Origin of the sequence: Allofranklinella schreckenbergeri (genome assembly GCF_003703475.1) — a bacterium.
GTDB classification, from domain to species: domain Bacteria; phylum Pseudomonadota; class Gammaproteobacteria; order Burkholderiales; family Burkholderiaceae_C; genus Lampropedia; species Lampropedia schreckenbergeri.
In genome coordinates, this window is sequence record NZ_RDQM01000002.1 from 1 (window position 1) to 113,427 (window position 113,427).

The 113,427-nt window shown below is 62.0% G+C and carries 100 protein-coding genes and 2 pseudogenes (1 of these 102 only partly in view); 49 read left to right on the plus strand and 53 right to left on the minus strand.

What is annotated here, in order from left to right; genetic code table 11:
* The 4 genes from EBQ26_RS01575 to EBQ26_RS01585 form a co-directional block, all read right to left on the minus strand.
* On the minus strand, window positions 1–305 hold a 305-nt coding region (locus tag EBQ26_RS01575), incomplete at its 3' end, for a transposase (protein ID WP_147473975.1).
* A 19-nt stretch (window positions 306–324) separates the two neighbouring features.
* Window positions 325–549 carry a hypothetical protein gene (locus EBQ26_RS12530; RefSeq protein WP_147473976.1) on the minus strand — a complete coding sequence of 75 codons (225 nt, stop codon included), beginning with the start codon at window positions 547–549 and terminating at the stop codon, window positions 325–327.
* Window positions 546–2,015, minus strand: a complete 1,470-nt coding sequence (locus EBQ26_RS01580; protein ID WP_147473977.1) for a hypothetical protein — start codon at window positions 2,013–2,015, stop codon at window positions 546–548. The genes EBQ26_RS12530 and EBQ26_RS01580 overlap by 4 nt, the downstream gene beginning before the upstream one ends.
* 21 nt (window positions 2,016–2,036) lie before the next feature.
* A complete protein-coding gene (locus EBQ26_RS01585; RefSeq protein ID WP_122237294.1) occupies window positions 2,037–4,643 on the minus strand; it encodes an ABC transporter permease in 2,607 nt (868 codons plus the stop codon).
* A 191-nt stretch (window positions 4,644–4,834) separates the two neighbouring features.
* On the opposite strand from EBQ26_RS01585, the gene EBQ26_RS01590 reads away from it, so the two are divergent.
* Window positions 4,835–5,326 (plus strand): copper chaperone PCu(A)C, encoded by a 492-nt coding sequence (locus tag EBQ26_RS01590; RefSeq protein ID WP_238944075.1) that lies wholly within the window; start codon window positions 4,835–4,837, stop codon window positions 5,324–5,326.
* Window positions 5,327–5,553: 227 nt separating this feature from the next.
* Here EBQ26_RS01590 and hslO read toward each other — a convergent pair whose 3' ends face one another.
* The 4 genes and pseudogenes from hslO to EBQ26_RS01610 form a co-directional block, all read right to left on the minus strand.
* Complete coding sequence (gene hslO / locus EBQ26_RS01595) at window positions 5,554–6,546, minus strand: Hsp33 family molecular chaperone HslO (protein ID WP_122237296.1); 993 nt, start codon at window positions 6,544–6,546, stop codon at window positions 5,554–5,556.
* Between the two features lie 333 nt (window positions 6,547–6,879).
* Window positions 6,880–7,404, minus strand: a complete 525-nt coding sequence (locus EBQ26_RS01600) for a gamma carbonic anhydrase family protein (protein ID WP_122237297.1) — start codon at window positions 7,402–7,404, stop codon at window positions 6,880–6,882.
* 217 nt (window positions 7,405–7,621) lie between these two features.
* Window positions 7,622–7,999: pseudogene (locus EBQ26_RS12810) on the minus strand (cell division protein ZapA); the annotation flags it as partial.
* A complete protein-coding gene (locus EBQ26_RS01610; protein ID WP_122237299.1) occupies window positions 7,996–8,223 on the minus strand; it encodes a DUF904 domain-containing protein in 228 nt (75 codons plus the stop codon). The pseudogene EBQ26_RS12810 and the gene EBQ26_RS01610, both read right to left, overlap by 4 nt.
* Window positions 8,224–8,414: 191 nt before the next feature.
* Between EBQ26_RS01610 and sbcB the strand changes: the two genes are divergently transcribed.
* From sbcB to EBQ26_RS01630, 4 genes are all read left to right on the plus strand, one after another.
* Window positions 8,415–9,860, plus strand: a complete 1,446-nt coding sequence (sbcB, locus tag EBQ26_RS01615; protein ID WP_122237471.1) for an exodeoxyribonuclease I — start codon at window positions 8,415–8,417, stop codon at window positions 9,858–9,860.
* A 132-nt stretch (window positions 9,861–9,992) separates the two neighbouring features.
* A complete protein-coding gene (locus tag EBQ26_RS01620; protein WP_122237300.1) occupies window positions 9,993–10,331 on the plus strand; it encodes a carboxymuconolactone decarboxylase family protein in 339 nt (112 codons plus the stop codon).
* Complete coding sequence (locus EBQ26_RS01625) at window positions 10,328–10,738, plus strand: rhodanese-like domain-containing protein (protein WP_238944076.1); 411 nt, start codon at window positions 10,328–10,330, stop codon at window positions 10,736–10,738. The genes EBQ26_RS01620 and EBQ26_RS01625 overlap by 4 nt, the downstream gene beginning before the upstream one ends.
* 179 nt (window positions 10,739–10,917) lie before the next feature.
* Window positions 10,918–12,213 carry an O-acetylhomoserine aminocarboxypropyltransferase/cysteine synthase family protein gene (locus EBQ26_RS01630; RefSeq protein WP_122237301.1) on the plus strand — a complete coding sequence of 432 codons (1,296 nt, stop codon included), beginning with the start codon at window positions 10,918–10,920 and terminating at the stop codon, window positions 12,211–12,213.
* A 270-nt stretch (window positions 12,214–12,483) separates the two neighbouring features.
* Here the strand turns inward: EBQ26_RS01630 and EBQ26_RS01635 are convergent, their stop codons facing one another.
* Complete coding sequence (locus tag EBQ26_RS01635; protein ID WP_122237473.1) at window positions 12,484–14,784, minus strand: NADP-dependent malic enzyme; 2,301 nt, start codon at window positions 14,782–14,784, stop codon at window positions 12,484–12,486.
* 3 nt (window positions 14,785–14,787) lie between these two features.
* On the opposite strand from EBQ26_RS01635, the gene EBQ26_RS12535 reads away from it, so the two are divergent.
* Window positions 14,788–14,967 carry a hypothetical protein gene (locus EBQ26_RS12535; RefSeq protein WP_147473978.1) on the plus strand — a complete coding sequence of 60 codons (180 nt, stop codon included), beginning with the start codon at window positions 14,788–14,790 and terminating at the stop codon, window positions 14,965–14,967.
* A 70-nt stretch (window positions 14,968–15,037) separates the two neighbouring features.
* Here the strand turns inward: EBQ26_RS12535 and gatB are convergent, their stop codons facing one another.
* From gatB to gatC, 5 genes are all read right to left on the minus strand, one after another.
* On the minus strand, window positions 15,038–16,486 hold the full coding sequence (gene gatB, locus EBQ26_RS01640; RefSeq protein WP_122237302.1) for an Asp-tRNA(Asn)/Glu-tRNA(Gln) amidotransferase subunit GatB: 1,449 nt from the start codon (window positions 16,484–16,486) through the stop codon (window positions 15,038–15,040).
* Complete coding sequence (locus tag EBQ26_RS01645) at window positions 16,483–17,487, minus strand: ParA family protein (protein WP_122237303.1); 1,005 nt, start codon at window positions 17,485–17,487, stop codon at window positions 16,483–16,485. The genes gatB and EBQ26_RS01645 overlap by 4 nt, the downstream gene beginning before the upstream one ends.
* On the minus strand, window positions 17,487–18,698 hold the full coding sequence (locus EBQ26_RS01650) for an RNA-binding domain-containing protein (RefSeq protein WP_122237474.1): 1,212 nt from the start codon (window positions 18,696–18,698) through the stop codon (window positions 17,487–17,489). The genes EBQ26_RS01645 and EBQ26_RS01650 overlap by 1 nt, the downstream gene beginning before the upstream one ends.
* 20 nt (window positions 18,699–18,718) lie before the next feature.
* The gene (gene gatA / locus EBQ26_RS01655) at window positions 18,719–20,206 is read right to left on the minus strand and encodes an Asp-tRNA(Asn)/Glu-tRNA(Gln) amidotransferase subunit GatA (RefSeq protein ID WP_122237304.1); all 1,488 of its coding nucleotides are present in this window, start codon (window positions 20,204–20,206) and stop codon (window positions 18,719–18,721) included.
* Between the two features lie 130 nt (window positions 20,207–20,336).
* Window positions 20,337–20,636 carry an Asp-tRNA(Asn)/Glu-tRNA(Gln) amidotransferase subunit GatC gene (gene gatC, locus EBQ26_RS01660; protein WP_122237305.1) on the minus strand — a complete coding sequence of 100 codons (300 nt, stop codon included), beginning with the start codon at window positions 20,634–20,636 and terminating at the stop codon, window positions 20,337–20,339.
* A gap of 338 nt (window positions 20,637–20,974) precedes the next feature.
* Between gatC and EBQ26_RS01665 the strand changes: the two genes are divergently transcribed.
* From EBQ26_RS01665 to EBQ26_RS01685, 5 genes are all read left to right on the plus strand, one after another.
* Window positions 20,975–22,015, plus strand: a complete 1,041-nt coding sequence (locus EBQ26_RS01665) for a rod shape-determining protein (protein WP_122237306.1) — start codon at window positions 20,975–20,977, stop codon at window positions 22,013–22,015.
* A 76-nt stretch (window positions 22,016–22,091) separates the two neighbouring features.
* Window positions 22,092–23,042, plus strand: coding sequence for a rod shape-determining protein MreC (gene mreC, locus EBQ26_RS01670; protein ID WP_122237307.1), 951 nt, complete (start codon window positions 22,092–22,094; stop codon window positions 23,040–23,042).
* Between the two features lie 24 nt (window positions 23,043–23,066).
* Window positions 23,067–23,588, plus strand: a complete 522-nt coding sequence (gene mreD / locus EBQ26_RS01675; RefSeq protein WP_122237308.1) for a rod shape-determining protein MreD — start codon at window positions 23,067–23,069, stop codon at window positions 23,586–23,588.
* Window positions 23,585–25,621, plus strand: a complete 2,037-nt coding sequence (gene mrdA / locus EBQ26_RS01680; protein WP_122237309.1) for a penicillin-binding protein 2 — start codon at window positions 23,585–23,587, stop codon at window positions 25,619–25,621. Before mreD ends, mrdA begins: the two co-directional genes overlap by 4 nt.
* A 261-nt stretch (window positions 25,622–25,882) precedes the next feature.
* Window positions 25,883–26,671, plus strand: a complete 789-nt coding sequence (locus tag EBQ26_RS01685) for a MetQ/NlpA family ABC transporter substrate-binding protein (protein ID WP_122237310.1) — start codon at window positions 25,883–25,885, stop codon at window positions 26,669–26,671.
* 230 nt (window positions 26,672–26,901) lie between these two features.
* Here the strand turns inward: EBQ26_RS01685 and adhP are convergent, their stop codons facing one another.
* The 8 genes from adhP to EBQ26_RS01725 form a co-directional block, all read right to left on the minus strand.
* The gene (adhP, locus tag EBQ26_RS01690) at window positions 26,902–27,945 is read right to left on the minus strand and encodes an alcohol dehydrogenase AdhP (RefSeq protein ID WP_122237311.1); all 1,044 of its coding nucleotides are present in this window, start codon (window positions 27,943–27,945) and stop codon (window positions 26,902–26,904) included.
* Between the two features lie 155 nt (window positions 27,946–28,100).
* Window positions 28,101–28,685 (minus strand): cyanophycin metabolism-associated DUF1854 family protein, encoded by a 585-nt coding sequence (locus tag EBQ26_RS01695; RefSeq protein ID WP_122237312.1) that lies wholly within the window; start codon window positions 28,683–28,685, stop codon window positions 28,101–28,103.
* Between the two features lie 95 nt (window positions 28,686–28,780).
* Window positions 28,781–31,078, minus strand: a complete 2,298-nt coding sequence (locus tag EBQ26_RS01700) for a cyanophycin metabolism-associated ABC transporter (protein ID WP_122237313.1) — start codon at window positions 31,076–31,078, stop codon at window positions 28,781–28,783.
* A gap of 59 nt (window positions 31,079–31,137) precedes the next feature.
* On the minus strand, window positions 31,138–31,965 hold the full coding sequence (locus EBQ26_RS01705; protein WP_122237314.1) for an SURF1 family protein: 828 nt from the start codon (window positions 31,963–31,965) through the stop codon (window positions 31,138–31,140).
* 125 nt (window positions 31,966–32,090) lie between these two features.
* The gene (locus tag EBQ26_RS01710; protein WP_122237315.1) at window positions 32,091–32,912 is read right to left on the minus strand and encodes a glycosyltransferase; all 822 of its coding nucleotides are present in this window, start codon (window positions 32,910–32,912) and stop codon (window positions 32,091–32,093) included.
* Between the two features lie 84 nt (window positions 32,913–32,996).
* Window positions 32,997–33,464: a ribosome assembly RNA-binding protein YhbY gene (gene yhbY / locus EBQ26_RS01715; RefSeq protein WP_122237316.1), complete on the minus strand. Its 468-nt coding sequence runs from the start codon at window positions 33,462–33,464 to the stop codon at window positions 32,997–32,999.
* 89 nt (window positions 33,465–33,553) lie between these two features.
* Window positions 33,554–36,142, minus strand: coding sequence for a cyanophycin synthetase (gene cphA / locus EBQ26_RS01720; protein ID WP_122237317.1), 2,589 nt, complete (start codon window positions 36,140–36,142; stop codon window positions 33,554–33,556).
* 336 nt (window positions 36,143–36,478) lie between these two features.
* Entirely contained in the window at window positions 36,479–38,776 is a 2,298-nt protein-coding gene (locus tag EBQ26_RS01725; protein ID WP_238944077.1) for a penicillin-binding protein 1A, read from the minus strand.
* 394 nt (window positions 38,777–39,170) lie between these two features.
* On the opposite strand from EBQ26_RS01725, the gene EBQ26_RS01730 reads away from it, so the two are divergent.
* The 9 genes from EBQ26_RS01730 to EBQ26_RS01765 all read left to right on the plus strand — a co-directional run bounded on the left by EBQ26_RS01730 (window position 39,171) and on the right by EBQ26_RS01765 (window position 48,173).
* Window positions 39,171–40,250: a pilus assembly protein PilM gene (locus EBQ26_RS01730; protein WP_122237475.1), complete on the plus strand. Its 1,080-nt coding sequence runs from the start codon at window positions 39,171–39,173 to the stop codon at window positions 40,248–40,250.
* Entirely contained in the window at window positions 40,247–40,843 is a 597-nt protein-coding gene (locus tag EBQ26_RS01735; RefSeq protein WP_122237319.1) for a PilN domain-containing protein, read from the plus strand. The genes EBQ26_RS01730 and EBQ26_RS01735 overlap by 4 nt, the downstream gene beginning before the upstream one ends.
* A gap of 15 nt (window positions 40,844–40,858) precedes the next feature.
* Window positions 40,859–41,503, plus strand: coding sequence for a type IV pilus inner membrane component PilO (gene pilO, locus EBQ26_RS01740; protein WP_122237320.1), 645 nt, complete (start codon window positions 40,859–40,861; stop codon window positions 41,501–41,503).
* A gap of 77 nt (window positions 41,504–41,580) precedes the next feature.
* Complete coding sequence (locus EBQ26_RS01745) at window positions 41,581–42,027, plus strand: pilus assembly protein PilP (RefSeq protein WP_238944078.1); 447 nt, start codon at window positions 41,581–41,583, stop codon at window positions 42,025–42,027.
* 13 nt (window positions 42,028–42,040) lie between these two features.
* Window positions 42,041–44,149, plus strand: coding sequence for a type IV pilus secretin PilQ (gene pilQ / locus EBQ26_RS01750; protein ID WP_122237322.1), 2,109 nt, complete (start codon window positions 42,041–42,043; stop codon window positions 44,147–44,149).
* A gap of 25 nt (window positions 44,150–44,174) precedes the next feature.
* Window positions 44,175–46,046, plus strand: coding sequence for a hypothetical protein (locus EBQ26_RS01755; protein WP_147473979.1), 1,872 nt, complete (start codon window positions 44,175–44,177; stop codon window positions 46,044–46,046).
* A gap of 92 nt (window positions 46,047–46,138) precedes the next feature.
* Window positions 46,139–47,389, plus strand: coding sequence for an MFS transporter (locus EBQ26_RS01760; protein WP_238944079.1), 1,251 nt, complete (start codon window positions 46,139–46,141; stop codon window positions 47,387–47,389).
* A gap of 15 nt (window positions 47,390–47,404) precedes the next feature.
* Window positions 47,405–47,539 carry a hypothetical protein gene (locus EBQ26_RS13120; protein WP_275261461.1) on the plus strand — a complete coding sequence of 45 codons (135 nt, stop codon included), beginning with the start codon at window positions 47,405–47,407 and terminating at the stop codon, window positions 47,537–47,539.
* Between the two features lie 19 nt (window positions 47,540–47,558).
* Window positions 47,559–48,173, plus strand: coding sequence for a glutaredoxin domain-containing protein (locus EBQ26_RS01765; RefSeq protein WP_122237325.1), 615 nt, complete (start codon window positions 47,559–47,561; stop codon window positions 48,171–48,173).
* Window positions 48,174–48,338: 165 nt separating this feature from the next.
* Here the strand turns inward: EBQ26_RS01765 and EBQ26_RS01770 are convergent, their stop codons facing one another.
* Entirely contained in the window at window positions 48,339–50,381 is a 2,043-nt protein-coding gene (locus EBQ26_RS01770; RefSeq protein WP_122237326.1) for a M3 family metallopeptidase, read from the minus strand.
* Window positions 50,382–50,383: 2 nt separating this feature from the next.
* Here EBQ26_RS01770 and EBQ26_RS12540 point away from each other — a divergent pair, with 2 nt between their 5' ends.
* Complete coding sequence (locus EBQ26_RS12540; RefSeq protein ID WP_147473980.1) at window positions 50,384–50,620, plus strand: hypothetical protein; 237 nt, start codon at window positions 50,384–50,386, stop codon at window positions 50,618–50,620.
* Window positions 50,621–50,622: 2 nt separating this feature from the next.
* On the opposite strand, the gene EBQ26_RS01775 is transcribed toward EBQ26_RS12540, so the two are convergent.
* From EBQ26_RS01775 to ettA, 3 genes are all read right to left on the minus strand, one after another.
* Window positions 50,623–52,896, minus strand: a complete 2,274-nt coding sequence (locus EBQ26_RS01775) for a RelA/SpoT family protein (RefSeq protein WP_122237327.1) — start codon at window positions 52,894–52,896, stop codon at window positions 50,623–50,625.
* A 188-nt stretch (window positions 52,897–53,084) separates the two neighbouring features.
* Entirely contained in the window at window positions 53,085–55,148 is a 2,064-nt protein-coding gene (locus tag EBQ26_RS01780; protein ID WP_122237328.1) for a DUF1631 family protein, read from the minus strand.
* 39 nt (window positions 55,149–55,187) lie between these two features.
* Window positions 55,188–56,849 carry an energy-dependent translational throttle protein EttA gene (gene ettA, locus EBQ26_RS01785; RefSeq protein WP_122237329.1) on the minus strand — a complete coding sequence of 554 codons (1,662 nt, stop codon included), beginning with the start codon at window positions 56,847–56,849 and terminating at the stop codon, window positions 55,188–55,190.
* A gap of 343 nt (window positions 56,850–57,192) precedes the next feature.
* Between ettA and EBQ26_RS01790 the strand changes: the two genes are divergently transcribed.
* The 5 genes from EBQ26_RS01790 (at window position 57,193) to EBQ26_RS01805 (ending at window position 63,724) form a co-directional block, all read left to right on the plus strand.
* Complete coding sequence (locus EBQ26_RS01790) at window positions 57,193–59,094, plus strand: DEAD/DEAH box helicase (protein ID WP_122237330.1); 1,902 nt, start codon at window positions 57,193–57,195, stop codon at window positions 59,092–59,094.
* 295 nt (window positions 59,095–59,389) lie between these two features.
* A complete protein-coding gene (locus tag EBQ26_RS01795; RefSeq protein WP_122237476.1) occupies window positions 59,390–60,682 on the plus strand; it encodes a hemolysin family protein in 1,293 nt (430 codons plus the stop codon).
* A gap of 89 nt (window positions 60,683–60,771) precedes the next feature.
* Complete coding sequence (locus tag EBQ26_RS12545; RefSeq protein WP_147473981.1) at window positions 60,772–61,092, plus strand: hypothetical protein; 321 nt, start codon at window positions 60,772–60,774, stop codon at window positions 61,090–61,092.
* 8 nt (window positions 61,093–61,100) lie between these two features.
* A complete protein-coding gene (locus EBQ26_RS01800; RefSeq protein ID WP_238944080.1) occupies window positions 61,101–63,053 on the plus strand; it encodes a TonB-dependent receptor domain-containing protein in 1,953 nt (650 codons plus the stop codon).
* Window positions 63,054–63,298: 245 nt separating this feature from the next.
* Window positions 63,299–63,724 (plus strand): COG3415 family protein, encoded by a 426-nt coding sequence (locus EBQ26_RS01805; RefSeq protein WP_122237331.1) that lies wholly within the window; start codon window positions 63,299–63,301, stop codon window positions 63,722–63,724.
* A gap of 182 nt (window positions 63,725–63,906) precedes the next feature.
* Here EBQ26_RS01805 and tsaB read toward each other — a convergent pair whose 3' ends face one another.
* Entirely contained in the window at window positions 63,907–64,656 is a 750-nt protein-coding gene (gene tsaB / locus EBQ26_RS01810; protein ID WP_122237332.1) for a tRNA (adenosine(37)-N6)-threonylcarbamoyltransferase complex dimerization subunit type 1 TsaB, read from the minus strand.
* A gap of 199 nt (window positions 64,657–64,855) precedes the next feature.
* Here tsaB and dacB point away from each other — a divergent pair, with 199 nt between their 5' ends.
* The 5 genes from dacB to EBQ26_RS12550 all read left to right on the plus strand — a co-directional run bounded on the left by dacB (window position 64,856) and on the right by EBQ26_RS12550 (window position 69,957).
* Window positions 64,856–66,427, plus strand: a complete 1,572-nt coding sequence (gene dacB / locus EBQ26_RS01815) for a D-alanyl-D-alanine carboxypeptidase/D-alanyl-D-alanine endopeptidase (RefSeq protein ID WP_122237333.1) — start codon at window positions 64,856–64,858, stop codon at window positions 66,425–66,427.
* A 356-nt stretch (window positions 66,428–66,783) separates the two neighbouring features.
* Window positions 66,784–67,128, plus strand: coding sequence for an iron transporter (locus tag EBQ26_RS01820; protein WP_122237334.1), 345 nt, complete (start codon window positions 66,784–66,786; stop codon window positions 67,126–67,128).
* Entirely contained in the window at window positions 67,125–68,894 is a 1,770-nt protein-coding gene (locus EBQ26_RS01825; protein ID WP_122237335.1) for a PepSY-associated TM helix domain-containing protein, read from the plus strand. Before EBQ26_RS01820 ends, EBQ26_RS01825 begins: the two co-directional genes overlap by 4 nt.
* 37 nt (window positions 68,895–68,931) lie before the next feature.
* On the plus strand, window positions 68,932–69,294 hold the full coding sequence (locus EBQ26_RS01830) for a DUF3325 family protein (RefSeq protein ID WP_122237336.1): 363 nt from the start codon (window positions 68,932–68,934) through the stop codon (window positions 69,292–69,294).
* Between the two features lie 57 nt (window positions 69,295–69,351).
* On the plus strand, window positions 69,352–69,957 hold the full coding sequence (locus EBQ26_RS12550) for a hypothetical protein (RefSeq protein WP_147473982.1): 606 nt from the start codon (window positions 69,352–69,354) through the stop codon (window positions 69,955–69,957).
* A 67-nt stretch (window positions 69,958–70,024) separates the two neighbouring features.
* Here the strand turns inward: EBQ26_RS12550 and EBQ26_RS01835 are convergent, their stop codons facing one another.
* The 5 genes from EBQ26_RS01835 to EBQ26_RS01855 all read right to left on the minus strand — a co-directional run bounded on the left by EBQ26_RS01835 (window position 70,025) and on the right by EBQ26_RS01855 (window position 73,086).
* On the minus strand, window positions 70,025–71,017 hold the full coding sequence (locus EBQ26_RS01835) for an NUDIX hydrolase (protein ID WP_122237337.1): 993 nt from the start codon (window positions 71,015–71,017) through the stop codon (window positions 70,025–70,027).
* A 9-nt stretch (window positions 71,018–71,026) separates the two neighbouring features.
* A complete protein-coding gene (locus EBQ26_RS01840) occupies window positions 71,027–71,281 on the minus strand; it encodes a helix-turn-helix domain-containing protein (RefSeq protein WP_390614157.1) in 255 nt (84 codons plus the stop codon).
* 57 nt (window positions 71,282–71,338) lie between these two features.
* Window positions 71,339–72,019 (minus strand): pyridoxamine 5'-phosphate oxidase, encoded by a 681-nt coding sequence (pdxH, locus tag EBQ26_RS01845; RefSeq protein WP_238944081.1) that lies wholly within the window; start codon window positions 72,017–72,019, stop codon window positions 71,339–71,341.
* Window positions 72,016–72,432 carry a lactoylglutathione lyase gene (gene gloA / locus EBQ26_RS01850; RefSeq protein ID WP_122237338.1) on the minus strand — a complete coding sequence of 139 codons (417 nt, stop codon included), beginning with the start codon at window positions 72,430–72,432 and terminating at the stop codon, window positions 72,016–72,018. The genes pdxH and gloA overlap by 4 nt, the downstream gene beginning before the upstream one ends.
* A gap of 78 nt (window positions 72,433–72,510) precedes the next feature.
* Window positions 72,511–73,086, minus strand: coding sequence for a YggT family protein (locus EBQ26_RS01855; RefSeq protein WP_238944082.1), 576 nt, complete (start codon window positions 73,084–73,086; stop codon window positions 72,511–72,513).
* A 100-nt stretch (window positions 73,087–73,186) separates the two neighbouring features.
* Between EBQ26_RS01855 and EBQ26_RS01860 the strand changes: the two genes are divergently transcribed.
* From EBQ26_RS01860 to EBQ26_RS01870, 3 genes are all read left to right on the plus strand, one after another.
* Window positions 73,187–74,797 carry an NAD(P)H-hydrate dehydratase gene (locus EBQ26_RS01860; protein ID WP_238944083.1) on the plus strand — a complete coding sequence of 537 codons (1,611 nt, stop codon included), beginning with the start codon at window positions 73,187–73,189 and terminating at the stop codon, window positions 74,795–74,797.
* Between the two features lie 77 nt (window positions 74,798–74,874).
* The gene (locus EBQ26_RS12555) at window positions 74,875–75,333 is read left to right on the plus strand and encodes a hypothetical protein (protein WP_147473983.1); all 459 of its coding nucleotides are present in this window, start codon (window positions 74,875–74,877) and stop codon (window positions 75,331–75,333) included.
* 26 nt (window positions 75,334–75,359) lie between these two features.
* Entirely contained in the window at window positions 75,360–75,575 is a 216-nt protein-coding gene (locus EBQ26_RS01870) for a hypothetical protein (protein WP_122237341.1), read from the plus strand.
* Here EBQ26_RS01870 and EBQ26_RS01875 read toward each other — a convergent pair.
* The 5 genes and pseudogenes from EBQ26_RS01875 to EBQ26_RS01895 form a co-directional block, all read right to left on the minus strand.
* A pseudogene (locus EBQ26_RS01875) lies at window positions 75,570–75,734 on the minus strand (hypothetical protein); the annotation flags it as partial. The gene EBQ26_RS01870 and the pseudogene EBQ26_RS01875 sit on opposite strands and share 6 nt — an antisense overlap.
* 20 nt (window positions 75,735–75,754) lie before the next feature.
* A complete protein-coding gene (locus tag EBQ26_RS01880) occupies window positions 75,755–75,934 on the minus strand; it encodes a hypothetical protein (protein WP_122237342.1) in 180 nt (59 codons plus the stop codon).
* A gap of 101 nt (window positions 75,935–76,035) precedes the next feature.
* Window positions 76,036–77,295 carry a molybdopterin molybdotransferase MoeA gene (locus EBQ26_RS01885; RefSeq protein ID WP_122237343.1) on the minus strand — a complete coding sequence of 420 codons (1,260 nt, stop codon included), beginning with the start codon at window positions 77,293–77,295 and terminating at the stop codon, window positions 76,036–76,038.
* A gap of 140 nt (window positions 77,296–77,435) precedes the next feature.
* Window positions 77,436–78,563, minus strand: coding sequence for a molybdenum cofactor guanylyltransferase MobA (gene mobA, locus EBQ26_RS01890; RefSeq protein WP_238944084.1), 1,128 nt, complete (start codon window positions 78,561–78,563; stop codon window positions 77,436–77,438).
* Between the two features lie 22 nt (window positions 78,564–78,585).
* Complete coding sequence (locus EBQ26_RS01895; protein ID WP_122237345.1) at window positions 78,586–78,834, minus strand: MoaD/ThiS family protein; 249 nt, start codon at window positions 78,832–78,834, stop codon at window positions 78,586–78,588.
* Window positions 78,835–79,061: 227 nt separating this feature from the next.
* On the opposite strand from EBQ26_RS01895, the gene EBQ26_RS01900 reads away from it, so the two are divergent.
* The 8 genes from EBQ26_RS01900 (at window position 79,062) to EBQ26_RS01930 (ending at window position 86,882) form a co-directional block, all read left to right on the plus strand.
* Window positions 79,062–80,306: an MFS transporter gene (locus tag EBQ26_RS01900; protein WP_122237482.1), complete on the plus strand. Its 1,245-nt coding sequence runs from the start codon at window positions 79,062–79,064 to the stop codon at window positions 80,304–80,306.
* Between the two features lie 64 nt (window positions 80,307–80,370).
* Window positions 80,371–81,753, plus strand: a complete 1,383-nt coding sequence (locus tag EBQ26_RS01905) for a NarK family nitrate/nitrite MFS transporter (protein WP_122237346.1) — start codon at window positions 80,371–80,373, stop codon at window positions 81,751–81,753.
* Window positions 81,754–81,997: 244 nt separating this feature from the next.
* Entirely contained in the window at window positions 81,998–82,948 is a 951-nt protein-coding gene (locus EBQ26_RS01910; RefSeq protein ID WP_122237347.1) for an ABC transporter ATP-binding protein, read from the plus strand.
* 221 nt (window positions 82,949–83,169) lie between these two features.
* Window positions 83,170–83,925, plus strand: coding sequence for an ABC transporter permease (locus EBQ26_RS01915; protein ID WP_122237483.1), 756 nt, complete (start codon window positions 83,170–83,172; stop codon window positions 83,923–83,925).
* Between the two features lie 34 nt (window positions 83,926–83,959).
* The gene (locus EBQ26_RS01920; RefSeq protein WP_122237348.1) at window positions 83,960–84,202 is read left to right on the plus strand and encodes a BolA family protein; all 243 of its coding nucleotides are present in this window, start codon (window positions 83,960–83,962) and stop codon (window positions 84,200–84,202) included.
* Window positions 84,203–84,226: 24 nt separating this feature from the next.
* Window positions 84,227–85,543, plus strand: a complete 1,317-nt coding sequence (gene murA, locus EBQ26_RS01925; RefSeq protein WP_122237349.1) for a UDP-N-acetylglucosamine 1-carboxyvinyltransferase — start codon at window positions 84,227–84,229, stop codon at window positions 85,541–85,543.
* 14 nt (window positions 85,544–85,557) lie between these two features.
* On the plus strand, window positions 85,558–85,680 hold the full coding sequence (locus EBQ26_RS13125) for a hypothetical protein (RefSeq protein WP_275265338.1): 123 nt from the start codon (window positions 85,558–85,560) through the stop codon (window positions 85,678–85,680).
* Window positions 85,677–86,882, plus strand: a complete 1,206-nt coding sequence (locus tag EBQ26_RS01930) for a pyridoxal phosphate-dependent aminotransferase (protein WP_275265339.1) — start codon at window positions 85,677–85,679, stop codon at window positions 86,880–86,882. The genes EBQ26_RS13125 and EBQ26_RS01930 overlap by 4 nt, the downstream gene beginning before the upstream one ends.
* A 116-nt stretch (window positions 86,883–86,998) precedes the next feature.
* Here the strand turns inward: EBQ26_RS01930 and glpK are convergent, their stop codons facing one another.
* The 3 genes from glpK to EBQ26_RS01945 form a co-directional block, all read right to left on the minus strand.
* Window positions 86,999–88,495: a glycerol kinase GlpK gene (gene glpK, locus EBQ26_RS01935; protein WP_122237350.1), complete on the minus strand. Its 1,497-nt coding sequence runs from the start codon at window positions 88,493–88,495 to the stop codon at window positions 86,999–87,001.
* A 24-nt stretch (window positions 88,496–88,519) separates the two neighbouring features.
* Window positions 88,520–89,062: a CreA family protein gene (locus tag EBQ26_RS01940; protein ID WP_122237351.1), complete on the minus strand. Its 543-nt coding sequence runs from the start codon at window positions 89,060–89,062 to the stop codon at window positions 88,520–88,522.
* Window positions 89,063–89,126: 64 nt separating this feature from the next.
* Window positions 89,127–89,795, minus strand: a complete 669-nt coding sequence (locus EBQ26_RS01945; protein WP_147473984.1) for a hypothetical protein — start codon at window positions 89,793–89,795, stop codon at window positions 89,127–89,129.
* Between the two features lie 59 nt (window positions 89,796–89,854).
* On the opposite strand from EBQ26_RS01945, the gene EBQ26_RS01950 reads away from it, so the two are divergent.
* Window positions 89,855–90,907, plus strand: a complete 1,053-nt coding sequence (locus EBQ26_RS01950; protein ID WP_122237485.1) for an ABC transporter permease — start codon at window positions 89,855–89,857, stop codon at window positions 90,905–90,907.
* A 213-nt stretch (window positions 90,908–91,120) separates the two neighbouring features.
* On the plus strand, window positions 91,121–92,773 hold the full coding sequence (locus EBQ26_RS01955) for an ABC transporter ATP-binding protein (RefSeq protein ID WP_122237353.1): 1,653 nt from the start codon (window positions 91,121–91,123) through the stop codon (window positions 92,771–92,773).
* Here EBQ26_RS01955 and hemG read toward each other — a convergent pair.
* The gene (hemG, locus tag EBQ26_RS01960; protein ID WP_122237354.1) at window positions 92,765–93,292 is read right to left on the minus strand and encodes a menaquinone-dependent protoporphyrinogen IX dehydrogenase; all 528 of its coding nucleotides are present in this window, start codon (window positions 93,290–93,292) and stop codon (window positions 92,765–92,767) included. The genes EBQ26_RS01955 and hemG overlap by 9 nt on opposite strands.
* Window positions 93,293–93,439: 147 nt before the next feature.
* A complete protein-coding gene (locus tag EBQ26_RS01965; protein ID WP_122237355.1) occupies window positions 93,440–95,413 on the minus strand; it encodes a beta-galactosidase in 1,974 nt (657 codons plus the stop codon).
* Between the two features lie 380 nt (window positions 95,414–95,793).
* Here EBQ26_RS01965 and EBQ26_RS01970 point away from each other — a divergent pair, with 380 nt between their 5' ends.
* On the plus strand, window positions 95,794–96,591 hold the full coding sequence (locus EBQ26_RS01970) for an outer membrane protein assembly factor BamD (RefSeq protein ID WP_122237356.1): 798 nt from the start codon (window positions 95,794–95,796) through the stop codon (window positions 96,589–96,591).
* Between the two features lie 97 nt (window positions 96,592–96,688).
* Here the strand turns inward: EBQ26_RS01970 and map are convergent, their stop codons facing one another.
* From map to EBQ26_RS01985, 3 genes are all read right to left on the minus strand, one after another.
* Window positions 96,689–97,504 carry a type I methionyl aminopeptidase gene (gene map, locus EBQ26_RS01975; protein ID WP_122237357.1) on the minus strand — a complete coding sequence of 272 codons (816 nt, stop codon included), beginning with the start codon at window positions 97,502–97,504 and terminating at the stop codon, window positions 96,689–96,691.
* 184 nt (window positions 97,505–97,688) lie between these two features.
* On the minus strand, window positions 97,689–98,513 hold the full coding sequence (gene rsmA / locus EBQ26_RS01980; RefSeq protein WP_122237358.1) for a 16S rRNA (adenine(1518)-N(6)/adenine(1519)-N(6))-dimethyltransferase RsmA: 825 nt from the start codon (window positions 98,511–98,513) through the stop codon (window positions 97,689–97,691).
* Window positions 98,514–98,549: 36 nt separating this feature from the next.
* Window positions 98,550–98,981, minus strand: coding sequence for a PACE efflux transporter (locus EBQ26_RS01985; RefSeq protein WP_122237359.1), 432 nt, complete (start codon window positions 98,979–98,981; stop codon window positions 98,550–98,552).
* Between the two features lie 156 nt (window positions 98,982–99,137).
* Here EBQ26_RS01985 and EBQ26_RS01990 point away from each other — a divergent pair, with 156 nt between their 5' ends.
* A complete protein-coding gene (locus EBQ26_RS01990; RefSeq protein WP_122237360.1) occupies window positions 99,138–100,106 on the plus strand; it encodes a class I SAM-dependent methyltransferase in 969 nt (322 codons plus the stop codon).
* Between the two features lie 90 nt (window positions 100,107–100,196).
* Window positions 100,197–101,423 (plus strand): phosphoglycerate dehydrogenase, encoded by a 1,227-nt coding sequence (gene serA, locus EBQ26_RS01995; protein WP_122237361.1) that lies wholly within the window; start codon window positions 100,197–100,199, stop codon window positions 101,421–101,423.
* Between the two features lie 139 nt (window positions 101,424–101,562).
* Here the strand turns inward: serA and EBQ26_RS02000 are convergent, their stop codons facing one another.
* The 8 genes from EBQ26_RS02000 to EBQ26_RS02035 form a co-directional block, all read right to left on the minus strand.
* Window positions 101,563–102,216 carry a carbonic anhydrase gene (locus tag EBQ26_RS02000; protein ID WP_122237486.1) on the minus strand — a complete coding sequence of 218 codons (654 nt, stop codon included), beginning with the start codon at window positions 102,214–102,216 and terminating at the stop codon, window positions 101,563–101,565.
* A gap of 141 nt (window positions 102,217–102,357) precedes the next feature.
* Window positions 102,358–103,356, minus strand: coding sequence for a GTP 3',8-cyclase MoaA (moaA, locus tag EBQ26_RS02005; protein ID WP_122237362.1), 999 nt, complete (start codon window positions 103,354–103,356; stop codon window positions 102,358–102,360).
* Window positions 103,356–104,213 (minus strand): peptidylprolyl isomerase, encoded by an 858-nt coding sequence (locus tag EBQ26_RS02010; RefSeq protein WP_122237363.1) that lies wholly within the window; start codon window positions 104,211–104,213, stop codon window positions 103,356–103,358. The genes moaA and EBQ26_RS02010 overlap by 1 nt, the downstream gene beginning before the upstream one ends.
* Window positions 104,214–104,296: 83 nt before the next feature.
* Entirely contained in the window at window positions 104,297–104,983 is a 687-nt protein-coding gene (gene narI, locus EBQ26_RS02015; protein WP_122237364.1) for a respiratory nitrate reductase subunit gamma, read from the minus strand.
* A gap of 12 nt (window positions 104,984–104,995) precedes the next feature.
* Entirely contained in the window at window positions 104,996–105,658 is a 663-nt protein-coding gene (gene narJ / locus EBQ26_RS02020; protein ID WP_122237365.1) for a nitrate reductase molybdenum cofactor assembly chaperone, read from the minus strand.
* Window positions 105,658–107,217 carry a nitrate reductase subunit beta gene (gene narH, locus EBQ26_RS02025; RefSeq protein ID WP_122237366.1) on the minus strand — a complete coding sequence of 520 codons (1,560 nt, stop codon included), beginning with the start codon at window positions 107,215–107,217 and terminating at the stop codon, window positions 105,658–105,660. The genes narJ and narH overlap by 1 nt, the downstream gene beginning before the upstream one ends.
* Window positions 107,218–107,275: 58 nt before the next feature.
* Complete coding sequence (locus EBQ26_RS02030) at window positions 107,276–107,638, minus strand: cupin domain-containing protein (RefSeq protein WP_122237487.1); 363 nt, start codon at window positions 107,636–107,638, stop codon at window positions 107,276–107,278.
* 53 nt (window positions 107,639–107,691) lie between these two features.
* A complete protein-coding gene (locus tag EBQ26_RS02035) occupies window positions 107,692–111,399 on the minus strand; it encodes a nitrate reductase subunit alpha (RefSeq protein ID WP_122237367.1) in 3,708 nt (1,235 codons plus the stop codon).
* A gap of 570 nt (window positions 111,400–111,969) precedes the next feature.
* On the opposite strand from EBQ26_RS02035, the gene EBQ26_RS02040 reads away from it, so the two are divergent.
* Window positions 111,970–112,947 carry an ABC transporter substrate-binding protein gene (locus EBQ26_RS02040; RefSeq protein ID WP_122237368.1) on the plus strand — a complete coding sequence of 326 codons (978 nt, stop codon included), beginning with the start codon at window positions 111,970–111,972 and terminating at the stop codon, window positions 112,945–112,947.
* A 30-nt stretch (window positions 112,948–112,977) separates the two neighbouring features.
* A protein-coding gene (locus EBQ26_RS02045) for an ABC transporter substrate-binding protein (RefSeq protein WP_122237369.1) crosses the window boundary here: on the plus strand, window positions 112,978–113,427 show its start. 540 nt of this gene lie beyond the right edge of the window; 450 of the gene's 990 nt are visible here — the first part of the coding sequence; it begins with the start codon at window positions 112,978–112,980; its stop codon lies off the right edge, out of view.

The following is a 113,427-nucleotide window of genomic DNA, read 5'->3' on the forward strand; positions in this document are numbered from 1 at the left end:
GCGCTTGGCTGCCCCTGCCGACCTTGAGCGAGCCGGATGATGGAGCGCAGGTCCGAGACGATGGCTTCGAAACAACCTGCATCCAGCCAGCGCCTGCTTTGCTGATACACAGCCTCCCACGGTGGCAGGTCATTGGGCAGCATGCGCCAGGGGGCGCCTGCACGTACCAACCAGCGCAGCGCATTGAACACTTCACGCAGATCGTGCTGACGCTGCGGTGCATCTTGATCCATCAAGATAAGGTAGGGTGCAACAAAGCTCCATTCTTCATCGCTGACATCACTGGGGTAAGGCTTGCGAGACATGCTGGCACTGTATCCAAGCTCAGCACCACCTCTCGGAAAAGTGCATAACACGCTCTAGGGCGATGCGGCCTTGGGCCGCGCGCTGCGAGCGGTTCAGGCAGGTGAAGCGCGCTGCGGCGTCATCCAGAAAGGCCTCGTCACCGGAATAGGCGCAAAGCCAGCCAAAGTGTCCGATGTGATCGATAGGCGAATCGAAATGCTGTGCCAACGAAGGTGGAGGGAACGGGCGCTGGTGGGGGCTCATGACGGGCGGGCAGGGCTGGCGTTGTGCATGTCCTGGTTCAGAAGGTAGAGGTTGTTCATGCGAAACGTCATCCCTTCGGGCCAAAGAAGCAGATCATGGGTTTTTGTTTCGTCTCCATCTGTGTCGTCTTCGTCTGCGATGGTGTTGCCTGCTGCCGCACCGAGAAAAAGCGGTCCAGGCTTGATGTTGTCACCTTCCAACCGTAGCCCCAGTCCGTCGCGCAGCACGAGCTCACGCAATACGTTGGCGTCAGGGCCGCAGATGCATTGGTCGCAAAACCGCTGCGCTTCTTCGTCCCGATACCCCAGTGGCATGGCTTGCAACGCCATAAAAGCCTGTGCGTGCGTGCGCAGCTTTTCGATGGCTACATCGAAAGCATGGGGTAGGTTGCGCAAGGGCAGTACTGGCTTGCCGCTTAAATTATCCAAATGGGCCTCCATCTGATTGAGCAGCGCAATGGCGGCTTCGCGTGTCAGAAAGAGCTGGGCGCCCGCATGCAAATCGTGCCAATGCACTTCGGTAATGTGTGCTGGGCGTTGCTGCCATGACGTATGGGATTTGTCGCTGACGCGCAGAGCTTCGACCCAGGCCAGGGTCGCTGTTCGCCTGGCAGTGTCTTCTGCCGGCTCCTGGCTCCCGCCTCGGTGCAATTGTTCGCGCAGTAGTTGAACGGCTCGTGGCGGTAGCGCTTCCAGCGGCGAGAGCGCTTGCGTCAGTGTCGCCGTTTTGATCTGGCTTTCTTTACCCAGCACCCATTGCACCAGATGGTCGGTGACAGTACGGTTGCGTGGTCGCCAGTCTCGTGTGGCTGCCTTGATGAAGTCTTCACCGACCTGTGTGCAGCGAAAGGCGTTGAAGCGCGTATGGCCAGACTCGACAAAACCCAGCGCAGGCAAAGGCTGCACACTGGCCGTACGCATAGGCTGGCTGACATAGAAATGGTGCTGGCGCACATATTGGAACTGGAAATCGGTCGAGTCTTTCAGTTTGGTGATGCCGCGCAGGCGTGGGTCGCCTTGCCACTCGTTGCTATTGAAAGCCAGCCAGCAAGCCAAGGCCTCAATAGCATTGGTGACCTCGATATTGCTGGCTTTGGCGCCTTGCTCTCGCGCTTGTTTCGCCACAGCCACGCCCAAGGTGGCCAGCAGCAATTGCTTGCCGAACCACACGCTGCCCATGCCGGGAACGGCGCATTGATTGAAAGCGCGTAGTGAGGCACCAAGCCCCAAGCTGCGTATGCGCCGTGTTTTGGCTAAAAACTCCGGGCCAAGCAAGCCCCATGACATCCCCATTGGCCCGATCTCCTTTTTTTCTCCCGGATGTACCTCATGCGTGCATGTCTCGCGGTGGAAATATTCGGCGTTGTTTCTTGTGCGCTTGATGCATACGTCGAAGCTTTGGGCGATGTAATTCAGGAGCAGTCGGCTGTTGGCTGGCGCCGTGCACGACAAAATAGGCTGAGGCACACAGTGAGGGAGAGATCGGCGTCATGACGCCACCCCCCGCAAACTCACCCCCACAGGCCGCTGCAACACGCCGCGCAGGCTCCACCAGCCTGCCAGCCAGGCCAGGGCGGCGCCGGCGGTGGCGCTGGCGATGGGGGCCCACAGGGGGAATTGCCAGGCGAAATCGAACACATGGCGCGCCAGCGCCCAGGCGATGGCGATGGCGGCGGCGCTGGCGAGCAGGCCGGCCAGCAGGCCCACGCCGGCCAGTTCGGCGCGTTGCACTTGGGCCAACAGGCGGCCGCTGGCGCCCAGGGCGCGCATGATGGCGTATTCGCGTGCGCGTTCTTCGCGCGTGGCGGCGGTGGCCGCAAAGAGCACAACCACACCGGCGGCCAGGGCAAAGCCAAACAGCAGTTCCACGGCGCGGCTGACCTGGCCGAGCACGCGCTGGATTTGCAGCAAGGTGCTGCTCAAGTCGATCAGGGTGATGTTGGGGAATTGGCGCACCAGGGCGTTGTCGAAATTGGCGCTGCCTGCTTCGCCAGCGCTGCTCGCCGCATCGGGCCAGTGGTAGGCGCTGAGATAGGTCACGGGCCAGTCGGGCATGTCGGCCACGGGATAGAGCACGAAGAAGTTGGCGTTCATCGAGCCCCAATCGACTTTGCGGATGGAGGTGACTTGGGCCTCGTGCGGCAGGCCGCCGATGTCAAAGCGCAGCACATCGCCCAGTTGGATGCCCAGGCGCTTGGCAATGCCTTGTTCGATGCTGAGCGCGCCCGCTTCGCCCGCGCGCCATTGGCCGGCGGCGATGTGGTTGTCTTTGGGCAGCTCGGTGGTGTAGCTGAGGTTGAATTCGCGCTCGGCCTGGCGGCGCGTGTCTTCATCGGCGTAGCGGCTGGCGTTGACGGGCTGGCCTGCGATGTGGGTCAGGCGGCCGCGCGCCATGGGATACCACTGGTAGCCGTGCAGCCCGGCGCCTTCCAGCGCCTGGCGAAAGGGCTGGGCTTGCTCGGGCAGGATGTTGATGATGAAGCGGTTGTTGGCCTGCGGCGGCGCGGCCTGGCGCCAACTGTCGATCAAGTCGGTGCGTAGCAGCGCCAGCAACACCAGCGCCAGCAGGCCCAGGGCCAGGCTGCTGGTTTGCACGATGGCCAACGCGGGCCGGGCGGCGAGCTGGCGCGTGGCCAGCAGCAGCCAGCGCGGCGCGCGCGCTTCGTGCACCAGGCGGCGCAGCAGGGCGATGGCGGCGGCGGCCAGCAGGGCAAAGGCCAGCACGGCGGCGGCAAAGCCTCCTACAGCGATACCACCCAGGCGCAGGTTGCCGCTGATGAGCAGCAGCAGCGCGGCAAAGCCCGCCAGGCCCGCCAGCACCACGCCGCGTGAGGCGGGTTTGAGCCGCCCCACCTCGCGGCGCATCACGCGCAGCGGCGGCACCTGCGCCAGTTGCAGCACGGGGGCCAGGCCAAAAGCGCCCAGCAGGGCCACGCCCATGCCCAGCCCCAGCGCCAGTGGCCACCACCGGGCGGCGGGCAATTGCACTTGCAGCACATCGGCCAGCAGGTGGGCGAACAGCGCATGCGCGCCGTAGCCCAGGGCCGCGCCCGCCAGGCTGGCGGCCAGGCCCGCGAGGGCGAACTCCACCACGTAAGCGCCGATGATGGCCCGCTGGCTCAAGCCCAGCACGCGCCACAGCGCGGCGCCGTCCAGATGGCGCTGGGCAAAGCTGCGCGCGGCCAGCGCCACGCCCACGGCGCAAAGCAAGGCGGTGAGCAGCGCTACCAGGCGCAAAAAGGATTCGGCGCGCTCGATGGTGCGCTGCATTTGGGGGCTGCTGCCCTCCAGCGTGAGCAGGCGCAGGCCGCGCTCGCCGCTGGTGTGCACATGTTGTTGCACGTGTTGGGTGAAGCGCTGCACGGCGGCATCTTCGCCCGCGGCCAGCAGCCGCCAGTTCAGGCGGCTGGCCGGTTGCACAAGCCTGGTGGCGGGCAGGGCGTCCATCGCCACCATCACGCGCGGGGCGAAGGTGAGAAAGCCCGCGCCCCGGTCGCCCTCCTGCGTGATGACGCGCGTGATGGTGAAAGCGCTCTCGCCCAGCAGCAGCGTGTGGCCGGGCTGCAAGCCCAGGCTGACCAGCAAGGCGGCATCGACCCAGACCTCGCCCCGCCCCGGCCCGCCCCGGCTGGGTTGACCTGCCGCTGCCAGTTGCGCGGCGCTGAGCTGTTCGCCCCAATGGGGCGTGGTTTCAATCTGGCCACGCAAGGGATAGGCAGGCTCGACCGCCTTGAGGCTGACCAGCCGACTGGCGCCGCCCTGGGCCTCGGTGGCGCGCGCCATGGTGGGAAAGACCACCGTCACCGCCGTTTGCAGGCCCGCCTCGTGCGCCTGCTGGCGCAAATCGGTGGCGATGCCGTGGTCGCTGGCCACCACCACATCGCCCGCCAGCAATTGGCGCGCATCGCGTTGCAGGCCGCCTTGCAGGCGATCGGCAAAAAAGGCCACGGCCGTCAGCGCTGCCACGGCCAGCAGCACGGCCAGCAGCAGCACGGTCAATTCGCCCGCGCGCAAATCGCGACGCAGCGTGCGCAGGCCCAGTAACAAGGCTTGGGGAAGGGTGGAGGGGGCAGGGCAGGAAGGGGCAGCGCGCATGGTCTGAAATGAAAGGGCTAGGCGTGGCGTGGGGCGCGAGGTTATCGCAAGCGGCGTTGATGGCGCCTGGAACCTGTTGAAGTTCTCTGCACGGCAGTCAAGAGAGCGGCCGCGATTGTGCAATCTGGAACGACTTACACTGCGCGCCTTTGTGCAACTGCAATCGTGCAATGGTTTTGAAAGGATTTGCCATGAAAAAATTGCTCAACATCCTCGCGCTGTGCGCTGGCGCGGCTTTGCTGCCTGCGCATGCGCAAGATTTCAAGCAAGGGGATGTCGAGGTTTCCAGCCCCTACGCGCGCGCCACGGTGGCGGGGGTGAAAAACGGCGCGGTTTGGTTCAGCGTGAAAAACAGCGGCAAGGCGGCAGACCGCGTTGTGGGCGCGAAAACCGATGTGGCAGGCCACACGGAAATCCACGACATGAAGATGGAAGGCGATGTGATGCACATGTTCCAGATCGAGGGCATCGAAGTGGCTGCGGGCCAAAGCATCACGCTGGGCGAGGGCAACAAGCTGCATGTGATGCTGATGAACTTGAAAGAGCCGCTGAAAGAGGGCGATAAGTTCAAGATGACGGTGCAGTTCCAGCAAGCGGGTGAGGTGCCTATTGAGGTGGTGGTCAAGGACATGAAAGCGGGTATGCATGGCCACCGTATGGAGCACAAAGAGCACAAGCATTGAGTGCTGTGTTGATCGATATTTTATCAATCAATAGGAAATAAAATCACCTTATTTTGGCATGTTGGCAATCAAGTTGATTTTCTTTTGATTGAAATACCAGGTTTGGGCGCGGTGGGCCCGTCCGCCGTACGCGATCACAAGCATGAAGAAAGGGGCTACAAGGCCCCTTTTTTTCTTCATAGGTCGTGGCCGTGGCGCGGCCACGGTTTGATGGGTTGCCGCGTGAATCAGTGCAGCCCTTGCTGCGCCTCGGCGGCCAGGGGCGCGAACAAATGGCCGATGTCCACAGCGTCAAACGCGTATTGCGCGCCGCAGAACTCGCAGCCGATCTCCAGCGGCTTGCCGTTTTCTTCCAGCATGGGCTGCACCTGCTCTTGTCCCAGGCCGCGCAGCATGTTGGCCACGCGCTCGCGGCTGCACTGGCAGGCGAAATGGGGCGTGGCGCCCTCGGTGTCGATGGCTTGCAAAGTCTCCTGCCAGAACAGGCGGCGCAAGATGGTGGCCGCATCCAGCTCCAGAAGCTCCTCGGTTTTCAGGCTGGCCGCCAGCGTGGCGATGCGGTTGAAATCCTCGTTCGCGCCCAGAGCATCCTGCGTTTGCGTGTCGTGCTGCTGGCCAGCCAGGTTGCCCTGGCCCTTGATGGGGATACGCTGCACCAGCAGGCCCGCAGCGACCTGCTCGTTGGCGGCCAGCACGATCACGGTGTCGAGCTGCTCGGACTGCTGCATGTATTGCTGCAACACGGCGCTCAGCGAGGGCAGGCTTTGCCCTTGCGCATCGCGCAGCGCGACGATGCCCTGGTAGGCCTGCTGGCCGGGGCGCTTCTCGCCCGCATCCAGCGTGATGGCGCAGCGGCCCTGGCCGTGGGCATCGAGCATCGCGGGCAGGCTGGCATCGGCCGCAAGGCTTTGCGCAGCATCGGCGGCGAGCTGGGCGGTGGCGCGCAGGCGCAGGCTGGAATCGACCTCGGCCACGGCCAGGCGCACCGGCCCATCGCCCTGGATTTGCAGGATGAGCGAGCCTTCAAAGTGGATGTTGGCCTGCATCAGCAGGCCCGCGGCAACCATTTCGCCCAGCAGGCGGCTGACGGCGGGCGGGTAAGCGCCGGTTTCGGTATTGGCGGCGCGGCGCTCCAGCACTTGTTGCCAGGGCGCTTGCACGCGGACGATGGCGCCGCGCACGGGCAGCCCTTCAAAGAGGAATTTTTGCAGTTCGGTCATGGTTTGGGGCAGGGAGAGCAGCCCTTGGAAAGTTGGAAAGCCTTGCCCATATCGCGCCGCTGGGGGTGGTTTTCAAGCCGGGCGGGCATGGGGGGCAGATGTGCCAAAGGCTTGAAGCGGCCCAAAGTGGTCAGAGGCACTGCAAGTGGTCTGGAGTGAAGCAGAGCGGCCCCAAAACGCCTTCGCCTCGCAATGGCGAGGCGAAGGGAATGGGGATTTATATATCAATAGAAATAATGATCTCCTGCCATCATGCCAAAATAGGGTGGTTTTATTTCTTTTTGATTGGTAATTCAAGCGCTTTCGGAAACGACGCATCAGAAAAACACCGCATCAGCCGATGCGCCGAAACCCCTTGGCGTAGCGGCGGGCGTTGTCGATGTAGTGCTGGGCGCTGTGGCGCAGGCCCTGGATTTCCTGCTCGGTCAGGGGGCGCACGGCTTTGGCGGGGCTGCCCAGGATCAGCCAGCCATCGGGGAACTCCTTGTTCTCCGTCACCAGTGCGCGCGCGCCCACCAGGCAATGTTTGCCGATTTTGGCGCCGTTGAGCACGACGGCGCCGATGCCGATGAGCGATTCGTCGCCAATGGTGCAGCCGTGCAGCATCACCTGGTGCCCGACGGTGACGTGGCGGCCAATGGTCAGCGGCACGCCTTCGTCGGCATGCAGCACGCTGCCATCCTGGATGTTGCTGCCTTCGCCGATGGCGATGTGATCCGTGTCGCCGCGCACCACGGCGCCAAACCAGATGCTGGCATGCGCACCGACGCTGACGGTGCCCAGCACGGTGGCGTTGTCGGCCACCCAGGCGCTGGGGGCGAGGTCGGGGGCGGCGTCATCAAGGGCGTAAATGGGCATGGGAGCTCCTGGGGCTGGGCGGTGGGCGGCAAAGGGGAGGTTAAAAGTCGATGGGGCCGAGGCTGTCCCCATCGCCATGGCGGGCGGTTTCGCCGTTGTCGCTGTCATCGCCATGCGCGGGGGTGTTGCTGCCGTCGAACGCATTGCCGTTGAATGCGTGGCGGTCGGATGTGTGGCCGTCGTCGTGTGCGTAGCCGTCCTGCGCGCTTTCGCCATGGCCCAAGGCATCGTCCAGGCGTTGCACCAGGGCGCGCAAGGCGTGCTCGGTGTGCTCCAGCTGCGCGGCGTTGTGGGCGGCCTGTTGTGCCGCTTGTTGTGCAGCGTCGGCATCGTATGCGTCGGCGCTGGCTGCGGCGGCCTGGGCGGCCAGCTCGGTTTGCTCCTCTAGCGCCTGGCGCAAATCGCCCAGCTCATAGGCCAGGTTCAAGGCGGCGAGCACGGCGATGCGCTCACGGGCGCGCACTTTGCCGGCGTCGTGGATGCGCGTCATGGCGTCATCGACCAGGCGCACGGCTTGCGAGAGGCGTTGCTCCTGCCCGTCCTGGCAGGTCAGCAAATAGCTTTGCTGGAGGATTTTGACTTCCACCTGTTTCATCGCCCGCCCTCCAGCGCGTTTTGGATGGCTGGCAGCCGCTCAATGAGGGCATCGACGCGCTCGCGCGCCGTGTCCAGGCGGGCTTGCAGGGCGTCGCGTTCCTCGGTGAGGGTTTGCAACTGCCGGGCCAATTGGGCCTGGCTGTGCTCGGCGCTGGCCAAGCGTGCGAGCAATTGCTCGACTTGCCAGTGCAGACGGTCGGTCAGGGAGGTGGGTGTTTCCATAGGGGCGAAATTGTAGGGTTTGGCTGCAAAAGATGGGCCCAACTGGCTGATATTTTTCGGTTTTTCATGCTGGCCGAGGCTGGGGATGTTGCGTTTTGCGTGCGCTTTTTGGCTCTGCCGCAGGCTTTTTTCGGCCTTCTACAATCGCGCCTTTCTTGGCTCAATTTGGCTGGCAATCGAAGGCATCAGGCATGCACACTTTTTTGTGGCACGACTACGAAACTTTTGGCGCGGATCCCCGGCGCGATCGCCCGGCGCAGTTTGCGGCTGTGCGCACCGATGCGCAGTTGCAGGAGATCGAGTCGATGGAGTGGTTTTGCCAGCCGCCGCTGGACTATCTGCCCGATCCGCAGTCGTGCCTGATTACCGGCATCACGCCACAGCAGGCGCGCGAGAAAGGGCTGCCCGAGCACGCCTTTGCCTGGCAGATTTACCAGGCGTTTTCGCGCCCGGGCACGATTGGCGTGGGCTACAACACGATCCGCTTTGACGATGAGTTCACCCGCTTTCTGTTCTGGCGCAATTTGCTCGATCCCTACGGGCGCGAATGGCGCAATGGCAATGCCCGCTGGGATTTGCTGGATGTGGCGCGCCTGGTTTGGGCCTTGCGGCCCGAGGGCATCGAGTGGCCCAGGGACGAGCGCGGGCAGGTGAGCTTCAAGCTCGAGCGCCTCAGCGCCGCCAATGCCCTGGCGCACGAGGCCGCGCACGATGCCTTGAGCGATGTGCGCGCCACGCTGGCGCTGGCGCGGCTGATCCGTGCGCGCCAGCCGCGCTTGTTCGAGTTCGCCCTCAGGCTGCGCGACAAGCGCGAGGTGGCCAAGGAGCTGGGCTTTCCCGCCCTCAAGGGGCAGGAGCGGGCCTTCGTCCACATCTCGGGCATGTTCGCGCCCGAGCGCGGCTGCCTGGCGGTGATGTGGCCGCTGGCCAGCCACCCGCACAATCGCAACGAAGTGCTGGCCTGGGATTTGGCGCACGACCCGGGCGAGCTGGCAGCGCTGGATGCCGCCGCCATCCGCCAGCGCCTGTTCACGCGCCAGGCCGATTTGCCCCAAGGCGTGCAGCGCCTGCCGCTCAAAAGCGTGCATCTGAACAAATCCCCCATGGTGGTGGGCGATTTGCGCGTGCTCACCCCCGCCGTGCAAGAGCGCTGGGACCTGGATATGCAGCGCATGGCGCAGCACGCCGCCATTGCGCGCGATTTGCCCGACATGAGCGCCATCTGGGCCGAGGTGTACGCCGCCCGGCCCGCGCCGGACGAGGGTGATGAACGCATCCCCGCCGAGCAGGATTTGTACGGCGGCTTCATCAGCGATGCCGACCGCCAGCGGCTGGACGCGCTGCGCCAGCGCCCCGTGGGCAGTTGGCCGCAGCAATTGGGCTTTGAGGATGCGCGCCTGGACGAGCTGGTGTTCTTCTTTCGCGCGCGCAACTTTCCGCGCCGCTTGAGTGAGCAGGAGCGGGCGCGCTGGCAAGCGCACCGCCGTGCCACGCTGCTGCAAGGCCAGGGCGGTGCGCGCAGCGCCGGGCAGTTGATGGACGAAATCGACGCCCTGTATGAACAGGCCAGCGAGGCGCAGCAGGATATCCTTGGCGCGCTCTACGAATGGGCGGGCGAAATCGCCCCGGAGACTTGAATATTGCTTATTTTTTCTAATCAAAAGGAAAATTTTTATGCCTATTTCGGCATGATGGTATTAAAGTGATTTTTACCAATGATTGGAAATCATAGGCGGCCCGCAAACCAACCTGCACAGAAAGGAAAACACATGTTTTTGGATTGGAAGCAACACGCCAGCCACGTCAAAAAATCCTTTGGCGAGCTGGGGCAAAAGCACCCCAAGATGCTGCAAGGCTATATGGCGCTGGACTCGGCCGCTGCCGCCGAAGCGCTGGACGCCAAAACCCGCGAACTCATCGCCCTGGCCGTGGCCGTCACCACGCGCTGCGAGAGCTGCATCGCCGTGCATGCCCAGGCGGCGGTGAAAGCGGGTGCAACGGATAGCGAAGTCGCTGGCGCGCTGGCCACCGCCATCTCGCTCAACGCTGGCGCGGCCTACACCTACTCGCTGCGCGCCATCGAGGCCATCGAAGCCAACCGCACATGAGTGGGCGCATGAACGGCCACATGAACGGCCGCACGACCGACGACCGCAGCAACGCAGGCCCCAGCGCCCCCCCAAACGGGCGTGCAAAAAGGCCCCACATGCGCTGGGCTGCCGCCGTCACCGCGGCGCTGCTCGGCGTAGCCCTGGCCGCGCCTGCACAGGCCAAGTCGCCCATCTGGATCGATGTGCGCACGCCGCATGAGCATGCCCAAGGCCATGTGCCGCAATCGTTGAACATCCCTTACGACGAAATCGAGCAGCACATCGCAGCGGCTGCGCCCGATAAAAACACCCCGATTGCCCTGTACTGCCGCAGCGGGCGGCGCTCCGAAATCGCCCGCCAAACCCTGCTGCAACTGGGTTACACGCAGGTGCAAAACCTGGGCAGTTACGACAGCTTGCGGTAAGAGCAAAAGCCAGAACGCCTGAAAAAGCCACAGAGCCTGTTCAAACCCCTGGCGCGCAAGCGCAGCGCTTGCGCGCCAGGGCTTTGCATTCCAGCCACCCTCCAGGCCCAGCCCTTCCCTTCACTCGCCCACCGCCTCGCCAGCGGCCCACTTTCCCCCTTTCCAAGGAGTTTCCAGCCATGAGCCAGCCCCAGCAACCGAAATGGAAGTTGCCCACCATCGCCGTGCACGGCGGTTACACCCCTGAGCCGACCACCAAATCCGTGGCCGTGCCCATCTACCAAACCGTCGCCTACGCCTTCGACAGCGCCCAGCACGGCGCCGATTTGTTCGACCTGAAAGTGCCCGGCAACATCTACACGCGCATCATGAACCCCACCAACGATGTGCTGGAAAAGCGCCTGGCCGCGCTGGAAGGCGGCGTGGGCGCGCTGGCCCTGGCCTCGGGGCAGGCGGCGGTCACCTACGCCATCCAAACCATTGCCGAGGCGGGGGACAACATCGTCTCCGCCAGCGCTTTGTATGGTGGCACCTACAACCTCTTTGCCCACACGCTGCCGCAATACGGCATCGCCACGCGCTTTGCCGATACGCGCGACTTGCGCAGCTTCGAGGGCCTGTTTGACGAGCGCACCAAAGCCGTCTATGTCGAATCCATCGGCAACCCGCTGGGCAACGTCACCGACATCGCCGCCGTGGCCGACATCGCCCACCGCCACGGCGTGCCGCTGATCGTGGACAACACCGTCGCCACCCCCTACCTGCTGCGCCCCTTCGAGCACGGCGCCGACATCGTCGTGCACTCGCTGACCAAATACCTTGGCGGCCACGGCAACAGCCTGGGCGGCGCCATCGTCGATTCCGGGCGCTTCCCCTGGGCCGAGCACAAGGCGCGCTTCAAACGCCTGAACGAGCCGGACGTGAGCTATCACGGCGTCGTCTATACCGAGGCGCTGGGCGCTGCGGCCTACATCGCCCGCGCACGCGTCGTGCCCCTGCGCAACATGGGCGCGGCCATCTCGCCCTTCAACGCCTGGCAAATCCTGCAAGGCATCGAAACCCTGGCCCTGCGCATGGATTGCATCAACCGCAACAGCCTGGCCATTGCGCAATTTCTGCAAAACCATCCCAAAGTGCAATGGGTCAGCTACGCCGCCTTGCCCGAGCACCCCGACCACGCCCTGGCCCAGCGCTACCTGGGCGGCCACGGCTCGGGCGTGCTGACTTTCGGCGTGCAAGGCGGCCGCGCGGCGGGCGAGCGCCTGCTCGATGCGCTGCAACTGTTCACCCGCCTGGTCAACATCGGCGACACCCGTTCGCTGGCCACGCACCCGGCCTCCACCACCCACCGCCAGCTCTCGCCCGAGGAGCTGGCCAAGGCCGGCGTGAAGGAAGAAACCGTGCGCCTGTCCATCGGCATCGAGCATGTGGACGACTTGATCGCCGATCTGGATCAGGCGCTGCAAGCGGCTTGAGATGCAGATAGATGGCGGATGGGACGGCAAATGAGCTAGCAGATCAAACGCCATAGGAAAAAAGCGCTTTGGGCAGTTGGCTCCCAAAGCGCTTTTTTGCTGGCCTGAATTTAAAATTTCCATTCAAAGGAAAATTATATTTCCTTTTATCATGCCGAAAAAGGGTTGTTTTGTTTCCTTTGAATAGTAATTTTGGTAGGCCCGAGAAAGGCTGGGGTGTGCTGCCAGCCTCGGTGCGCACCCACCAGGGCCGATCAGCCGATTGGCCGATTAGCTCGCGCTGCCAGCCTGGGCGGCGGCCAGGGCCGACATGTTGACGATACGGCGCACGGTGGCAGACGGGGTGAGGATGTGCGCCGATGCGGCTGCGCCCATGAGGATGGGGCCAATGGTGGTGCCGTGGGCGCTGACTTGCTTGAGCACGTTGAACAGGATGTTGGCCGAATCCAGGTTGGGGCAGATGAGGATGTTGGCGTCGCCGCTGAGGGTGCTGTCCAGCAGGGTGCGGCCGCGCACTTCGGCGGAAAGGGCGGCGTCGCCGTGCATTTCGCCATCGCACTCGATGTCGGGGAAGCGCTGCTTGAACAGGGCTGTGGCCTGGCGCATCTTGAGGGCGCTGGGGCGCGCCGAAGATCCGAAGTTGGAGTGCGAGAGAAACGCCACCTTGGGCGGCACGCCAAAGCGTTGCACTTCGCGCACGGCCATTTGGGCGATGGAGACCAGCCCTTCGGGGTCCGGATCCTCGTGGATGTAGGTGTCGGCCACGAACAGGGTGTGGTCGTCCAGCAGCAGGGCGTTGAGGGTGGCCAGGCCTTCGGAGTCGTCGCGCACGCCAACGATGTCGTGGATGCGGCGCAGGTGGTCGTCAAAGCGGCCCACCATGCCGCAGAGCATGGCGTCGGCGTCGCCCAGGTGGATCATCAGCGCGGCGATGATGGTGTTGGAGCGGCGCACGGCGGATTTGGCAGTCTCGGGCGTGATGCCGCTGCGGCCCATGATCTTGTGGTAGGCCTCCCAATACTGGCGAAAGCGCGGATCGTCCTCGGGGTTGACGTTGTCCACGTCCTGCCCGATGCGGATGCGCAGGCCGGCGCGCTGGATGCGCTCGGCGATGACGGCGGGGCGGCCGATGAGGATGGGGCGGGCCAGGCCGTCGTCCACCACGGCTTGCACGGCGCGCAGCACGCGCTCGTCCTCGCCTTCGGCGTAGGCCACGCGGCGCAGGGCGGCTTTGGCGGCGCGGAAGACGGGCTTCATGAACATGCCGGTTTGATAGACGAAGCGTTGCAGGCTTTCGCGGTAGGCGGCGATGTCCTCAATGGGGCGGGTGGCCACGCCCGAGCGGGCGGCGGCTTCGGCCACGGCCGGGGCGATGCGCAGGATCAGGCGGCCATCGAACGGGGTGGGGATGAGGTATTCGGGGCCGAAGCTCAGCTCCTTGCCGGAGTAGGCGGCGGCGACCTCATCGCTGGCTTCGGCCTTGGCCAGGGCGGCGATTTCATGCACGCAGGCCAGCTTCATCTCGTCCGTGATCTTGGTGGCGCCGCAGTCCAGCGCGCCACGGAAGATGTAGGGGAAGCACAGCACGTTGTTGACCTGGTTGGGGTAGTCCGAGCGGCCGGTGGCGATGATGACGTCCGGGCGCACGGCCTTGGCCAGCTCGGGGCGGATTTCCGGCTCGGGGTTGGCCAGGGCCAGCACGATGGGCTTGTCGGCCATGGTCTTGAGCATCTCGGCGGTGAGCACGCCCGGGGCGGAGCAGCCCAGGAACACGTCCGCGCCCTTGACGATGTCGGCCAGGGTGCGCGCCTCGGTCTGGTGCGCAAAGCGCGCCTTGGAGGCGTCGAGCTTGTCGCGCCCGGCGTGGATCACGCCCTTGGAGTCGGCCACGAAAACGTTTTCATGGCGCACGCCCAGCCCTTCCATGACGTTGATGCAGGCAATGGCGGCCGCGCCCGCGCCGGAGACGGCGACCTTGACCTGGGCGATGTCCTTGCCCACCAGCTCCAGCGCGTTGATCAGTGCGGCCGAGGAGATGATGGCCGTGCCGTGCTGGTCGTCGTGGAACACGGGGATGTTCATGCGCTTGGAGAGCTCTTGCTCGATGTAGAAGCACTCGGGCGCCTTGATGTCCTCCAGGTTGATGCCGCCCAGCGTAGGCTCCAGCGCGGCGATGATCTCGATGAGCTTGTCCGGGTCGCGCTCGGCCAGTTCGATGTCGAACACGTCCACACCAGCGAATTTCTTGAACAGACAGCCCTTGCCCTCCATCACCGGCTTGCCCGCCAGCGGGCCGATGTCGCCCAGGCCAAGCACGGCCGTGCCGTTGGTGATGACGCCCACCAGGTTGCCGCGCGAGGTGTATTCGGCGGCCTTGCTGGGGTCGGCCTGGATGTCCAGGCAGGGGTAGGCCACGCCGGGCGAGTAGGCCAGCGAGAGATCGCGCTGGTTGGACAGGGGCTTGGTGGGCTTGACGGAAATCTTGCCCTTGCTGGGCGCGCTGTGGTATTCGAGCGCGGCCAGGCGCAGGGCTTGTTCGGCTTCGGAGAGGGGTTTGGCGTTGGATGTCATGGAGTGCAGATCGGCGTTTTGAAAGAAACAGTCATGCAGACGGCGCTGGCGCATGCCACACAGGCGCGCAAGGCTCAGCGCCGTGGCGGCCAACAGGCCTGCGCGCAAGCCTACGGGCAAGCTGCAACGGCGGCCATACGTGAAAACGGCAGGTTGAGTGAGTATTGCAAATCAAAAGAATGAAAATCGGCGTGTTTCGGCAGATTGGGTTTAATTCATATTTTCTTTTGATTGGTTTTTGATGTTGGGGCTATCAGCCCGCCAGCTTGGCCTTGAGCAATTCGTTGACCTGTTGCGGGTTGGCCTTGCCCTTGCTGGCTTTCATCACCTGGCCGACCAGGGCGTTGAAGGCTTTGTCTTTGCCGGCCTTGTATTGCTCGACGTTGGCGGGGTTGGCGGCGATCACCTCGTCGATGATTTTTTCCAGCGCGCCGCTGTCATTCATTTGCTTGAGGCCTTTGGCTTCGATGACGGCATCGACCTCGCTGGCCTGGCCGCTCCACAGGGCTTCAAAGACTTGCTTGGCGGCGTTGTTGGAGATGGTGCCGTCGTGGATGCGGCCAATCAGCGCCGCCAGTTGCGCCGGGCGCACGGGGGCGGCTTCGATGCCGATTTCCTCGGTGTTGAGGCGGCGCGAGATTTCGCCCATCACCCAGTTGCTCACCAGCTTGGCCTGGCCGCAGGCTTGGGCCGCCTCTTCAAAGTAGGCGCCCATGGCCTGGCTTTGCGTCAGCGTGGTGGCGTCGTATTCGGGCAGGCCCCAGTCGCGCACGAAGCGCTCGGCCATCTGGCGCGGCAGCTCGGGCATGTCGGCCTTGACCTGCGCGATCCACTCGGGGGCGATGACCAGCGGCGGCAAATCCGGGTCGGGGAAGTAGCGGTAGTCGGCGCTGTCTTCCTTGCTGCGCATGGCCCGGGTCTCGCCCGTGGCCGGGTCGAACAGCACGGTGGCCTGCTCGATGGCGTGGCCGTCCTCGAGCTGCTCGATCTGCCAGCGGATCTCGTAGTCGATGGCCTGCTGCATGTAGCGAAAGCTGTTGAGGTTCTTGATCTCGCGGCGCGTGCCAAAGGGCTGGCCGGGCTTGCGCACGGAGACGTTGGCATCGCAGCGGAAGTTGCCCTCCTGCATGTTGCCGTCGCAGATGCCGATCCAGGTGACGATCTTGTGCAGCTCCTTGGCGTAGGCCACGGCTTCTGCGGTGGAGCGCATGTCCGGCTCGGTGACGATTTCCAGCAGCGGTGTGCCGGCGCGGTTGAGGTCGATGCCCGAGGCGTCGGGGAACTGGTCGTGCACGGATTTGCCCGCGTCTTCCTCCAGGTGGGCGCGCACCAGACGCACGGTTTTTTTCTCGCCATCGACGAAGAAGCTGACCTCGCCGCCTTGCACCACGGGGATTTCGAACTGGCTGATCTGGTAGCCCTTGGGCAGATCGGGGTAGAAGTAGTTTTTGCGCGCAAAGATCGAGCGCGGCGCCACATGGCTGCCCAGCGCCAGGCCCAGGCGGATGGCGCAGGCCACGGCCTGGCGGTTCATCACCGGCAGCGTGCCGGGCAGGGCGCAGTCCACCGGCGCGGTCTGCGTGTTGGGCGCGGCGCCAAAGCCCAGCGGCGCGCGGCTGAAGATTTTGCTGGCGCAGGCCAGTTGGGCGTGGGTTTCAAAGCCGATGACGACTTCGTAGCCTTGGATGAGTTGTGCGGTCATATCGAGAGTTGGGCTTGTTCCAGAATGCGTTTGCTCAGCGCCTGGAAGTCGGCATGGGCTGCGCGCACGGTGCTGATTTGCGAGCCGCTGACGCCGTCGGCGCTCTTGAGGTCGAACATGGGTTTGCGAACTTCCTGACTGATGGGGACGATGCTCTTGTAATGGCGAAGCAAGGCCAGGCAGTAGGGGTCTTCCTTGATGTCGGGAACTTCTGTCGGCTGGGCTTGGTTGAGCACATATTGGCGGTAATCCTGCGGGATGCGGTCCATCCATTGTGAATACGCGCGCACGGGGCGCGACAGGCGCTCCTGGTGCTGCATGGCGACATAACCCAGCACATGCATATGGCCCTGCGGCAAGGCGTAGTCGTCAAAGACTTTGTCGCGGTAGCGCGTTTGCCAGGATTTTTGCCATGTGCGCAGTGTGGGGCCAATGTTTTGCAGACCGCGTAGCGAGAACAAATCGGCTCCGAGTACGGCAATGATGTGGTCCGTGCCCAGCAGCACGGAGCGGTTGATGGCACCCAGGTTGGGGCCGATGTCGAAGATCACGATGTCGGCCTGGCAGGCTTGCGCACTTTGCTGGGCACAGCGCCAGAAGGCGGTGAGAATGTCGAAGGCGCGACCGTAGACATCCTCTGAATCCGAGTTGGCATTGTTCCATTGCTCGGAAAGCTGGTCTTCAAAGGAGGACAGCAGCAAATCGCCTGCCAGCAAATGCAGCCGATCATGAATGGTTTGCAGCTCTGGTGCAGCGAAATCGCCTTTGCGCACCATGGGTTGCACGCTGCGGTAAATCGTGGTGATGCGCTCGGGGGCGTCCCACAGCTTTTCCAGTTGCGCGTCAGAGAGAAAAGCAGCGCTGAGGTTGGCCTGCGGATCGCAATCGACGACCAGCACGCGCCGACCCAACTGCGCCAGCATGTGCGCCACGTGATAGACCAGCGTGGTCTTGCCCACGCCCCCTTTGTTGTTGAAGAAGGTGAAAGTTGGCGTGGACATTACGTGACCTTGCGAACGGTGACCACGACCATGGTCTGGCCGATTTCAAACTCGGGCGCGGGGTTGCCGTTTTCCGCCAGTAGCTTGCGGGCATTCTGGATGCCAAAGCCAAACTTCTGCACATACTTAAGATTGAACAGCACGCCGGCAACGATAGGGTTGCGGTAATCGGTGGCGTAGGGCTGGCCGAAGTTTTGTGCCGTGACCGTGCCATACGGACCGCCAGGGCTGGCGATTTCGATGCGATCGTCGAACCAGTACACCCGCACGGGGGTATTCGTGCCCTCATAGTTGCGGTGCAAGATGGCGTTGCGAAACAGTTGTTGCAAGGCGGGCAAGGGGTAGTCGGGTTGCCTGCGTTCGCGGTCTTGTCCGGTGATATCGATAGTGGTCTGGATATGGGCCTTGAAAATGGCTTCGGTGCCGTTGATGACATCTTCCAGATTGCCGGTGATGCGCTTTTCATCCATGACAGCGCCGCCGTGCTCTGTGCCGGCATAGCGGATGAATTGCACGTAGGCGCCAGCCAACCAGTCTTGCGGAGAGAGCCCGGTGGTCAACAGCCCGGCGACCGTGGGTACGGGCTGCTGGGCGTCAGCGGTGGCCATGTGGGTGGTCATCAGACGCTCTTGCAGGCTTCGGCCATTGGCTTCCAGCACATCGGGTGCGACGGCCTGGGGCAGGTAGGTCGACAGGAAGTAGATCTGGTTCAAATCCTGGAGCGAGGCGGCAGGCACGCCTTCGCTGTCGAATGAACGGCCCGCGCGCGTGCGCCGACGCTCGGCCAACAGGCGTTCATCTTCCTGGCTAGCCTGTTGGGTGCTGGCCGATAGGCGCACCCAGATGCGCCCGTCAAAAGCCACGGGCGGCAGCGAGGAGGGCTGCACCATGATGGCCACCAGGGTTTTGCCCTGCCAGGGTAGCTTGCGCATCATCAGGCTGGGCAGTGGTTGGATCTTGCCTTCGGCGCGGATTTGGTCGATTTTTTGCAGCAGGGCATCGTTGGCATCGACGCCGGTGACGCTGCCGTCATCGGCCACGCCCAGCAGCACGACGCCGGGTTGGCCCAGGCCCGCCAAATCGTTGGCAAATGCGCAAAGTGTCCTGCAAATCTTGTCTTTATTTTTATCGGTGAAGGATTGCTTACGCTCCAGCGTTGGCGACTCGGGCGCCGTCACCAGCTCCAACAGTTGCTCGTCGGTGTAGAACATGGCGCGTGTGCTGGCGTGGCTCAATATCCGGCCGGCGTTTGCAAATGCCAATCCGTGGTCTGTTGCAGGCGGTGGGCGACGTTCAGCAGGCGCGCTTCCTGCAGGTAGTTGCCAATCAGTTGCAGGCCCACGGGCATGCCGCCTGCGCCAAAACCGGCGGGCACGCTCATGCCGGGCAGGCCAGCGAGCGAGGCGGGCAGGGTGAAGATGTCGGCCAGGTAGTCGGCCAGCGGGTCCTTGTGCGCGCCAATTTCCCAGGCGGTGCTGGGGGCTACGGGGCCGGCGATGACGTCGCACTGCTGGAAGGCGCGCTGGAAGTCATCGGCGATCATGCGGCGCAGCTTCAGGGCCTTGAGGTAGTAGGCGTCGTAGTAGCCGTGCGAGAGCACGTAGGTGCCGACCATGATGCGGCGCTTGACTTCTTCACCAAAGCCTTCGCTGCGGGTGCGCACGTACATGTCGTTCAGGTCGTCGTACTGCGCGGCGCGGTGGCCGAACTTGACGCCATCGAAACGGCTGAGGTTGGAGCTGGCCTCGGCCGGGGCGATGATGTAGTAGACGGGAATGGACAGCTCGGTGCGCGGCAGCGAGACGGGCACCAGCTTGGCGCCGAGCTTTTCGTATTCCTTGAGGGCGGCCTCGACGGCGGCGCGCACGTCGTCGGCAATGCCTTCGCCGAAGAACTCCTGCGGCACGCCGATGCGCAGGCCTTCGATGCTGTCGTTCAGTTGGCGAGTGAAGTCTTCGGCAGGGGCGTCCAGGCTGGTGGAGTCGTGCTCGGGGTCGGGGCCGGCCATGGCCGAGAGCAGCAGCGCGCAATCTTCGGCCGAGCGGGCCATGGGGCCGGCCTGATCGAGGCTGGAGGCAAAGGCGATCATGCCGTAGCGGCTGATGCGCCCGTAGGTGGGCTTGATGCCGGTGATGCCGCAGAAGGCGGCGGGTTGGCGGATGGAGCCGCCGGTGTCGGTGCCGGTGGCCGCCGGGGTCAGGCCTGCGGCCACGGCGGCGGCGCTGCCGCCCGAGGAGCCGCCGGGCACGCGGCTGGCATCCCAGGGGTTGCGGCAGGGCGCGGCTTGTGCCTGGCCGATGGGGGCGATGGCGGTGTTTTCATTGCCCGAGCCCATGGCGAATTCATCGCAGGTGGTTTTGCCCAGCGCCACCATGCCAGCCTGGGCCAGGCGGGTGACGACGGTGGCGTCAAACGGCGAGCGGTAGCCTTCGAGCATCTTCGAGGCGGCGGTGCTGGGGAAGTCGCGCGTGACGAAGATGTCCTTGTGCGCCAGGGGCAGGCCGACCAGCGGCCCGGCATCGCCTTGGGCGAGGCGGGCATCGGCGGCGCGCGCCTGGGCCAGGGTGGCTTCGGGGTCGGTGGCGAGAAAAGCGCCCAGCGCGGGTTGGGCCTGGATGCGTTGCAGAAAGTGTTGCGCCAATTCGGTGGCGCTGGTTTGGCGCGTGCGCAGCGCTTGGCTGAGTGCGTACAGGCTTTGGTGGTGAAGGGCTTGGCTCATGGGAGCAGGTCAGGGGCAGGGGGGAAAAGGGCGAGAGGCGTCGCCCTGCATTTTTTACAGATCAAAAATAAAACAAATCGTGCTGTTTCGGCATGACTGTATTGAGGTGTGTTTTATCTTGATTTGAAAATCACTCGATCACCTTGGGGACGAGGAAAAAACCATCCTCTGCCGCAGGCGCGTTTTGCATGTTGCCGCTGCGGCGGTCGCTGGTGTCGGCGACGTCGTCTTGCAGGCGCAAGGTGATGTCCTGGATGGTGGAGACGGGGTGAAACAGCGGCTCGACGCCTTCGGTATCCACCGCCTGCATTTTTTCGACGAGGTGAAAAAAGCGGTTGATGCTCTCGCGCATGGCCTCGGTTTCCTGGGGCTGGAAGGAGAGCTTGGCAAGGCGCGCAATGCGCTGAATGTCTTCAGAAGAAAGGGACATGACAAAAGTGTGACAGTTTGTCCCAGGCCGCAGGTGTGTAGCGCTTGTTGTGAGCAGGCTCCCAGCCTGGGGATGCGTTATTATCTGCCCTTTACCGTCGTTTCAGAACATTTGAGGGCTTGTTCTCGCTATCTGGCCTCAGGGCCAAATCGCAGTGGAACAATCCCTCTTGTTGCGTCTTGTGTGCAGCAAGCGCCGGTCGCTTGAATTTTTCCAATTTTTTGTCAGGCCATGATTGACGTCGCGCGCGCTGCCTGGGGCCGTCCAAGGCTGGCGCGCCAGGCGTTTCTCGTGTCGGCAATTGGATTGACAGGGCGGGCGGCAGAGGATTTTTTTCAATGATTGGACCTTTGCGTCGCTATTTTTCTACCGATTTGGCGATTGACCTTGGCACTGCCAACACCTTGATTTTTGCGCGCGGCAAAGGGGTGGTGCTTGATGAACCTTCGGTTGTCGCCATCCGCCTGAGCAGCGGCGGCAAAAAAGTGATCCAGGCCGTGGGCCACGAGGCCAAGGCCATGCTGGGCAAAGTGCCCGGCAATATCGAGGCCATCCGCCCCATGAAGGACGGCGTGATTGCCGACTTCGTCATCACCGAGCAGATGATCAAGCAGTTCATCCGCCGCGTGCATCCCCGTTCCATCTTCGCGCCCCAGCCGCGCATCATTATTTGCGTGCCCTGCGGCTCCACCCCGGTGGAGCGCCGCGCCATCAAGGATGCGGCGCTCAAGGCGGGGGCCTCCAAGGTCTATCTGATCGAGGAGCCGATGGCCGCCGGCATTGGCGCGGGCCTGCCCGTTTCCGAGGCGCGCGGCTCCATGGTGGTGGATATCGGCGGCGGTACCACCGAGGTGGGCGTGATCTCGCTGGGTGGCATGGTCTACAAAGGCAGCGTGCGCGTGGGCGGCGACAAGTTCGACGAGGCTATCGTCAACTACATCCGCCGCAATTACGGCATGCTCATTGGCGAGCAGACGGCCGAACTCATCAAGAAGGAAATCGGCTCGGCCTTCCCCGGCGGCCAGGTGCTGGAGATGGAAGTCAAGGGCCGCAACCTCAGCGAGGGTGTGCCGCGCAGTTTCACCATCTCCAGCAACGAGGTACTGGAGGCGCTGACCGAGCCGCTCAACCAAATCGTGTCGGCCGTCAAAACGGCGCTGGAGCAAACGCCGCCCGAGCTGGGCGCCGATATTGCCGAGCGCGGCATGATGCTCACTGGTGGCGGCGCGCTGCTGCGTGATCTGGATCGCTTGCTGGCCGAGGAAACCGGCTTGCCCGTGCTGGCGGCGGAGATGCCCCTGGCCTGCGTGGTGCGGGGGTGCGGCATGGCCCTGGATCGCATCGACGACATGGTCAGCATCTTTACCGACGAAGGATGAGCGACGGTGCCGCCCGATGGCCCAAGGCCTTGCGTGGTGCAGCGTGATGGGCCAGAGCGTGATGTGATGGGCGTCGATGTTTGAAAGACGCACGCCGCACATTTTTGCCCACGGCACCTCGCTTGGCACCAAGCTGGTGCTGCTGGGAATGCTGTCGCTGCTGCTCATGGTGGCCGATGGGCGGCTGCAAATTGCCTCGCCTGTGCGGCAGGCGGTGGGCACGGCCGTGTACCCCTTGCAGTGGCTGATGGCACAGCCCGTGCGGGCGTGGGGCGATGCGCGCCAGTACATGCAGGACTTGCACGCCGCCCAGCAGCACATCGATGAGGCGCAGAAAGAAACCTTGCGATTGGCCGAGCGCATCAACCATGTGGAGCACCTGGAGCAGGAAAACGAACGCCTGCGCGGCTTGTTGGGCTTGCGTGCCCGCATCCCGACCCGCAGTGTGACGGCGCAAATCAGCTACGAGGCGCCCGATCCTTTCACGAATCGCTTGGTCATCGACAAAGGCATGAACGCGGGCGTGCGCCCGGGCGCGCCCGTGCTGGATTCGGCGGGAGTGCTGGGGCAGGTGACGCAGGTGTTTCCTCTCACCAGCGAGGTGCGCGTGGTCACCGACCGGGAGCAAACCGTGCCGGTGATGAATTTGCGCACGGGCCTGCGCATGGTGGCGTCGGGCGAAGCGCGGCAGCGTCCGGGCAAAGGGCTGGAATTGCGTTTTGTGCCGGCAGGCTCGGATGTGCAGGAGGGCGATGTGCTGGTCACCAGCGGCATTGATGGGTATTACCCGCCTGGTGTTCCGGTGGGCCAAGTCCATTTCGTGGAAGCGCACAACGATGCGCCGTTTATCCGCATCTTTGCCCAGCCATTGGCGCAAATCCAAAGCGCCCGTTACGTGATGGTGCTGGAGCCTGTTGGCCTGCCTGGCGAAAACGGCCCGGAACTGCACGAGCCGCATGGTCCGCCCGAGCCTGTGGCAGCCAGCAAAGCGCCCAAGCGCGCCCAGGCCTCCCGCAAAGTGCAGTAGGTAGCGGCCCAGAGGATTACCCCCATGCAACTGCCCCATTCCGCCCAAATTTTGCGCCCGGCCAAGCCGCGCTTCATTGTGCTGAGTCTGCTGCTGGCCCTGTGCTTTCAAGCCTTGCCGCTGGGGCAAGTGCCTTGGAAGCCCGACTTGGCTTTGCTGACTTTGACCTTCTGGGCGCTGCACCAGCCCCAGCGGGTCAGCATCGGCGTGGCCTTTGTGCTGGGGGTGGTGATGGATGTGCTCTCGGCCAGCCTGATGGGCCAGCATGCACTGGCCTACGTGGTGCTGATTTTCTGGGTGCAAACAGTGCAAAACCGGCTGCTGTGGTACCCCACGGGCAGCCAGCAGGCGCTGCTGCTGCTGCTGCCATTTGTCACCGCCAGCGCCCTGCAATGGCTGGCGGGTTGGCTCTCCAGCCACATCCTGCCTTCGCCGCTGAGCTTGCTGGCGCCGGTGCTGCAAACGGTGCTCTGGCCGTTGATGCGCGCCTTGTTGCTGGCCCCGCAGCTGAGCTCGCTGACTGAAAAAGAGCGCCGCCCGCTATGACGGGGTTTGAAGACGAGCGCAACGACAGCAGCCGATTTGCGCTGCGTGTGGCCGTGGTGGCGCTGTTGGTGTTGGCGGCGTTGGCGCTGCTGGGCTTGCGGGCGTATTACCTGCAAGTGGTACGCCACGAGGACTTTCTCGAACAGGCCGAGAGCAACCGCACCGCCGTCGTGCCCATCGTGCCCTACCGCGGCAATATCGTCGATCGCAACGGGGTGCTGCTGGCCTCTAACTATTCAGCCTATACGCTGGAGATTTCGCCCGCGCGCGTGCGCGATCTGGAGCACACCATCAACGAGTTGGCCCAGATCGTCGATATCCAGCCCATTCACCGCCGCCGCTTCGATCGCTTGCGCCGCGAGGCGGGCCGCTACGACTCGCTGCCCATTCGCAGCCAATTGACCGATGAGGAAGTGGCCCGCTTTGCCGCGCAAAGCTGGCGCTTCCCCGGGGTGCAGGTGGCGGCGCGCCTGTTTCGCACCTACCCGATGGGGCACACGGCCAGCCATGTGATTGGCTACATCGGTCGCATCGACGCCAACGACATGGAGCGCATTGAAGATCGCGGCGATGAGGCCAATTACCGTGGCTCCACCCACATTGGCAAAACCGGCGTGGAGGACAGCTACGAAGGCGAGCTGCACGGCATTACGGGAGTGGAGGAGCTGGAAAAATCCTCCGCAGGCCGCCCCATCCGCGTCATGGACAGCTCCCCGGCGCGCTCGGGCAACACCGTTGTGCTCTCGCTGGACATCAAGCTCCAGCGCCTGGTCGAGCAGCTCTTTGGCCAGCGGCGCGGCGCTTTGGTGGCCATCGATCCCGGCAACGGGGAAATCCTGGCCATGGTCAGCATGCCCACCTTCGATCCCAACCTTTTCGTCGATGGCATCGACCATGAGAACTGGCAAGCCCTCAACGAATCCATCGACCGCCCGCTGTTCAACCGCGCCTTGCGCGGCACCTATCCGCCTGGCTCCACCTACAAACCCTTCATGGCCCTGGCCGCGCTGGAGACGGGCGCGCGCAGCGCCAGCACCGTGATCCAGGACGGCGGCACCTGGACTTTGGCCGGTCACCGCTACCGCAGCGGCCATGCCCTGGGGCCGGTGGACATGCGCCGCAGCATCGAGCGCTCCAGCAACGTCTATTACTACTCGCTGGCCTATGAAATGGGGGTGGACAAAATCCACGACTTCATGAAGCCGCTGGGTTTTGGCCAGCTCACCGGCATCGACCTCAACGGCGAAGCGCGCGGCGTATTGCCCAGCCGGGAGTGGAAGCGCCAGGCGTTCAAGGACCCGCGCCAGAAAGTCTGGGTGCCCGGCTACACCGTCTCGCTGGGCATCGGCCAGGGCTACAACAGCTTCACCATGCTGCAACTGGCGCATGCCACCGCCACGCTGGCCAATGGCGGCATCAGCCACCGCCCGCATTTGGCCAAGGGGCGGCTGGACTCCATGCGCAACGAACTGCTGGGCATTCCCCAACCGCCGGGCCAGCCGCTGGGCTACCGCCGCGAGCACCTCAAAGTCATCTTCGACGGCATGGAGGGCGTCACCCTGCGCGGCACATCACGCAAAGTCTTTGCGGGCGCGCCTTACCGCTCCGCAGGCAAAACCGGCACCGCCCAGGCCGCTACCGTCGGCCAGCGCGAGCGCTACAACGCCGCCAAACTGGCCGAGCACCAGCGCGACCACTCGCTCTACATCGCCTTTGCCCCCATTGAAAACCCGCGCATCGCCGTGGCTGTGGTGGTGGAAAACGCCGGCTTTGGCGCTGCCCATGCCGCCCCCATTGCCCGCCGCGTGATGGACTACTGGCTGGCGGGCCGCTACCCCAGCGAGGAGGACATCCGCGCCGTGCAGGCGGGCAAGGCCGCCGCCCCCATTGGCGCGCCGCGCCGCATCGATGAAGTGCCCATGCCCTCATCCATCCTGCCGCTGCGCAGCGCGCAGGCATCGGCCCAGCCCAGCCTGGCCCCGTGGCAAGCCGGGCCGCCTGTGCCGCCCGTGCTGGATGCAGCCACGGATTGATGATGCGCGCTGAACCCTCACCGATGGCGATGAGCGAGCTATAGCTTTTTGGGCATACGCTTAAAACCCATTCATCTATAGCCGCGCCTAGAATCGTCGCCATCTGCGGTGCAGCGTCTAATCTTTCGGGATTTCAAATCAAAGAAAAATTCATTTGTTACTGGTTTTGCCATAGCATATGTATTTATTTTCCTTTTGATTTATAATTTTGTCTCTTCAAGCTGCCCGTATCCCTCAACTGCATTGCTAAGGACTTTTTCCATGATTCGCAAACTGCTTCCCCTGGCCGCTGCGGTGGCCCTCTCGTTTGGCGCGGCCCATGCGCAAACCAAGCTCGTCGTCGGCGCCACGCCCGTGCCCCACGCCGAGCTGCTGCAACACGTGGCCCCGGCCCTGAAAGCCCAGGGCGTGGAGCTGCAAGTCAAGGAGTTCAACGACTACGTGCTGCCCAACACGGCGGTGCAAGAAAAGCAGCTCGATGCCAACTTCTTCCAGCACACGCCGTATCTGGAGAGCTTCAACAAAGACCGCAAGACCGAACTTGTGGCCGTGCCCAATGGCGGCATTCACGTTGAGCCTTTCGGCGCTTACTCCAAAAAAATCAAGGCCATCGCCGATTTGAAAGAAGGCGCGCTGGTGGCCATCCCCAATGATCCCTCCAACTCCGGCCGCGCCTTGCTGCTGCTAGACAAGCACGGTGTGATCAAGCTCAAAGATCGCAGCAACATCACCTCCACCGCTGCGGATATTGCGGAAAACCCCAAGAAGCTCAAATTCCGCGAACTGGAAGCGGCCATGCTGCCGCGCGCGCTCGATGATGTGGATTTGGCGCTGATCAACACCAACTACGCGCTGGAAGCCAAGCTGGTGCCCACCCAGGATGCGCTGCTGATCGAAGGCGAGGATTCGCCCTACGTGAACATCGTCGTCGCCCACAAAGACCGCGCCAACGACGAAGCGATCAAAAAACTGACCGATGCACTGCGCACGGAAGATGTACGCGCCTTCATCCAAACCAAGTACAAGGGCGCGATCGTGCCTGCGTTCTGATGGCGTTTTGACTTTGAACTGGCTCTGAAAGCCAGCCTTCAAAATAGCCAGGCGCAGCCCATACATCAACGGGCAGTAGATGGGTGCGCCAGCATTTTGGAAGGTGATTGGGCAAGTGATTAGAGATCGCTGCCCAAAAAATAAACCGGCGCTTTGCAGTTATTGACTGCAAAACGCCGGTTTTGTAATGCGGGCGGCATGCATTCAAGCGCCGCCAAACGTTGGCTGCATTAACTGTGCGAGCAGCAGCAGCCTTTTTTCATATCAATGACCATGCGGCCCTGGATTTTCCCATCGCGCATCTCCTGGAAAATCGCATTGGTTTCGTCCAGCGAGCGGGTTTGCACCACGGGCACGACCAAACCTTCTGCGCCAAATTGGAAGGCTTCTTCCAAATCCTTGCGCGTGCCCACCAGGGAGCCGATGACCTCAATGCCGTCGAGCACCAGGCGGGGGATGGACAAATCCATTTTCTCCGAGGGTAAGCCCACGGCGACAACGCGGCCGCCAGCGCGCACGCAATCGACGGAGGAGTTGAAGGCCGCGCGCGAAACGGCGGTCACCACGGCTGCATGGGCGCCGCCGGTTTTCTCCTGAATGAAGCGGGCGGCATCCTCTTTGCTGGGGTTGACGACCAGATCGGCCCCCACTTCCTGCGCCAGGGCCAGCTTGTCGTCATTGATGTCAACGGCGACGACGTGGGCGCCAAAGACCTTTTTGGCGTATTGCACCGCCAGGTTGCCCAGGCCGCCTGCGCCATAGATGGCGATCCACTGGCCGGGCTGCACGCCTGAAACCTTGATGGCCTTGTAGCAGGTCACGCCCGCGCAGGTGATGCTGCTGGCCTGGGCCGGATCCAGCCCTTCGGGTACTTTCACGGCGTAGTCCGCATACACGATGCAATGCGTGGCCATCGCGCCATCGGCCGTGTAGCCGGAATTGACCACGCGGCGGCACAGTGTTTCGCGGCCGGTGACGCAGTACTCACAGCCGCCACAGCTCTTGTAAAGCCACGCGATGCTGACGCGGTCGCCCGGCTTGAGCGAGGTCACGCCGGGGAAGACTTCTTTCACAATCCCAATGCCTTCGTGGCCGAGCACGCGACCGGGCTTTTGCCCGAAATCCCCGGCGGCGACGTGCAAGTCGGTGTGGCAAACGCCGCAATATTCCACTTCCACCAACGCTTCGCCATTTTCGAGAGGGCGAATATCGCGCTCTACCAAATCCACATTGCCATTGCTGTCCTGGGTGACGACGGCGGCTTTCATTTTCATGATATTTCTCTCTCAAATAATAATCCGGGAGGATTCCCGAGAGAGAGTATGCGTCTGCCGGTTATGGCTGTCAAATGAACAGGCCGGATTTTGTCGGATATGGAAATGGATTTTGAATTGGATATTCTTTTATCAATTATTTCTTGCGGGATTTTTCAAATAAATCGCCCCAACAGTTTGCGTGAGGCTTTGGGCAGGGCATCGACGTCGGGGACGTGGTATTGCAGGCTGTTGCGATCGGTGATGCGCAGGGATTTGCCTTCGGGGCCGAGGCGGCGGATGTCGTCCTCGCTGTTCAGATGCAGCTCGGTGGGGCCGCGATCGGTGAGCACTTGCCAGGTGCTGGGGGTGGAGAAGCTGCTGACGTGGGTGATGGCTTCGATGGTGGGGATGAATTCGCGTAGCGCCAGGGCGGTTTCGATGGCCTGGCGGCAAGGGGCGGGCAGGGCATCCAGACGGGGGATGTAGGCGCGTTCCTTGCCGTGGGCGTCCACCAAAGAGAGGCATTCGCGCGGCGCGCTCAGGCCAAAGGCGGGCACGGGCTGCACGGCGATGGCGGCTGGCTCGGCGGGGTGAGCCGGGTCGCCGCTGGCCTGCGCATGCAGCAGCAGTTGGCCGTGGGCATCGTAAGCGAGGGCATCGGCCGGGGTGTCTTCACTCAGCAGGCGCACGTGGCGGGGCAGATAGCGCAGGTGCAGCGGCAGCGATGGCGATGGGGGCTGGGCGACGAGGGCGTTCATGGGTTCTCCCTTTTTATCAATCAATAGGAATAAAAATCGCCTTGTTTCGGCATGGTGTGTATCAAGTGGTTTTTATATTGATTTGTAAATATGGGCTATGCCACTGCCTCGCCCAGCAGGCCTTCTTGCTGCTCGCGGCGCTGTTGGGCCTGGTAGAGCCGCCAGTACGCGCCCTGGCGCGCCAGCAGCTCGTCGTGACCGCCCACTTCGACGATGTGGCCACGGTCCATGACGACGAGGCGGTTGGCCTTGCGCAGGGTGGAGAGGCGGTGCGCCACGGCAATGGTGGTGCGGCCTTGCACCAGGTTGTCCAGCGCTTTCTGGATTTCCTTTTCGGTCTCGGTGTCCACGGCGGAGGTGGCCTCGTCCATGATGAGGATGGCCGGGTCGATCAGCAGCGCGCGGGCGATGCTGATGCGCTGCCTCTCGCCGCCCGAGAGGCTTTGGCCGCGCTCGCCCACCAGCGAGTCGTAGCCGTGGGGCAGGCGCAGGATGAAGTCGTGCGCGTGCGCGGCGCGCGCGGCGGCGATGATTTCCTCGCGCGTGGCATCGGGCTTGCCGTAGGCAATGTTCTCGGCCACGGTGCCGAAGAACAGAAACGGCTCTTGCAACACCAGGCCGATGTGGCGGCGGTAGTCGGCCACGGCGATGTGGCGCAAGTCGATGCCGTCGCACAGGATGGCGCCTTCGCTGGCGTCGTAGAAGCGGCAGATGAGGTTGACCAGCGTGGATTTGCCCGAGCCGCTGTGGCCTACCAGGCCAATCATCTCGCCCGGCGCGATCTCCAGGTTGAGGTTGCGCAGCACGGTGCGGCTGCCGTAGCGAAAGCCCAGGTTTTTCAGGCGCAGATGGCCTTGCACGGCGGGCAGGGGCGTGGGCTGGGCCGGCTCGGGCACGGTGGAGACGTGGTCGAGGATGTCGAAGATGCGCTTGGCCCCGGCGGCGGCGCGCTGGGTGATGCTGACGATGCGGCTCATGGAATCGAGCCGCGTGTAAAAGCGCCCGATGTAGGCGATGAAGGCCGCCAGCACGCCTACGGTGATGGTGTTGCCCGCCACCAGCCAGATGCCAAAGGCCCAGACGACGAGGGTGCCCACCTCGGTCATCAGCGTGACGGTGGGCGAGAACAGCGACCAGACGCGGTTGACGCGGTCGTTGGCGATGAGGTTGACGCGGTTGGCCTCGGCAAAGCGCTCCTGCTCGCGCTCTTCCTGCGCAAAGGCCTTGACCACGCGCACACCGGGGATGGCATCGGCCAGCACGTTGGTGATTTGCGACCAGACGCGGCTGGAGCGCTCAAAGCCCACTTTGAGCTTGGCGCGCACGCGCTGGATGAGGATGAAGATGAAGGGCAGCGGCACGAGGGCGGCCAGCGCCAGCGTGGGGTCGATGGACAGCAAGATGGCCGCCGTCATGACGATCATGATGACGTCGGTGGCGAAATCCAGCGCGTGCAGCGAGAGAAAGGTGTTGATGCGGTCGGTCTCGGAGCCGATGCGGGTGATGAGATCGCCCGTGCGGCGGCTGCTGAAGTAGTCCAGCGACAGGCGCATGAGGTGGTTGAAGGTGGTGGTGCGCAAATCGGCGCCGATGCGCTCGGACACCAGCGAGAGCACGTAGGTGCGGCTCCAGCCCAGCGCCCAGGCGACGATGGCCGACAGCAGCAGCGCCCCCAGGTACCAGGCCACCAGCGAGGCATCGATGGGCTGGCCCGATTGGTAGGGGATGAGGATGTCGTCCATCAGCGGGATGGTCAGGTACGGCGGCACCAGCGTGGCGGCCGTCGATGCCAGCGTCAGCACAAAGCCCAGCGCGATGAGCTTGCGGTAGGGCTTGGCAAAGCGCAGCAGGCGCAGCAGCACCCAACTGGAGACGGGCGCTTCTTCTTCCTTCTCGGCGCAGGCTTGGCAGGCGCTGCTGTCTTGCGGCAGGGCCGCGCCGCAGGCCGTGCAGGTGGACATGTCCTGCGCGCGCTGGGCGCTTTGCGCGTCGCCCTGCACCTGGGCCTTGAAGTGCTCGACCAGGCGCTGCGCCTGCACGCTGCCTTGCTGGGTGAGCCGCCAAACGGCCAGTCGCGCCTGGGGCGAGTGCAGGCTGAGGGTGACGAGCGCGGCCTGCTCGGCAAAGCGCAGCTCGTGCTGGCCGTCCAGCGGGTAGCGCGCCCAGCCTTTGGGGGCTTGGGCTTGCTCCATGCCGGCGGGGGCGGGCCAGGCCAGCAAGGCTTGGTCGGTCAGCACCAGCCGCCCCAGGCCAAAGTGCAAATCTTCCCGCACATCCAGGGTCAGGGCGCTGAGCACTCGCTCGCCAGCGGCCAGTGGTAGCGCAGGCCAAGGGTGCGTGAGGGCGGGGGGGGAGGATGCGGCAGAAGTTGCGGAAGAAGGCTGGGCGGTCATATCTTCAGAAGGGGGCAAGCGCGCCTCAGCAACGTGCTGCGCCGGGTTTTGTTGACGCATCACGCCTGCTGCTGCCGCGCCTGGGCCGACTGTGCCTGGCGACGGCCCGCGAGCAGCAAGAACACCAGCGCGGCCACGTTCATCAGCGCCAGGGTGAACCAGGTCAGCGCATAGCTCAAATGGTTGTTGCGCAAGGTGGCCAGGGGCAGGCCAGCGCGCGGCCATTCGGCGTTGGCGGCTTCGGTGGTGGCCGTGTGGGCGTGCACGAAGTAGGGCGCAGTGGGCAGGCTGCTGGCCCCGGCGGCGGGCAGGGGGCGGGCGGCGGAAAACTCGGCGGGCACGCGGCGGTACCAGCGCTCCTCCTGCGGCACGTTTTCGCGCAAAAAGAGGTGGGGCTTGTCAGGCAGGCGCAGCAAGCCGGTGATGCGCACCTGGGCGCTGGGGGCCTCGGGGCGCTGGGCGTATTGGCGCAGCGCGCTGGGCACAAAGCCGCGGTTGATCCAGACGATGGCTTGGGCAGGCTGCTGCTGGCCGTCAGACGGCTGGGCAGCGCCCACCAGCAGCGGGGCCATGGCCCAGTAGCCCGCGCCCAGGGCGGTGTTGGTATAGACGGCCACTTCCTGGTCGCGCAGCAGTTGGCCTTCCAGGGTGATGTGGCGGTATTCGGCGTTGTCGGCTGTCAGCGCGGCCCATTCGGTGGGCGTCAGCGGCGCGGGCACGGGGGCGGCCTGCGTGCGCGAGGCGATGCGCGCTACCAGTTCTTTCTTCCAGGCCAGGCGTTGCACTTGCCAGATGCCCAGGCTGGAAAACAACACGATGTTGAACAGGAAGAACGCCAGCATGGCCCAGCGGGCCAGAGGGCTTTTGCGGCGGGGGGTGTCACTCATGGCAAAGGGGTGAGAAAAGGCAGTTTCGTGATTATTTTACAATTCAATAGGAATAAAAATAACCTTGTTTTGGCATGTTTGCCAATTGGTGGCTTTTCCTTTGATTGGATAATTGGGTGAGGCTTTCAAATCTGGTTGGCGACATCGATCCAGTCGCGCTGAATCCAGCTTGCAGGGCGGATGTAGCGAAAGCGCCGGTTGCGCAGGCCTGCCAGGGCGTCGGGCGGGTTGCATTCGCCGTGAAAGACGATGACCTTGGCCCCTTTGGGGATGAAGGGCTCGCGCCAGAAATTGGTGGGCCAGGTGGGGATGCAGTGGTATTTGAAGCTGGGGCACCAGCCTTCGGGCCAATAGGCCAGTTGGCCTTGGCGGTGCAGGTAGTCAGAGAGGTAGGCCTGTTCGTTGCGAAAGCGCTGCTGCACCTGGGCGACGTGTTGCTGGAAGTATTCCAGCACGTCCGGATGCGCGCCGATTTCAAAGCGGTAAACCGAGGAATTGCCGGTGATGCGGCGCTTTTTCCAGGGCCGGGCGTAGTCGTGAATGATGCGAAACGGCCCGGGCTGCTCGAAGAAGGGATCGAGCGCGCCGACGACGACGACATCCAGATCCAGAAATAGGGCGGTGCCGCGCAGGCCGTAGCGCTCGCACAAATCGGGCGAGAAGGTGGCGAGTTTTTTCCAGGCGCGGTCGGGCTGCTTGGGGTAGCGCTGCCAATCCAGCTCGGGGATGGGGAAGCACTCGACCTCGCTGCGGATGCCTTGCTCGTCGTCAGTCAGGCAAATGAAACGCAGCGCGCCGCTCAAGTGGCGGCGCGCCATGGCGTAGAGGCGGTTGACGTATTCCGGCCCGTATTTCGTGCCCCATTTCATGCACAGCACATGCCGGGCAGTGGGGGAGGCGGGCGCAGCAGTGGGGGAGGCGGGTGCAGCGGCGAGGGCGTTGGGCATGGTTTCAGGCGTGTGGCGCGGGCGGCAGGGCAGCGTGTGCGTGGCGCGCGCGTTGAGGGAGCGTCAGGGCGCGCGCCCTGGCGGTTAATCCAGCGATTGTTTTTTGGCCGAGGCTTGGCGCGGCTTGGCTTTTTTGATGTTGCCGCCTGCGGTCAGGCGCTGGTTGCCCAGCACGCGCAGGTGTTTGATTTCGGGCTTTTGGCCGGGGCGCTTGGCGGGTTTGACGACTTTGACTTGCACCGGCGCTTTGCCCTGGCTGGCGGCTTTGGCCTTGGGCGCTGGCGGGCGCCAGAGCACCAGCAGCTTGCCGATGTGTTGCACAGCGGCGGCGCCCAGGTCCTGGCAGATTTCCTGCGCAAAGGCGTCGCGGGTGGTGCGTTCGTCGCTGAATACGCGCACTTTGATCAGGCCGTGCGCATCCAGCGCAGCGGCGACTTCTTTCATGACGGAGGCGGTCAAACCCTCGGCGCCGATGAGGACGACGGGGTTGAGGTGGTGGGCCTGGGCGCGCAGTTCGCGGCGCTGGGCGGCGGTGAGGGTCAATGCAGTCATGGGAGCGATTATCGGCTGGTAGGGGGAGCGAGTCGGTGGGTTAGTTGGTGTCGCGGGCGGCGCGTCAGCGGTGCGGTACAAGCTCACGCTCACGCTGTGGCGGGTTGCTGCGCCAGGCGGCGCAGGTGGGCCAGGGCTTGTTCCACCTGGTCAACGAGCACGAGGCAGAAATCGCCCGGCTGCAAGCGGGCGATGGCGGTGTCGATGGCCAGCATTTCGCCGCGCACTTCCTGGATGTGGCGGGTGCGCAAGTCATGGCTGCCGCTGGCGCGCTCGAAGCCTTCGCGCAGCAGGCGCAGCACTTCGCCGTCGGCGCGGCCGCGCTGGGCGGCGTCCTGGTAGAGGATGGCCTCATCAAAAGCGCTGGAGAGAATGGCCGTTTGCGCGCGGATGTCTTCATCGCGCCGGTCGCCCGCAGCGCTGATGACCAGCACGCGCTTGCCTGCGGGCGTGGCCTGCACGACTTGCACCAGCGCGCGCATGGCATCGGGGTTGTGACCGTAATCGGCCACAACGGTGGCGCCCTGGATGCGCAGGGTGTTGAAGCGCCCGGGGGCGTTGTCGCTGTCGTTCATGAAGCTGGCCAGGCCGCGGCGGATGGTTTCTGCGGGCAGGCCCAGCGCCCAGGCGGCGGCGACGGCGGCCATGACGTTTTGCACCTGAAAGCCGATGCGCCCGTTGTGGGTGATGGGGATGTCGGCCAGCGGGATGCTGTCGCGCCAGGTGCCTTCGGTGGCGACGATGGCATCGCCCTCGACGAACACGCTGCGCCGCCCTTGCGAGCGGTGCGTGGCCAGCACGGGGTGGTGTTTGTCCATGGCGAAGTAGATGACCTGCCCGGGCGTGGTGCTGGCCATGGCGGCTACGAGCGGGTCTTCCGCGTTGAGCACGGCGTAGCCTTTGGGCGAGACGTTGCGCACCGTCACGCCCTTGACCTGGGCCAGCTCCTCTACCGTATCGATGTAGTTCAGGCCCAGGTGGTCGCCCTCGCCAATGTTGGTGACCACGGCCACCTGGCTTTGGTCAAAGCCCAGCCCTTCGCGCAGGATGCCCCCGCGCGCAACTTCGAGCACAGCGGCATCCACCTCAGGGTGAAACAGCACATTGCGCGCACTGCGCGGGCCGCTGCAATCGCCGCTTTCAATCTGGTGCCCGTCGATGTAGATGCCATCGGTGTTGGTCATGCCGGTGGTCAGGCCATGCGCCATGAGCAAATGCGCCAGCAGGCGGGTGGTGGTGGTTTTGCCATTGGTGCCGGTGACGGTGACGACGGGGATGCGGCCGTCGTTGCCTTTTTCAAACAGCATGTCCACCACGTATTTGCCAATGGGGCGCGGCTGGCCGTAGGAAGGAGCCAGGTGCATGCGCAGGCCGGGCGCGGCGTTGACTTCGACCACGCCGCCCGATTGGTCTTCCAGCGGGCGCTCCACGCTCTCGCAAACGACATCGACGCCGCAAATATCCAGCCCGACCATTTGCGCAGCGGCCACGGCGCTGGCGGCCACGGCGGGGTGTACCGAGTCGGTAACGTCGGTGGCCGATCCGCCGGTGCTGAGATTGGCGTTGTGGCGCAGCACGACTTTGCGGCCTGGCTCGGGGATGGAATCGGGCGTGAGTTGTTGCAATTCAAGCTGGCCCAGGGCGATGTCGTCGAGGCGGATGCGTGTGAGCGAGGTCGCATGCCCGTCGCTGCGGCGCGGGTCGAGGTTGACGATCTCCACCAGCTCGCGCACGGTGTGCTCGCCATCGCCGATGACTTGCGGCGGCTCGCGCCGCGCCGCTGCGGCCAGGCGGTTGCCCACCACCAGCAGGCGGTAATCCTGGCCAGGCAGGTATTTCTCCACCATCACCACGCCGTAATGGGCCGCGGCGTGGTAGGCCGCCTCCAGCTCGGCGGCGGTTTGGATGTTCACCGTCACGCCTTTGCCCTGATTGCCATCCTGCGGTTTGGCCACCACGGGCCAGCCCAGCTCTTGTGCGACTTGCAGGGCCTGCTCCAGGCTATGCACGGGGCGGCCAAAGGGCACGGGCACGCCAGCGGCCATCAGCAGCTTTTTGGTCAATTCCTTGTCTTGGGCGATGGATTCGGCCACGGTGCTGGTGGCATCGACTTCAGCAGCCTGAATGCGGCGCTGGCGCGAGCCCCAGCCAAATTGCACCATGGAGCCGCGCGTGAGCCGCCGCATGGGGATGCCGCGCGCCAGTGCGGCCTGGGCGATGGAGCCGGTGCTGGGCCCCAGGCGCTCGTGCTCGTCTTTCTCGCGTAGCGCGGCGATGGCGGCGGCGGCGTCAAACGGGCGCTCATGCAAGGCGGCGTCGATCAACGCCAGCGCATCGCTGACGGCCTGGTGGCCAACGTCTTCTTCCTTGTATTCCACGATCACTTGAAACACCCCGGCCTCGGAGGTGGGCACGGTGCGCGAAAAGCCGATGGCCACGCCCGCTTCCTGTTGCAGCACCGCTGCGGCAAATTGCAGCACATGGGCCAGGGAGACGGGGCTGCCGTCCTCGCTCGTCGGGGTGCCCACGGCGGGAAACAAGGCGCGCAGCCGGGCCGCAAAACCCGGCAGTTGGGCGATATCGCACTCCTGGGGTGAACATTGCACGTTGACCAAGATGGCCGTCTTACGGCTCCACAAATTAGGGCCGCGCAGAGCGCGGATGCGCAGGGTTTGCATGGTGTGAAGAAGGTTCAGAAGAAGGCCCCCTGGGCAATGGCCGAGGGGGCGAGAAGCAAGGCAGATTGCCGCCAGCCTGGGTGGCGTTTTGTACCATCAAACCCGGAGGCTGTGCCTGGCCGCGACGCCGTGTTGTGCATCGCTTGTGCGTAGTGTTGTTTTTATATCAAAATAAAACTCGATTGAATGCAGAATTGCCGAAACAAGGGTATTTTATTTCTTTTTGATTTGTATTCTTTGCAGTGCTGCGGGGCATGCCGTGCGCTCGCAACGCCGCAGGGCGCGCCCCATCCGCTTCATGGCCCGTCACGCAAAGATCGTGAGCTGGGGTTCGGCTCAGTTTTGGAACAAATCCAGAATCTGGGCGCGCTCTGCACTGGTGGGCGGGGTGTAGCCGCCCGCAGAGCTGGCGTTCGATTCTGCGTAATAGCTCTCCATGCCAAGGCTGGCTACGCCACGGCCGCGGGTGAACTCGTTGTACGCCCAATCGCTCCCTTCGCGCGAAACGCCTTTTGGGGCTTTGAGTTCACTGACGGGCGTGTCTTTGAGGGCGTGTTGCATGAACTGCACCCAAATGGGCAATGCCAGGCCGCCGCCTGTTTCTTTGCTGCCCAGGTCGCGCGGGTTGTCATAGCCCACCCACGCGACGGCGGCCATGGAGGGCTGAAAGCCCGCAAACCAGGCATCGTGGGCATCGTTGGTAGTGCCCGTCTTGCCGTAAATATCGGGGCGTTTGAGCGCGGCGCGCGCTTTCGCGCCCGTGCCAGAGCGGGTGACTTCCTGCAACAGGCTGCTGGTGATGAAGGCATTGCGCGGGTCGATGGCCTGGGGCGTCTCGTCAAGAGGGCTGGGCTGGGTGTGCGAGAGCACACGCCCGCGGTGGTCGGTCACCCGTTCAATCAGCCACGGCTCCACCCTGTGTCCGCCATTGGCAAAAATGCTGTAAGCCGCCACCATTTGCAGCGGGGTGACCTCGACCGCGCCCAGGGCCATGGGCAGCACGGGCTGAACGCGCTGGGCGTCGAAGCCAAAACGGGTCACCCACTGCTGGGCGTTTTTGGCGCCAACGGTTTGAATCAGCCGCACCGTCGGAATATTGCGTGAGCGAGCCAAGGCCGTGCGCATGGTGATGGGGCCTTCAAAGCGGCGGTCGTAGTTGCGCGGCTCCCAAGGCTTGCCGCCCGTGACGGAGCTGCCAAAGTACATGGGGGTGTCGGCAATGAGGGTGGCGGGCATATAGCCTTTTTCCAGCGCTGCCGAATAGATAAAGGGCTTGAAAGCCGAGCCAGGCTGGCGCCAGGCTTGGGTGACGTGGTTGAACTTGCGGTTGTTGAAATCGAAGCCGCCCACCAGCGCACGAATGGCGCCAGTGGCAGGCTCCATCGCGACGAAAGCGCCTTCCACTTCGGGCAGTTGGGTGATCTCCCACTCGCCCTTGGCGGTTTGCATGATGCGCACGATGGCGCCAGGGCGAATTTTGATGTTGGCGGGGGCTTTTTCGGCCAGGCCGGATTGGACGGGGCGCAGCCCCAGGCCCGTGATTTCCAAACGGGAGCCATCCGCGCGCGCGACTTCCACTTTTTGGCGGTTGGCTTTCAGCACCACGGCAGAAAAAATTTCCCCGTTGTCGGGGTGGGCGGAGAGGGCGTTGTCAATCACCGCTTCGCGTTTTTCCGGGTCATCAGGCAGGTTGACGAAATTTTCCGGGCCGCGGTAATGCTGCCGTTTCTCGTAATTCATGATGCCCGTGCGCAAGGCTTTATAGGCGGCCTCTTGATCCGAGAGCTGGATGGTGGTGTAAACGTTCAGGCCGCGGGTGTAGGCCTCCTCGCCATAGCGCTCGAACATGGATTTGCGCACCATTTCAGCGACGTACTCCGCACGAACGGGGAAGTTGTCCAGCGTGCGGCGCACGTTCATCGCTTTGGCTTCTTTGCGCGCCTGCACGGCTTCATCTGCGGTGATAAAGCCGTTTTCCACCATGCGGTTGATGATGTGCAGTTGGCGAATGCGGGCGCGCTCAGGGCGGCGGATGGGATTGAACTCGGATGGCGCAACAGGCAGGCCAGCCAGCATGGCCGCTTCTGCGATGCTGACCTCCTTCAGCGGCTTGCCAAAGTACGTTTCTGCCGCTGCAGAAAAGCCATACGCGCGGTTGCCCAAGAAGATCTGGTTCATGTAAATCTCCAGGATCTCGTTCTTGGAGAGCATGTGCTCCAGCTTCATCGTCAGCAGCACCTCGTAGAGCTTGCGCGTAAACGTCCGCTCAGGCGAAAGGTACATATTGCGGGCGACTTGCATGGAGATGGTCGAGGCCCCTTGGCTGCGCAAATCTCGCAAATTGGCCAAAGCGGCCCGGATGATGCCGCGGTAGTCAATGCCGTTATGCTGGAAAAAACGCGCGTCCTCTGCTGCCAGAATGGCATTTTTCATGACATCGGGGATGTCTTCGATGGGAGTGAGTTTGCGGCGTTCTTCGCCAAATTCACCAATCAAAGCACCTTCTGCCGAATAAACTCGCAATGGCAGCTTGGGGCGATAGTCAGCCAGATCAGAAACGTCTGGCAGCTTGGGATAGATCGTGGCGACTACCACAACCGCAACGGCCACGGCCGCCACAGCACCAGCAATCATTAAGCCTAAACACCAGCCAAAAACGCGGACAATCAACGGACTTCGCTTGCGCGGCTGGGAGTGGTCTCCCCTACTGTCAGCAGATGTGTTGTTCGCCATGTTGGGTGGGCGTTTACGCCCACTGCTGTTGCGATGAGAAACCATGGATTTGCAATGCACCGCCGCCCGCAGCCGGGCAACTGTCAAAGTTTGTTATGAAAATACAAAAACTTAAGAGAGCTGAGGATACAGCACATTGTGCATCAGACAGAATAATGACAATCACGTGTGCTTTTGACAACAGGTGCGAAATAAGCGCACATGCTTCCTCTTTTCAGCAAAAAAACATGCTGCTAGGATGCGTGTCAAGTTGTACATTTTGTTGCGCTATTTAACAGCGCAAGAAAGGTTGGATGTGGTCTCAGCGAGATCTTTGTTTGCCCCAAGGCAAACGCCATTGGTGGGTATTGACATCAGCACTTCCAGTATCAAGCTTGTCGAGCTTAGTAGTGCGCGTGATGGCAAATTGACCCTTGAAAGGGCGGCTATTGAGCGCTTGGAAAAAGGGTGGGTCAATGAGGGAAACATCGAAAATTTCGATGAAGTGGCAGATGCTTTGCGAAGAGTCGTGAAAAAAAGCGGCTCGCGTACAAAACAAGTGGCTTTGGCCTTGCCCCCTTCGGCCGTGATTACACGAAAAATCGTACTGCCTGCCGGGCTTTCTGAAGAAGAATTGGAAATTCAGGTTGAATCGGAAGCGAGTCACTATATTCCGTTTTCTTTGGATGAGGTAAGTCTGGATTTTTGTGAAATTGGCCCATCCAAAAATTCAAGCGATGATGTTGAAATACTAATTGCCGCCTCACGAAAGGATAAAGTTGAGGATCGGCAGGGCTTGGCAGAAGCTGCTGGCCTGAAGGCGGTTATTCTCGATGTCGAGTCTTTTGCTTCGAGGTTGGCAGTAATGCGCCTTGCCAAGGCATGGCCCAAAACATCAGAGCAGCCTATTGTGGCTTTGTTTGAAATTGGTGCGTCGAATAGCACTTTGATGATTCTCCAAGGTGAGGAAATTCTTTTTGAACGCGATCAGTCTTTTGGTGGAGCGCAATTAACGCAATCCATTGCAAGGCATTATGGAATTTCCTTTGAAGAGGCAGAAAACAAAAAGCGTGCAGGTGAAATGCCGGAAGACTATGCTACTGCCGTGCTACGGCCTTACGTCAATAGTCTGACGCAGGAGATTAGCCGGGCGTTGCAATTTTTCTTTACCAGTTCTCCCTACAACTCAGTCGATCGCATATTGTTGGCAGGTGGTACGGCTATAGTGAATGGCTTGGCCGCTGCTGTCACGCAAACTACTGAAACGGCATGCCAAATAGCAAGCCCATTTGAAGGTATGGAGATGGGTGGAGGGGTTCGCATGAAATCTGTCATGCGAGAGGCGCCAAGCTACTTGACAGCATGCGGCCTTGCATTGCGGAGGTTTGACGAATGATCAGGATCAATTTGTTGCCGCATCGTGAAGCGGCGAAGAAAGCGCGAAAAGAAAAGTTCATGCTGTCTGCGGCCCTTTCTGCGCTTGCCGGGCTGGGGATTGCAGGTATTATTTATTCCTATTTTCAGGTTTTGATTTCCGATCAGGAAAGTGCCAATCGAATGATTGAGCAGGAGAATGCGCGGCTAAAAGTGCAAATTAAAGAGGTTAATAATATTGAAGCAGAAATTGCCGCTTTGAAAGCGCGCCAGCAGGCAGTTGAGAATTTGCAATCGGAGCGGAACTTGCCCGTCGATTTGATGAATCATGTCATCAGGGAGGTTCCCAATGGATCCTATGTCACGTCTTTGAACAAGACTGATAAACAGGTCGCCTTGCAGGGTATGGCGCAATCCAATCAAACAGTTTCGGATTTGCTGAGAAATATTGATAAGAATATGCCGTGGGATTCCAGGGCGCAACTTATTGAGACAAAAGCGACCGATATTGATTTGGGTGGAGGCAAGAAAAGGCAAGTTTATGGATATGCGATGAACTTCCGTTTGGATAAGCCGGGGGCGGAGGAAGATGATAACAATGTGCCTATCAAATAATTGGCAGGAGGGCGTATGAAAGATTGGGCATCTCAATTTCGACAAGCCAGCGGCCGAGATCCATGGTTGTGGCCTATTTTGCCAAGAATTGCTTTGTTCATTGCGATTGCTATCGCTGTTGCTGTGCTTGCTTGGTTTTTCTACCTCACTTCTTTTAAGGAGGAACTGGAAGCTGCGCAAGCAAAAGAGGCTTCATTAAGGTCGGACTTCTCTCGTGACTATAAAAAAGCGATTAATCTGGAGGCCTTGAAGAAGCAGAAAGAGCAAGCTATCCAATACGTCAGTTTATTAGAAAAGCAGCTTCCCAATAAAGCTGAAATGGATGCGCTGCTGTCCGATATCAACCAAGCTGGTATCGGGCGAGGTTTGCATTTTGAGTTGTTTAAACCTGGAGCATTTCAGATTAAAGATTATTATGGTGAGCAGCCGATTGATATTGTGGTTACAGGGAACTATGATGCAATTGGTGAATTTGCTTCGGATATTGCGCACTTGTCCCGTATTGTTACTATAGGCAATATGCATGTAACCAAAGACTCCAAGGATATTTCTAATGATCGTCTTACAATGAAGGCGGTAGCGAAGACATATCGTTACTTGAGTCCTGATGAGCAAATTGAGCAGGCCAAGGAGAAAAATAATAAAGGAGGGAAAAAATGAGAAATAGAATAAGATTTTTTGTGCTCTTGGGAGTGTGTGCTAATTTGCTCGGCTGTGTGAGTTCCAGGCAGGAGGAGGTGGCAGCTTGGATGGCTCAGGAGAAAAGCAAGGCGGTTCCCAAAATTGCGCCATTGCAAGAGCCTGGTGTTTTTTATCCCCTTTCATATGAGAGAGGGAATGCAGAGGATCCTTTCGCCTTCGAAAAGCTTGCTAGGGTGTTTGCAGATGCCAAAAAAGGAGGCGCTAATTTAATGGATATTCACGATAAGCGGCGCAGGGAACCCCTGGAAGCCTATCCGATTGATTCTATAAAGATGGTAGGATTTTTGGAAAAATCAGGCCGCCCAACAGCCGTACTTGAAGTGGATAAGCACCTTTATCAAGTAGTGGCTGGGAATTACATTGGTCAAAATTTTGGAAAGATTGAACAAATTTCAGAGACTCGCATTGATTTAAAGGAAGTGGTGCAAGATGCCACTGGTGAATGGGTGGAACGTTCGACGGTGCTTGAGTTGCAAGAGTGAAGGAGATTACAAAATGAAACAGCGTTCTTTGCTTGCGAATTCCATATTGTTGGGATTTATTTCGTGTTTTAGTGTTGCTTCATGGGCTGCGGATATTGTTTCTATCAATGGAATGCACCAAAACGGGCGCGAGGTCGTGCAAATTGAGCTGAATGAGCCAATTGATTTTGACCCTGTAGCATTTCTGGTGCAGTCCCCTGCGAGAATTTCTTTGGATTTTCCCGGAGTTGGGGTTGTCGCTGGTCGAAAGCATATTGATGTTAACCAAGGAAATTTGCGATCAATTAATGCAGTTGAGGCAGGTGATCGCTCCAGAGTTGTTTTGAGTTTACGGGAAATCGGCTCTTATCAAATCCACAAGTCTGGAAACATGGTGACGGTGCAACTTGGTGATGCGCCGTCGGTCCGTCATTCGACCGAAGCGGTGAAGTCAAGCTCTCTATCGCGAGCGGAGGCAATAGAAAAAATCGACTTTCGGCGTGGAATGAATGGCGTTGGGCGAGTACTGTTGGACTTGCCCAGCGATAGCGTGGGTGTCGATGTCCGCCAAGAGGGTAAGAGAATTATTCTTGAAATACCCAATGTATCGCTCTCAGATGGCTTTAAAAATTATTTGGATGTGGCTGATTTTGGTACGCCTGTAAAATATATTCGGCCAAAGCAAACAAATAAATCGACTGTTGTTGAAATTGAAGTTGAGGGTGAGTGGAGTCAAAGTTCTTACCAAGTCGGTAATCAGTATGTCCTGGAAGTGCACAAGGTCATTCCTGATCCCGGGAAGCTAACGCCTGGTGTTGGGTTTTCTGGTGAGAAGCTTTCTTTGAACTTTCAAAATGTTGATATTAGATCGCTTCTTTCGGTAATAGCGGATTTTACTAACTTCAATATTGTTGTTGCGGACTCCGTAAACGGGTCGTTGACACTTCGTTTGCAAGATGTTCCTTGGGATCAAGCCTTGGATGTTATTTTGAACTCCAAGGAATTGGGTTACGAAAAAAATGGTAACGTTTTGTGGGTTGCTCCTAAAGATGAGTTAAACGAAAGGAGACAAAAAGATCACGAGGCGCGTTTGGCTTTGGAGAAATTGGAGCCGCTGCGAACCCAAAGCTTCCAGCTTAACTATGCGAGAGCAGAGAAAATCGCAGAGCAGTTGACACAAACGCAAGATCAAGGAAGCCAAGGTTCTCAAAGTGGCCGGTTTTTGACGGAGCGTGGATCTGCGATTGCGGAGCCGCGCACTAATCAGCTTTTTGTGACGGATACGCCCTCCAAATTGGAGGAAGTGGTGAAACTCATTGCCGATTGGGATATTCCTGTAAGGCAAGTGCTGATTGAGGCGCGTATTGTCCAGGCCAATGACAGCTTTGGGAGGAACCTCGGGGTTCGCTTGGGCATGTCCGATCAACGAGCTGAGCGCGGTGGCGATGGTGGTTACCACTTGGGAGGCGGCAACCGGGCTGTTTTTGGTGGCACCTATGGGAATGTGCTCGTAGGCTCTGGCGCTGCAAATGGCACGACGGCAGCGGGACAGTTCTTTGATCTCGGTGCGAATGCTATCGGTTCTACCAGTGCGGCGAGCTTTGCGCTTTCCGTTTTCAACTCTGCAGCTAACAGGTTCTTGAATTTAGAGATTTCGGCTTTGGAATCTACTGGTGAAGGGCGGGTGATTTCCAGCCCACGAGTAGTAACCAGCGATCAGGTAAAGGCTTACATAGAGCAGGGGACGGAGCTTCCCTATGCTACTTCATCTCCCAGTGGCGGTACAACCGTCGAGTTCAGAAAAGCTGTCCTCAGTTTGGAAGTGACGCCTCAGATTACGCCTGAGGGTAACGTCATACTGAAATTATTGGTGAAGAAAGATAACCTTTCCGCGCACGGTCAAGGCGCTATTGATACCAGGAGGGTGAATACGGAAGTCCTGGTTGAAAACGGCGGGACAGTCGTTATTGGCGGTATTTTTGAACTGGATGAGACGGTTTTGGAAAATAAAGTGCCTTTCTTGGGGGACTTGCCAATTGCAGGGAACTTGTTTAAGCGTAAGGAACGCAGTGCAAGCAAGAGTGAATTGCTTGTGTTTATTACGCCTAAAATTGTGACGGAACAAAATTCGATGCGCCGATAAGCCAGCATGGAATAAATTAAGGAGTATGAAGGTGAAAAAAAAGGTACTTTCTCGTTGGATGTTTGCTGCATTACCAGCAGCTGCGCTTATGGCAGCTTGCGGTGGCGGCGGAGGAAGCGGGGGAACTGGCCCAGGTGGGGGAAATACCTCCAAAACGGAGATCTTTCTGCGTGCAGAAAAGTCCGAGCTGCCGTTGAATTTGGCCAAACTCCAACCGGGTGTGATTTGGAACTACAGCGGTAGAGGGAAGAACTCTCCCTATACGACGTCTTTGACGGTTGAGGCAAAGGTCGACGGTCGCTTTATTCCATCCTCCGGGGATAAGGATGTCTTTTCCTGTTCCTTGGATGGGGCAGGGATAGAGGTGGGAACGCTTTATTACTTGGATGGTAAAGAAGAGCACCAGGTTGAGGTGGATGCTGGAAATGGTGAGAAAGTGAAGGTGCCGGGCGCTTTCCGATCGATTGCGCTGCCTTCGTTTGGCGGGATGGCGACTTTCCATTTCCATGGCAGAGATGCGACGGCAGGCGAAGCGACGATTTCGTGCTCGTACACCGATCCTCGTGATAATCAAGAGCGCACGGCGGCGACAAAGATTCGTGTGGGGCCTAGAGAAGCAAATAACACCAACCCCTCGGTGGACTATATCGAAAGCACGAGTACAGGGAATGTGGGGTATTTGCATACCCAAGGTTCGCAAAACAATACGCAATTGCTGCTGAATGTCAAAGTCTGGAATGACTTGGATCAGCCTGTTGCCAATCCGCCTGCGGGGGTGAGTAACCTTTATGCGCGTATTGTGGGCAGCTACAACGATGCCAGCCGAGTGGCGAAATTGAGGGGCGTTGGTCCAACCGTTTCGGGTGGTACAGGTTCGACGATTGCCGTTTCTACAATCAGCGGTTTGGCGACTTTCTCTGTGACGAGTGGTCAATATGAAGGGCCGATTCTGATTGAGTTTATTGCAGACCGTGCAGATAACAATGTGTCCAACGGCATTGTGGAGCCTGTCAGCAATCTCACCGTGGTGTATGCGTTGCATGAGCCGCCGCCTTCTTTTATTCCGCCGCTTTCGATTCTGCCAGGTCAGCAGTTGAAAGGGTATTACATGCAGCCATTCATGGGTGCGCTGACTCTGAACGGATCTGGTTTGCCACCTCATAACTGGCGTCTGATTGATGGCAGCACGTTGCCGGATGGTTTGACTTTGAAACCCAATGGCGTGATCAGTGGCGTGCCCACTCGCTTGGTGAAAGATCACACCTTTAGGGTGGCTGTGGTGGATAGCACCAATAAATATGCGCCATGGCGTAGCAACCAGGTTGCAACGGGATCGGCAGTTATTTCCATTGAGGAATCGCCTTTCACGCCGCACATTGCGGAATGTGGGAATGGAACCGATGTGTGTGAGTTGAAGTCGCCTGCTGTAGTGGGGTCGGATTTTGTGTATCTGTTCACGGGAGCAGGAGGCGATGGTCATTACACATGGGATTCCGTTCCAGAATCTTCAGAAGATCAGAAAATTCATAAGTTCTTGAGGTTCAACAAAGAAACGGCCACTTTATATGCGGACCATGGTGACGTCACAGAAGATTTGCTGACTTGCAAGAAGAAGGAAAGTTCTGGAGGGAATTCTGGTCAGCAGCCGGGAGCACAGCAACCGGGGACGCAGCAGCCGGGAGCACAGCAACCGGGGACGCAACAGCCGGGAACACAGCAACCAGGAACGCAACAACCAGGAGCGCAACAACCGCAGTCGCCTACATGGACTTATGAGGAGCGTTCTTATGACTTGATCATCCAAGTGAGCTCTGCGGGTATCACAAAGAACCAAGTGGTTCGTGTCACAGTGACTCCCAAGAACCCAGGGGAGGAATGTTCGGGGCCTCTGAATTAAGTCTGCCGGGTTGAGGCTTTCCATTTTGAAAAAATTGGGAGTCTCTTTGATAAAAGCAAGCTGCTTGTTGAAAACGAGCAGCTTGTTTTTTTATGGGAAACAATAATTTTTTGAATACTATGAATCGACGTTTATCGATGACACAGGTCTTGCTCTGTGGCGCAATGGTTGTCACTCTGTCTATGGGGGTGCGGCACGGGTTTGGTCTGTGGCTGTTGCCGATCACCATGGAAATGGATTGGTCGCGGCAGGATTTTTCCATTGCACTGGCCATCCAGAATTTGGCCTGGGGATTTTTTGGCGTTTTGGCCGGTATGGCCGCAGATCGTTATGGCGCTTTTCGTGTTTTGTGCGTGGGCGCGTTGAGCTATGGGGTGGGGTTGTGGGGGATGGCCTATGCGCCCACTCCTTTGCTTTTCTCTTTATTCGCGGGTGTGCTGTTGGGGTTGGCGCAATCGTGCACGACGTATGCCGTGATTTATGGCGTGATCGGCCGTCAAATCGCTGTGGAGAAACGATCCTGGGCGATGGGCGTGACGGCTGCAGCAGGTTCTTTTGGCCAGTTTCTCATGTTGCCTGTGGAAGGAAAGCTGATTGATGTGCTGGGCTGGCAAGATGCGCTGGTGGTTTTGGCCGTGGTGGTTTTGGCGATTATTCCCCTGGCGCTGGGATTGCGTGAGCCGGGTGTGCATTCCAGAAAATCATCGGCACTTTTCGGTGGGCAAGAACAAACGGTGAGAGAGGCTTTGCGTGAGGCGTTTACGTATCGCAGTTTTTTGATGCTGACGGCCGGGTATTTTGTATGCGGCTTTCAAGTGGTGTTTATTGGGGTGCATATGCCCAGCTATTTGAAAGATATGCAAATGCCTGCGCATGTGGCCACTTATTCGCTGGCCTTGATTGGCCTTTTTAATGTGGTGGGGTCTTATATTGCAGGCTGGTTGGGACAAACGATTGCCCGCCGTAAAATTTTGGCGTTTATTTACAGCGCGCGCGCGGTTGTGATTGCCATATTTTTGATGGTGCCGATCAGCTCGGCCAGTGTGTATATTTTTTCGGCAGTGATGGGAATGCTTTGGTTGTCCACAGTGCCCCCCACCAATGCGATTGTGGCGCAGATGTTTGGAGTGCGGCATTTGTCGATGCTGGCGGGGATTGTTTTTCTAAGTCACCAGATTGGTAGCTTTTTGGGGGTTTGGCTGGGCGGTTATCTCTATGACTCTACGGGGAGTTACGATGTGGTCTGGTATATTGCGATTGCGTTGGGAGTGTTTGCTACTTTGATGAACTTGCCGATTGATGAAAAACCAGTGCACAGAGTTTCTCCGATTCAGGCTGCTTAAGTGGTGGAGGGAAGCATGATGGATAAAAAATCGCTGAAGAAATGGGGTGTGGGGGCTGCGGTCTTTGTTTTGCTGTTATTGGTTTTTGGGCTTTATGTCGATCGGGATTTGATGGTCCGATTTGCAGAGCAATTGTGGGCGTGTTTTTAATCTCTTTGGAGGATTGGGTATGAGAAATTTAACCGTCTTTTCAGCATGCTTGGGCATGGTTTGCACTGCATTTTTTTCACCGGCAATGGCGCAGGAGGTTTATCGTAGCAAGACGGCATCGGGCACCGTGATGTATTCGGATCGGGCTTTAACGCCTGGCGCGGCTTTAGTGAAAAAGGAAAAAGAGGCGTTATTGACGGATGGCGGTTTCCCTGAGGCATTGCAAAAATCGGTGCGGCGCTACCCTGTGGTTTTGTTTTCTTCGCCCGATTGCGCGCCTTGCGCACAAGGGCGGAAGGTGCTGAATCAAAGAGGAATTCCCTTCAAGGAGTACACGATTGCTACGGCCGAAGACCAAAGTGTCTTGGAGGAAAAAGGGATTGCCTCTTTGCCGCATTTGACGATTGGGCGGCAAGCCTTGCGTGGATTCAATGAGGCGCAATGGGAGCAATATTTGAACGCAGCGGGTTATCCGGCGACTTCGTTGTTGCCAGAGGGGTATCAAGCGCCGAAGGTGGAGCCATTGACTGTTTTGCAAAAGCAAGCTCAGAAGGAGGCTGCGCCTGCATCGGTGGATGGGCTGCCTGATGTGCCGAATTTGGATCCTTCCAATCCGACGGGTATTCGTTTTTAAAAATTGTTTTCAAAAATGAGCCCGATGGCTTGAAAAACAAAAAGGGACTGGAGTGCCAACTCCAGTCCCTTTTTCAATGCCCTTTTTCAAAGCCTGCCGATGCTGAAGGCAGGCAATTTTCAATGGGAAATAGCCAATGAGTAATGAGCAGGCCGTTCATGTGGCTCAAGCAGGCTCGGCCATGCCTTGATGGCGCAGCAAGGCATCGAGTTCGGGCTCTCGGCCGCGGAAGGCTTTGAACGATTCCATGGCCGGGCGGCTGCCGCCGGCTTCCAGAATGCAGTGCAGGTAGCGTTGGCCGGTCTGGGGGCTGGCGCGGCCGGGTTCGGGGGCTTCTTCTTCAAAGGCGGCGTAGGCGTCGGCGCTGAGGACTTCGGCCCATTTGTAGCTGTAATAGCCTGCGGCATAGCCGCCTGCGAAGATGTGGGAGAAGGCGTGGGGCGTGCGGCTGTAGGGGGCAGCGGGCAGCACGCTGACTTCGGCGCGCACTTGCGCCAACAGGGGCAGCACCTGAGGTTCTGGCGCCTGGTGCAGCAGCATGTCGAACAGCGCGAATTCGACCTGGCGCAGGGTTTGCATGCCGCTTTGGTAATTTTTGGCGGCCAGCATCTTGTCGTAGAGCGCGCGTGGCAGCGGCTCGCCGGTTTCGATGTGGGCGGTCATGTCTTGCAGCACGGGCCATTCCCAGCAGAAGTTCTCCATGAATTGGCTGGGTAGTTCGACGGCGTCCCACTCCACGCCGCTGATGCCGGAGACATCGCGCTCGTTGACCTGGGTGAGCATGTGGTGCAGGCCGTGGCCGAATTCGTGAAAGAGGGTGATGACGTCGTCGTGCGTGAGCAGGGCGGGTTGGCCTTGAGCGCCTGCGGCAAAGTTGCAGACGAGGTAGGCCACCGGGGTTTGCAATTGGCCGGTGTCGGGGCGTAGCCAGCGCCCGCGCATGTCGTCCATCCAGGCGCCGCCGCGCTTGCCGGCACGGGCGGGCTGGTCGAGGTAGAACTGGCCGATGAGTTGGCCGTCGCGCTCGATGCGGAAGAATTGCACGGCGGGGTGCCAGACGGGGGCCTGATCGGGCAGGATGGTGACGTTGAAGAGCTTTTGCACGATGGCAAACAGCCCTTCGATGACTTTGGGGGCCTGGAAGTAGGGCTTGATTTCCTGATCGCTGAAGCTGTAGCGGGCTTCTTTGAGCTTTTCGGAGATGAAGGTCCAGTCCCAGGGCTGGGGATCGTCCAGTTGCAAATGCTCGCGGGCGTAGGCGCGCAGGTCGGCGGCGTCTTTTTCGGCGTAGGGGCGCGCACGGCGGGCGAGGTCGCGCAGAAACTCCACGACTTGGGCGCCGGAGTTGGCCATTTTGGGGGCGAGGGAAAGCTCGGCGTAATCGGGGTAGCCCAAAAGCTGGGCTTCTTCTGCGCGCAGGCGCAGGATTTCGTCGATGACGGCGCTGTTGTCCAGGTGTTGTTGCTCGGCCGGGGCGAGGTCGGAGGCGCGGATGGCGTTGGCGTGAAAGAGCCGCTCGCGCAGGGCGCGATCCTGCGCGTATTGCAGTACGGGCAGGTACACGGGCATTTTGAGGGTGAGGCGGTGACGCTCGGGCACGCCTGCGGCCTGTGCGGCGGCGGCGGTGGCTTGCAGCACGTCGCCGGGCAGGCCGCGCACTTCTTCGGCGGTGGCGTCGTAGTGGTAGGCGTCGGTGGCGTCCAGCACGTTTTCGCTGAATTTTTGTTGCAGGGCGGCCAGGCGCTCCTGGATTTGGGCGAAGCGCTCGCGCTGGGCGCCTTGCAATTGCGCGCCGGAGAGCACGAAGCCGCGCAGGGCCAGTTCGAGGGCGCGGCGCTGCTCGGCGTTCAGGTTGGCGGGGTCGATTTGCTGGTATTTGGCGAACAGGGCTTCGCTGGCGCCCAGGCGCGTCCAGAACGCGGTGACCAGGGGCAGGGCTTCGTTATAGGCCTGGCGCAGCTCGGGGCTGTCGGCAACGCCGCTGAGGTGGTTGATGACGCCCCAGGATTTGGAGAGCCGCTCGGTGGCGACATCCAGCACTTTGGAGAGGGCCAGCCAGTCGGCGGGGAAGTCGGGCGCGGTGACGGTGGTCAAGGCGGCGTCGGCATCGGCCAGCAGGGCGGCGATGGCGGGGCCAACGTGTTCGGGGCGGATTTGATCGAAAGCGGGGAGATCGGTGATGGAGAGCAGCGGGTTGGCGGAGGTCACGAATGGGCCTTTATGAGGGGGTTGAAGTGGGTGTGCGTTGGCGCGCCCATCATGTCCTGGAGGGCCAACACACCAGCGGCCCAGATACGGGCGCCGGGAAAGGTTTTCAATGGAAAGGGGCTGGAAAGCGCGGGAAAGGGCTTGTGAGTGCTATTTTTTATAAATCAAAAGGAAACAAAATTAACTTGTTTTGGCATGATGGTATTGAAGTGATTTTTACTTTGATTGAATGTGTCTGAACTCACTTGCGCCGTGCGGTGCGCACGCCTGGCACTTGGGCGACGGCGGCGAGCACGGCTTGCAAGTGGGTGGCGTTGGGCACTTCGATGGTGAAGGTCATGGTGGCGCTGTGGTTGCGGTGGCTGCGCGTTTGCACGCCGATGACGTTGGTGCGCTCACGCGCGAGCACGTCGGAGATATCGCGCAACAGGCCCTGGCGGTCGTGCGCTTCCAGCAGGATGTCCACGGGATAGACGTTACGGGTGCTTTCGGCGCCTGCGCTTTGGCTCCACTGCACGTCGATGATGCGCTCGGGCGTGGTGGCCAGCATTTTCTGGAAGTTGGGGCAGTCCTGGCGGTGGATGCCTACACCTTTGCCGCGCGTGATGAAGCCGCCGATGGCGTCTGGCGGGGCGGGCATGCAGCACTTGGCCAGGTGGGTCATGAGCGAGTCCATGCCCACGACGAGGACTTTGCCGCCAGCGCCGCTGCTGCGCGGCTTGCGCACGACGACGTCGTCGGCCGCGGCTGGCTCGGGCGCGGGTTCGGGGTGCAGCAGCACTTCGAGGGTGCGCAGGGAGAATTCGTCCTTGCCGACGACTTCAAAGAAGGCATCGGTGGATTTGAAGCCCAGTTGTGCGGCGATGTCCTCGAGCTTGAGGGCGGTTTTGCCCTCGCGTTGCAGGACTTTTTCGACGATTTCGCGGCCTTTGGCGATGGTTTGCGCCAGGGCCTGGGCGTTGAACCAGGCGCGCACTTTGCTGCGCGCGCGCGAGCTTTGCAAATAGCCCAGCTCTTTGTTGAGCCAGTCGCGCGAGGGGCCGCCTTCCTTGACGGCGGTGATTTCAACGGTTTGGCCGTTTTCCAGCGGGGTGTTGAGCGCGACCATGGCGCCATCGACCTTGGCGCCGCGGCAGCGGTGGCCCAGGCTGGTGTGGACGGTGTAGGCAAAGTCCACCGGCGTGGCGCCACGGGGCAGCTCGACAATGCTGGCGTCGGGGGTGAGGACGTAGATGCGGTCGTCAAACAGGCCCAGGGCGCGCACTTCTTCGCTATCGGCAAATTCGCGCTCCCAGGCCAGTAGCTGGCGCAGCACGGCGATTTTGGCGTCGTAATCGCCGCTGGCGGAAACGCCCGCGTAGCCTTTGGTGCCCGCTTCCTTGTAGGCCCAGTGGGCGGCCACGCCGGTTTCGGCGTGGTCGTGCATGGCCTGGGTGCGGATTTGCACTTCCACGGCGCGGCCTTGCGCATCGCGCACCACGGTGTGCAGCGATTGGTAGCCGTTGGGCTTGGGGCGGGCGATGTAGTCGTCAAATTCTGCGGAGACTTGGGTGAAGCGCGAGTGCACCCAGTCCAGGGTTTCGTAGCAGGCCTGTACGGTGGGCACGATGATGCGCACGGCGCGCAAATCGTAGAGCTGGTCAAAGCTCAGCGATTTGCCGCGCATTTTTTTGACGATGCTGTAGATGTGCTTGGGCCGTCCCTGCACGGTCGCGTCGATGCCCCGCTCGGTGAGTTGGCCGCGGATGAGTGCGCACAGGCTTTGCATGTACTGCTCGCGCTCGCGGCGTTTTTCGTCGAGCTGTTTGGCGACGCTGCGGTAAGTCTCTGGCTCGAGAAAGCGAAAGGCCAGATCTTCCAGCTCCCACTTGAGCTGCCAGACGCCCAGGCGATGGGCCAGCGGGGCGAAGACGTACAGGCTCTCTTGCGCGAGGATGGGGTCAATTGGCGTTTTGCTGCTGGCGTGGTGGCGCAGGGTTTGCAGGCGCGAAGCCAGGCGGATAAGCACCACGCGCAAATCGCGCGAGAAGGCCAGCAGCATCTTGCGCACGGTTTCGGCTTGCTCGACTTTGGCATCGCCTTTTTTGTAAACGCCCGGGCCGCTGCGCGCTTGGTGTTGCACGTGCATCAGGCGTGAGGTTTCCAGCGCGAGGGTGGCATAGGTTTCGCCAAAGCGCCGCGCAATGGCTTCCTGCGGATGGCTGAGGTGGAAAGAGGCGTAAATCAGATAGGTGACGGTCTGCATGGCCTCGGAGCCGCCAATGTCGCGCAAGATGGCGGCAACGGCATCGGCATGGGCCAGCGCGTTTTCGCCGCTGCGCAAAGTCTCATCGGTTAGCAGCGGCTCGGCAAAGGCGCGGGCGCGCTCCAGCATGCCTGTTTGTTGCGGCAGCAAATGGGCGGCAGCGCTGAACACGGGTGGCTGAGGGGCTTGCGCATCGTCGGTGCGGCCAGCCGCAAGGGCTGTCTGGGCGGATCGGGCAAGCTCAGAAGATTCGGCAACAAGACGGTTCATGGGCTTGGACTATACGCTGGCGCTCATGCCTGGCGGGCATATGCCGATTCACGAAAGTGCCCCAAGGGCTGGCCTGCTTGTTGAATGGGTATTTTATTTTCTATATCAAATGGAAAAATAATATGCTTGTTTCGGCAATATGGTATTTTTTATGATTTTCCTTTGATGTGTAATTTGTACGGCGATGGCTATTCGGGGCGAAGCTGGCCGTTTTCCTGCAATTGGAGCAGCCGCCGGCGGGTCATGGTCTGGCTGAAGCCATCCGGCGATGTGAACATGAAGATGCCTTCATCGGGGCTGGCCCAGGTCAGTTGGGTGCGCAAGCCGTTTTCACCGAGAAAGAACCAGGCGCCAACTTGCATGGGGGGAAGATCAGGTCCGCTGGCATCTTTGCTCTTGGGGCTGCTGGGTGATTCCTCTGGCGCCTCTGTCAGCATGGGCACGGCCATGCGGGCGGATGGCGCGGCAGCAGGCCTTGCGCCTTTGGGCTGGCCGATGTCGATGGCCTGGCCTTCGGGCGAGGCGTAGAGAAGTTGTACGCCGCCGTCTTGCGGCACTTCGGCCGTCGCCTCCTGGATCGCTTGGCGGTGCAGGTCTTTGAGCTTGCTCACCGCTGGCTCGACCTGCTCTGCCGAGAGGCCCACGCTGAGCAGGCCCACACGCAGTTGTTCGTGCATGTCTTTGACCGAGCGCAGCAGCTCCGGAGCGGGGTGGCGGAAGCTGTCGGCCTGCACGCTCAGCAGCAACAGGCTGACCAGGCGCAGATAGCCTTTGGGATCGCGTGCGATCAGCGCATCTTCATCGGTGAAGGATTCGCCGGAGTCTCTGGCGTGGCGCAGCAAAGATTTGGCAACGACCTTGGCCCAGGGGCCACTCAAGAATGCGCGCACACGCGGATGCGCTGCGGCATATCGCGGTGTGGCCTTGATTTGCGCAACGATTTTTTTCAACAGTGCGTCGGTGTTGATCTCTGGCCCAACCGCTGGCGCAGAGGCGGTGGCAGGGGCGGCCGGACGCGGCGTATTCAAAAGTTGTTCGCTGGCCCACTGAAAGGCCTCGGTGGAGCGCGCCTGAGCCAGGCGGGCGGTGTGCGAGATGCTTTGCACACGTTGTAAAAAGTCCTGGCAGCCTGGGGCTTGTTCAGTGGGAAACTGCTTGGCCTTGGCGCGCACTTCGGCCAAGAAGGCGCGCGCGGGGTGCGCGGTGCTGCGCAAAAAGGCAGGGTCGTTTTGCACCAGGGCGCGCAACGCGGGCATCCATTGGGCGACGATTTTTTTCAGGGTGGGCAGATGGGCCGTGTCTTTGACCAGATGGATCACCAAGGTTTGCAGGTCCAAAGCTTCGGCCTCTGGTTTTGGGGTAGGCGCGGCAGATTTGCTGGCCGGACGGCCCACCTGGGTCAGCGCAAAATCCGCTTCAGGCAGGTGGAGCGCATCCGTTTGCTCGGGCTGGGGCGCTTGTGCAGGCTTGTTGAGCACGTAGAGATGGGCCTGATCGCCCAAAGTGCGCAACAGCTCTTGTTTGGTGAGCAAATCCTCGGAGTTGGTGCTGATGCCTGTATTCAGGTAAGACATGTTGCCAAACCCTGTCGTCAAAGCGCCAAAACTGGTATTGCGTTTTTGCACCGCCTCTACCCCGGCTTCGGACATTTGGTTGGCGACCAGCATGTACGTGCGCGCCAGATAGGTGGGCAGCACCGCAACAAAGCTCTTGAGCGCCAGCGATTTGACGGCATCCTCGCCCTGGCTGGCATAAATCATTTTTTGCGCCGCCAGCAGGTAATTCTCGGGGCGCATGGGGTTGCGGTTGGGGTGGATGTAGCTGTAGCCGCGTGCGGCGCTGACCAACCCATCCAGTTGATTGAGGCTGTGGCTCACAGCCGCCTCCAGTGCATTGCGCAGGTGCAATAAATCGCTTTTGGCCTGGATGGACAAATCGTTGCCAGCGCCTAAACCGCCCAGGCTGGAGGTGATGTCGTCATCGTCCTGAAAGGGGTCGAAGTCAACGACTTCGGAGAAAGCGTTGAGCAGATAAGCGGGGTAGGCACGCTCCCACTCATCTTGGTTTTTCTGCAAAAAGTGCAGGCTTTGCTGCATCAATACGGGGCCAATTTGCCCCAGGGTTGGATCCTGGTTTTGGGCAATGCGTGCATGCGCTTCCTTGAGAATGCGCCGCACGCTGGAGCCGCTCTCTCTCAAGGCGGCGATGACCCCTTTTTTGAAAGTAGTCCAGTTGGCCTCAAGCTGTTCCATCTTTCACCTCCCCGTAAAAAGGGGCCTGAAGCCCCTTGTTTATTTCAGTGCCTTGAAGCGCATGCGTTTCGGTTGTGCAGCTTCTTCACCCAGGCGTTTGCGTTTGTCGGCCTCATACTCCTGGTAGTTCCCGTCGAAGAAGACCCACTGGCTATCGCCTTCGGCAGCCAGGATGTGGGTGGCAATGCGGTCCAGGAACCAGCGGTCATGGCTGATGACCAGCACCGTGCCCGCATACTCCAGCAGGGCATCTTCCAAGGCGCGCAGGGTTTCAACGTCCAGGTCGTTTGAAGGCTCGTCAAGCAACAAAACGTTACCGCCTGTCAGCAGTGTTTTCGCCAAGTGTAGCCTGCCTCGTTCCCCGCCAGAGAGATTGCCCACTTTTTTCTGCTGGTCGCCGCCGTTGAAGTTGAATCGGCCTGCATAAGCGCGGCTGGGCATTTGGAATTTACCAACGGTGACAATATCCAGACCGCCGGAAATATCTTCCCAAACGGTTTTGTCGTTGGAGAGATCATCACGGGATTGATCGACGTAAGCGATTTGCACGGTAGGGCCGATATCAACCGTGCCGCTATCGGGCGTTTCGCGCCCGGCGATGAGCTTGAACAGCGTGGATTTACCGGCGCCGTTGGGGCCGATGATGCCCACAATGGCCCCGGCGGGGATGTTCATGCTCAGGTTATCGATCAGCAGACGGTCGCCAAAAGACTTGCTGACGTTCTTGAATTCAATGACTTTGCTGCCCAGCCGCTCTGCCACAGGGATGAAGATTTCCTGGGTTTCGTTGCGTTTTTGGTATTCGTAGTCGGACAGCTCCTCGAAGCGGGCGATACGGGCTTTGCTCTTGGCTTGGCGGCCCTTGGCGTTCTGACGCACCCATTCCAGCTCTTTTTTCAGGGCTTTGGCGCGGGCTTCCTCGCCTTTTTGCTCGGCTTCCAGGCGGGCTTGTTTCTGGGTCAGCCACTCGCTGTAGTTGCCTTTGTAGGGGATGCCATGGCCGCGGTCGAGCTCCAAAATCCACTCGGCGGCGTTATCGAGGAAGTAGCGGTCGTGGGTGATGGCGACGACAGTGCCGGGGAAGCGCTGGAGGAACTGCTCCAGCCAATCCACGCTTTCGGCGTCCAGGTGGTTGGTGGGCTCGTCCAGCAGCAGCATGTCGGGCTTGGACAGCAGCAGGCGGCACAGCGCCACGCGCCGCTTTTCCCCGCCGGAGAGGTGGCCAACCACCGCATCCCAGGGGGGCAGGCGCAGGGCGTCGGCGGCGATTTCCAACTGGTGCTCGGAATCCGTGCCTGCGGTAGCGATGATGGCTTCCAGCCGGGCTTGCTCTGCGGCAAGGGCGTCGAAGTCGGCGTCGGGTTCGGCGTAGGCGGCGTACACCTTCTCCAGCTCAGCGCGGGCGGAAATCACCTCGCCCATGGCTTCTTCCACGCATTCGCGCACGGTTTGCTCGGGCGCCAATTGCGGCTCTTGCGGCAAATAGCCGATTTTCAGGCCTGGCATTGGCAAGGCTTCGCCTTCAATTTCTTTATCCAGACCAGCCATGATTTTCAAGAGGCTGGACTTGCCCGAACCATTCAGGCCCAGCACGCCAATTTTGGCGCCGGGGAAAAAGCTCAGGGAAATGTCCTTGAGGATTTGGCGTTTTGGGGGAACCGTTTTACTGACACGGTTCATCGAATAGACGTATTGAGCCATCTGGTCTTTCAGAGGGGTATTGAATAAGGGGGAGCGGATTGCTTTCGGAAAGGGCGCGGTGCGGCATCTTTGCGACAGTGCCTGCATTCTCTGGCCTCGTGGGGGCAGCCCATTGGAGAGTAAATGGCAGTATGCGCGGCATCTTGTGCCAAAATGCGCACGTTTTGGGTTTCAGTCACCCAAAACCTTTGATTCGCAGCGTTGAGGGCCAAGCGCCACCGCACAATTCTAATCAACAACGCACGATGCCCAGACTGAGCGCCTTGCTTCATACCGAAAACAGCGGGCGTGGGCGAAACCAAGTGGACGGCGTTTTGTTTGCCAGGACGCCCATCAAAATACAGTGACTTTTGAATCCTTGAATCTGTCGGCCGACATCGTTTCTGCCGTGACAGCGCTGGGCTACGTTCAGCCCACCCCCATCCAAGCCCAATCCATCCCGTTGATTTTGGCCGGTCACGATTTGCTCGCTGGCGCGCAGACCGGCACGGGAAAAACCGCTGCGTTTACGCTGCCTTTGTTGCAATCGCTCAGCCAGGCTGACCAAGGCAGGCAAGAGGGGCGGGCGCCGAGGGCGCTCATCCTCACTCCCACGCGTGAGCTGGCGGCGCAAATCAACGACAACATCATCGCTTACGGCAAGCATTTGGCGCTGAGCTCCGTCGTGGTCTTCGGCGGCGTGGGCATGACGCCGCAAATCAATGCCATTGCCAAAGGCGTCGATATCCTCGTGGCAACGCCGGGGCGCCTGCTGGATTTGCACAGCCAAGGGTATGTGGATCTCAGCGCCGTGCGCTACCTCGTGCTCGATGAGGCCGATCGCATGCTGGATATGGGCTTTATCCATGATGTGCGCAAAGTCTTGGCGGTGCTGCCCGATGACAAGCAATCGCTGCTGTTTTCGGCGACTTTCAGCGATGAAATCCGCAAGCTGGCCAACAGCTTTCTGAAAAATCCGCAGCACATCCAGGTCACGCCGCCCAATACGACGGTGCAGCGCATTAGCCAAGTCATTTGCCCGGTAGGTAGGCAGCAGAAAAAAGCGGCCTTGCTGCACATCATCACCTCGCGCAACTGGAATCAGGTGCTGGTATTCACGCGCACCAAATTTGGCGCCAACCATGTGGCTGAATTCCTGAATAAAAACGGTGTCAGCGCCATGGCCCTGCATGGCAATAAAAGCCAATCGGCCCGCACCCAGGCGCTTTCCAGTTTTAAAGCGGGGGATTTGCGCGTTCTGGTGGCAACAGACATTGCCGCGCGCGGCATCGATATCGATGAGCTGCCGCATGTGGTGAATTACGAAATCCCCAATGTGCCTGAAGATTACGTGCACCGCATCGGGCGCACCGGCCGCGCGGGCAACGAAGGGCATGCCATCAGCCTGGTGTGCCTGGATGAAGAAGGCTTCATGATGGAGATTGAGCGCTTTACCAAGCAGGAAATCCCCGTGGAACTGATGCCTGAGTTCGCGCCGCCGGAAGACGAAGTGGCCGAGCCGATTGCCATGGGCCGCCAGACGCTGTGGGGCGGGGCGGGCAAGCCGCCGAGCCGGGAAGTCATGCAAGCGGCGGCCAAAGCCGCGCGCAAAGAGATGATGGAACGCATCCAAAGCAAGCGTGTGGCCCAGGGTAGCCGCAAGAAAGGGCCGGAGTACAAAGCGCAAGAGCAGGACAAGCCAGCGCGTGCCAAAGGGGCTGCAGCAATGGGAGGCGCTACGGAAAGTGACATGGCATCGGCTTCGGCCCCGCAGGGCGAAGGCGCATCCAACTCCAGCCCGCGCCCGCTGGATGCGGATGGCAAGCCCTTGAAGCGCCGCAACCGCTTCCGCGCCGGGGGGCGCAGCCGCGCGCAACGCAGCGATAGCGCGCCAGGGGCGGAAGGCGGCCAAAAAGCTGCCGTATCGCGCGGCCCCGGCCCATCGACCGGATATGCCAAGCCGCAGGGTGCGCGCCCGGCCAAGCCCAATAAAACAGGGCGGGGCAGCCAGCGGGAGCAACGCTCGCGCGATCCCATGCTGCGCGCCGATGCTCACCTGGGCACCCAAACGGGCATTTCGCTGGCACCTGCATACCGGGGCGACAGCGGCCGCCAGCCAGACCCTATGCGCACCAGTGTGGACAGCATGGCCGAGCGCGGCCGCCGCAACAAAGGCGGCAACCGCAATAAAAACCGCGGGCCTGGGGGCATTTCCCCCTTGCAGCACAGCGGGCTGGCCATTGGTGGCCGTCGGCATGGGGGGTGATGGTGTATTTGCAAACCTAGGGAAAAATCGATTCCACGTGGATATGCCGAAAAGGCATTGATTTTTTTCTTTTGGATTGTAAATTTTGGGGTGTTGAGGGGTGTATGACCGGCGGCAAAACTGCCGGTCGGGCGCTTGTTTCCGCAGCTTTGTCAGCCTGCACCGCGAGCCTGCGCTGTCAGCCCCTTGGTTCGCCCCTTATTTAGCCCCTTATCATCGTGGGCCTATTCCACCGAAACCGACTTGATGATGCATGCCAGCGCGCCGCAAGCGCGTGTGGCGGCCCCACAGTGCCATGACGGTTCAGCACAGCCTGCTTTTAATTGCCGCCCTGATTGTTGCGGGCGGATTTTTTTCCATGGCGGAAATCGCCCTGGCCGCATCGCGCCGTATCCGCCTGCGCCAGCTCATTGCAGACGGCAACGTGCAGGCGCAGCGCGTGCTGCTGATGCAAGAGCAGCCGGGCGACTATTTCACGGTGGTGCAGATCGGGCAAAACGCCATCGCCGTGCTGGGCGGCATCGTGGGGGAGGGCGCGTTCAGCCCTTACATCACCATGGCGCTGGATCGGTGGCTGCCCCCGGCCACGGCGGCGACGGTGGGGTTCGTGATCTCGTTTCTGCTGATCACCTCGCTGTTTATTCTGTTTGCCGACATCGCGCCCAAGCGGCTGAGCATGGCGGAGCCGGAGAAAGTCGCCATGCGCGTGTGCCGCCCCATGCAGTTTTTCATGACGGTGTTGCGCCCTCTGGTGTGGTTTTACAGCAGCACCAGCACGCTGCTGTTCAAGCTGCTGCGCCTGCCGACGCAGCGCGATGAGCGCGTCACCTCTGACGACATCCTGGCGATGGCTGAGGCCGGCACGCAAGCGGGGGAGCTGGCGCAGAGCGAGCAGCGTGTGATTGCCAACCTGTTCGATCTGGATAACCGCCTGGTCACCAGCGCCATGACCACGCGCGACCGGGTGGCGTTTTTCCTGCAAAACGACACGGACGCGCTCATCCGCGCCCGCATTGCCGAGGAGCCTTATTCCACCTACCCCGTGTGCGATCGCGATATCGACCACGTCATTGGCTATGTGGATGCGAAAGACTTGTTCCAGCGCGCGCTCAACAACCAGCCCATCAACTTGCAGGACGACAAGCTCGTGCACAAGGTGCTGGTCATCCCCGACCGCCTCACCTTGACGGAAACGTTGGAGCAGTTTCGCCAGGCTGGCGAGGATTTCGCCGTCGTCGTGAACGAATACAGCCTGGTGGTAGGCGTGGTTACGCTCAACGACGTGATGAGCACCGTGATGGGCGATTTGATCGGCCCCGACCATGAGGAGCTCATCGTGCAGCGCGATGAAAACTCCTGGCTGATTGACGGCATTACCCCCATCGAGGATGTGGTGCATGCATTGCAGATCGATGAGTTTCCGCACTTTGAGGATTACGACACGCTGGCGGGCTTTCTCATGGTCATGCTGCGGCGCATCCCCCGGCGCACCGACTCGGTGAATTGGGCGGGCTACAAGTTTGAAGTGATGGACGTGGACAGCTACCGCATCGACCAGGTGCTGGTTACACGCTTGCCAGAGATTTAATTTTGTAAATCAAAAAGAAAGAAAATGACCTTGTTTAGGCATGATGGTATTTAAATCAATTTTGCAATGATTGGTAATTTGGCAAACCCGTGAAGCTGCGTGACAGTTTCTTGGTAAGCTATTTTCATGTTGCACTCTGGCAACATTTGGCGGAATTAAACATGCTCGGGGAGCCAAAAACAGTCGCCAAGGCGCTTGAGAAACCGCTTCGTCACAATAATACGAATTGTTTTAATTATTCAGAGCGCACAGCCCTCGTCATTCGCGCCATCCCCATGCGGGATGGGCCATTGCCGAAACCGCCTCCGCCACTGGGCGGTTTTTTCATGCCTGCAATGGTGGCGGCTGAGGTAGGCCTTGGAGTTTGTGCACGCTCTCGTCGCGTCTTCCCATCCTTTTTGATTGCATAGGAGTTTTCATGTCTTCGCTGAAACGCAACGTCTTTCGTTTGAGCGCCCTGCAAATCGCTTTGCTGGCAGCGGGCTTTGCCCATGCGCAGGCCAATGATGCGGTGCTGCCTACCGTCAACGTTCAGGGCCAGGCCGCGCCCACCGCACCCGTGGAAGATTGGCGCGCCTTGGAGCGCACGACCGATACCGATCTGAAGGAAGTGCTGGCCGATCAGACTGCCGTGCAGTTTGGCGGCGGTCGGGGCGCATCGCAGTGGGTGACCATCCGCGGCATGGGCCAAGACCAGATCGACTACGTGGTGGACGATGCCTCCAGCGATGCGCAAATCTTCCACCACCAGGGCCGTTTCATGCTCGATCCCGCCTTGGTCAAGATCATCGGCATCGAGAAGGGCACAGGCTCGGCCAGCTCCGGCATCGGTGCCACCAGCGGCAAGATCGAAGCCACCACCGTGGATGCGCTCGATCTCCTGCGCGAGGGCCAAAACGTGGGCTTTCGCGCCAACGCGGGCCTGAGCAGCAACAAAGGGCGCAATGGCGGCCTGTCCGTTTATGGCAAAAGCGGCCTGGTCGATGGCCTGGTGGTGTTCAACCGGGTGGACGATCAGGACTACAAAGACGGCAGCGGCCGCAAGATCGGCAACAGCGCGCTGGATGGCCGCAGCTTCCTGGCCAAGGCGGGCGTGAGCTTCTCGCAAGACGCCCGCGCCACCCTCAGCCATCGCCGCGAGGAGGAGTTTGGCGTGCGCAACCTGCGCGAAGAATTCTTCTTCGATACCGCCAACGACAGCCCCTCGCACCGCCATCGCACGGTGGACACCACCACGGCGGTCTTCACGCACAAAAACCTGGGCTTTATCGACACGCTGGAAGCCAACGCCAGCCGTATGCGCACCAAGCAGGAAAGCGAAGGTGCAGGGGCGCTGCCAACGGCTTCCGTGGTGAATATCAACACCAATATGGGCAACCTGCGCATGAGCAGCCGCGTGGGCGAGCACCGCGTCAAATACGGCATCAACTTGCGCAAGCAGGAGGCCGACTCGACAACCGCCCAAGCTGCCAAGCTCGGTAGCCAGGAAAAATCCGACACTGGCTTCTACGTTGAAGGCATTTGGAACCTGGCGCCCGTGACGCTGACCACCGGCCTGCGTTACGACCGCTTCAGCCTCACCTCCAACGAAGGCCAAAAGCGCTCCGACGGCAACATCAACCCCAGCGTGGGGCTGATTTGGGATGTCTCCAGCAACCTCTCCTTCAACCTCAGCCACAACCGCGCCAGCCGCAGCCCGCGCTTTTACGAAGCTCTGCTGGCCAGGACGCCCATCCGCTACGCGGAAAACCTCAAGGCCGAGCGCTCGCAAAACACCGAGATTGGCTTTGACTGGACGAGCGGCGGCTTTGCTGTTTCCGGCAGCTACTTCCAGCAAAAAATCAAGGACTTGCAAAACTTCCAGGGGATGAACTGCCAGGGCCGCAATTGCGCCTATCGCCTGGTGCGCAACAACGGCGAGCTGCGCAACCGTGGCTATGAGCTGAGCAGCAGCTACCGCTGGCAAGGCTTGACCGCCCGCCTGGGCGTGGCGCACAGCAAGCCCAAGCTCAATGGCGCAACCTACGACTCCGTGGCCACCGCCGTGCCCATGGGCCGCCAGTGGACCACCGGCCTGGCCTACCAGTTCAAGCCCGCGCATCTGGAGCTGGGCTGGCGCGGTCGTTACGCGCAAAAGGGCAGCTACATCAACGCCACCCGTGGCAGCGGCACGCCTGTGAACCGCAGCGGCTACGGCGTGCACGACCTGTATGCAACCTGGATGCCGCTGGGCAACGACAGCTTGCACGTCAACTTTGCCATCAACAACGTGGGCAACAAGCTCTACCGCAGCCACAGCCAGCGCTCGGGCAACAGCGCTTTGCCAGAGCCAGGCCGCGAGTACCGTGTCAGCGTCAACTACCGTTTCTGATCGAGCTGTTGATCGCGCTTGCGAGCGGGGCCGCTGATGGGGTGGTTGATGGGGCTGGGCACAGCACAGCCCCCCGCCATCGCCCCAGCATTACGCAGTGAAACAACACAAAAGGCGCTTTTCCAGGCGCCTTTTGTTTTTGGAGGACGATTTGTTTGCTTTTTACTTCAAAAAAGCAATAATGTCGGCTTCATTCATGCACATTGGAGTTGGAAATGCCAAGGACAGCAAAAGGATCGGGTGAATTGGAGCGCGCCCTGGAAGTGATTGCACAGGCCAAAACGGTGGAGCAGTTGCGCCAGGCGCAGGCGGTGGCCTTGCCGCTGATTTGCGGGTTGAACATGCAGGAGACGGCCAAGGTCATCGGTTGCTCGGTCGGCTGGGCCAGCCGTTTGCGCAATCGCTTTCTGGCCGGTGAGATGGTGGGCGATCAACCCACGCGCGGCGGTCGCCGCCGCCAGCACATGAGCGAGGCGGAAGAGCGCCAGATTTTGCAGCCCTACCTCGACCGCGCCCGCCAGGGCACGGCTGTGGATGTGGGCCAGGTCAAGGCCGATCTGGAGAAAAAACTGGGCCGCACGATTGCCCTGTCCACGGTGTACAACTTGTTGCGCCGCCACGGCTGGCGCAGGCCGGTGGCGGAAAAGCGCACGGCGTCCAGCGAGGAATAAACGCCTGTCCCCCAAAAGCGCTGGGCGGGCAGCGCATGGCTGGTGCCATTGGATTTTTTTATCAATCAATAGGAAAAATAATTGCCTTGTTTAGGCATGATGGTATTGAATCCGTTTTTCTTGTAAGAAATTTTGCACAAGTGGGCGCCTCGAACCGTGCGGTCGGACACCGCACGGTTTTTTTATGGCCTGGTCTGGGCTTTTGCCTGTGCCTGGGTTTGCGCGCGCTCGCGCTCTTCCGTGGTTTGGGCCACTTTGTCGCGCACGTACAGTGGCGCCACCGCAGCGGGCGCTTGCAGCAGGCCGCGGGCGATCAGGCCGGGGGCCAGCGACAGCATGGCGAGGGCGCTGGGGCGCGCGAAGAAGGATTGGCCGGCCTTGCCGCACAGGGCATCGGCGTACACCTCCAGCGCGTTGCCGGCCAGGACGTAGCCGTCGGGCACATGCAGCTCAGCTGGCGGCAGCGCGCGGATGGGGGCTTCGCGCACCCAATGGCCGGGCGCCAGGGAGGCGGGCGCAGCAGCGGCTGATGCGGGCGCGGGCTGCCAGCGCAGCGGCGCGGCGTACACCTCGTGCATGCGGGCATCCAGCACGGCCATGACGCGCTGCGCGCCCATCTCCAGGCGGGCGTGCTCGGCGATGGCCAGCAGCGAATCGACCGGCAATGCCTGCAATTGCGCGCCCCAAGCCAGGCCCTGCGCGGCGGCGCAAGCGGTGCGCAGGCCCGTGAAAGCGCCGGGGCCGCAGCCGTAAACAATGGCATCGAGCGCGCGCAGGCAAAGGCCCGCCCGCTCCAGCAAGGCCAGCGCTTGGGGCAAGAGCTGGCGCGAGGCTTGTGGCCCGCCCGCCTGTTCGACATGCAACTGCACAGAGCCGTTTTGCACGGCGATGGAGAGCTGATCGGTACTGGTGTCGAAGGCGAGAAGGCGCATGGCGGGAAAGTGGGCAGGGGGCCGGGCGGCCGGTTGGGCGCATGCAGCGCCTGCTCAACGCTTTTGGCTGCTCGCGCCGGGATGAAGAATGCACGACAAGGCTATGATTCTGCTGCAAGATATGGCAAGCGATGCGCAGCGCCAAGGCGTGCCCGCAGAAGGCTTGTATGTTGAACCTGAGTGAGCCAAAGCCGTGTGTATGTTGTTTGTAAAAAAATGGGCCGGGCAGTGTAGCGCGATTCCTTTTGCGGGCCGGGGCGCGGCCCCGGCCGTGGCGGCGGCGCTGGCGCTGCTGGCCTGTGCCTGGCCCGGGGTGGCGCTGGCGCAGGGCCGCGCGCAGGCGGCGCTGGCCCCGGCAGTGACGGCTCCAACAGCGGCGGCTGCAACGGCGACGGCTTCAATGGCGGCTGCGGGGCAGGCGGCATTGCCCAGGGGCTTTGCTTCGGCGCTAGCCAAAGCCAAGATTCCGCAGGAGGCGGTGTCGGTTTGGGTGGCCCCGGCCGATGGCAATGGCCAGCCGCGCGTGGCGCACCGCGCCGATCATTTGATGAGTCCAGCCTCGACGATGAAGCTGGTGACGACGTATGCGGCGCTCGATCAGCTCGGCCCGGCTTACACCTGGCGCACGCGCATTTACACCGATGGCGCGATCGACAACGGCAGCTTGCGCGGCAACGTCTATATCCAGGGCGGGGGTGATCCGAAGTTGGTGATGGAACGGCTGTGGCTGCTGCTGCGCCAGTTGCAGCAGCGCGGCGTGCAGGTGATCGTGGGCGACATCGTGCTCGATCGCAGCGTGTTCGAGCTGCCTGCGCACGATGCGGCAGCGTTCGATGATGAGCCGCTGCGGCCCTACAACGCTGCGCCCGATGGGTTGCTGATCAACTTCAAATCGGTGGTCATGCGGTTTGTGCCCGATATGGGAAAGGGCGTGGCCCATGTGCAAATCTCGCCGCCGATGGCGCAATTGGAGGTGCCTGCGACGGTGCCCCTTTCCACCAACGCGAAAACCTGCCCGGCCAGTTGGCGCCAGGGGCTGCGCCTGGATGTGAGCGAGCCGGAGCGCTGGCGTTTTGCGGGCAGCTATCCGGCCGCTTGCGGCGAGTTGAACTGGCCGGTGGCTTACCCCGACCCGGAGGCGTTTGCCAACAAGGCGGTGGAGGGCATGTGGCGCGCGCTGGGCGGCAGCCTGACGGGGCGCGTGCATGCGGGCGTGACGCCTGCGGCGCTGCGGCCGATGATTGTGGAGGCCTCGCTGTCGCTGCCCGAAATCGTGCGCGATGTGAACAAATACAGCAACAACGTGATGGCCGACCACGTGTTTCTGGCGCTGGCGGGCGTGGGCGGGCAGGGCCGCAACATGCGCCCCAGCGATGCGCAGGCCAACGTGTTGCAGTGGTGGGAGCGGCGCATTGGCAATCCGCGCGCCAGCTTGGTGATGGACAACGGCTCGGGTCTGAGCCGCACGGCGCGGGTGACGGCGCATGCACTGGGGCGCATGCTGCAAAACGCCTGGCATTCGGCCGTGATGCCGGAGCTGCTCTCCTCCATGCCCGCCGTGGGGGTGGATGGCACGATGCGGCGCAGTCGGGCTTCCGGCTCGGCGCATATCAAGACGGGCTCGCTGCGCGACGTTAACGCCATTGCGGGCTACGTGCACGGCCACAGCGGGCGGCGCTATGTGCTGGTGGCGTTTGTGAACCACCCCAATGCTGCGGCGGTGCGGGGGGCGGCTTTTGATTCCTTGATCGATTGGGTGGCGCAGGATTGACAGGTTATTTTACAAATCAAAAGGATAAAAAATTGCCTTGTTTTGGCATGATGATATTGAAATCTATTTTCTTTTGATTTGTTATAAAGAGCGGATTTGCAGATGGGGTCGGTCTGAAAAACCCCTGAAAATTTATAGCGAATAAGAACAATTCTTATATCATCTCGGGTGGCCGTGTCAGCCTGTGGCGTTGACACGCTTTTTTTCGTCCCGGCTGATCCCCTGGCGCCCCTGTGGCGAGCGCCCATTGCCTTTGCCAAGCCCAGCGCCCTGTGTGGCATGCGGGGCGGGCTGGCCTTGGCGCAGGTCACGGCGCTGGCCATTGCGCCAAGGGGGCGGCAAGCAAAACACCCACTATGGCAGGCAAGCCTTCAACCTCTGCACCTTCACCCGCAGCGCCCGCTTTGCCCGGGCGTTACCGACTGGCCGTGGCCGCGCGCGCGCTGGCAGGCGTGGGCCTGGGCTACGCTTTGGCGAGCTTGGCCGCTTCATTGCTGGCGCTGCTGCTGCCCAAGCTGGGCATGCATCGCGCTGATGCCGTCACCCTGGCAACCATGCTGGCGTTCCTCTTGCATGCCGGTGTGGTGCTGTGGGCTTTCGCCAGCGCCAGCGGTTGGCGCGTTTGGCGTGGCTTGGGCGCGGGCGTGCTGGTGTGCGCCGGGCTGTTATGGTGGGTGCAAACTTGGGGAGGCGCCGCATGAGGCCGGATGGAAAGCCCGAGGGTCTGCGCCAGGCCATGGCCTGGCTGCACACCTGGAGCAGCTTGCTGCTGGGGTGGCTGCTGTTTGCTGTCTTTCTGACGGGCACGTTCAGCTTTATGCGCAGCGAGATCGACGATTGGATGCGGCCCGAGCTGCACGCTTCATCGCCCGCCACGCCGCCCGCGCAAGCTGCGGCGAATGCCTTGCAAGCCTTGCAGCGCCTGGCCCCGCAGGCCGATAGCTGGACGATTGCCTTGCCCAGCGCCCGCCAGACGGCGCTGGCCGTGAGCTGGCGCGTTGCCAGCCCCGGCGCGGCCGCTGGCGGGGCTGGCAACGCGCCGCCCGGGCGGGCAGGGCAGGCGACCCGCTATCTGGACGCCGCCACGGGCGAGCCGCTGACGCCGCGCCAGACGCGCGGGGGCAGTTTTTTCTATCGTTTCCACTTCGAGTTGTACGGCCTGCCGCGCGTCTGGACGCGCTGGCTCATCGGCATCGCCACCATGATGATGTTCGTGGCCATCATCAGCGGCGTCATCACGCACAAGAAAATCTTTAGCGACTTTTTCACCTTCCGTCCCGGCAAAGGCCAGCGCTCCTGGCTGGATGCGCACAACGCCAGTGCCGTGCTGGCTTTGCCGTTTCATTTCGTCATCACCCTCAGCGGGCTGCTGTTGCTGGTCAACACGCTCATGCCGTGGCCGGTCGATGCGGTGTACCGTGGCGATCGCATGGCGTATTTCATGGAGTCGAGCGGCCTCACCGCCGCAGCCGGCAATGCCCGCCCGTCTGGCGGCCGCGCAGCGAATGCCTCGCCCGCAAGCCGCCCAGGCCGCGCGGCAGCAGACGACGCCAGCGAGCCAGCGCACCGCCCAAGCCATCCCGCCGTAGGCGAGGCCAGGTTGCAAGAGCTGATTCAGCACGCCCAGGCGCAATGGCCCAGGCATGGCGTGGGCCGCATCACCATTCAGGCCCCTTATTCGCCCAAAGCCACGGTCGAGCTGCGCGAAGGCGGCGGCGACCATCTCAGCGAACGCGGCGATGCCCGCCGCCTGCGCTTTGATGCCAGCGGCGCGGCGTTGCCAGCGCCCCCTGCCGCCCAGCCTTCCTGGGTGCGCGCCACCTACAACGTCCTGGTAACGACGCACCTGGGCCGTTTTGCTGAACCGGCCGTGCGCTGGCTGCTGTTTCTCTCCGGCCTGTTGGGCAGCCTGATGGTGGCCAGCGGCATGGTGCTCTGGGTCGTCAAACGCCTGCCGCAGCGCGCCAAGCAGGGCTACACCCCGCGCGGGCATCGGCTGGTCGAGCGGCTCAACGTCGCCGCCATCGCCGGGCTGTGCGTGGCAGTGGCCAGCTACTTCTGGTGCAACCGCTTGCTGCCCGCCGCCCTGGCCGATCGTGCTTTGTGGGAAATACGCGGCTTTTTCCTGATCTGGCTGCTGTGCGCCCTGCATCCCTGGCTGCGCAGCCACCGCCGCGCGTGGCAGGAGCAAATGGCGTTCGCCGCCGGGCTATGGGCTTTGCTGCCTCTGCTCAACCCGTTGACGGGCGGTGCAGCCTGGCCTGCCGCCTTGGCGCGCCAGCAGTGGAGCGTGGCGAACATGGATGCCGTGGCGCTGCTGATGGCTGCGGCTTGCGGCGCCGTTTTCTGGTGGCTGCGTCGCGCTCAGGCGCAGCCGGTGAAAGCCAGGCAGCGCCAGGGCGCAGCAGCGGGCACGGCTGCCAGCCACCCTGCCGCAGGCCAAGCCGCCCGTGTTTCCCAAGGATGAGAACAGGCGCTGACCCCCGAGAGAAGGAGCAAATCGCATGAACAACGCTTGGCATGGCATGCCACTGGTGTGGGCTTTGAGCTTTACAGGCTGTGTGTTGCTGGCCAGCGCCATGGAGCGCCACCGCGATGATTTCGCCCTCAGCCCTTGGCTAGGCAGCCCGGGCCGCCGCATGGGGCAGGGCGCAGCAGGGTTGGCGCTGGCGGGGCTGCTTTGCCTGAGTTACTGGCCGCCCGCGCTGGCCGTGTTGATTGGGCTGGGTTTAATGACTTTCGCTGCGCTGGCTTTGGGGTTGTTGCTGACCTACGCGCCCCGCCAGGCCAACCGCTTTCTTCTCTGGGGCATAGCCGCCAGCGTGTTGGGGGCGCTCGGGCCGTTGGTATTGCGGTGGTTTGTATAAAATCAAAAAACTTCAATATCTATTTGGTTTTGCGGGTTTTTGATTTTGGAGGGATTGATGGATTTTCCTGCAAAGAATTTGTGGAATATTCTGTGTATTTCTTTTTTCGCCTGGATAGTGGCCGCTTGCGATTTGGGGTATGGGGTTGCTGGCGCCAGTCAAGACAGTGCGGCGCTCGTCAGGGAAGCAGAAGCATTTACAGGCTTTTGGGATCAGCGATATATTGAGGAAGTGACCATCAATGCGCCATGCGGAGAAATTGCATGGGTTGGCGCCGATCGCAAACTGCAAGGGTTTGATGCTGTTTTCAATACGGATGAAAAAGCCGTTTTTGCCAATCAGGCATTTTCTTTAACGGCTGATGGGCATTTGAAAATTGCAGTGGATGGATATGAACGCATCGCAAGGCCCCTTCCCGGGGTTTTTCAAGGCAGAGGGTGGCATATTGGTTTCTCCGGAAGCGGAAAATACCTGCTTGTTTTGATCCGATCAAGGGCGGCAACTGCGAAATACTATGTTTTGCTGGCCAGTCTCGCTGGTGATGTTCTTTATGAGAGAGTCTTGGAAAAAAGCGAGGTATATGGCGCTATCGAATCCACGGGAAATGCCATCCATATCAACGGCAAGTGTGGAGTGCGGAAGGTATGGGTAAGAACCGGTTAGAAATCCCTGCGCGGCAGGCAAGCGGATTGGGGCGGTCTGCTGCCGTTGCAAAGCCTGGGACCCAACTTTAAGCAAACAACGCTTCAAAACCTTGCTCAGGCTCAAAGCGCTTGTTGCGCAGCACCAGTCGCGTGGGGCCGGGGGTGCGGGGCTGTGTTTGTTCGTGCAGCGGATCGCCGGGAAAGCACACGATGCGCTGGCCTTCCTGGTCGATGCTGACCGGCTCAATCGGAAGGATGGGCTGCTGGCTGGCGTAGGCCGATAGGCTGGCGCTGTCGGCAAAGCGGCACAGGTGCGCCAGGGTCATGATTTGTGGCGGTGCCAGCAGGATTTCGCCCTGCGCGTAACGCGTCAGCAATTGGCGTGGCGAGGCCCATAGCAGGTGCTGGGCCTCGCTGCCATCGGCGCTGGCCTGTTGGCCTGGCGGCAGGGAGGCGAGGAAAAACCACGTATCAAAGCGCTTGGCGCTCATATTGGTGATTTTGGGCGTGATCCAGCGTGAAAACGGTCGCAAGGCTTGCACGCTGGGGGCGTAGGGCGTAGCCGCTGGCGCTGCTGCACGCAGTGCGTTCAGGGCGGCATCCCAGGTTTGCCCTTGCGCCAGCGCGCCCCGCGCTGCGGCCAGCGCATTGGCAGGGGCGGGGAAGGCCGCTGCTGGAGCGGGCGGGGTGTCGGCAGAGCCGCACGTTGCCAGCCAGAGCAGGCCGACTTCTTCCAGGGTTTCGCGCAAGGCCGCACCGTACAGGCTGGCCAGCGCCTGCTGGTCGGGCGTCTGTGGGTCTTGCGGCAGGCGCGGCATCAGTTGGGGCCATTGCTCGGTAAAGCCGCTTTGCAGGGCGATGGCATCGTCCCCGGGTTCGACCTTGCCGCCTGGAAAGACCAATGCGCCGCCGAAATTGCGCGCCTGGCTGGCGCGTTCCATCAGCAAGACTTCAATGCCGCTGGCGCCGTAGGCATCGCCGTGCGCGTTGGCATGGGGCGCTTCCCGCATGACGATGATGCTGGCCGATGGCAAAGGGGCGTCAGGAGCGCAGGATGGGGCGGGGCAGGTCATGGGCATGGCAAGAACTCAGGAAGGCGTTTGCGCATCGGTATCCAGCAGGCCGTGCGCTTGCAGCTTTTTGCGCAAGGTGTTGCGGTTCAGCCCCAGCCACTGGGCGGCGCGGGATTGGTTGTGCTGGGCGCGTTGCATGACTTCTTCCAGCACGGGGCGCTCCACCAAGTGAATCACCATGGCATAGACGTTGGTGGGGTCTTGCCCGTCCAGGTCAGCAAAGTATTGCTGCAGGTTGATTCGAACGCATTCGTCGATACTGAGGGGCATGATGGTTACGGGCGGGGTAAGTGGCAAAAAGGCGGCGACTATAGCGCAGCCACCGCATCACGGCGCCAGCCGCTCACGCAACCACGGGCTTTGGGCATCGGCGCGGGTGTAGAGCAGGCGGTCGTGCAGGCGGCTGGCGCGGCCTTGCCAGAATTCCCAACGCTCGGGCAGGAGGCGGTAACCGCCCCAATGCGGCGGGCGCTCGGGGCCAGCGCCGGGGGGCAGGCTGGCTTGCAGGCGGGCATAGGCTTGTTCCAGCACGGCGCGGCCCTCGATGGGGCGGCTTTGCGGGCTGACGACGGCCCCCAGGCGAGAGGCCAGCGGGCGGGAATGGAAGTACGCCTCGCTCTCGGCTTCGGTAGTGGGCGTCACGCGGCCTTCAATGCGCACGGTGCGTTGCAGGGGCAGCCAGAAAAACTGCAAGGCGGCGCAGGGATTGCCTGCCAATTCCACACCTTTGCGGCTTTGGTAATTGGTGAACCACACCAGCCCTTTTTCGTCGTGCCCCTTGAGCAGCACGACGCGCAGGCTGGGGCGCATATCGCTGCCGACGGTGGCCAGCGTCATGGCGTTGGCCTCTGGCACGCCGTGCTGCACCGCTTCGGCCAGCCAGGCGCCAAACAAGGCGTGGGGATCGGCGCTGGCTTGTTGCTCGCAGAGTTCGCCCAATGCGTAGTTTTCCCGCATGGAGGGCAAGTCGATGCCGGGTGTGGCGCTGTCGGTGTTTGGGGGATTCATCGCAGGCCTCCGCCAGCGGCTTGGGCATTTTTGCGCTCGATCAATTCCACTTTGTAGCCATCGGGATCCTCGACGAAGGCGATCACGGTGGTGCCGCCTTTGACAGGCCCAGGCTCGCGCGTGATCTTGCCGCCCGCCTGGCGGATGCGCTCGCAGGCGGCGTAGGCATCGGGCACGCCCAGGGCAATGTGGCCATAGGCCGTGCCCATTTCGTAGCTCTCGGTGCCCCAGTTGTACGTCAGCTCCAGCTCGGCCTGGGCGGGGTTGCCGCCGTCAAAGCCGAGAAAAGCCAGCGTGTAGCGGTATTCGGGGTTCTCGGAGGTGCGCAGCAACTGCATGCCCATGACTTGGGTGTAGAAGTCGATGGAGCGTTGCAGATTGCCGACGCGCAGCATGGTGTGCAGAAATTGCATGTGGGGTTCTTTCTGGGAACAGAGAAAAGCAAAAGCCCCGGCTGCGCGGCCAGGGCGGAAGCGAAATTGTGGGGCAGATCAGGGCAAGGGCAGGTATCGCACGAGGATTTCGGCCTCGATGTGCTCCAGCACCATCAGCACGATATACAGCGCCATGACGGCCAGCATGGGCGCAAAGTCGATGCCGCCCAAGGTTGGCAGCCTGCGCTGCAGGGGCTGTAGCAACGGGGCGCATAGGCGCGCCAGCAGGCTATACAGCCAATGCTGGGGCGCGATCCAGGACAGGACGACATAAGCCAGCACCCCGGCTACCGCCAACCCGGCAGCGCTGGTGGCCAGCTCAAAAAAGCCCTGCACGACGGACGCGCTCAGCGACCAGGGCTGGAGCATGGCCCGCAGCAGCGCCACTTTGACAATACAGAGCAACAGCGCAATGAACAGCGCCACCCAGTCCCAGCGGCCCTTGGGGCGCAAAGCGCTGTGGCGCTTGCGCAGCGGCAGCAGCAGCCAATCGGTAAAGCCCAGCACCAGTTGCCCCAGAGGGTTGGAAAAGCTCAGGCGCATGCCTTGCATGTAAATGCGCAGCAGCAGTGCGCCCACCAAAATGCCGACAGCGGTGTTGAGTAAAAAAGCCAGGATTTTGTAAAGCAGCATGAGAGCCATTCAATAATCGATTGCACAAAGGTGTAAACCAAAGCCGGGCCATCGTAACAAAAAGCGCCCAGGCTTTAACTAGTATCGAAAGGACATTGCCATGCTGGATAGCCATTGCATTTGCACCCTGGGTCAAAGTGTGCAGGCGCTGCTGACCCCGGCCCAAATGGAGCAGGCCGATGCCGCCGCCATCGCCTCGGGCGTGCCCGGTGTGGCTTTGATGGCCCGCGCGGGCGAGGCCGTGGCGCTGGCTGTTGCCAGGCGCTGGCAGCCTTGCCGCGTAGCCGTGTTATGCGGGCCAGGCAACAACGGCGGCGATGGCTTTGTCGCTGCGCAATGGCTGCGCCAGCGCGGCTGGCCGGTGCGGCTGTTCCTGCTGGGCGAGCTGGCCAAGCTGCGCGGCGACGCTGCCTGGGCTGCCAGCCAATGGCAAGGCGCGACGGAGGATGCCGCGGCATTCGACCCCGCTGCATGCGACATTGCCATCGACGCCCTGTTCGGCGCGGGCCTGTGCCGCCCGCTGGACGGGCAGGCCGCAGCGCTGGTGCAGGCGCTCAACGCCAGCGGCCTGCCCGTGTGCGCGGTGGACGTGCCCAGCGGCCTGGATGGCGCGACGGGCGCTCCCCCGGCCGATGAAACCGCCCCCGTAGTGCAAGCCGCGCTGACGGTGACTTTCTTCCGCACCAAGCCTGGGCATTGGCTGCTGCCGGGGCGCAAGTTATGCGGCGAGCTGGTGCTGGCCGACATTGGCATCCCCGAAAGCGTGCTCAAGAGCCTGGAGCCACCATTGGCTACCTGGCTCAACACCCCCGCGTTGTGGCGTCACGCCCTGCCGCAGCCGGGGCCACAGAGCCACAAATACCAGCGCGGCCATGTGCTGGTGTGGGGCGGCGCCATGCTCACAGGCGCGGCGCGGCTGGCGGCGCAGGCGGCCCAGCGCGCGGGCGCGGGGCTGGTGACGCTGGCCGTGCCGCAAGCCGTCTGGCCCGTTTATGCGCAAAGCCTGCAAGGCTGCATGGTGCAGGCGCTGCCGGAAGGCGACGGCGAGGCGGCCGCCCATGCCAATACCAATACGCAAGGTGCGACCCTTGATGCAGCCTCAGCCGCCTGGGCTGAGGGCTGGCAGCAACTGCTGGCCAATGGGCGGCGCAACGTGTGCCTGATTGGCCCCGGCGCGGGGGTGAACTGGCGCACCCGCGCGGCGGTGCTGGCGGCGCTGCACCGCGGCAAGCATGTGGTGCTGGATGCCGATGCGCTCAGCGTATTTGCCCCGGCAGAGCCAGGCGGCGCAGTGGCCGATGTGTTCGAGGCCCTGGCCGCCAGCAGCGCTCAGGCGATCTTGACGCCGCATGAGGGCGAATTCGCCCGCCTGTTTGGCGACTTGTCTGCCGCCCTGGCAGGCGACAAACGCGCCCGTGCCGCTGCGGCCGCCCGTCGCGCAGGCGCAGTGGTGGTGCTCAAGGGGGCCGACACGGTGGTGGCCGCGCCCGACGGGCGCTGCGCCATCAACGCCAACGCCCCGGCCTGGCTGGCCACCGGCGGCACGGGCGATGTGCTGGCAGGGCTGGCCGCGGGCTGGCTGGCCCAGGGCGTGCCCGCGTTTGAAGCCGCCTGCGCAGCCGTGTGGCAGCACGGCGAGGCGGCGCAGCGCCTGGGCGCAGGCATGGTGGCCGACGATTTGCTGCTGGCGCTCAAGGGGAGCTGGGGGTGATAGGCGCTAGTGGCTTGCGTGATTGCACCAGGGCTTCAAATCATGGATTGGCTCGGGCCCTGTTTGGCAAATGGCTGATGGCTTTGGTCATGGCGGCTGTCTTGCATGGCTGCGCGCTTGTTCGCTATTCCCAATCGGTGCGGTTAATGGAGTTTGAGCAAGGGTCTCACAGCGTGTCATTGCACCATGATGGGCTGTACCGGGGCGAGCAGCAATTGCTGTTTGTATTCAAGAGCCATGATTGCACGCAAACTCCGAAAGGCGAGGTTTGGGTGCAGCTTGCCGATCGGCAGGGCCTTGTTTTCGCAGAGGAAAAATTCGGCTTTGCCGATCTGGTCTGGGTGCAGGCTCAGCGGTGCACGCCCATCGCTTTTTTGCGCAATGAAAAAGGGCATCCCTTGAGCTTTTTCTCGAATGACGGGTTTTTGCAAATTTCTGTAGCTGTTTCCGGTTTTGAGGCAGAAGAAGGGGTTTCCCTGGTGATCTGGAGTGCGGCCAGCTCCCTGTTGCATCCGCAGTGGGCGGTGCGGGAGTGAAATTTGCCATTTCGAGGAATGAAGTCATGAAACGCCAATTCGCAAAAAACATGCAGGCCAGATGCCTGGCTGCAATCGAATTGCTTGGGGCGATTGTGGGGGAGCTGGAAAACTCCGGGTGCGATGCGGCCGGTCAGGAAAAAATCAAGCGTGCGGCTGGGGTCTTGATTGGAGAGATTGAAGTCGGTTCGCTTTCAATCATTTATGAAAACCATCCGGATTTGGATGGCTTGGGTTCATGACTCGATGGATTGAATATCCTGGGGTGAGGCGTTTTCCCGATAACCCTGCGGCCATTGCGGGGCGCAGCCCCAGTGGCGTTGGCGGCTGGTGTGGCCAATGCCGGGGTTGAAGCTGTTGGTGAGGTCAAGCGCGCGGTAGTGGGAGGCCAGGGCGGGTTTGCGGCACGCGCCATTGCTCTTCAGCAGGGGGCACGGTGCCCGGCTGCACCACGGCCAGCACCCGGCCCTCGCCCGCCGGTGCGGTGGCCTTTGCGAAAGCGGCGTGTGTCCTGCTCGCCGGTCAGGGCGTGTTGCGGGCCGACGATGGTGCTCAACCGGGCCAGCAGCGTGGCGGCATCGGGCTGGGAGGCGGCAATCATGGTGGCTGCCCTGTTGTTTTACAATCCAAAAGTAAAATTTATTATATTTATATCATGCCTAAAAAGGTTGTTTTTATTCCTTTTGATTTGTAATTTTAGGGTCAGAAACGCTCTGTCAGCGGATAAACCGTGAGCATTTGCCCCGGCTCAATGCGCATGCCGGGCGGGATTTCGGCCAGCGCCTGGGCAAAGGCTGCGCCGCTGAGCATGGCCGAGCCTTGTCGGCCCAGCGGCTGGGCGTGGTAGCCATCGGCCTGGCTTTGCAGGTTCACGCGCAGGAATTCGCGGCGCGGCTCGGCTTTGTGGCGGGTGAAGGCGGCTTTGGCCTGCAATTGCCAGGGGCGGGCCTGGGCTTGGGGCAGGCCCGCCAGGCGTTGCAGTGCGGGCAGGGCCAGTTGCTGGAAGGTCACGAGGCTGGAGACGGGGTTGCCCGGCAGCATGAACACGCGGCACAGGCGGCCGCCTTCTTGCGGGATGTGGCCCCAGGTGAAGGGTTTGCCGGGTTTGATGAACAGCCGCCAGTGGATCAGCTCGCCCACGGCGGTGAGGGCGGTTTTGAGGTGATCTTCCTCCCCCACGGAGACGCCGCCCGAGCACAGGATGGCATCGGCCGTGCGCGCCGCTTGCGCCAGCGCCTGCTGCGTGGGGGCGAGGCGGTCGGGCAGGATGCCGCCGTCGGTGACGGCAAAGCCCAGCGTGCGCAGCCAGTTCAGCAGCATGAGGCGGTTGCTGTCGTAAATCTGGCCTTCGCGCAGGGGCTGGCCTGGCTCGGCCAGTTCGTTGCCGCTGGAGAACACCGTCACGCGCAATTGCGGCACGCACGGGGCCTGGGCATAGCCCTGGGCGGCGAGCAGGCCGATGGCGGCGGGGGTGAGGCGCTGGTGGGCGGCCAGCAGCGGCTCGCCGGCGCGCAGCTCCTCGGCCTGGCGGCGGATGTTTTGCCCTTCGGCCACTGCGGGGCGTGTGCCATCGGCGCCGGGGCGCAGGCGGATGCAAGGCGGCGCGCCCGCGGCTTCCTCGCGCTCGACATGCTCTTGCATCAGCACGGCGGTAGCGCCTTGCGGCACGGGTGCGCCGGTGAAGATGCGCGCGGCCTGGCCGGGTTCGAGCCGCAACTGCGCGCCCGCATCACCTGCGGCAATGCGTTGCACCACTTGCCAGCTTGGGCAGTCGTTGCCGCAAATGGCGTAGCCATCCATGGCGCTGTTGTCGAAGGCGGGCACGTCGTGCACCACCCGCACTTCGCGCGCCAGCACGCGTTGGTGCAAATGCGCCAGCGGCACGGCGTCTTCGCCCGGCAGGGGCGTGTGGGTTTGCAGCAGGGTGGCCAGAGCGTCGTGGTAGTCGAGGAGGTCGGACATGGGCGGATACGCGAAAGGGTTGCAAAAAGGCGGCGCAAGGGCAGAGCGTGCGTGGCGCGATTGATTTCAAATCATGGAAAAATCCATTTGATTTCCATGTTGCCGAAATGGCGTGATTTTGTTTCTTTTTGATTGGTAATTCAAGCCTCTGCGCGGTGCAATTGCGCCAGCGCTTGCCGGTCGTTGACGTTGACGAAGGCCGCATCGTCGTCGAAATGGACGGTGGCGCAGCCGTGTGCAGACAGCCAGGCGCGCAGGCTCAAGCCCGCCTTGCTTGCATGCTGTGCCTTGAGGTGCTGTAGCAGGCTGATATACAGCCCCGGGCGGAACAGGAGGATGCTGGGGTGCAGGCTGCTTGCTGTGGCGGCCATGGCGGCAGGGGGGGCGCCGGGGGCGAACAGGGCCTGGGCCAGCCGGTGCGTCAAATCGGCCGGCAGGCGCGGCGTGTCGCAGGGCACGACGAGGATGGCATCCAGATCGGGCGGCAGGTGTGGCGTGGCGCTGGCAATGCCTGCCAGTGGGCCTAGCCCCTGGTATTCGGGCGCATCGGTCACAACGGCAAAGCCCAGGGCGCGGTAGGCGTCCAGATCGTGGTTGGCGCTGATGGCCAGGGCTTGCACTTGCGGGCGCAGGGCGTCGATGACGTGCTGCACCAGCGGGCGGCCATCAAGCGGTTGCAGGCCCTTGTTGACGTAGCCCATGCGGCTGCCCTGGCCGCCGGCGAGCACCAGCGCGCCCATGCGGCGCTGGGCCAGCAGGGCAGCGGGGGCGGCATCGCCGCGCTGCGCCCAGCGCTGCTGCGCCTGCTGGTCGCTGGCCTTGGCCTGCACCCAATGGGCGCTGCCGTCGGCAAAGCATTCCTGCTTCCAGAAGGGAGCCTCGGTCTTGAGGTAATCCATGATGAAGACGTTGGCTTCGTACGCATCGCGGCGGTGCGCGCTGTGGGTGGTGACCATCACGATGTCTTCCCCCGCCGCAATGGGGCCAACGCGGTGGGTGACGTGCGCGCCCTGCAAGGCCCAGCGCTGGCGCGCCAGGGCGATGATGCGTTCGATTTCGCTTTCGGTCACGCCGGGGAAGTGCTCCAGCACCAGATGGCTGAGCGCGGTGGCATTGCGTGCGTCGTTGCGCACTTTGCCGATAAAGCGCACTTCGGCGCCGCTGGCGTGGCCGGGCAGGGCAGGGCGGTGGGCGGCGGGGTCGAGCGGCTCGGTCTGGATGCGCACGCTGAAGGGCTGTGCCAGGGAGGGGGCCAAGGGGGCTGTCAAGGGCTGCTGTGCAGGCATGCCATCACCCCCCGGTCACTGGCGGCAGGATGGCGATTTGGTCGCCGTCCGCAATGGGCGCGCACGCGTGCATCAATTGCTGGTTGATGGCGATCTTGAAGATGCGCTGCGGTTGCAGGGCCTGCTGCCAGTCGGGGCCGCGCTCGCGCAGCAGGGCCAGCAAATCGTCGGTGGTGCCGCCGCTCCAGGGCAGGGTTTCCGTGCCTGCGGGCTGCAATTGTTTCAAAGCGCCAAAGTATTGGATGGTAATCATGGGGATATCCGGGGGTGGGCCAATGGCGCGGCAGTGTAACAAGCGGCCTTGGAGTGGCCTGCGCACCTCGCCTTGTGCAGTGTGACTAGCTAATCTGGCGGGGCGCTTATCCATCAGACGGGCAATTGGCAGTGTGGTTGCAAAAGCCTACCCTTGGTAACGTTTTTCAACTACAAGGAGCCGCGATGGCCGAAACCCCAATCAGAGATCCAGGCAATGCCAAAGCCATGAGCGTGCTGATCGCCAGCACGGTCGCGTTCACCGTCTGCTTCATGGTGTGGATGGTGTTTGCCGTGCTGGGTATTCCCATCAAGAACCAACTGAATCTGACCGAAACCCAGTTCGGCTTGCTTGCGGCCACGCCGGTGCTCACCGGCTCGCTGGTGCGTGTGCCTTTGGGGATTTGGACGGATCGCTACGGCGGGCGCATCGTCTTCTTCCTGATCATGATCGTTTCGGTCATTCCCGTGTATCTGCTGGCCTATGCCACCGAGTTCTGGCAGTTTCTGGTGCTGGGGCTGTTTGTGGGGCTGGTGGGCGGCTCGTTCTCGGTGGGCACGCCTTATGTGGCGCGCTGGTTCTCGCGCGATCGCCAGGGTTTGGCCATGGGCGTGTTTGGTGCGGGCAATGCCGGCTCGTCGCTGACCAAAATGCTGGCCCCTTGGCTGATCGCCGTGGCGGGCGGCGCGGCGGTGGCCAATTCCTGGACCATCGTGCCCAAGGTTTATGCGGCGATTTTGCTGGGTACGGCGATCTTGTTCTGGCTGTTCTCGGCCACCAACCCCAACCACCTGGTCACGGGCAGCAAGGCGAGCTTTTCGCAGCAATTGGCTTTGCTGAAAGATCCGCGCGTGCTGCGCTACTGCCAGTATTACTCGGTGGTGTTCGGCGGCTATGTGGCCCTGGCGCTGTGGATGACCAAGTACTACATGGGCGAGTACGAGTTCTCGCTGGAGCTGGCGGCCCTGCTGGCGGTGTGCTTCTCGCTGCCCGGCGGCGTGCTGCGCGCCATTGGCGGCTGGATGTCCGACCGCTATGGCGCTTACAAGACGACGTGGTGGGTGATGTGGGTGATCTGGGTGTGCTGCTTCATCCTCAGCTACCCGCCCACGGACTTCACCATGAAGGGCGTCAATGGCCCCATCACCATGCACATTGGCCTCAATGCCTGGGTGTTTACGGTGCTGCTGTTCATCGTGGGTATTGCGATGGCGATTGGCAAAGCCTCGGTGTTCAAGTTCATCTCCGATGAGTTCACCGACAACATCGGCGCGGTTTCCGGCATCGTGGGCTTGGCTGGCGGCCTGGGTGGTTTCATCCTGCCCATCATGTTCGGCGCGCTGCTGGATTGGACGGGCATTCGCTCCAGCGCCTTCATGCTGCTGTATGGCACGGTGTGCGTATCGCTGATTTGCATGCACTACAGCTTCCGTCCCGAGATCGCCAAATCCGCGGCGCAGGCTTCTGCCTGATCGATTGGGCTGCCTGCGCGCACAGCAGGCAGCTTTTTTTTCTCTCCTGGAAAGAGCATTCCCCATGTCCTATTTGATTCAAGACTGGCGGCCAGAAGACAAGGACTTCTGGCAAAGCACCGGCAAGAAAATCGCCAACCGCAATTTGTGGATCTCCATTCCCGCGCTGCTGCTGGCCTTTGCCATGTGGCAGGTCTGGAGCGTGGCGGTGATCAACCTGCCCAACATCGGCTTCAAATACACCGAGAACCAACTGTTCTGGCTGGCCGCGCTGCCTGCGCTCTCGGGCGCGACGCTGCGGATTTTCTATTCCTTCATGGTGCCCATCTTCGGCGGGCGCAAGTGGACGGCGCTGTCCACTGCCAGCTTGCTGCTGCCCGCCATCGGCCTGGGCTTTGCCGTGCAAAACCCCGATACCAGCTACGTCACCATGGTCATTCTGGCCTTGTTGTGCGGCTTTGGCGGGGGCAACTTCTCCTCCAGCATGGCCAACATCAGCTTTTTCTTCCCCAAGGCGGAGAAGGGCACGGCGCTGGGCCTGAATGCGGGCCTGGGCAACCTGGGCGTGTCCACCGTGCAGTTCGTGGTGCCGCTGATCATCACCGCAGGCGTGTTCGGCGCGCTCGGCGGCGAGGCGCAGACCTGGACCAAGGGCGATGTGACCAAGCAAATCTGGCTGCAAAACGCGGGCTTTATCTGGGTGCCATTCATCATCCTCTCCACCCTGGCGGCCTGGTTTGGCATGAACGATCTGGCTTCGGCCAAGGCCAGCTTTGCCGAGCAGGCCGTGATCTTCAAGCGCAAGCACAACTGGATCATGTGCATTCTGTATCTGGGCACCTTCGGCTCCTTCATCGGCTTTGCGGCGGGCTTTCCCATGCTCATCAAAAGCCAGTTCACCGGCATTGACCCGGTGAAATACGCCTTCCTCGGCCCCTTGGTCGGCGCGCTGGTGCGCCCCATTGGCGGCTGGATTTCGGACAAGATCAAAAGCGGCGCCATCGTCACGCAAATCGTCTTCATGGGCATGATCGTGGCCGTTTTCGGCGTGATCTTCTTTTTGCCCAGCAACGGCCAGGGCGGCAACTTCTGGGGCTTTTTCGTGTGCTTTCTGGTGCTGTTCGCGCTCACGGGCATTGGCAACGGCTCGACCTTCATGCAAGTGCCGGTGATCTTTTTGAACATGCACCAGAAGTTTGCCGAGCAAGGCAAGGTTTCCGTGGAGCAAGCCCGTCTGGACGCCACCAAGGAAGGCGCGGCCGTGATCGGCTTCACCGCAGCGTTTGCAGCCTACGGCGGCTTTTTCATCCCCAAGAGCTATGGCACCTCTATCGCCGCCACGGGCAGCGTCAACGCCGCGCTCTACGGCTTCATCGCCTTCTACGCCATCTGCGCCGCGCTGAACTGGTGGTACTACACCCGCAAGGGCGCCGAAGCGCGCTGCTGATGTAGCCCCCGCAGGGCGGGAGAAAGAAAGCCTGGGTCTTGCAAGCCCAGGCTTTTTTTAGTTCAAAAGAAAAAAATTTGCACATTTTTGGCAAATTATTTATGGAGTGTATTTTTCTTTGATCTGGATTGATGCCGGGGAGTCAACCGCTTTGCCACGCCGTCTTGGCATCTTGGCGTACACTGCGCGGCTTGTTCAGTACCGCTACGCCCAACCGCCCCCAGGCGGTTTTTTTGTTCCCGCCATGCCAGCAGCCGTTTCCTTCCAGTCTGTCAGTAAAACCTATGCCACGCCCGCCGGGCCGTTTCAGGCGTTGCGCGACATCAATCTGGAGGTGCGCGAGGGCGAGTTTCTCGGTCTGCTTGGCCCCAATGGGGCGGGCAAGACTTCGCTGATCGGCATTTTGGGCGGGCTGGTGCGGCCCAGCGCGGGGACGGTGCGGGTGCAGGGCTTTGACGTGCAGCGCGAGCCGGCGCAAACGCGCCAGCGCCTGGGTATCGTGCCGCAGGAGCTGGTGTTCGATCCGTTTTTCTCCGTGCGCGAAACGCTGCGTTTTCAGTCCGGCTATTTCGGCATCCGCCACAACGACGATTGGATCGACTCCCTGCTGCACCACCTGGGGCTGACGGACAAGGCCAATGCCAACATGCGCCAGCTCTCGGGCGGCATGAAGCGGCGGGTGATGGTGGCGCAGGCGCTGGTGCACAAGCCGCCGGTGATCGTGCTCGATGAGCCGACGGCCGGGGTGGATGTGGAGCTGCGCCAGATGCTGTGGCACTTCATCGAGCAGCTCAACCGCGAGGGCCACACGGTGCTGCTGACCACGCATTACCTGGAGGAGGCCGAAGCGCTGTGCCAGCGCATTGCCATGCTGCGCGGCGGCCGCCTGATTGCGCTGGAGGAGACGGGCGATTTGCTCGCGCGGCTGAGCCAGAGCGTGTTGCAGTTCAAAACCCAGCAGGCGCTGCCGCCCGCGCTGGCCGCGCGCGCCAGGGTGACGGGGCGCACGGTGCAAATCCCCACCGGCCAGCCGCAGGGCAGCGCGCAGGCGGTGGAGGAGATCCTCAACCAACTGCGCCAGGCGGGCGTGCAGATTGAGGAGATGGAAATCCGCCGCGCGCATTTGGAGGATGTGTTTATCGCCTTGATGCAGCAGGAGCGCCAGGATCAGGCTGCGCCAGCGGCACAGGGGTAAGTGCAAATCCAATTTTTTCCACATCAAAGGAATAAAAATAAGCCTGTTTCGGCATGATGATATTAATGCTGTATTTCTTTTGATTTGTTTGATTGGTTTTATCGGTTGAAATTGCTATGTCTGAGCCAGTTTTGAAGGACGATGCCTCCACCGCCGCCGCCCAGCGGCAAGCCAGCCTGGCCCTTGCGCCCGGGCAGCGCGCCACCTCCTGGCGTGCCACGTTGTGGGGGTGGTACACGCTGTTTCTCAAGGAAATCCTGCGCTTTTGGCGCGTGGCGCTGCAAACCATTGCGGCGCCGGTGCTCTCCACCGTGCTGTATTTGCTGATCTTCAACCACGTGCTCGATGGCCGCGCCGATGTGTACGGCGGCATGGCCTACGCGCGTTTTCTCATCCCCGGCCTGGCGATGATGGCGATTTTGAACAACGCCTTTGCCAACAGCTCCTCCAGCCTGATTCAGAGCAAGATCACCGGCAGCCTGACGTTTTTGCTGCTCACGCCGCTGTCGCACCGCGCCTGGTTTGCCGCCTACATCGCCTCGAGCATCTTGCGCGCGCTGGTGGTGGGCGCGTGCGTGCTGCTGGTCACGCCGTTTTTCACCGAGCTGCAATTGCCCCATCCATTCTGGGCGCTGGCCTTTGCCCTCATCGGCGCGGGGCTGCTGGGCACGCTGGGGCTGATTGCCGGGCTGTGGGCGGATAAGTTCGACCAGCTCGCCGCGTTCCAGAACTTTCTCATCATGCCCATGACGTTTCTCTCCGGCGTGTTCTATTCCATCCACTCGCTGCCCGCGCTGTGGCAGCAAATCAGCCACCTCAACCCCTTCTTTTATCTGATCGACGGCTTTCGCTACGGCTTTCTCGGGCAGGGCGATTTCTCCCCCTGGCTGAGCCTGGGCATCACGCTGGCGGTCTGGGCCGCCACGGCGGCGCTGGCCCTGGGCATGCTCAGGAATGGCTATAAGATTCGCGGCTGATTTTTGATTTCCCCCACACAGACTCTCATCCCCCATGACCGCAGAAGACATCCGCGCCCTCATCGAGCAAGGCATCGCTTGCCAGCACATCGAGCTTGAGGGCGATGGCCGCCACTGGTTTGCCACCATTGTTTCGCCCGAGTTCGAAGGGCTGATGCGCATCCAGCGGCACAAAAAGGTCTATGCCACGCTGGGCAACCGCATGCATACCGACGAGCTGCACGCCCTCTCCATGAAAACCCTCACGCCCGCCGAGTGGCAAGCCCAACAGGCCTAACCGCGCCCCGGGAGCAAGCGACGCATGTCTGCCGAACAACTCATCGTCCGCGGCGGCCGCCCCCTGCATGGGCAAGTGGCCATCTCCGGCGCAAAAAACGCCGCGCTGCCCCTGCTGTGCGCCAGCTTGCTGACCAGCGAGCCGGTCGTGCTGCGCAACGTCCCCCGCCTGCAAGATGTGGACACCATGCTGCAACTGCTGCAATGCGTGGGCGTGCAAGTGCGCCACGAAGGCAGCGCGCGCAGCGCCGACGTGCTGGATGTGGCCTCCACCGCCTACCTGCACGCAGAGCACCTGGGCCAGCCGCATGCGCCCTATGAGCTGGTGCGCAGCATGCGCGCTTCCATCCTCGCGCTGGGCCCGCTGATGGCGCGGCTGGGGCAGGCCATCGTGGCGCTGCCCGGCGGCTGTGCCATCGGCTCGCGCCCGGTGGAGCAGCACATCCGTGGCCTGCAAGCCATGGGCGCGCAAATCCAGATCGAGCACGGCAACATCGTCGCCTCCCTGCCGCCGGGGCAAAGCCGCCTCAAGGGCGCGCACATCACCACGGAGATGATCACCGTCACCGGCACGGAAAACCTGCTCATGGCCGCCACCCTGGCCGAAGGCGAAACGGTGCTGACCAATGCGGCGCAAGAGCCGGAGGTGATCGACCTGGCCGAAATGCTCATCGCCATGGGCGCGCGCATCGAAGGGCACGGCACGGGCGTGATCCGCATCCAGGGCGTGGAGCGCCTGCACGGCTGCACCCATGACGTGGTGGCCGACCGCATCGAGGCGGGCACTTTCCTCTGCGCCGTCGCTGCCACGGGCGGCGATGTGCTGCTGCGCAACGCCCGCGCCGAGCATTTGCATGCCGTGCTGGACAAGCTCACCGAAGCGGGCGTGGCCATCGAGGTGCAGCCCGAAGGCATCCGCGTGCGCAGCCCCGGCGCGGCCAGCGGCCAATTGACGGCGCAGAGCTTTCGCACCACCGAATACCCCGGCTTTCCCACCGACATGCAGGCGCAGTTCATGGCGTTCAACTGCGTGGCCAAGGGCAGCAGCACCGTGACCGAGACGATTTTCGAAAACCGCTTCATGCACGTGGGCGAGCTGGCCCGCCTGGGCGCGCACATCCAGGCCGATGGCAAGGTCGCCGTCATCGAAGGCGGCGCAAAGCTTGGCGGCGCATCGGTCAGCTCCACCGACTTGCGCGCTTCGGCCTGCCTGGTCATCGCAGGCCTGGTGGCCGAAGGCGAAACCCGCGTGGCTGAGCTGCACCACCTCGACCGCGGCTACGACAGCATCGAAGCCAAACTGCGCGCCCTGGGCGCCGATATCGAGCGCGTGGCGGCTTGACACTGCCCAAGCGCGTGGCTGCCCAAGCGCTGGATGGCCTGCAAGGCGGCAAGCCATTGGTTTTCCAAATGAAGAAAATCAGCTTGATGCCCATCAAGCCGAAACAAGGCTGTTTTATTTCCTTTGATTTGTCATGATTGCCGCCCAGCCCGCCACCCCAGCCACCCCAGCCACCTTTTCCACCCCCGCCATGGCATCGCGCCTGCCCGGCGTGGGCACGACCATTTTTTCCGTCATGTCGGCGCTGGCCGCCCAGCACCAGGCCGTCAACCTCGGCCAGGGCTTTCCCGATTTCGATTGCGATGCGACGCTGGTCGATGCCGTGGCCCAGGCCATGCGCGCCGGGCACAACCAATACCCGCCCATGCCCGGCGTGCCCGCCTTGCGCCAGGCCATTGCCGCGCAGTTGCAAACGCTCTACGGCCACGCGTACGACGCCGAGCGCGAAATCACCATCACCGCCGGGGCCACGCAAGCCATCCTCACCGCCTTGCTTTGCTGCGCCGGGCCGGGCGATGAAGTCATCGTGCTGGAGCCGTGCTACGACTGTTATCTGCCCGCCATCGCCCTGGCCGGGGCCACCGCCGTGCGCGTGCCGCTCACGCCCGGGAGCTTTCGGCCCGATTTCGACCGCATCGCCGCCGCGCTGGGGCCGCGCACGCGCGCGCTCATCCTCAACACGCCGCACAACCCCAGCGGCACCGTCTGGAGCGCGGCCGACATGCAACGCCTGGCCGAGCTGCTGGCGCCCACCAACGCGCTGCTCATCAGCGACGAGGTGTATGAGCACATGGTGTACGCCCCGCTGCGGCACGAAAGCGTGGCGCGCCACCCGGCGCTGGCCGCGCGCGCGTTCGTGATTGGCAGCTTTGGCAAGACTTTTCACGTCACCGGCTGGAAGGTGGGCTACGTCGCCGCCCCCGCGCCCCTGAGCGCCGAGCTGCGCAAGGTGCACCAGTTCAACGTCTTTACCGTCAACACCCCCATGCAGCATGGGCTGGCGGCGTATTTGCGCGATCCGGCGCCGTATCTGAACCTGCCCGCGTTTTACGCTGCCAAGCGCGATGCCTTCCGCGCCGGGCTGGCGCAAACGCGCTTTCGCCTGCTGCCTTGTGAGGGCACTTACTTCCAGTGCGCCAGCATCGCCGAGCTGGCCGTGCCCGAGCGCGATTTGCCCGAAGACCAGTTCTGCCAATGGCTGACGCGCGAAATCGGCGTAGCGGCCATCCCCCTCTCGGCCTTTTACGCCGATGGCTTCGACCAAAAGGTGGTGCGCTTTTGCTTTGCCAAGCAAGAGGCCACGCTGGCCGAGGCGCTGCGGCGGCTGGCGCGCTTGTAAAAAGCGCAGACATGCTTTGATTTCTATTTCAAAAGAAATAAATCATGCCTATTTCGGCATGATGGTATTGGAATAAATTTTCCTTTGATTGGATGATTGGCGGGCGGGGGCCACGCTCATGCCGCCGTGGCCTGGCGCACGGCGTGCTCCCACTCCTGCATCAGCTCCTGGGCGCGCTCGCGCGGCATGGTGGGGTAAAAGCGCCGCTGGGCTTGCCAGAGGCTGCTCAGCTCGTCCGCCCCGGCGTACAGGCCCGCGCCCAGGCCCGCCAGCCAGGCCGCGCCCAGGGCGGTGGTTTCCACCTCTTTGGGGCGCAGCACGGGGATGCCCAGCAAATCGGCCTGGAACTGCATCAGCAAGTCGTTGACGCTGGCGCCGCCGTCTACGCGCAGCTCGGTCACGGGGGCGGCTCCGGCGGCCTGGGCGTCGCGGTCCATGGCGTTGAGCAGGGCGGCGCTTTGGTAGGCGATGCTCTCCAGCGCGGCGCGGGCGATGTGGGCGATGCTGGTGCCGCGCGTGATGCCGGTGATGGTGCCGCGCGCCTGGGGCTGCCAATAGGGCGCGCCCAGGCCGGTGAAGGCGGGCACAAAGCGCACACCAGCGCTGTCGGGCACGGTTTCGGCCAGGTGTTGTACCTGATCGCTGCTGCTGATGGCGCCCAGGCCGTCGCGCAGCCATTGCACGACGGCGCCGCCGACAAAAACGCTGCCTTCCAGCGCAAAGCGGCGGGCGGCATCGGTTTGCGCGGCGCTGGTGGTGAGCAGCCCGTTGTGCGAGAGCTGGAAGTGCTCGCCCGTGTGCATGAGCATGAAGCAGCCGGTGCCGTAGGTGTTTTTGGCCATGCCGTCGCGAAAGCAGGCCTGGCCGAACAGGGCGGCTTGCTGGTCGCCCGCCACGCCGCAAATGGGCAGGGCCGCGCCCAGCCAATCGGGGTGGATGTGACCAAAGGCGCTGGCCGAGGGCAGCACCTGCGGCAGCAGGGCGTGGGGGATGTCCAGCAGCGCCAGCAGTTCTTCGTCCCAGGTGTTGCGGCGGATGTCGAACAACATGGTGCGCGAGGCGTTGCTGACGTCGGTGACGTGGGCCGCGCCGCGCGTGAGGTTCCAGATCAGCCAACTGTCGATGGTGCCAAAGGCCAGCTCGCCGCGTTCGGCCCGCGCGCGTGCGCCGGGGATGTTCTCCAGCAGCCATTGCAGCTTGGTGGCGGAGAAGTAGGCATCGACGATCAGCCCGGTTTTTTGCTGCACCAGGGCTTCATGCCCGCCTTCGCGCAGGCGGGCGCAGGCAGGCTCGGCGCGGCGGTCTTGCCAGACGATGGCGTGGTGCAGCGGCTTGCCGCTGGCGCGCTCCCACAGCACGGCGGTTTCGCGCTGGTTGGTGATGCCCACGGCGCGCACCTGGCTGGCGCTCACGCCCGCTTGTTGCAGCGCACGCTGGGCGGTGGCCAGTTGGGTTTGCCAGATGAGCTGCGGGTCGTGCTCGACCCAGCCGGGGCGCGGGTAGATTTGCGGCAGCTCTTGCTGCGCGATGGCGCAGAGCTGGCCTTGCATGTCGAAAACAATGCTGCGCGAGCTGGAGGTGCCTTGGTCAAGGGCGAGGAGGTAGCTTTTCATGCAACGGGCGGGGGCTTGTTGGTTTTATTTCTTGACGGGAATGGGCATGGCGCGGTCGATGGGCACGGCGGTGACGCTGTTTTGCGGCGAGCCGTCGATCAGCTTGTCCGAATAGGTCAGATAGACCAGGGTGTTGCGATCGACATCGACCATGCGCACGACGCGCAGGCGCTTGAACAGGATGGACATGCGCTCGCTGAACACCTGCTCTTGCAGCGGCAGCTCCTTGTCGATGCGCACGGGGCCGACCTGGCGGCAGGAGATGGAGGCTTCGGCGCGGTCTTCGGCCAGGCCCAGCGAGCCTTTGATGCCGCCGGTGCGCGCGCGAGAGACGTAGCAGCTCACGCCTTGCACGGCGGGGTCGTCATAGACCTCCACCGCAATATCGTGGTCGCGCCCGATGAGGATGAAAGCGGTATCCACCGTGCCGATGAGCTGGCCCTTGGCCTGGGCGGCGGCGGGGGCGGTGAAGGTCGCTGCGCCCAGCGCAAGGCACAGTGCGCCAGCGGCCAGCGCGAAGGGGCGGCGGGAAAGCGGGGAAAGCAAGGGAAGGGCGGACAGGGGCATGGGGTGGGCCTTTGAAATTGCAAAGCCCGCCATCGTAGCGGCCCTGCGGGCCCGTGCCAGGCTCTTACGCTTCCAGGCGGCCGCAGGCACCGGTGTTGTCGTGGATGCTGTGCAGCGTCCACTGCGTGCGCCCGCCATCTTCTGAAAAACGCATGTGGTAGGCCAGGCGGCGGGCCAGGCTGTTGTTGACGGTGAGGAGTTTTTCCACAAAGGCGGGCAGGCTGGGCGCTTCTTCGTCGAACTCCAGCCCGGCGTGCGTAAAGCTGTACACCCAGCCCGCATCATCGCCTTCCATGCGCATCAGAAAGTAATTGCCTGTGTGTGGTTCGGTGCCGATGACGCAGCAGGCTTCGATCCAGGCTTGATCTTCTGCGCTCCAATCTTGCGCGCTCATGCCCTCGAACCCGCCGAGAAAATCGTGTTGCAGGCTTGCCCATTGCGCGGGCGAGGCGATGTAGGCGCCTGCCTCGTCGGATGCGGCGACGTGGTAGAGCGTCAGGCTGCCGATGGCGCTGTAGAACCTGCGCAGGCCGCCCACCTCTGGCAGGTCTGAGGCGTCGCCGGTAGGTGGGGTGCAGATGTGTGTGAAAGGCAGCTTTTTGTGCTGGCTGGCTGGCGCCGAGATTTGTGCGCAGACGAAATGCCCCCGGTGGCCCAGGATGCGCTCGATCAGTTCTTGCATACACTTGCCGTTGTCGTTGGTGGTGGATGGATGGCGTTGCTTGTCCATCATGAAGGGCAGGGTTTTTTCAGCTCTGGCCCGTGCCTGCCCGGATGTTGTTGACTGCATTTATGTCCCCGTCGCCCGATTATTCCTCTGCCTATGCCAGCCCACGCCAGCGGGCGTGGCGCCGATTCAAGCGCAACCGCCTGGGGTATGGGAGCTTTGTGCTGTTTGCCCTGATGCTGGCGCTCAGCCTGATGGCGGAGCTGCTCTCCAACGACAAGCCTTTGCTGATGCGCTATGAGGGCCAGTATTACTTCCCCGTGTTCCAGACCTACCCGGAGACGCAGTTTGGCGGGCAGTTCGATACCGAGGCCGATTACCTCGACCCCTTCATCGCGCAGCGCATCCACAGCGGCGGAAACTGGGCGATTTTTCCGCCCAACCGTTACGGCGCGGGCACCATCAACTACCACAGCAGCGCGCCCGACCCGGCACCCCCCTCGCGCCAGAACTGGCTGGGCACGGACGACCGCGGCCGCGACTTGCTGGCGCAATTGCTCTACGGCTTTCGCATTAGCGTGCTGTTCGCCCTGGCGCTGACGGCCATTGGCGTGCTGCTCGGGGTGCTGGCCGGGGCGGTGCAGGGTTTTTTTGCGGGCAAGGTGGATTTGGCGGGGCAGCGCTTTATCGAGGTTTGGGGCTCCATGCCCGAGCTGTATTTGCTCATCACCCTCAGCGCGATTTTTCAGCCCAGCGTGGGCTTGCTGCTGCTGATCCTCAGCCTGTTTGGCTGGATGGGCTTGTCGGACTACGTGCGTGCCGAATTCTTGCGCAACCGCCAACTCGATTACGTGCGTGCGGCGCGGGCGCTGGGCGTGGGCAACTGGCGGCTCATGACGCGTCACATCCTGCCCAACAGCATGACGCCGGTGGTGACGTTTCTGCCCTTTCGCATGGGCGCGGCCATCACCTCTTTGGTGGCGCTGGATTTTCTGGGCCTGGGCGTGCCGCCGGGCACGCCGTCGCTGGGCGCGTTGCTCAACCAGGGCAAAAGCAATCTGGATGCCTGGTGGATTGGCGTTTTCACCTTCGCCGTCATGGTGCTGACGCTGCTGCTGCTGACGTTGATGGGCGATGCGCTGCGCGACGCGCTCGATCCCCGCAAGGCGCAGGCGTAAGCTCAATTACAGATCAAGGGAAAATGCAAGCAGCGCTCCTATTGCCGAAATATAGCAATATTTTTTCTTTTTGAATTAAAATATGATTGCACATCAAGCGCAATTCAATGCTCCATCCATCATGCCGAAAACCGGCTTTTTTATTTCTTTTGATGTGCAATCAAGCCATCCTCATCCAGGCAGGGCAGGCGATTGGCTGGCAGTGAGGTCGGCATGAATGAGCCGCCCGCCCCTGCACCCGCCTCGGCCCCGCTGCTGGAGGTGCGCGATTTCCGCGTGGCCTTTGATGGCAAAACCGTGGTGCATGGCGTGGATTTCACCCTGGCGCCAGGCGAAAAGCTGGCGCTGGTGGGCGAGTCTGGCTCGGGCAAAAGCGTCACCGCGCTGAGCTTGCTGCGCTTGCTCGAGGGCGCGCAGCTCAGCGGCCAGGCGCTGCTGCAAGGGCGCGATTTGGTGCGCATGCACGCGCCCCAATTGCAGGCGGTGCGTGGCGCGGATGCGGCGGTGGTGTTCCAGGAACCGATGACGGCCTTCAACCCGCTGATGACCATCGGCAACCAGATCGCCGAAATCCTGCAAATCAAGCAAGGCTTGCCCAAACGCGCCGCGCAGCAGCAGGCCGCCCAGCTATTGGCGCAAACCGGCATCCCCGAGCCGCAGCGGCGCGCGCGCAGCTATCCGCACCAGCTCAGCGGCGGCCAGCGCCAGCGCGCCATGATCGCCATGGCCCTGGCCAACCGGCCCAAGCTGTTGATTGCCGATGAGCCGACAACGGCGCTGGATGTGCACCTGCGCTTGCAAATCCTGCAATTGCTGGCCGATTTGCAGCAAGACAGTGGCATGGCGGTGCTGCTGATTACCCACGACTTGAACCTGGTGCGCCACTTTGCCGACCGCGTGGCGGTGATGCAGGCCGGGCGCATTGTGGAGCAAGGCCCGGTGCGGCAGGTTTTTGAAAATCCCCAGCAGGCTTACACCCGCCAATTGCTGGGCAGCCGCCCCCGGCGGGATGTGGTGGAGGTGCAGCAACGCGGCGCAGCAGGCGACAGCGCCCCGGCCTGTATCGAGGCGCGCGGCGTGCGCGTGGATTACGAAGTGCCGCTGCCGGGCCTGCGCGGCTGGCTGCGCAAAGGGCATTTCACGGCGGTGCATGCGCTGGATTTCACCTTGCGCGCCGGCCAAACGCTGGCGGTGGTGGGCGAATCAGGCTCGGGCAAGACCACGCTGGCGCAAGCGGTGCTGGGGCTGCTGCCTTGCCAGGGTGAGCTGCGGTTGCAAGGCCAGCCGTGGCAGCAGCCCGCGCTGCGCAACACGCCGCATAACCGGGCTTTGCGCCGCCAGGTGCAGGTGGTGTTTCAAGACCCGTTCTCGGCCCTCTCCCCGCGCTTGACGGTGGGGGAAATCGTGCAGGAGGGCTTATTGGTCCATGCGCCGCACCTGAGCGCCGAGCAGCGCCGCGCCAAAGTCGCAGCGCTGCTGGCGGAAGTGGGGCTGGATCTGCGCCACTGGCCCGGCCTGCTGGAGCGCTATCCGCACGCCTTCTCCGGCGGCCAGCGCCAGCGCATCGCCATCGCCCGCGCGCTGGTGAGCGAGCCTGCCGTGCTCGTGCTCGACGAGCCCACCAGCGCCCTGGATGCCACCATCGCGCAGCAGGTGCTGGCCTTGCTGCAACGCCTGCAACGCGAGCGGGGGCTGGCCTATCTGCTCATCACCCACGATATGGATGTGGTGCGCGCCATGGCCCACGACGTCCTGGTCATGAAAGATGGCCAGGCGGTGGAATACGGCCCCTGGCGCGCGGTGCTTGAGCATCCGCAGTGTGCTTACACGCAAGCCCTGGTGCAGGCCGCCGCCCCGTCACAGTGAGCCAAGCCGCTTGGCAAAGGCGTCAACGCGCTGCCAATCGGTGAATTCCGCAGTGGTGCGCAAATCCGTCGGGCCGTTGGTCATCCACATGATGAAGCGGATGATGAGCTTGTCGGCCAGGCGATAGCGGGGGTAGTCGATCTTGCCCGCAAACACATCCGTCAATTGCGGGCGCCACGCCGTTTGGGCGAAGAACTTGCGCACGTAAGGGTTGGTCTCGGCCTGGTTTTTCTCAGGCTTGCGCGCGACGAGGTTGACGGAAAAAAACGCGCTGGGCACGCGTTCGAGCACGTCCAGATGGCGCGCAACAAACTCGAACACCGAGCGGCGGTGCTTGCCGTAGCGGATGCTGGCGGCGATGGTGATGGCGTCGAATGCGGCCAAATCCGGCAGCGGCTCGGCCGTGATGCTGGCCAGCGTGGCACTGTGCCCCTGGGCCTGGAGCTGGGCCTGGATATGGCGGCAGATGTGCAGGGTATGCCCATCAACGGTGGAGTAAAGCAAAAGAATGGCGGCCATGCGAGAGGGGGGCGAGGCGGGGGGGGGCTGCAACAGGGCGAGCGCGTTGGTTTTTTATCAATCAATAGGAAACAAAATCGCCTTGTTTTGGCAATATTTTGTTAGTTTTATTTTTCTTTTGATTGGTTTTATCGGGTTGTTGCCGGGTTACTGCCGGGCATATTCGCGGATGGCCTCGTAAAAGACGTTGGAGCCATCGGCGCTGTTGCCTGCCTCCAGGCGCATGCGCGCCACGGCGTTGGAGGTGGGGTCCTGCAAATACTGCGGCGGGATGATGGAGAAGTAATACGGGCTGAGGAAATGTGCCCCCGCGTTGTAGTGGTGGGCGATGGCGGCGCGGGCGCTGCGGGCGTCTTTCCACTGCTGGGGGTGGAACTCGGGGATGCCGTAGCCCCCCTCCTGGGGCGCCAGGCGCTGGAGGAAGTCTTGCGTCCAGGGCGACCAGGCGCCTGCGCCGTAGAGGTTGAAGCCGGGCTTCCAGGGCGTATCGGCGGCCACGCTGCCTTGCGTGGCAAAGAGGTTTTCGTTCCAGCTTGAGTTGAGCTCGGGCACGATCTGGTGCGAGAACAGCAGGCTGGCGTCGTAGCCCATCTCCACCGCCCAGTCGTAGAGCTGCTGCATGTACGCGCGCACCTGCGCCTGGCGAAAGAGGTTCCAGTCCCGCGCGGCGGGGTTGAAGGCCACTTTCATGTCCCAGGCGGGGCTGTCGAGGTAATAGCGCTTGCCGGCCTTGGCCCGCTGTGGGCAGCGCAGGGGTTTGTCGCGCATGCTGGTGAACACGCGGTGCTTGTCGCTGAAATCCAGCGGCGCATCGGCCCCGGCAGCGGGCGCAGGGCGCAGCACCTCGATCACGCGCTCGTCCATCAGGCACTCATACGCGCCCTGGGCGTGGGTGATGCTGACCATGTGCCGCCCGGCGGGCAGGCGGTCAAAGGGCAAATTCATGCGAAAGCCCACGGCTGGGGTGGCAATGTCCTCCACGGCGCGGTACACATCCAGCCGGTTCAGGCCCCATTGGGCGGGGCCGATGTATTGCCCGTCCAGGTACACGCGCAGGGCTTCGGTCGTGCCGCTGGCGTCCCAGAACCAGCCGTGCACGGGCACGCTGCCTTGGGCATAGCCGTCGTAATGGGCCAAAAGCGGCGTTTGCGGCTGGGCGCGGAAGTTGCCCGCTGGCGCGGCAATGGCGTCAAAGGATGGCAAAGCGCTGCCCCAGGCCTGGTTGAGCGCATCAATGCTGTCGTAGCGCTGGGCCAGCCAGGCGCGGAACTGCTGCTGGGAGGCGGGGCTGTAATCGGTCACCACGGGCTGGGCGAATTCGCCCATGCCATCTTCAAAGCCCTGGTAGAACTGGTGCGTTTCGCCGCCCAGAAAGATGGCGACGATCTTGCGCCGGTGCTCGGGCGCCAGCGCCTGCACCATCTGGTGGATGTGCGCCAGCGCCTGGCGTTTGTAGTGGTTGACGGCAATGGCCCCATCCGTTTGCAGGGTGTAGGGGACGATGGGGTAGGAGAAATAGCTCAGCGTGGCGGGCTTGAGGTCGGGGAACAGGGCCAGGTTGGCCGCTTCCTGACTCAGCTTCTGGGGCAGCGGGCCTTGGGTATCGAAGTGGGTGGAGGACAGGTACAAGGCCACTGGGCGGTCGAGCTTTTCCACCAGGCGCAGTTGGCAGGCAAAGCCACCCGCATCGAAAGTCCAGCCCTGGCCGTCACTTTCGGGTTTGAACAGGCTCAGCAGCTTGGTGGTAATGACATAGCCGGCCTGGATTTTTCCCTGCGCGCCGCCAGGCTCAATGGATTCGAGCAAATGCTGGAGATGGGCGGCGTTGTCGAAGTTCTGGCGCACCAAATCGGCCTTGAGGGCATCGCTGGTGTCGTTTTCGGGGCAGTAATCCAGCCCCTCGACCGTCAGCAGCAGATACATCGGTTGCGCGCGCTCTGCCAGGGCGGGGATGGCGACGGACTGGGCTGGATTCTCTGAAACCGCAACGGGCCGCTGTGGCGCAGCATGGCGATCGGAGGCGGGAATGACTTTCAACCAGCCCCAGGCCGACAGGCCGACCAGGGCCGATGTGGCAAGGGTGAGCAAGGAGAGGCGGCAGGCGGGGGCGCAGTGGGACATGGCAAGAGGCAGGCAAAGGGGCCGAAACGACAAGGCGGTGATTGTCCCTCCAAACACGATTGCGCCAGAGCGCGGCCAAGGCCATGGACAGGCCCTTGGCCTCTCAGAGCCTGTTCAAAATCTCTGCACGGTGTTCAAGAAAGCGGATTTGGGCGGTCTGCGGCGTTGCAAAGCCTCGCCATAGCTGCGGCTATGGCTGTGTTTTGCGCCTTGCAGCCCATCCCAAACCGCTTCTTGTCCACTCGCGCCGAGATTTTGAACAGGCTCTCAGCAACGGCAGTGGGCATGGCTACAATGGCCGCCCATTGTTTTTTGGCCTTTTCTGCCTGCCTTTTGGGGCGTTTTCTCCCTGTTTTCCCCGGTTGCGCGGCCCTTGGTTTATGCGAATTCACACCTCACCCCTGCTTTGTGGCGCGCTGGCGCTTGTGCTTGCGGCTTGTTCCAGCACTTCCAAAGATCGCACGGAAAACTGGTCGGCCGACCGGCTCTACAGCGAAGCGCGTGGCGAACTCAATTCCGCCAATTTCGAGAAAGCCGTGCCGCTGCTTGAGCGTCTGGAAGGGCGCGCTGCGGGCACTACGCTGGCGCAGCAGGCCCAGATCGACAAGGCCTATGCCCAGTACAAGGATGGCAAGGGGGCGGAGGCGATTGCCACGCTGGATCGTTTCATGCAGTTGCACCCCACCAGCGAGGCGGTGGATTACGCGCTGTATCTCAAGGGCCTGATCAACTTCAGCGATAACCCGGGGCTGTTTTCGTGGCTGTCGCCGCAGGACCTGTCCGAGCGCGATCAGCGCGCGGCCAAGGAGTCGTTCGAGGCGTTCAAGGAGCTGACCGACCGCTACCCCCAATCGCGCTATGCGCCCGATGCGGCCCAGCGCATGCTGTATATCGTGAATGCCCTGGCAGCCTATGAGGTGCATGTGGCGCGCTATTACTACTCGCGCGGGGCCTACGTGGCGGCCATCAACCGCGCGCAGATGGCCATTGGTGACTACAAGGAGGCCCCGGCGCTGGCCGAGGCGCTGGAGATTCTGGAAAAGTCCTATGACAAGCTGGGCATGACGGATTTGCGCGACGACACGCGCCGGGTGCGTCAGGCGTCTTTCCCGCAAGGCGGGCAGGGCGGCGCGGCAGCGCCGGAGGCTAAACCAGCTTGGTGGAAGTTCTGGAAGTAGTGCCTGGCCGCACACCGATTGCAGATCAATAAAAAACACCGCTTTAGGCAAGTTATGCCGAAAGCGGTGTTTTTTATTGCGGTTGATTTGTAAGAATTCAGGTCTTGGTGGCCTGCACGAAGTCGGGCAGGGCGGGCGAGCCTTGCGAGAGGGTGAGCACTTCGTAGCCCGTGGGGGTGACCAGCACCTGGTGCTCCCATTGGGCGGTGAGGCTGTGGTCTTTGGTCACGACCGTCCAGCCGTCGTGGCCAAGGTGTTTGATTTCGGGGCGGCCCAGGTTGAGCATGGGTTCGACGGTGAAGACCATGCCTGGCTCCAGCCGCTCGCCCGTGCCGGGGCGGCCGTAGTGCAGTACCTGGGGTTCTTCGTGGAAGGCGCGGCCGATGCCGTGGCCGCAGTATTCGCGCACGACGGAGAGGCCATTGCCTTCGGCGAATTTCTGGATGGCGTGGCCCACATCGCCCAGGCGGTTGCCGGGCTTGATTTGCAAGATGCCGTGCCACATGGCCTCGAAAGTGAGGCGGCACAGCCGCCGCGCGGCGATGGAGACTGCGCCGATTTCGAACATGCGGCTGTTGTCGCCAAACCAGCCATCGGGGGTGATGACGGTGACGTCCACATTGAGGATGTCGCCTTTTTTCAGCGGCTTGTCGTTGGGGATGCCGTGGCAGACGACGTGGTTGGGCGAGGTGCAGACCGAGCCGGGGTAGGGCGGATAGCCCTCGGGCTGGTAGCCCAGCGTGGCCGAGCGCGTGCCTTGCTCGGCCATGCACTGGGCGGCGAGGCGGTCGATCTCGCGCGTGGTGATGCCGGGTTTGATGTGGGGGGTGAGGTAATCGAGAACTTCCGAAGCCAGGCGGCAGGCGTTGCGCAGGCCGGGCAAATCGGCTTCTGTTTTGAGCGTGATAGACATGGCTAGGGATTATCCCTGAATTAGCCTTGGCTTAAGAGCTCCGAAAGGCTGCGGCTTGCGGGGCATGGGCTTCTTTGAATTCTATTTCATTGGCAAAAAAATACCCATGTTTAGGCATGATGGGTATTGAGTTGATTTTCTTTTGATTGATGGGTTGTTGGCGGAGCAGGTGTGTGCCAAAGCCTCATGCCAGGCCTGGCGCTGCCGCATGCAGTTGCGCGGCCAGGGCGGTGTATTCATGCGTGGGGATTTCTTCGGCGCGGCGCTGGGTGTCGAAGTGGCCAGCAAAGCCGCGCGCCTCCAGCCACTTGCCCAGGGTGTGGCGCACGAGTTTGCGCTTTTGGCTGAAGGCGACTTTGACCAGCTCCTCCAGCAGTGGCTGGGGCACGCGCACCCAATCGGCCAGGGGCTGCATGCGCACGACGGCGCTATCGACTTTGGGTGGCGGATCGAAGGCCTCGGGCGGCACGTTGAGCACGCGCTCCATCGCATAGCGCCATTGCAGCATGACCGACAGGCGCCCGAAGGCGGAGCTGCCCGGCTCGGCCAGCATGCGGTCGATGACTTCTTTTTGCAGCATGAAGTGCTGGTCTTGCACCACGTCGATGGCTTGCAGCAGGTGAAACAGCAGCGGGGTGGAGATGTTGTAGGGCAGGTTGCCCACCACGCGCAGCTTGGGGGCGGGGGCGCCTGGCTCGACACCGTGCTGCGCGGCCGGTTGTGCTGAAAGTTGTGCGGCCAGTTGCACGAAATCGACTTGCAGCACGTCGCTGGCGATGACGTGCAGGCGCGGGTTCTGGCGCAGCCGGGTGATGAGGTCGCGGTCCAGCTCGATGACGCACAGGCGATCGATGCGCTCGAGCAAGGGCGCGGTCAGGGCGGCCATGCCCGGGCCGATTTCCACCAGCAGTTGGCCGGGGCGGGGGTCGATGGCTTTGACGATGTGCTCGATGATGGCGTCGTCCACCAGAAAATGCTGGCCGAAACGTTTGCGGGGGATGTGGCGCACGGGGGGCTTTCTGTTTCTGTGATGGGGTGAGAGGGTTTACCTGGCGGCGGCGCTTTGGGGCAGGCCAAAAATGCGGTCAAAGCACCAGGTGAAAACAAAGGTGTAGATGAGAAAGAAGATCAGCAGCCCGAAATCCATCACAAACGCCTGCCACAAGCTCACTTGCAACTGCCAGGCGAACAGGGGCACGAGAAACACCAGCAAGCCGCCCTCGAAGCCGATGGCGTGGGCAATGCGGCGCTTGAGGCTGCGGCCTTTGATGGGCTGGCGCGCTTCCCAGCGCTCGAACAAGGTGTTGAAGATGTAATTCCAGGCAATGGCCGTGGCCGATGCCAGCGTGGCGGCCACCAGCGATTGCTGCATATCGCGCCCGCTGGCGAGCATCAAGCCCAGGCCCGAGACGGCGATGGCGATCAATTCGTAAATGGTGACGTACACAATCCGGCGGCGGATGCCTTGTAACTTCATGGGCGAGGGTGGTTGGCGGCAAAGCCCGCGAGTGTAGCGCCCGCCTGCGGCGGTATGCGCCCGCTGGCGGACTGCTGGCGCTCTGCTGGCGCGCTGTGGGCGAAAATGCCGACCCGCGCGGCCGCCCTGGCCGCAGCCCGATTGCCATTGCTTTGTATGCCCCGCCAAGATTCCCCATCGCGTCCGCCGCCTCGCTCCAACCCTCGCCGCGCCGAGTCTGCCGCCAGCACCCCAGCCGACAAGGCCCGCCAAGCCCTGGCCGAGCTGGGGCTGGCGCAAGACGTTTCTGTCGAACTGCTGCAAGCGCTGCACATCCTCACTCGCGAAGGACGGCTCAACCAGGATTCGCGCCGCAAGCTCAAGCAGGTGCTGCATTTGGTGCAATTCATCGAGCCGCTGATTCAGGAGGCGGCCCGGGCCATGCCCGCCGATGGCGCGCCGCCCGATGCAGGCCCCGTGCTGGTGGACCACGGCGCGGGCAAGTCCTACCTGGGCTTTGTGCTGTACGACCTGGTGTTGCGCCCGTTGGGGCGCGGGCGTGTGGTGAGCGTGGAGTGGCGGCCCGAGCTGATCGCCCGCTCGCAAGCGCTGGCCCAGCGCCTGGGCTTTGCGCGCATGGCGTTTTTGCCCATGGCCGTGGCCGATGCGCAAAACGCCCCCGAGTTGCCCGCGCGGGTGGACATCGTCACAGCCTTGCACGCCTGTGATAGCGCCACCGACGATGCCATCGCCTTCGGCCTGGCCAAACGTGCACGGGCGATGGCGCTGGTGCCTTGCTGCCAGGCCGAGGTTGCCGCCCATCTGCGCATGCACAAAGCCCTGGCGCTGGCGCGCACGCCCCTGGCCGAGCTGTGGCGCCACCCGCTGCACACGCGCGAGCTGGGCAGCCACCTCACCAACGTCATGCGCTGCCTGTATCTGGAGGCCCAGGGCTACCAGGTCAGCGTGACCGAACTCACCGGCTGGGAGCACAGCATGAAAAACGAACTCATCATCGCCCGCTACACCGGCCACAAAAAACGCAGCGCGCGCCAGCGGCTGGAGGCCATCGCCGCTGAAATGGGCTTGCAGGAGCTGCTGGCGCTGCGCTTTCCCGTGCGCAACGATGGGGGGCGCAGCCTTTAACACTAGCCTTTAACACTAAGGGTTAATGCTAATATCGCCGCCTTTTCGCACTGCCCCCGTTTACCCTTTCCCCCTCCCACGGCAACCATCATGAGCAAGACATCGCTGGACAAAAGCAAGATCAAATTCGTTCTGTTCGAAGGCATCCACCCCTCTGCGGTGCAGGTGCTGGAGCAGGATGGTTACACCAATGTGGAAGTGCTGCCCGGCGCCATGCAGGGCCAGGAGCTGGCGGAGAAAATCGCCGATGCGCACTTTGTGGGCATTCGCTCGCGCACGCAGGTGACGGCCGAGGTGCTGGAGTCAGCCAAGAAACTGGTGGCCGTGGGCTGCTTTTGCATTGGCACCAACCAGATCGATCTGGAAGCGGCGCGCCGCAAGGGCGTGGCGGTGTTCAACGCGCCGTATTCCAACACCCGCTCGGTCGCCGAGCTGGTGCTGGGCGAGGCGATTTTGCTGCTGCGCGGCATCCCCGAGAAAAACGCCGTGGCGCACCGCGGCGGTTGGCTGAAATCGGCCACCAATGCGTATGAAACGCGCGGCAAGACGCTGGGCATCATCGGCTACGGCTCCATCGGTTCGCAGTTGTCGGTGCTGGCCGAGTCGCTGGGCATGCATGTGCTGTTTTCCGATGTGGTCACCAAGCTGCCGCTGGGCAACGCCCAGCAGGTGGGCATGGATGAGCTGCTGGCCAAGAGCGATATCGTGACGTTGCACGTGCCCGAGCTGCCCTCGACCAAGTGGATGATTGGCGCCAAGCAAATCGCGGCGATGAAGGATGGCGCCATCCTCATCAACGCCTCGCGCGGCACGGTGGTCGATATCGATGCCCTGGCCGAAGCCTTGCGCAGCAAGAAATTGCTGGGCGCGGCGGTGGATGTGTTCCCGATCGAGCCCAAGTCCAACAATGAGGAATTCCTCTCGCCCTTGCGCGGCATGGACAACGTCATCATCACCCCGCACATCGGCGGCTCGACGATGGAGGCGCAGGCCAATATCGGCCTGGAGGTGGCGGAAAAGCTGGTGCGCTACTCGGACAACGGCACGACGACGACTTCGGTCAACTTCCCCGAGGCTGCACTGCCCGCCCACCCGGGGCGCGACCGCATCTTGCACATCCACCAGAATGTGCCGGGCGTGATGTCGGCCATCAACCAGGTGTTTTCGGACGCCCAAATCAACGTGGCCGCGCAATATCTGCAAACCGACGAGGCGGTGGGCTATGTGGTGATCGATACGGAGGCTGGCGCTGCCGCCAAGGTGATTGAGCCGCTGCGCCAGGTGCCCGGCACCATCCGCGCGCGCGTGCTGTTCTGATGGCCTGAGATAAAAATCCATTTCAAAAGGATAAAAAAACCGCCTATCATGGCTTGATAGGCGGTTTTTTTGTTTTCCTTTGAATGAAATATTGAAGGAATTGGGGTGACCGGGAGTTGGCGAAGCGATGACGACCCGATTACGATCCGATGGGGCAGAACAGGGGCAGAAAGGCGTCGGCGCGATCGGAGTAGGCCAGCAGGCTGCCTGTGTGCAGGTCGAAGTACCAGCCGTGCAGGGTGAGGGAGCCGTTATCGAGCCGTTCCTTGACGCAGGCCATTTTTTCCAGATTCTTGAGCGAGATGAGGATGGAGGCTTGCTCGCAGGCGTGCAGGCGCTCTTCCTCGGTGTGTAGCGAGGGGCTTTTCATCACCAGTTCGCGGGCGGGCCAGGCCACGTCCATCCAGCGGCGCACATGGTCGTCTTCGGCGATGTCGCCCTGATTGGGTTCGGCCTGCATCAGGGCGCGGATGCCGCCGCAACTGGCGTGGCCGAGGATGATGATGCGATCGACTTGCAGCACTTGCACGGCGTATTGCACGGCGGCGAGCACAGCTTGCGGCCCCATGCCACTGGAAGGGGGCACGAGGTTGGCGATGTTGCGCACGGTGAAGATGTCACCGGGGTCGCAGTCCAGCAGCAGGGCCGGATCCACGCGCGAATCGCAGCAGCCAATGAGCAAGGTGCTGGGGTGCTGGCCTTCTTGCAGATCGCTGTAGAGCTGGGGCGATTCCTCAAAGTAGCGTTGCTGAAAGCGCGCAAAACCGTTGATGAGGTTGGCAATGTCTTCGATGGGCATAAGAGGCTCACTCCTGTAGAGATCAATGCAGAGGTGCGGCTTTTTCTGCGCGCAGGACAGCCCGCAACGACCCTGGAGAGGCGCGGGGTCGCCGTCAAAAGCAGCAGCAAGTCGAGATGGGGGGCTTAACTGGCCTTAACCGCCTGTTTGGGACATGAAGCGCACGATGCGCTCAGGCGCGGTGTTGAATTCGTGGCGCTCGGGCTTGGCGGCGATGCCGGCGAGGATGTGCTGGCGCAGGGTGTCGTCGTCAGCGCCTTCGCGCAGGTATTGGCCCAGGGGGATGCGATCTTCCTGGCCCAGGCACAGATGCAGGGTGCCATCCACAGTCAGGCGCACGCGGTTGCAGCTTTCGCAAAAGTGCTGCGACATGGGGGTGATGACGCCTAGGGCGGGTGCGCCTTTGCCCGCCGTCCAGTAGCGTGCGGGGCCGCTGTCGCTGGTGTCCAAGGCAGGGACGAGGCCGAAGCGCTCGGCAATGCGCGCGCCCATTTGGGTGAGGTTGGCGGCCTGGAACTGGCGCCCGGCGCTGCCCATGGGCATGGTTTCGATCAGGCGCAGGATGAAGCCGCTGGCCAGCGAGTAGCTCAAGAGGCGTGCCAGCTCGGCCTCGCTGGTTTCGCTGTTGACGACGCAGTTGAGCTTGATGGGGGCAAAGCCGACGCGGCGTGCTTCGGCCAGGCCGTCGAGCACGTCTTGCAGGCGGTCGCGGCCGGTGATTTCCCGGAATTTGATGGCGTCGATGGTGTCCAGGCTGACGTTGAGGCGTTTGACGCCTGCGGCTTTGAGGCCAGCGGCATGGCGCGCCAGCATGGTGCCGTTGGTGGACAGGGAGATGTCTTGCACGCCGGGCATGGAGGTGATGCGCCCGACAAGTTCGGCCAGGTTGCGGCGTGTGAGCGGCTCGCCGCCGGTCAGGCGCACTTTTTTCACGCCCATGTCAACGAACAGGCCAACCAAACGCGCCATTTCTGCATGGGTGAGCCAGTTGGCTGGCTCCTCAAAGCCTTTGAAGTCTTTGGGCATGCAGTAGGTGCAGCGCAGATCGCAGCGGTCGGTGACCGAGACGCGCAAATAGCTGATGCGACGATTGAAGCTGTCGATCAGTTGGGATGGGTGGCCTTGTTCTTTCATCAGTTTCCTCCTGCGCAGGTGCAGACGTGCCCGTCGCTGCCACAGCCGCTGCCTGCGGGTTCTGGCAGCGGTTGTGCAGGGGCGCTGGCGCGTTTGCCCTCGTTGGGGTCTAACAGCAAACGGTCGGCGTTGTCGTCATCCAGGTCGATGCCGGTGATGTCGGCGCGCGAAACCAGCACTTTGGCATATTGGCGCCAGGCCGTATCGCGGCCCAGCGCGCCCAGTGCCTGGGCGATTTCGCCTGCGATATCTTCATAGGGGCGTAGCTTGCCTTCGCTGCGGCGGTTGACGCGGATGATGTGCAGCCCGTGGCGGCTGTGCACCAGTTTGGGGTGAATGGTACCTGCGGCAATGCCGAATGCGACGCGCTCGAACTCGGGCACGGTGTCGCCGCGGCTGATTTGGCCCAGATTGCCACCCAGGGCAGAGGAGGGGCAATTGGAGTAGTGGCGGGCGAATTCGGCAAAGCGCTCGGGTTGCTCTTGCAGGCGCGCGAGCACGTCTTCGGCTTGCAGGATCAGCCCTTGCAGGTTAACGCCAGGGGTGACCTGGAACAGGATGTGGTCGGCTTCGATGCATTCACCGACCACGTAGCGGGCCTGGTTGGCGGCATAGAAGCGGCGGCAGGCGTCGTCATCGGGGGTGGGGTAGGGCGCTTGTTGTTCGAGCAGGTCGGAGACGGCTTGCTCCTCATCGGCGGTATCGATGCCCAGGCGGGCGGCTTCATCAAGCATGACGCGCCGCAGAATGCGCGCGATGACGGCCTGGTGCAGGGGGTTATCGGCATCCTGGTGCTTGGGCAGTTCCTGCTCGACTTCGGCATCGCACAGCTCTACGCCGTTGACTGTGATGGGCATGGGTTATTCCTCCGTCCTCATGGCTTGGATGGGGCGCCGCGCGCAAGGCTGGGGGGCCGCTGCGCGCGGGCGCCGGGGGGACATCAGGCGCGTGGGCGCACCAGTTGCCATGCGCGGGTGACGTAGGCGGCGCTGGCAAAGCCGCTCCAGACGTGCACCATGCGGGTGAAGGGGAAGATCAGGAAGAAGGTCATGCCCATGAAGATGTGCAGCTTGAACAGCAGGTGCGTATCTTTCAGGAATTCAGCCGCGCCGCCACGGAAGGTGACGATGTGCTGCGCCCACTCCATGAACAGCACCATTTCATGGCCGTCGAGGTGGCCCATGCTCACGAAGATGGTGGACAGGCCCAGCAGCAAGGTGATGAGCAGCCACACCAGCACGAGCTTGTCGCGCCATGTGCTGTTGACGTGGATGCGGCTGATGGTGAAGCGGCGGTGGATCAGGATGAGCAAGCCCACCAGCGCCATGGTGCCGAAGATGCCGCCCATGACCATGGCGAAGATTTGCTTGGCGCCGTGGCTGACGCCCAGCACGTGCCAGAACCACAGCGGCGTGAGCAGGCCAACCAGGTGACCAAAGAACACGGCCAGCACGCCAACGTGAAAGAGGATGCTGCCGATACGCAATTGGCCGCGGTGCAGCAGCTCGCTGGAATCGGCCTTCCAGGAATACTGTTCGCGGTCGAAACGCACCAAGCTGCCAAAGAGGAAGATCGAGAGGCAAATATAGGGATAGATGCCGAAGAAGAATTGGTTGAAGGTGTTCATGGTGGGGCTTCCTTACTGTGATGCGGGCAGGCTTGCCTTGGGGTAGAACTTGATGACGTTTTCCAGGCTGGGCTTGAGCAGCGGCTCCAGACCGGCGAGGTCGGGGCCAAAGGTTTCCATGGCTTCGTCCATGTCGCGCACGGGCGGCACGCTCAGCGGCTGCGGCTGCACGGGGCTGAGCGCTACCACCGCATGGAGTACGGCGGCGTAGGGCGATTGGGCCTGTTCGAGCTGCCGGGCGATGTGGGCGATGACATGCACGGCATCGCCAAGCAGCTTTTGCGCTTGCTCTGGGGGGATGTGGGCAAAAAACTCCAGCAGCGCGGGCAGATAGTCGGGCAATTCGCCGTCGCCCAGTTCGTAGCCGTATTTGCGGTATTCCTGGAGCAAGTCCACCATGGCGGAGCCGCGGTCGCGGTCCTCGCCATAGACGTGCTCAAAGATATACATGGCGTTGGTGCGGCTGCGGTCGAAGGTCAGGACGTACTTCTCTTGCAGGGTGCGCAGGCTTTGGCTTTGCAGGTAGTCCAGAAAGCCTTGCAGGCTCTGGCGGCTGCTGGCCAGCTCGGGCCATTGGTGCAGTGCGGCCTCGAATTCGGGCAGCGCTTGCAGCAAATCGGCCTCTGGATAGCACAGCAGCGCCGATAGCCATTTGTAAACGGGGCGGCCTTGCATCAGTGCACCCCTTTTTCCCGGTTGGCCCGGATGTCCTTGCGGCGCTCGAAGAAGATGACAGGGGACTCCTTGCGCTTGCCAAACAGGTTTTCTGTTGTGGCGCCGCCTGAGCAGCCATTGCCGAAGGTGAAGCCGCAAGCGCCTTTTTCGTCAAAGCTGTTTTCCACCATCTCTTTATGGCTGGAGGGGATCACGAAGCGGTCTTCATAGTTGGCGATGGCCATGATTTGGTACATGTCCTCCACCATGGCGGGCGTGAGCCCCGTACCTGCAAGCACTTCTTCCTGCTGCTGGCCGTGCACGACTTCGCCGCGCTTGAAGCGGCGCATGGCGATCATGCGCTCCAGGGCAAGCTTGATCGGCTCGACCTTGCCTGCGGTCAGCAAGTTGGCCAGATAGCGCAGCGGGATGCGCATTTCGTCCACGTTGGGGATGATGCCGTTGGCGCCGATGCGCCCGCTCTCCAGCGCCGATTGGATGGGCGAGAGTGGCGGGATGTACCAGACCATGGGCAGCGTGCGGTACTCAGGGTGCAAGGGGAAGGCGACCTTCCACTCCATCGCCATTTTGTAGATGGGCGACTGCTTGGCCGCATCCAGCCAGGATTGGCTGATGCCTTGCTTGAGGGCTTCGCGCTGCACCGCAGGGTCGTGCGGGTTCAGGAAGATGTCGAGCTGGGCTTCGTACAGGTCTTGCGGGTTTTCAATGGCCGCAGCGGCTTCGATCTTGTCTGCGTCGTAAAGCAGCACGCCCAGATAGCGGATGCGGCCCACGCAGGTTTCAGAGCAGACGGTGGGCTGGCCCGATTCGATACGCGGATAGCAGAAGATGCATTTCTCGGCTTTGCCGGATGTCCAGTTGTAGTAAATCTTTTTGTAAGGGCAGCCAGAGATGCACATGCGCCAGCCGCGGCATTTGTCCTGGTCGATGAGGACGATGCCGTCGTCTTCGCGCTTGTAGATGCTGCCCGAGGGGCAGGAGGCAACGCAGGCGGGGTTGAGGCAGTGCTCGCACAGGCGCGGCAGATACATCATGAAGGTGTTTTCAAAGGCGGCGAGCATTTCTTTCTGCACGCCTTCAAACAGCATGTCCTTGCTGCGTTTTTCAAATTCGCCAGCGAGGTCGTCTTCCCAGTTGGGGCCCCATTCGACCTTGTCCATCTTTTGGCCTGTGAGCACGGAGATGGGGCGCGCGGTCGGCGCAGTTTTCATGCGCGGGGCGTTTTGCAGGTGCTCGTAGTCGTAGGTGAACGGCTCGTAGTAATCGTCGATTTGCGGCAGGTTGGGGTTGGCAAAGATATTGGCCAGGATTTGCAGCTTGCCGCCTTGTTTGGGCACGAGCTTGCCGTTGGCTTTGCGTACCCAGCCGCCTTTCCATTTGTCCTGGTTTTCCCACTCCTTGGGGTAACCGATGCCGGGCTTGGTTTCCACGTTGTTGAACCAGGCGTACTCCACGCCATCGCGCGAAGTCCAAACGTTTTTGCAGGTCACGGAACAGGTGTGGCAGCCAATGCATTTGTCCAGGTTCAGAACCATGCCGACTTGTGCTCTGATTTTCATGGGGGTGTTCCTTTTGGTGGTTATCTGGGGGATTGACGAAATCGCTTGAGTGAGGGCCTCAACTCAATGGCTCAAAGCCTGCACTGACTGGGATCACGGACACCAGCACGCAGTCTTGCTGGGCTGTGTTGCGCACGCCGTGGCACTGGTGGCGTCCAATGAGGACGATGTGCCCGGCATGCACGGTGCGGTGGCTTTGAGCGTCGTCGAGCAGCTCGGCGCTGCCTTGCAGCACAAACCAGATGTCTGTGCCGTGTGGGTGGCGGTGCGGCGGCAGACTGGCCCCAGGGGGGATCTGCCACAGCACCAGGTTGATGCCATCCACGGTTTGCAGCAAGGTGCGCACCGACTGTTGGGGCTGGGCCTGAAGATGGGCCGCAATGTCCAGCACATGAGGCAGGGCAGGTATTGGGTGATCCATGGCGTGCATCCTTGTCAGTCGGCTCTCAAGCAATCTGTCTTTCGCGGTGCTTGTCAGTGTTGGCTGGAGTGTTCGACGTGCTTGGGCGCGTCGGCAGGCTCGTCCATCCAGTCGATCTTGCTCATCTTGCGAACGATCACCCACTCGTCACGGTTGCAGCCCACCGTGCCGTAGTAGTTGAAGCCGTAAGCAAGCTGGGCATAGCCGCCAATCATGTGGGTGGGGTTGAGCACGGCTTTGGTGACGGAGTTGTGAATACCGCCACGGATGCCGGTGCTTTCGGCTACCGGGGTGTGCACCAGTTTTTCCTGTGCGTGGTACATCAGGATCATGGTTTCAGGGATGCGCTGGCTGACGATCACACGGCAGGCGATGGCGCCGTTGGTGTTGAACACCTCTACCCAGTCGTTATCCACCAAACCGGCTCTTTGTGCATCGGCTTCGGAGATCCACACGTGCGGGCCGCCGCGCGAGAGCGTGAGCATGCGCAGGTTTTCCGAGTACGTGCTGTGGATGCCCCATTTCTGGTGCGGGGTGAGGAAGTTGAGCGTGATTTCGGGGTTGCCGTTGGGCTTTTTGCCCAGCAGTTTTTGCGTCGTCTTGGTGTCCACCGCAGGGCGGTACACGCAGAAGTCGGCGCCGAAATCGCGCATCCACTTGTGGTCTTGGTAGAACTGTTGGCGGCCTGTGAGCGTGCGCCATGGGATCAGCTCATGCACGTTGGTGTAACCGGCGTTGTAGCAAACGGTTTCGCTCTCCACGCCCGACCAGATGGGCGAGGTGACGATCTTGCGTGGCTGGGCCACGATGTCGTGGAAGCGAATTTGCGTGTGCTCGCTGGAAGCAATCAAATGCGTATGGTCGCGTCCGGTGGCTTTGCCCAGCGCTTGCCAGGCTTTCATGGCCACGTGGCCGTTGGTTTCCGGCGCCAGCGTCAAAATCATTTCGGCAGCGTCAATGGCTGTGTCGATTTTGGGCTGGCCTTTGCCTGCGCCTTCGGGCTGCACGCCGTTGAGTTTGCGCAGGTATTCCACCTCATGCTTGGTATCCCAAGCCATGCCTTTGCCGTTGTTGTTGACTTTTTCCAGCAACGGGCCGACAGAGGTGAATTTTTCGTAGATGGCGCCATAGTCGCGTTCGACCACCGTCATGGCAGGCATGGTCTTGCCGGGGATGGGGTCGCACTCGCCGAGCTTCCAGTCCTTGGGGTCGAAGGGCTGGCCCATTTCCTGCGGACTGTCGTGCATCAGCGGGGTCAGCACCAGGTCTTTGCGTACACCAAGGTAATCCTTGGCCAACTCGCTGAATTTCTTGGCCAGGCCCTTGTAAATCTCCCAGTCCGAACGGCTCTGCCACAGCGGCTGCACGGCTTCGGTGAGCGGGTGGATGAAGGGGTGCATGTCGGAGGTGTTGAGATCGTCTTTCTCGTACCAGGTAGCGGTGGGGAAGATCACGTCCGCATACAGGCAGGTGGTGTTCATGCGGAAGTCCAGCAGCGTGAACAAGTCCAGCTTGCCTTCGACGGCAGGGCGCACCTTGACTTCGACTGGCTTGATGCAATCGGCCTCATCGCTCATTAGGCCGCTTTGCGTGCCCAGCAGGTACTTGAGCAGGTATTCCGTGCCTTTGCCCGAAGAACCCAACAGGTTGGAGCGCCAGATGAACATGTTGCGCGGGAAGTTCTTGGGGTTGTCCGGGTCTTCGCACGACATGTGCAGCGAGCCCTCTTTCAGCCCCTTGACCACGTATTCCACGGGATCCATGCCAGCGGCGGCGGCCTGGTCGGTCAAATCCAGTGGGTTGGTTTCCAACTGCGGCGCACTGGGCAACCAGCCCATGCGCTCGGCCTTGGCGTTGTAGTCGATCATGGCCATGCGGCGCATGCTGTTGTCCGCATTGCGGTTGAGCAACTCATCGGCGCTGAGCTTTTCGTGGCGCCACTGACTGGAGTGGGCGTACCAGAACGAGGTGCCGTTCATCTGCCGCACGGGGCGATGCCAGTCGGTGGCAAACGCCAGCGGCAACCAGCCCGATTGAGGGCGCAGCTTTTCCTGGCCCACGTAATGGCACCAGCCGCCGCCGGATTTGCCGATGGAGCCGACCATCATCAGCATGTTGATGATGCCGCGGTAGTTCATGTCCAGGTAATACCAGTGGTTCACGCCAGCGCCCAGGATCACCATGCTGCGGCCCTGTGTGTCGTGTGCGTTCTGGGCGAACTCGCGCGCCACCTGAATCACCAGCTCGGGTTTGACGCCAGTGTGCTTTTCCTGCCACTTGGGCGTGTAGGGCTTGTCGTCGTAGTAATCCTTGGCGACGTTGTCGTCGTCCAGGCCGTGGTCAACGCCGTATTGCGCCACCAGCAAGTCGAACACGGTGGCCACCAGTTGTTCGCTGCCATCAGCGAGCCTGACGCGTTTGACGGGCACCTTGCGGTAGAGCATTTCGTCGTGCTCGCCGCCGTAATAGCCAAAGCCCACGCGCACGATGTCATCGGCGCGGCCTTTGAGCGTCATGGCTGCGCGCACGTCCTTGTCTTGCGCGCGCGTCTCCAGGTTCCATTTGCCGCTGCCATCCCAGCGAAAGCCCACGGAGCCGTTGGCGACGGCCAGGCTTTCGGCCAGCTCGTCCCAAATCAGCGTTTTCCATTCCGCATTCTTTTCTTCGCCCTGGTTGCCTTCCAGTTGCGAGGCGCGCAGGGTGTATTCGGGCACATAGCCTTTTTCATCGGACTTGAGGCACACCAGCACGGGCATATCCGTGAGGCGGCGGCAGTAGTCCTGGAAGTAGTCCGAGGGGTTGTCGATGTGGAATTCCTTGAGGATCACATGCCCCATGGCCATTGCCAGTGCAGCATCCGTGCCTTGGCGCGGGGCCAGCCAGATGTCGCCAAACTTGGCCATTTCGCCAAAGTCGGAGGACACGGCCACCGTCTTCGTGCCTTTGTAGCGAACCTCTGTATAGAAGTGGGCGTCGGGCGTGCGGGTCATGGGCACGTTCGAGCCCCAGACCAGCAGGTAGTTGGAGTTGTACCAATCGGCCGCTTCGGCCACGTCGGTCTGCTCGCCCCAAGTCTGCGGGCTGGCGGGCGGCAAGTCGCAATACCAGTCGTAGAACGACAGCGGCACACCGCCGATCAGCCCCAGATAGCGCGCGCCCGAGGCGTAGCTGACCATGGACATGGCCGGAATGGGCGAGAAGCCGATCACACGGTCAGGCCCGTAATTCTTGATGGTGTAGGCGTTGGCAGCGGCCACCATTTCATAGGCTTCGTCCCAGTTGGTGCGCACGAAGCCGCCCATGCCGCGCTGCGTCTTGTAGGACTTGGCGCGTTCGGGGTCTTCCACAATCCAGGCCCAGGCCTCAATGGGGGACATGGTTTTGCGCGCCTGGCGCCACAGTTCGGCCAGTGCGCCGCGCATCATGGGGTATTTGATGCGCTGGGCGGAATAGACGTACCAGCTATAAGAGGCCCCGCGTGGGCAGCCGCGCGGCTCGTGGTTGGGCAGATCGGGGCGCGTGCGCGGGTAGTCGGTCTGCTGGGTTTCCCAAGTGATGATGCCGTTCTTGACGTAAATCTTCCAACTGCACGAGCCGGTGCAGTTCACGCCGTGGGTGGAGCGGGCCACCTTGTCGTGCTGCCAGCGGCTGCGGTAGGCGTTCTCCCATTGCCGATCCTCGCCGACGAGCACGCCGTGGCCGTCGGAAAAGGGTTCATGTCGTCTTTTGAAAAACGTGAGGCGGTCCAGAAAGTGACTCATTGTGTTTTCTCCATGCACGCCAGAAGATCTGGCTTGGGGCTGCTCTGATGGCTATTGAAGCAAGGTGGACTGTAGAAGCCTTGCTCGCAACAAACCATTGCCCAGTGGCACAGGTTGCGGCAATCAAAGTAGCTAGTCACTCTGGCGGGGCGTGCGCATACCAGCGCCGCGATGCAGTTGGCGCATGCACTTCATGTCGACCTGCCCGCCAAGGTCGTCATTCAAGCTTTGCAGCTCTGTAGTGCGTCCGAGATGATTTGCACATCAAAGGAAAATTGATCGTCTGATAGACATGCCTAAAAGGATAGATTTCTTTTCCTTTGATTAGTTTTTTTCGGAAGTCTTTGAATTTCCGGCAAAGGAAATTCCACTACTTGACTGCGTTGCCGAAAAGTGCAGATTTTCTTTCCTTTGATTTGGAATTTGGGTGTGGGTGAGGTTGTGGGGCGCTTTTGCCCTGCGGCCGGGTAAGCCCATCAGCGGCGATAGCGGCTTTTACGCTCTTCTGGTTGTGTTTTCAGTTACGATCCGCCTCTTTGCCCCACAGACCCACAGCCCAAGGAGCTCTACATGCACGCATCATCCACCCGTCGCCATTTGCTCAACGCCACTGCGGCCGCCCTGTTGGGGTTTGGCTTGTTGGCAGGCGCGCAGGCGCAAGTCAAATCCGTGGCCGTGACGGCCATCGTTGAACACCCTTCGCTGGATGCGATCCGCGATGGCGTGAAGGCGGTACTGGAGGAAAACGGCTTCAAGGGCGACAAGCTCAAGTGGCAATACCAAAGCGCCCAGGGCAACACCGCCACGGCTGCGCAAATCGCGCGCAAATTCATTGGCGAAAAACCTGATGTGATCGTGCCCATCGCCACGCCTTCGGCCCAAGCTGTTGTCTCGGCCACCAAAGAGATTGCCGTGGTGTATTCGGGCGTGACCGACCCTGTCGCGGCGCAACTGGTGAAAAGCATGGACGCCAGCGGCACCAACGTCACCGGCGTGTCGGACGCCGTGGCCTTGGCCGACCAAATCGAGCTGATCAAGAAAATCGTGCCCAATGCCAAGCGCGTGGGCATGGTTTACAACCCAGGCGAGGCCAATTCGGTTTCCGTGGCGCAAGAACTCAAGCGCCTGCTGCCCCAGTACGGCCTGGAGCTGGTGGAGTCCAACGCGCCGCGCACGGTGGACATCACCGCCGCCACACGCAACTTGGTGGGCAAGGTCGATGTGATCTACACCAACTCCGACAACAACGTTTTCTCCGCGCTGGAGGCGCTGATCAAGGTCGCCAACGAGGCCAAGATCCCCGTGATCTCCTCGGTGACGGACGCCGTCAAGCGCGGCGCCACAGCAGCGCTAGGAATTGACTATTACGACCTGGGCCGCCAAAGCGGCCAGATGGTGGTGCGCATCCTCAACGGTGAGAAACCCGGCGCCATCCCCTCTGAAACGGGCAAGAAGCTGGAGCTGTTCATCAACCCGGGCGCAGCCAAGAACCAGGGCGCGACCCTGCCTGAAGACTTGGTCAAGTCGGCCAAGGAAGTGGTGCAGTAAGCCCATCAAGGGCAACAAGGAGACAACACGATGATTCAAAAGACTTTTCTGACCTCGGTCACGCGCCGCGCCGTGCTGTGCACGGCTGCTGCGGCTGCATTGCTGGGCACCACGGCGACGGCCTACGCGCAAAGCCACTCCGTGGCCGTTACGGCAATCGTGGAACATCCCGCGCTGGATGCCGTTCGCGATGGTGCCAAGGCGGCGCTGGAGGCTGCTGGCTTTTCCGGCGATCAGCTCAAGTGGCAGTACCAAAGCGCCCAAGGCAACACCGCTACGGCTGCGCAGATTGCGCGCAAATTCATTGGTGAAAAGCCCAGCGCCATCATCGCCATCGCCACGCCGTCGGCCCAGGCGGTCGTTGCCGCGACGAAGGACATTCCTGTGGTGTACGCCGCCGTGACCGATCCCGTGGCAGCGCAACTGGTCAAGAGCTGGGAGCCTGCCGGCGGCAACGTCACCGGCGTGTCGGACGCCCTG

Bases quoted from the DNA above. Each gene is read 5' to 3' on its own strand.
- EBQ26_RS01645 (WP_122237303.1), bottom strand. From the start codon at position 17,487: ATGTCCACGCCAACTTTCACCTTCTTCAACAACAAAGGGGGCGTGGGC.
- EBQ26_RS01990 (WP_122237360.1), top strand. From the start codon at position 99,138: ATGCCCCGCCAAGATTCCCCATCGCGTCCGCCGCCTCGCTCCAACCCT.
- gatC (WP_122237305.1), bottom strand. From the start codon at position 20,636: ATGTCCCTTTCTTCTGAAGACATTCAGCGCATTGCGCGCCTTGCCAAG.
- EBQ26_RS01830 (WP_122237336.1), top strand. From the start codon at position 68,932: ATGAACAACGCTTGGCATGGCATGCCACTGGTGTGGGCTTTGAGCTTT.
- EBQ26_RS01965 (WP_122237355.1), bottom strand. From the start codon at position 95,413: ATGTCCCACTGCGCCCCCGCCTGCCGCCTCTCCTTGCTCACCCTTGCC.
- narH (WP_122237366.1), bottom strand. From the start codon at position 107,217: ATGAAAATCAGAGCACAAGTCGGCATGGTTCTGAACCTGGACAAATGC.
- EBQ26_RS01590 (WP_238944075.1), top strand. From the start codon at position 4,835: ATGAAAAAATTGCTCAACATCCTCGCGCTGTGCGCTGGCGCGGCTTTG.
- EBQ26_RS01695 (WP_122237312.1), bottom strand. From the start codon at position 28,685: ATGAACGCCCTCGTCGCCCAGCCCCCATCGCCATCGCTGCCGCTGCAC.
- mreC (WP_122237307.1), top strand. From the start codon at position 22,092: ATGTTTGAAAGACGCACGCCGCACATTTTTGCCCACGGCACCTCGCTT.
- EBQ26_RS12540 (WP_147473980.1), top strand. From the start codon at position 50,384: ATGGGCCTTTATGAGGGGGTTGAAGTGGGTGTGCGTTGGCGCGCCCAT.
- EBQ26_RS01900 (WP_122237482.1), top strand. From the start codon at position 79,062: ATGAGCGTGCTGATCGCCAGCACGGTCGCGTTCACCGTCTGCTTCATG.
- EBQ26_RS01835 (WP_122237337.1), bottom strand. From the start codon at position 71,017: ATGCCCATGACCTGCCCCGCCCCATCCTGCGCTCCTGACGCCCCTTTG.
- EBQ26_RS01665 (WP_122237306.1), top strand. From the start codon at position 20,975: ATGATTGGACCTTTGCGTCGCTATTTTTCTACCGATTTGGCGATTGAC.
- moaA (WP_122237362.1), bottom strand. From the start codon at position 103,356: ATGAAAGAACAAGGCCACCCATCCCAACTGATCGACAGCTTCAATCGT.
- EBQ26_RS01735 (WP_122237319.1), top strand. From the start codon at position 40,247: ATGATCAGGATCAATTTGTTGCCGCATCGTGAAGCGGCGAAGAAAGCG.
- EBQ26_RS01895 (WP_122237345.1), bottom strand. From the start codon at position 78,834: ATGATTACCATCCAATACTTTGGCGCTTTGAAACAATTGCAGCCCGCA.
- EBQ26_RS12530 (WP_147473976.1), bottom strand. From the start codon at position 549: ATGAGCCCCCACCAGCGCCCGTTCCCTCCACCTTCGTTGGCACAGCAT.
- EBQ26_RS01985 (WP_122237359.1), bottom strand. From the start codon at position 98,981: ATGAAGTTACAAGGCATCCGCCGCCGGATTGTGTACGTCACCATTTAC.
- EBQ26_RS01685 (WP_122237310.1), top strand. From the start codon at position 25,883: ATGATTCGCAAACTGCTTCCCCTGGCCGCTGCGGTGGCCCTCTCGTTT.
- EBQ26_RS01860 (WP_238944083.1), top strand. From the start codon at position 73,187: ATGCTGGATAGCCATTGCATTTGCACCCTGGGTCAAAGTGTGCAGGCG.
- EBQ26_RS01705 (WP_122237314.1), bottom strand. From the start codon at position 31,965: ATGAGTGACACCCCCCGCCGCAAAAGCCCTCTGGCCCGCTGGGCCATG.
- mrdA (WP_122237309.1), top strand. From the start codon at position 23,585: ATGACGGGGTTTGAAGACGAGCGCAACGACAGCAGCCGATTTGCGCTG.
- EBQ26_RS01625 (WP_238944076.1), top strand. From the start codon at position 10,328: ATGAGTGGGCGCATGAACGGCCACATGAACGGCCGCACGACCGACGAC.
- hslO (WP_122237296.1), bottom strand. From the start codon at position 6,546: ATGACCGAACTGCAAAAATTCCTCTTTGAAGGGCTGCCCGTGCGCGGC.
- EBQ26_RS01940 (WP_122237351.1), bottom strand. From the start codon at position 89,062: ATGCCCCTGTCCGCCCTTCCCTTGCTTTCCCCGCTTTCCCGCCGCCCC.
- pilQ (WP_122237322.1), top strand. From the start codon at position 42,041: ATGAAACAGCGTTCTTTGCTTGCGAATTCCATATTGTTGGGATTTATT.
- EBQ26_RS01620 (WP_122237300.1), top strand. From the start codon at position 9,993: ATGTTTTTGGATTGGAAGCAACACGCCAGCCACGTCAAAAAATCCTTT.
- EBQ26_RS01710 (WP_122237315.1), bottom strand. From the start codon at position 32,912: ATGCCCAACGCCCTCGCCGCTGCACCCGCCTCCCCCACTGCTGCGCCC.
- map (WP_122237357.1), bottom strand. From the start codon at position 97,504: ATGTCTATCACGCTCAAAACAGAAGCCGATTTGCCCGGCCTGCGCAAC.
- EBQ26_RS01600 (WP_122237297.1), bottom strand. From the start codon at position 7,404: ATGCCCATTTACGCCCTTGATGACGCCGCCCCCGACCTCGCCCCCAGC.
- ettA (WP_122237329.1), bottom strand. From the start codon at position 56,849: ATGGCTCAATACGTCTATTCGATGAACCGTGTCAGTAAAACGGTTCCC.
- EBQ26_RS02030 (WP_122237487.1), bottom strand. From the start codon at position 107,638: ATGGATCACCCAATACCTGCCCTGCCTCATGTGCTGGACATTGCGGCC.
- EBQ26_RS01905 (WP_122237346.1), top strand. From the start codon at position 80,371: ATGTCCTATTTGATTCAAGACTGGCGGCCAGAAGACAAGGACTTCTGG.
- EBQ26_RS01930 (WP_275265339.1), top strand. From the start codon at position 85,677: ATGATTGCCGCCCAGCCCGCCACCCCAGCCACCCCAGCCACCTTTTCC.
- yhbY (WP_122237316.1), bottom strand. From the start codon at position 33,464: ATGACTGCATTGACCCTCACCGCCGCCCAGCGCCGCGAACTGCGCGCC.
- EBQ26_RS02010 (WP_122237363.1), bottom strand. From the start codon at position 104,213: ATGCCCATCACAGTCAACGGCGTAGAGCTGTGCGATGCCGAAGTCGAG.
- pilO (WP_122237320.1), top strand. From the start codon at position 40,859: ATGAAAGATTGGGCATCTCAATTTCGACAAGCCAGCGGCCGAGATCCA.
- EBQ26_RS01725 (WP_238944077.1), bottom strand. From the start codon at position 38,776: ATGATTGCTGGTGCTGTGGCGGCCGTGGCCGTTGCGGTTGTGGTAGTC.
- EBQ26_RS02040 (WP_122237368.1), top strand. From the start codon at position 111,970: ATGCACGCATCATCCACCCGTCGCCATTTGCTCAACGCCACTGCGGCC.
- cphA (WP_122237317.1), bottom strand. From the start codon at position 36,142: ATGCAAACCCTGCGCATCCGCGCTCTGCGCGGCCCTAATTTGTGGAGC.
- EBQ26_RS01630 (WP_122237301.1), top strand. From the start codon at position 10,918: ATGAGCCAGCCCCAGCAACCGAAATGGAAGTTGCCCACCATCGCCGTG.
- gloA (WP_122237338.1), bottom strand. From the start codon at position 72,432: ATGCAATTTCTGCACACCATGCTGCGCGTCGGCAATCTGCAACGCTCC.
- EBQ26_RS01880 (WP_122237342.1), bottom strand. From the start codon at position 75,934: ATGATTGCCGCCTCCCAGCCCGATGCCGCCACGCTGCTGGCCCGGTTG.
- EBQ26_RS01840 (WP_390614157.1), bottom strand. From the start codon at position 71,281: ATGCCCCTCAGTATCGACGAATGCGTTCGAATCAACCTGCAGCAATAC.
- EBQ26_RS13120 (WP_275261461.1), top strand. From the start codon at position 47,405: ATGATGGATAAAAAATCGCTGAAGAAATGGGGTGTGGGGGCTGCGGTC.
- EBQ26_RS01885 (WP_122237343.1), bottom strand. From the start codon at position 77,295: ATGTCCGACCTCCTCGACTACCACGACGCTCTGGCCACCCTGCTGCAA.
- EBQ26_RS01870 (WP_122237341.1), top strand. From the start codon at position 75,360: ATGAAACGCCAATTCGCAAAAAACATGCAGGCCAGATGCCTGGCTGCA.
- pdxH (WP_238944081.1), bottom strand. From the start codon at position 72,019: ATGAATCCCCCAAACACCGACAGCGCCACACCCGGCATCGACTTGCCC.
- EBQ26_RS12555 (WP_147473983.1), top strand. From the start codon at position 74,875: ATGGCTTTGGTCATGGCGGCTGTCTTGCATGGCTGCGCGCTTGTTCGC.
- EBQ26_RS01825 (WP_122237335.1), top strand. From the start codon at position 67,125: ATGAGGCCGGATGGAAAGCCCGAGGGTCTGCGCCAGGCCATGGCCTGG.
- EBQ26_RS01800 (WP_238944080.1), top strand. From the start codon at position 61,101: ATGTCTTCGCTGAAACGCAACGTCTTTCGTTTGAGCGCCCTGCAAATC.
- EBQ26_RS01780 (WP_122237328.1), bottom strand. From the start codon at position 55,148: ATGGAACAGCTTGAGGCCAACTGGACTACTTTCAAAAAAGGGGTCATC.
- EBQ26_RS01955 (WP_122237353.1), top strand. From the start codon at position 91,121: ATGAATGAGCCGCCCGCCCCTGCACCCGCCTCGGCCCCGCTGCTGGAG.
- hemG (WP_122237354.1), bottom strand. From the start codon at position 93,292: ATGGCCGCCATTCTTTTGCTTTACTCCACCGTTGATGGGCATACCCTG.
- narI (WP_122237364.1), bottom strand. From the start codon at position 104,983: ATGAACACCTTCAACCAATTCTTCTTCGGCATCTATCCCTATATTTGC.
- mreD (WP_122237308.1), top strand. From the start codon at position 23,067: ATGCAACTGCCCCATTCCGCCCAAATTTTGCGCCCGGCCAAGCCGCGC.
- EBQ26_RS01945 (WP_147473984.1), bottom strand. From the start codon at position 89,795: ATGATGGACAAGCAACGCCATCCATCCACCACCAACGACAACGGCAAG.
- EBQ26_RS01610 (WP_122237299.1), bottom strand. From the start codon at position 8,223: ATGGAAACACCCACCTCCCTGACCGACCGTCTGCACTGGCAAGTCGAG.
- EBQ26_RS01700 (WP_122237313.1), bottom strand. From the start codon at position 31,078: ATGACCGCCCAGCCTTCTTCCGCAACTTCTGCCGCATCCTCCCCCCCC.
- EBQ26_RS01910 (WP_122237347.1), top strand. From the start codon at position 81,998: ATGCCAGCAGCCGTTTCCTTCCAGTCTGTCAGTAAAACCTATGCCACG.
- sbcB (WP_122237471.1), top strand. From the start codon at position 8,415: ATGCACACTTTTTTGTGGCACGACTACGAAACTTTTGGCGCGGATCCC.
- narJ (WP_122237365.1), bottom strand. From the start codon at position 105,658: ATGCAAGGCCGCCCCGTTTACAAATGGCTATCGGCGCTGCTGTGCTAT.
- EBQ26_RS01950 (WP_122237485.1), top strand. From the start codon at position 89,855: ATGTCCCCGTCGCCCGATTATTCCTCTGCCTATGCCAGCCCACGCCAG.
- EBQ26_RS01970 (WP_122237356.1), top strand. From the start codon at position 95,794: ATGCGAATTCACACCTCACCCCTGCTTTGTGGCGCGCTGGCGCTTGTG.
- EBQ26_RS01650 (WP_122237474.1), bottom strand. From the start codon at position 18,698: ATGTTCTACACCGACGAGCAACTGTTGGAGCTGGTGACGGCGCCCGAG.
- EBQ26_RS01795 (WP_122237476.1), top strand. From the start codon at position 59,390: ATGACGGTTCAGCACAGCCTGCTTTTAATTGCCGCCCTGATTGTTGCG.
- dacB (WP_122237333.1), top strand. From the start codon at position 64,856: ATGTTGTTTGTAAAAAAATGGGCCGGGCAGTGTAGCGCGATTCCTTTT.
- adhP (WP_122237311.1), bottom strand. From the start codon at position 27,945: ATGAAAATGAAAGCCGCCGTCGTCACCCAGGACAGCAATGGCAATGTG.
- serA (WP_122237361.1), top strand. From the start codon at position 100,197: ATGAGCAAGACATCGCTGGACAAAAGCAAGATCAAATTCGTTCTGTTC.
- EBQ26_RS01760 (WP_238944079.1), top strand. From the start codon at position 46,139: ATGGGAAACAATAATTTTTTGAATACTATGAATCGACGTTTATCGATG.
- gatB (WP_122237302.1), bottom strand. From the start codon at position 16,486: ATGACCGCACAACTCATCCAAGGCTACGAAGTCGTCATCGGCTTTGAA.
- EBQ26_RS01820 (WP_122237334.1), top strand. From the start codon at position 66,784: ATGGCAGGCAAGCCTTCAACCTCTGCACCTTCACCCGCAGCGCCCGCT.
- gatA (WP_122237304.1), bottom strand. From the start codon at position 20,206: ATGAGCCAAGCCCTTCACCACCAAAGCCTGTACGCACTCAGCCAAGCG.
- EBQ26_RS12550 (WP_147473982.1), top strand. From the start codon at position 69,352: ATGGATTTTCCTGCAAAGAATTTGTGGAATATTCTGTGTATTTCTTTT.
- EBQ26_RS01855 (WP_238944082.1), bottom strand. From the start codon at position 73,086: ATGCTGCTTTACAAAATCCTGGCTTTTTTACTCAACACCGCTGTCGGC.
- EBQ26_RS01920 (WP_122237348.1), top strand. From the start codon at position 83,960: ATGACCGCAGAAGACATCCGCGCCCTCATCGAGCAAGGCATCGCTTGC.
- EBQ26_RS02035 (WP_122237367.1), bottom strand. From the start codon at position 111,399: ATGAGTCACTTTCTGGACCGCCTCACGTTTTTCAAAAGACGACATGAA.
- EBQ26_RS01635 (WP_122237473.1), bottom strand. From the start codon at position 14,784: ATGACATCCAACGCCAAACCCCTCTCCGAAGCCGAACAAGCCCTGCGC.
- murA (WP_122237349.1), top strand. From the start codon at position 84,227: ATGTCTGCCGAACAACTCATCGTCCGCGGCGGCCGCCCCCTGCATGGG.
- EBQ26_RS01755 (WP_147473979.1), top strand. From the start codon at position 44,175: ATGAAGGTGAAAAAAAAGGTACTTTCTCGTTGGATGTTTGCTGCATTA.
- EBQ26_RS01585 (WP_122237294.1), bottom strand. From the start codon at position 4,643: ATGCGCGCTGCCCCTTCCTGCCCTGCCCCCTCCACCCTTCCCCAAGCC.
- tsaB (WP_122237332.1), bottom strand. From the start codon at position 64,656: ATGCGCCTTCTCGCCTTCGACACCAGTACCGATCAGCTCTCCATCGCC.
- EBQ26_RS01765 (WP_122237325.1), top strand. From the start codon at position 47,559: ATGAGAAATTTAACCGTCTTTTCAGCATGCTTGGGCATGGTTTGCACT.
- glpK (WP_122237350.1), bottom strand. From the start codon at position 88,495: ATGAAAAGCTACCTCCTCGCCCTTGACCAAGGCACCTCCAGCTCGCGC.
- EBQ26_RS01775 (WP_122237327.1), bottom strand. From the start codon at position 52,896: ATGAACCGTCTTGTTGCCGAATCTTCTGAGCTTGCCCGATCCGCCCAG.